Annotated in this window: 90 protein-coding genes (2 of these 90 cut by a window edge); 48 read left to right on the plus strand and 42 right to left on the minus strand. The window is 70.5% G+C overall.

What is annotated here, in order from left to right:
* From R6Y94_RS10420 to R6Y94_RS10445, 6 genes are all read right to left on the minus strand, one after another.
* On the minus strand, positions 1 to 243 hold the 5' portion of the coding sequence (locus tag R6Y94_RS10420; protein ID WP_318395598.1) for a response regulator transcription factor. The gene continues 387 nt to the left of window position 1, outside the view; only the first 243 of its 630 coding nucleotides appear in the window; it begins with the start codon at positions 241 to 243; its stop codon lies off the left edge, out of view.
* Complete coding sequence (locus R6Y94_RS10425; protein WP_318395599.1) at positions 240 to 1,520, minus strand: sensor histidine kinase; 1,281 nt, start codon at positions 1,518 to 1,520, stop codon at positions 240 to 242. Before R6Y94_RS10425 ends, R6Y94_RS10420 begins: the two co-directional genes overlap by 4 nt.
* Positions 1,521 to 1,609: 89 nt before the next feature.
* A complete protein-coding gene (locus tag R6Y94_RS10430; RefSeq protein WP_318395600.1) occupies positions 1,610 to 2,350 on the minus strand; it encodes an ABC transporter permease in 741 nt (246 codons plus the stop codon).
* 10 nt (positions 2,351 to 2,360) lie between these two features.
* Entirely contained in the window at positions 2,361 to 3,269 is a 909-nt protein-coding gene (locus R6Y94_RS10435; RefSeq protein ID WP_318395601.1) for an ABC transporter ATP-binding protein, read from the minus strand.
* A gap of 152 nt (positions 3,270 to 3,421) precedes the next feature.
* Entirely contained in the window at positions 3,422 to 4,636 is a 1,215-nt protein-coding gene (locus tag R6Y94_RS10440) for a tetratricopeptide repeat protein (protein WP_318395602.1), read from the minus strand.
* Between the two features lie 136 nt (positions 4,637 to 4,772).
* Positions 4,773 to 5,396 (minus strand): hypothetical protein, encoded by a 624-nt coding sequence (locus R6Y94_RS10445; protein WP_318395603.1) that lies wholly within the window; start codon positions 5,394 to 5,396, stop codon positions 4,773 to 4,775.
* Between the two features lie 630 nt (positions 5,397 to 6,026).
* On the opposite strand from R6Y94_RS10445, the gene R6Y94_RS10450 reads away from it, so the two are divergent.
* A complete protein-coding gene (locus tag R6Y94_RS10450) occupies positions 6,027 to 6,584 on the plus strand; it encodes a hypothetical protein (protein WP_318395604.1) in 558 nt (185 codons plus the stop codon).
* A gap of 765 nt (positions 6,585 to 7,349) precedes the next feature.
* Here the strand turns inward: R6Y94_RS10450 and R6Y94_RS10455 are convergent.
* From R6Y94_RS10455 to R6Y94_RS45105, 7 genes are all read right to left on the minus strand, one after another.
* Positions 7,350 to 7,529, minus strand: coding sequence for a hypothetical protein (locus R6Y94_RS10455; RefSeq protein WP_318395605.1), 180 nt, complete (start codon positions 7,527 to 7,529; stop codon positions 7,350 to 7,352).
* Between the two features lie 110 nt (positions 7,530 to 7,639).
* Positions 7,640 to 9,010: a phosphomannomutase/phosphoglucomutase gene (locus R6Y94_RS10460; RefSeq protein WP_318395606.1), complete on the minus strand. Its 1,371-nt coding sequence runs from the start codon at positions 9,008 to 9,010 to the stop codon at positions 7,640 to 7,642.
* Between the two features lie 17 nt (positions 9,011 to 9,027).
* Positions 9,028 to 9,975 carry a hypothetical protein gene (locus R6Y94_RS10465; protein WP_318395607.1) on the minus strand — a complete coding sequence of 316 codons (948 nt, stop codon included), beginning with the start codon at positions 9,973 to 9,975 and terminating at the stop codon, positions 9,028 to 9,030.
* 98 nt (positions 9,976 to 10,073) lie between these two features.
* Positions 10,074 to 10,946: a radical SAM/SPASM domain-containing protein gene (locus R6Y94_RS10470; RefSeq protein WP_318395608.1), complete on the minus strand. Its 873-nt coding sequence runs from the start codon at positions 10,944 to 10,946 to the stop codon at positions 10,074 to 10,076.
* A 606-nt stretch (positions 10,947 to 11,552) separates the two neighbouring features.
* Positions 11,553 to 11,804, minus strand: a complete 252-nt coding sequence (locus tag R6Y94_RS10475; RefSeq protein WP_412102732.1) for a hypothetical protein — start codon at positions 11,802 to 11,804, stop codon at positions 11,553 to 11,555.
* Between the two features lie 86 nt (positions 11,805 to 11,890).
* A complete protein-coding gene (locus R6Y94_RS10480) occupies positions 11,891 to 12,439 on the minus strand; it encodes a hypothetical protein (protein ID WP_318395609.1) in 549 nt (182 codons plus the stop codon).
* Between the two features lie 4 nt (positions 12,440 to 12,443).
* Positions 12,444 to 13,316: a helix-turn-helix domain-containing protein gene (locus R6Y94_RS45105; protein WP_412102733.1), complete on the minus strand. Its 873-nt coding sequence runs from the start codon at positions 13,314 to 13,316 to the stop codon at positions 12,444 to 12,446.
* 488 nt (positions 13,317 to 13,804) lie between these two features.
* On the opposite strand from R6Y94_RS45105, the gene R6Y94_RS10485 reads away from it, so the two are divergent.
* Together R6Y94_RS10485 and R6Y94_RS10490 are read left to right on the plus strand one after the other, a co-directional pair.
* Complete coding sequence (locus R6Y94_RS10485; RefSeq protein WP_318395610.1) at positions 13,805 to 14,677, plus strand: helix-turn-helix transcriptional regulator; 873 nt, start codon at positions 13,805 to 13,807, stop codon at positions 14,675 to 14,677.
* On the plus strand, positions 14,674 to 14,865 hold the full coding sequence (locus R6Y94_RS10490; protein WP_318395611.1) for a DUF397 domain-containing protein: 192 nt from the start codon (positions 14,674 to 14,676) through the stop codon (positions 14,863 to 14,865). The genes R6Y94_RS10485 and R6Y94_RS10490 overlap by 4 nt, the downstream gene beginning before the upstream one ends.
* A 183-nt stretch (positions 14,866 to 15,048) precedes the next feature.
* On the opposite strand, the gene R6Y94_RS10495 is transcribed toward R6Y94_RS10490, so the two are convergent.
* The 3 genes from R6Y94_RS10495 to R6Y94_RS10505 form a co-directional block, all read right to left on the minus strand.
* Positions 15,049 to 15,912 carry a DUF2637 domain-containing protein gene (locus R6Y94_RS10495; RefSeq protein WP_318395612.1) on the minus strand — a complete coding sequence of 288 codons (864 nt, stop codon included), beginning with the start codon at positions 15,910 to 15,912 and terminating at the stop codon, positions 15,049 to 15,051.
* A gap of 141 nt (positions 15,913 to 16,053) precedes the next feature.
* Entirely contained in the window at positions 16,054 to 17,082 is a 1,029-nt protein-coding gene (locus tag R6Y94_RS10500; RefSeq protein WP_318395613.1) for an AfsR/SARP family transcriptional regulator, read from the minus strand.
* Positions 17,083 to 17,275: 193 nt separating this feature from the next.
* The gene (locus R6Y94_RS10505; protein ID WP_318395614.1) at positions 17,276 to 17,806 is read right to left on the minus strand and encodes a DinB family protein; all 531 of its coding nucleotides are present in this window, start codon (positions 17,804 to 17,806) and stop codon (positions 17,276 to 17,278) included.
* 175 nt (positions 17,807 to 17,981) lie between these two features.
* Here R6Y94_RS10505 and R6Y94_RS10510 point away from each other — a divergent pair, with 175 nt between their 5' ends.
* Positions 17,982 to 19,247 (plus strand): low temperature requirement protein A, encoded by a 1,266-nt coding sequence (locus tag R6Y94_RS10510; RefSeq protein ID WP_318395615.1) that lies wholly within the window; start codon positions 17,982 to 17,984, stop codon positions 19,245 to 19,247.
* A 193-nt stretch (positions 19,248 to 19,440) separates the two neighbouring features.
* Here the strand turns inward: R6Y94_RS10510 and R6Y94_RS10515 are convergent, their stop codons facing one another.
* Positions 19,441 to 22,839, minus strand: coding sequence for a glycosyl hydrolase family 95 catalytic domain-containing protein (locus R6Y94_RS10515; RefSeq protein ID WP_318395616.1), 3,399 nt, complete (start codon positions 22,837 to 22,839; stop codon positions 19,441 to 19,443).
* Between the two features lie 341 nt (positions 22,840 to 23,180).
* Between R6Y94_RS10515 and R6Y94_RS10520 the strand changes: the two genes are divergently transcribed.
* The 10 genes from R6Y94_RS10520 (at position 23,181) to R6Y94_RS10565 (ending at position 32,966) form a co-directional block, all read left to right on the plus strand.
* Entirely contained in the window at positions 23,181 to 24,011 is an 831-nt protein-coding gene (locus tag R6Y94_RS10520; RefSeq protein WP_318395617.1) for a fumarylacetoacetate hydrolase family protein, read from the plus strand.
* Positions 24,008 to 25,327: an L-fuconate dehydratase gene (locus R6Y94_RS10525; protein WP_318395618.1), complete on the plus strand. Its 1,320-nt coding sequence runs from the start codon at positions 24,008 to 24,010 to the stop codon at positions 25,325 to 25,327. Before R6Y94_RS10520 ends, R6Y94_RS10525 begins: the two co-directional genes overlap by 4 nt.
* Positions 25,324 to 26,121: an SDR family oxidoreductase gene (locus R6Y94_RS10530; RefSeq protein WP_318395619.1), complete on the plus strand. Its 798-nt coding sequence runs from the start codon at positions 25,324 to 25,326 to the stop codon at positions 26,119 to 26,121. The genes R6Y94_RS10525 and R6Y94_RS10530 overlap by 4 nt, the downstream gene beginning before the upstream one ends.
* A gap of 251 nt (positions 26,122 to 26,372) precedes the next feature.
* Positions 26,373 to 27,422: a sugar ABC transporter substrate-binding protein gene (locus tag R6Y94_RS10535; protein WP_318395620.1), complete on the plus strand. Its 1,050-nt coding sequence runs from the start codon at positions 26,373 to 26,375 to the stop codon at positions 27,420 to 27,422.
* Entirely contained in the window at positions 27,422 to 28,954 is a 1,533-nt protein-coding gene (locus tag R6Y94_RS10540; RefSeq protein WP_318395621.1) for a sugar ABC transporter ATP-binding protein, read from the plus strand. The genes R6Y94_RS10535 and R6Y94_RS10540 overlap by 1 nt, the downstream gene beginning before the upstream one ends.
* The gene (locus tag R6Y94_RS10545) at positions 28,951 to 29,979 is read left to right on the plus strand and encodes an ABC transporter permease (protein WP_318395622.1); all 1,029 of its coding nucleotides are present in this window, start codon (positions 28,951 to 28,953) and stop codon (positions 29,977 to 29,979) included. Before R6Y94_RS10540 ends, R6Y94_RS10545 begins: the two co-directional genes overlap by 4 nt.
* A gap of 82 nt (positions 29,980 to 30,061) precedes the next feature.
* Positions 30,062 to 30,394 carry an L-rhamnose mutarotase gene (locus R6Y94_RS10550; RefSeq protein WP_318395623.1) on the plus strand — a complete coding sequence of 111 codons (333 nt, stop codon included), beginning with the start codon at positions 30,062 to 30,064 and terminating at the stop codon, positions 30,392 to 30,394.
* Positions 30,391 to 31,401, plus strand: a complete 1,011-nt coding sequence (locus R6Y94_RS10555; protein ID WP_318395624.1) for an aldo/keto reductase — start codon at positions 30,391 to 30,393, stop codon at positions 31,399 to 31,401. The genes R6Y94_RS10550 and R6Y94_RS10555 overlap by 4 nt, the downstream gene beginning before the upstream one ends.
* Positions 31,398 to 32,249: an amidohydrolase family protein gene (locus R6Y94_RS10560; protein WP_318395625.1), complete on the plus strand. Its 852-nt coding sequence runs from the start codon at positions 31,398 to 31,400 to the stop codon at positions 32,247 to 32,249. Before R6Y94_RS10555 ends, R6Y94_RS10560 begins: the two co-directional genes overlap by 4 nt.
* Before the next feature lie 45 nt (positions 32,250 to 32,294).
* A complete protein-coding gene (locus tag R6Y94_RS10565) occupies positions 32,295 to 32,966 on the plus strand; it encodes a FadR/GntR family transcriptional regulator (RefSeq protein WP_318395626.1) in 672 nt (223 codons plus the stop codon).
* Between the two features lie 50 nt (positions 32,967 to 33,016).
* On the opposite strand, the gene R6Y94_RS10570 is transcribed toward R6Y94_RS10565, so the two are convergent.
* Positions 33,017 to 33,508, minus strand: a complete 492-nt coding sequence (locus R6Y94_RS10570) for a hypothetical protein (protein WP_318395627.1) — start codon at positions 33,506 to 33,508, stop codon at positions 33,017 to 33,019.
* 162 nt (positions 33,509 to 33,670) lie between these two features.
* Entirely contained in the window at positions 33,671 to 33,892 is a 222-nt protein-coding gene (locus R6Y94_RS10575) for a helix-turn-helix transcriptional regulator (protein WP_318395628.1), read from the minus strand.
* Between R6Y94_RS10575 and R6Y94_RS10580 the strand changes: the two genes are divergently transcribed.
* Positions 33,891 to 34,907, plus strand: a complete 1,017-nt coding sequence (locus R6Y94_RS10580) for an SDR family NAD(P)-dependent oxidoreductase (RefSeq protein ID WP_318395629.1) — start codon at positions 33,891 to 33,893, stop codon at positions 34,905 to 34,907. The genes R6Y94_RS10575 and R6Y94_RS10580 overlap by 2 nt on opposite strands.
* A gap of 135 nt (positions 34,908 to 35,042) precedes the next feature.
* On the opposite strand, the gene R6Y94_RS10585 is transcribed toward R6Y94_RS10580, so the two are convergent.
* Complete coding sequence (locus R6Y94_RS10585) at positions 35,043 to 35,804, minus strand: PIG-L deacetylase family protein (protein ID WP_318395630.1); 762 nt, start codon at positions 35,802 to 35,804, stop codon at positions 35,043 to 35,045.
* A 126-nt stretch (positions 35,805 to 35,930) separates the two neighbouring features.
* Positions 35,931 to 36,953: a zinc-dependent alcohol dehydrogenase gene (locus R6Y94_RS10590; protein ID WP_318395631.1), complete on the minus strand. Its 1,023-nt coding sequence runs from the start codon at positions 36,951 to 36,953 to the stop codon at positions 35,931 to 35,933.
* A gap of 102 nt (positions 36,954 to 37,055) precedes the next feature.
* Here R6Y94_RS10590 and R6Y94_RS10595 point away from each other — a divergent pair, with 102 nt between their 5' ends.
* Positions 37,056 to 38,771, plus strand: a complete 1,716-nt coding sequence (locus R6Y94_RS10595) for a dihydroxy-acid dehydratase (protein WP_318395632.1) — start codon at positions 37,056 to 37,058, stop codon at positions 38,769 to 38,771.
* A 21-nt stretch (positions 38,772 to 38,792) separates the two neighbouring features.
* Here the strand turns inward: R6Y94_RS10595 and R6Y94_RS10600 are convergent, their stop codons facing one another.
* The 3 genes from R6Y94_RS10600 to R6Y94_RS10610 form a co-directional block, all read right to left on the minus strand.
* On the minus strand, positions 38,793 to 39,755 hold the full coding sequence (locus tag R6Y94_RS10600; protein ID WP_318395633.1) for a nitronate monooxygenase: 963 nt from the start codon (positions 39,753 to 39,755) through the stop codon (positions 38,793 to 38,795).
* 181 nt (positions 39,756 to 39,936) lie between these two features.
* Positions 39,937 to 41,145, minus strand: coding sequence for a right-handed parallel beta-helix repeat-containing protein (locus tag R6Y94_RS10605; protein ID WP_318395634.1), 1,209 nt, complete (start codon positions 41,143 to 41,145; stop codon positions 39,937 to 39,939).
* Between the two features lie 76 nt (positions 41,146 to 41,221).
* Positions 41,222 to 42,496: a pectate lyase gene (locus R6Y94_RS10610; protein ID WP_318395635.1), complete on the minus strand. Its 1,275-nt coding sequence runs from the start codon at positions 42,494 to 42,496 to the stop codon at positions 41,222 to 41,224.
* A gap of 377 nt (positions 42,497 to 42,873) precedes the next feature.
* On the opposite strand from R6Y94_RS10610, the gene R6Y94_RS10615 reads away from it, so the two are divergent.
* The 10 genes from R6Y94_RS10615 to R6Y94_RS10660 all read left to right on the plus strand — a co-directional run bounded on the left by R6Y94_RS10615 (position 42,874) and on the right by R6Y94_RS10660 (position 59,506).
* Positions 42,874 to 45,084, plus strand: a complete 2,211-nt coding sequence (locus tag R6Y94_RS10615; protein ID WP_318395636.1) for a sigma-70 family RNA polymerase sigma factor — start codon at positions 42,874 to 42,876, stop codon at positions 45,082 to 45,084.
* A 472-nt stretch (positions 45,085 to 45,556) separates the two neighbouring features.
* Positions 45,557 to 46,894 (plus strand): ABC transporter substrate-binding protein, encoded by a 1,338-nt coding sequence (locus R6Y94_RS10620; protein ID WP_318395637.1) that lies wholly within the window; start codon positions 45,557 to 45,559, stop codon positions 46,892 to 46,894.
* A gap of 31 nt (positions 46,895 to 46,925) precedes the next feature.
* The gene (locus tag R6Y94_RS10625) at positions 46,926 to 47,882 is read left to right on the plus strand and encodes a sugar ABC transporter permease (protein ID WP_318395638.1); all 957 of its coding nucleotides are present in this window, start codon (positions 46,926 to 46,928) and stop codon (positions 47,880 to 47,882) included.
* Between the two features lie 9 nt (positions 47,883 to 47,891).
* Complete coding sequence (locus tag R6Y94_RS10630) at positions 47,892 to 48,797, plus strand: carbohydrate ABC transporter permease (RefSeq protein ID WP_318395639.1); 906 nt, start codon at positions 47,892 to 47,894, stop codon at positions 48,795 to 48,797.
* Positions 48,798 to 48,827: 30 nt separating this feature from the next.
* Complete coding sequence (locus tag R6Y94_RS10635) at positions 48,828 to 50,600, plus strand: glycoside hydrolase 43 family protein (protein WP_318395640.1); 1,773 nt, start codon at positions 48,828 to 48,830, stop codon at positions 50,598 to 50,600.
* 32 nt (positions 50,601 to 50,632) lie between these two features.
* The gene (locus R6Y94_RS10640; RefSeq protein WP_318395641.1) at positions 50,633 to 51,523 is read left to right on the plus strand and encodes a PmoA family protein; all 891 of its coding nucleotides are present in this window, start codon (positions 50,633 to 50,635) and stop codon (positions 51,521 to 51,523) included.
* Entirely contained in the window at positions 51,520 to 52,530 is a 1,011-nt protein-coding gene (locus R6Y94_RS10645; RefSeq protein WP_318395642.1) for a PmoA family protein, read from the plus strand. Before R6Y94_RS10640 ends, R6Y94_RS10645 begins: the two co-directional genes overlap by 4 nt.
* Entirely contained in the window at positions 52,527 to 53,801 is a 1,275-nt protein-coding gene (locus tag R6Y94_RS10650) for an ROK family transcriptional regulator (protein ID WP_318395643.1), read from the plus strand. Before R6Y94_RS10645 ends, R6Y94_RS10650 begins: the two co-directional genes overlap by 4 nt.
* Before the next feature lie 301 nt (positions 53,802 to 54,102).
* Positions 54,103 to 56,973, plus strand: coding sequence for an immune inhibitor A domain-containing protein (locus R6Y94_RS10655; protein WP_318395644.1), 2,871 nt, complete (start codon positions 54,103 to 54,105; stop codon positions 56,971 to 56,973).
* A 367-nt stretch (positions 56,974 to 57,340) separates the two neighbouring features.
* Positions 57,341 to 59,506, plus strand: coding sequence for a glycogen debranching N-terminal domain-containing protein (locus R6Y94_RS10660; RefSeq protein ID WP_318395645.1), 2,166 nt, complete (start codon positions 57,341 to 57,343; stop codon positions 59,504 to 59,506).
* A 320-nt stretch (positions 59,507 to 59,826) separates the two neighbouring features.
* On the opposite strand, the gene R6Y94_RS10665 is transcribed toward R6Y94_RS10660, so the two are convergent.
* Complete coding sequence (locus tag R6Y94_RS10665; RefSeq protein WP_318395646.1) at positions 59,827 to 62,514, minus strand: M14 family zinc carboxypeptidase; 2,688 nt, start codon at positions 62,512 to 62,514, stop codon at positions 59,827 to 59,829.
* 196 nt (positions 62,515 to 62,710) lie between these two features.
* Between R6Y94_RS10665 and R6Y94_RS10670 the strand changes: the two genes are divergently transcribed.
* Entirely contained in the window at positions 62,711 to 64,096 is a 1,386-nt protein-coding gene (locus R6Y94_RS10670) for an aminotransferase class I/II-fold pyridoxal phosphate-dependent enzyme (protein WP_318395647.1), read from the plus strand.
* A 43-nt stretch (positions 64,097 to 64,139) separates the two neighbouring features.
* Here the strand turns inward: R6Y94_RS10670 and R6Y94_RS10675 are convergent, their stop codons facing one another.
* The 3 genes from R6Y94_RS10675 to R6Y94_RS10685 form a co-directional block, all read right to left on the minus strand.
* Positions 64,140 to 65,312, minus strand: coding sequence for a hypothetical protein (locus tag R6Y94_RS10675; protein ID WP_318395648.1), 1,173 nt, complete (start codon positions 65,310 to 65,312; stop codon positions 64,140 to 64,142).
* Entirely contained in the window at positions 65,285 to 66,097 is an 813-nt protein-coding gene (locus R6Y94_RS10680) for a fibronectin type III domain-containing protein (protein ID WP_318395649.1), read from the minus strand. Before R6Y94_RS10680 ends, R6Y94_RS10675 begins: the two co-directional genes overlap by 28 nt.
* Before the next feature lie 147 nt (positions 66,098 to 66,244).
* Entirely contained in the window at positions 66,245 to 66,904 is a 660-nt protein-coding gene (locus R6Y94_RS10685) for a M23 family metallopeptidase (RefSeq protein WP_318395650.1), read from the minus strand.
* A 477-nt stretch (positions 66,905 to 67,381) separates the two neighbouring features.
* Between R6Y94_RS10685 and R6Y94_RS10690 the strand changes: the two genes are divergently transcribed.
* Positions 67,382 to 68,863, plus strand: a complete 1,482-nt coding sequence (locus R6Y94_RS10690) for an RICIN domain-containing protein (protein WP_318395651.1) — start codon at positions 67,382 to 67,384, stop codon at positions 68,861 to 68,863.
* Between the two features lie 90 nt (positions 68,864 to 68,953).
* Entirely contained in the window at positions 68,954 to 70,123 is a 1,170-nt protein-coding gene (locus tag R6Y94_RS10695) for a hypothetical protein (protein ID WP_318395652.1), read from the plus strand.
* 54 nt (positions 70,124 to 70,177) lie between these two features.
* Here R6Y94_RS10695 and R6Y94_RS10700 read toward each other — a convergent pair whose 3' ends face one another.
* A complete protein-coding gene (locus R6Y94_RS10700) occupies positions 70,178 to 71,149 on the minus strand; it encodes an ion transporter (protein ID WP_318395653.1) in 972 nt (323 codons plus the stop codon).
* Positions 71,150 to 71,419: 270 nt separating this feature from the next.
* Here R6Y94_RS10700 and R6Y94_RS10705 point away from each other — a divergent pair, with 270 nt between their 5' ends.
* Both R6Y94_RS10705 and R6Y94_RS10710 read left to right on the plus strand, forming a co-directional pair.
* Positions 71,420 to 71,872, plus strand: coding sequence for an NUDIX hydrolase (locus tag R6Y94_RS10705; RefSeq protein ID WP_318395654.1), 453 nt, complete (start codon positions 71,420 to 71,422; stop codon positions 71,870 to 71,872).
* 229 nt (positions 71,873 to 72,101) lie between these two features.
* The gene (locus R6Y94_RS10710) at positions 72,102 to 73,304 is read left to right on the plus strand and encodes a fumarylacetoacetate hydrolase family protein (RefSeq protein WP_318395655.1); all 1,203 of its coding nucleotides are present in this window, start codon (positions 72,102 to 72,104) and stop codon (positions 73,302 to 73,304) included.
* Positions 73,305 to 73,477: 173 nt separating this feature from the next.
* Here the strand turns inward: R6Y94_RS10710 and R6Y94_RS10715 are convergent, their stop codons facing one another.
* Positions 73,478 to 75,142 carry a cellulose binding domain-containing protein gene (locus R6Y94_RS10715; protein ID WP_318395656.1) on the minus strand — a complete coding sequence of 555 codons (1,665 nt, stop codon included), beginning with the start codon at positions 75,140 to 75,142 and terminating at the stop codon, positions 73,478 to 73,480.
* A 453-nt stretch (positions 75,143 to 75,595) separates the two neighbouring features.
* On the opposite strand from R6Y94_RS10715, the gene R6Y94_RS10720 reads away from it, so the two are divergent.
* Positions 75,596 to 76,393, plus strand: a complete 798-nt coding sequence (locus R6Y94_RS10720) for an NADPH-dependent oxidoreductase (RefSeq protein WP_318395657.1) — start codon at positions 75,596 to 75,598, stop codon at positions 76,391 to 76,393.
* Between the two features lie 68 nt (positions 76,394 to 76,461).
* Here the strand turns inward: R6Y94_RS10720 and R6Y94_RS10725 are convergent, their stop codons facing one another.
* Entirely contained in the window at positions 76,462 to 76,698 is a 237-nt protein-coding gene (locus tag R6Y94_RS10725; protein WP_318395658.1) for a preprotein translocase YidC, read from the minus strand.
* Positions 76,699 to 77,228: 530 nt separating this feature from the next.
* Entirely contained in the window at positions 77,229 to 77,942 is a 714-nt protein-coding gene (locus R6Y94_RS10730) for a hypothetical protein (protein WP_318395659.1), read from the minus strand.
* A gap of 391 nt (positions 77,943 to 78,333) precedes the next feature.
* Here R6Y94_RS10730 and R6Y94_RS10735 point away from each other — a divergent pair, with 391 nt between their 5' ends.
* The 3 genes from R6Y94_RS10735 (at position 78,334) to R6Y94_RS10745 (ending at position 84,871) form a co-directional block, all read left to right on the plus strand.
* Positions 78,334 to 80,520 carry a hypothetical protein gene (locus tag R6Y94_RS10735; RefSeq protein ID WP_318395660.1) on the plus strand — a complete coding sequence of 729 codons (2,187 nt, stop codon included), beginning with the start codon at positions 78,334 to 78,336 and terminating at the stop codon, positions 80,518 to 80,520.
* A gap of 196 nt (positions 80,521 to 80,716) precedes the next feature.
* A complete protein-coding gene (locus R6Y94_RS10740; RefSeq protein WP_318395661.1) occupies positions 80,717 to 82,081 on the plus strand; it encodes an acetamidase/formamidase family protein in 1,365 nt (454 codons plus the stop codon).
* Positions 82,082 to 82,390: 309 nt separating this feature from the next.
* On the plus strand, positions 82,391 to 84,871 hold the full coding sequence (locus R6Y94_RS10745; protein ID WP_318395662.1) for a M14 family zinc carboxypeptidase: 2,481 nt from the start codon (positions 82,391 to 82,393) through the stop codon (positions 84,869 to 84,871).
* 163 nt (positions 84,872 to 85,034) lie between these two features.
* Here R6Y94_RS10745 and R6Y94_RS10750 read toward each other — a convergent pair whose 3' ends face one another.
* Entirely contained in the window at positions 85,035 to 85,466 is a 432-nt protein-coding gene (locus R6Y94_RS10750) for a cellulose binding domain-containing protein (protein WP_318395663.1), read from the minus strand.
* Between the two features lie 225 nt (positions 85,467 to 85,691).
* On the opposite strand from R6Y94_RS10750, the gene R6Y94_RS10755 reads away from it, so the two are divergent.
* On the plus strand, positions 85,692 to 86,549 hold the full coding sequence (locus R6Y94_RS10755) for a PHP-associated domain-containing protein (protein WP_318395664.1): 858 nt from the start codon (positions 85,692 to 85,694) through the stop codon (positions 86,547 to 86,549).
* Positions 86,550 to 86,652: 103 nt separating this feature from the next.
* Here the strand turns inward: R6Y94_RS10755 and R6Y94_RS10760 are convergent, their stop codons facing one another.
* The gene (locus tag R6Y94_RS10760; RefSeq protein WP_318395665.1) at positions 86,653 to 87,585 is read right to left on the minus strand and encodes a lysophospholipid acyltransferase family protein; all 933 of its coding nucleotides are present in this window, start codon (positions 87,583 to 87,585) and stop codon (positions 86,653 to 86,655) included.
* Between the two features lie 679 nt (positions 87,586 to 88,264).
* On the opposite strand from R6Y94_RS10760, the gene R6Y94_RS10765 reads away from it, so the two are divergent.
* Entirely contained in the window at positions 88,265 to 89,752 is a 1,488-nt protein-coding gene (locus tag R6Y94_RS10765) for a chitinase (protein WP_412102736.1), read from the plus strand.
* A 462-nt stretch (positions 89,753 to 90,214) separates the two neighbouring features.
* Here the strand turns inward: R6Y94_RS10765 and R6Y94_RS10770 are convergent, their stop codons facing one another.
* Both R6Y94_RS10770 and R6Y94_RS10775 read right to left on the minus strand, forming a co-directional pair.
* On the minus strand, positions 90,215 to 90,679 hold the full coding sequence (locus R6Y94_RS10770) for a nuclear transport factor 2 family protein (RefSeq protein WP_318395667.1): 465 nt from the start codon (positions 90,677 to 90,679) through the stop codon (positions 90,215 to 90,217).
* Positions 90,680 to 90,898: 219 nt separating this feature from the next.
* Positions 90,899 to 91,801 (minus strand): LysR family transcriptional regulator, encoded by a 903-nt coding sequence (locus tag R6Y94_RS10775; protein ID WP_318395668.1) that lies wholly within the window; start codon positions 91,799 to 91,801, stop codon positions 90,899 to 90,901.
* Positions 91,802 to 91,922: 121 nt separating this feature from the next.
* On the opposite strand from R6Y94_RS10775, the gene R6Y94_RS10780 reads away from it, so the two are divergent.
* Positions 91,923 to 92,762 carry an oxidoreductase gene (locus R6Y94_RS10780; protein ID WP_318395669.1) on the plus strand — a complete coding sequence of 280 codons (840 nt, stop codon included), beginning with the start codon at positions 91,923 to 91,925 and terminating at the stop codon, positions 92,760 to 92,762.
* 222 nt (positions 92,763 to 92,984) lie between these two features.
* Positions 92,985 to 93,989, plus strand: coding sequence for an SDR family NAD(P)-dependent oxidoreductase (locus tag R6Y94_RS10785; protein ID WP_318395670.1), 1,005 nt, complete (start codon positions 92,985 to 92,987; stop codon positions 93,987 to 93,989).
* Between the two features lie 986 nt (positions 93,990 to 94,975).
* On the opposite strand, the gene R6Y94_RS10790 is transcribed toward R6Y94_RS10785, so the two are convergent.
* Complete coding sequence (locus R6Y94_RS10790; protein ID WP_318395671.1) at positions 94,976 to 96,943, minus strand: ABC transporter ATP-binding protein; 1,968 nt, start codon at positions 96,941 to 96,943, stop codon at positions 94,976 to 94,978.
* Between the two features lie 452 nt (positions 96,944 to 97,395).
* A complete protein-coding gene (locus R6Y94_RS10795) occupies positions 97,396 to 98,721 on the minus strand; it encodes an MFS transporter (RefSeq protein WP_318395672.1) in 1,326 nt (441 codons plus the stop codon).
* A gap of 340 nt (positions 98,722 to 99,061) precedes the next feature.
* Here R6Y94_RS10795 and R6Y94_RS10800 point away from each other — a divergent pair, with 340 nt between their 5' ends.
* Complete coding sequence (locus tag R6Y94_RS10800) at positions 99,062 to 100,141, plus strand: glycoside hydrolase family 19 protein (RefSeq protein WP_318395673.1); 1,080 nt, start codon at positions 99,062 to 99,064, stop codon at positions 100,139 to 100,141.
* A 133-nt stretch (positions 100,142 to 100,274) separates the two neighbouring features.
* Here R6Y94_RS10800 and R6Y94_RS10805 read toward each other — a convergent pair whose 3' ends face one another.
* Complete coding sequence (locus R6Y94_RS10805; protein ID WP_318395674.1) at positions 100,275 to 100,583, minus strand: hypothetical protein; 309 nt, start codon at positions 100,581 to 100,583, stop codon at positions 100,275 to 100,277.
* A 598-nt stretch (positions 100,584 to 101,181) separates the two neighbouring features.
* Positions 101,182 to 101,460 carry a GlsB/YeaQ/YmgE family stress response membrane protein gene (locus tag R6Y94_RS10810; protein WP_318395675.1) on the minus strand — a complete coding sequence of 93 codons (279 nt, stop codon included), beginning with the start codon at positions 101,458 to 101,460 and terminating at the stop codon, positions 101,182 to 101,184.
* Between the two features lie 311 nt (positions 101,461 to 101,771).
* Here R6Y94_RS10810 and R6Y94_RS10815 point away from each other — a divergent pair, with 311 nt between their 5' ends.
* The 4 genes from R6Y94_RS10815 (at position 101,772) to R6Y94_RS10830 (ending at position 107,949) form a co-directional block, all read left to right on the plus strand.
* Positions 101,772 to 102,113 (plus strand): STAS domain-containing protein, encoded by a 342-nt coding sequence (locus R6Y94_RS10815; RefSeq protein WP_318395676.1) that lies wholly within the window; start codon positions 101,772 to 101,774, stop codon positions 102,111 to 102,113.
* Between the two features lie 68 nt (positions 102,114 to 102,181).
* A complete protein-coding gene (locus tag R6Y94_RS10820; protein ID WP_318395677.1) occupies positions 102,182 to 103,198 on the plus strand; it encodes a hypothetical protein in 1,017 nt (338 codons plus the stop codon).
* Positions 103,105 to 104,271, plus strand: a complete 1,167-nt coding sequence (locus R6Y94_RS10825) for a hypothetical protein (protein WP_318395678.1) — start codon at positions 103,105 to 103,107, stop codon at positions 104,269 to 104,271. Before R6Y94_RS10820 ends, R6Y94_RS10825 begins: the two co-directional genes overlap by 94 nt.
* Before the next feature lie 273 nt (positions 104,272 to 104,544).
* Entirely contained in the window at positions 104,545 to 107,949 is a 3,405-nt protein-coding gene (locus R6Y94_RS10830; RefSeq protein WP_318395679.1) for a discoidin domain-containing protein, read from the plus strand.
* Positions 107,950 to 108,184: 235 nt separating this feature from the next.
* Here the strand turns inward: R6Y94_RS10830 and R6Y94_RS10835 are convergent, their stop codons facing one another.
* Complete coding sequence (locus R6Y94_RS10835; RefSeq protein WP_318395689.1) at positions 108,185 to 109,075, minus strand: class I SAM-dependent methyltransferase; 891 nt, start codon at positions 109,073 to 109,075, stop codon at positions 108,185 to 108,187.
* On the opposite strand from R6Y94_RS10835, the gene R6Y94_RS10840 reads away from it, so the two are divergent.
* The gene (locus R6Y94_RS10840) at positions 109,061 to 109,414 is read left to right on the plus strand and encodes a DUF664 domain-containing protein (RefSeq protein WP_318395688.1); all 354 of its coding nucleotides are present in this window, start codon (positions 109,061 to 109,063) and stop codon (positions 109,412 to 109,414) included. The genes R6Y94_RS10835 and R6Y94_RS10840 overlap by 15 nt on opposite strands.
* 151 nt (positions 109,415 to 109,565) lie before the next feature.
* Here the strand turns inward: R6Y94_RS10840 and R6Y94_RS10845 are convergent, their stop codons facing one another.
* Complete coding sequence (locus R6Y94_RS10845) at positions 109,566 to 111,854, minus strand: ATP-binding protein (RefSeq protein ID WP_318395680.1); 2,289 nt, start codon at positions 111,852 to 111,854, stop codon at positions 109,566 to 109,568.
* 191 nt (positions 111,855 to 112,045) lie between these two features.
* Between R6Y94_RS10845 and R6Y94_RS10850 the strand changes: the two genes are divergently transcribed.
* From R6Y94_RS10850 to R6Y94_RS10860, 3 genes are all read left to right on the plus strand, one after another.
* Positions 112,046 to 112,738 carry a hypothetical protein gene (locus tag R6Y94_RS10850; RefSeq protein ID WP_318395681.1) on the plus strand — a complete coding sequence of 231 codons (693 nt, stop codon included), beginning with the start codon at positions 112,046 to 112,048 and terminating at the stop codon, positions 112,736 to 112,738.
* 73 nt (positions 112,739 to 112,811) lie between these two features.
* Positions 112,812 to 114,839, plus strand: coding sequence for a hypothetical protein (locus tag R6Y94_RS10855; RefSeq protein WP_318395682.1), 2,028 nt, complete (start codon positions 112,812 to 112,814; stop codon positions 114,837 to 114,839).
* A 4-nt stretch (positions 114,840 to 114,843) separates the two neighbouring features.
* Positions 114,844 to 115,343, plus strand: partial view of an ATP-binding protein gene (locus tag R6Y94_RS10860; protein WP_318395683.1) — the 5' portion only. It continues 2,488 nt past the right edge of the window; the window shows 500 of its 2,988 coding nt (coding positions 1–500); the start codon lies at positions 114,844 to 114,846; its stop codon lies beyond the right edge, outside the window.

Raw genomic sequence — 115,343 nt, forward strand, 5'->3', positions numbered from 1 at the left:
GAGCACCAGGATCCGGGCCGGCACACCGCGGCTGGCCAGTTCCCTGATCGCGGTGACCCCGTCGGTCCTCGGCATCCGCAGATCCATCAGGATCACGTCGGGCCGGAGCTTCTCCCCGGCGGCGATGGCCTCGGCGCCGTCGCCGGCCTCGCCGAGCACCTCGAAGCGCGGGTCGGCGCTGAACATGCCCCGCAACCCGTCCCGCACCACCGGGTGGTCGTCGACGATCAACAGCGATATCAATCCGCACCTCCGGCGGGGATCGCCGGCAAGGCCGCCGAGATCGCGGTGCCGCCACCCGGCTCGGACTCGATGTCCAACCGGCCCGCGAGGCGCTGTACCCGCTGCCGCATGCCGCCGAGCCCGAACCCTCCGTTCGTGGAGCCGTTGGCCCGCTTGGCGCCGGGCTCGAAGCCGACCCCGTCGTCCCGTACGTCGAGCGTCACCAGATCCTCCATGTAGGACAGGGTCAGGCCGACCCGGCTGGCCCGGGCGTGCTTCGCCACGTTGGCCAGCGCCTCCTGCGCGGTCCGTAACAGTGCCACCTCGACGTCGGCGTGCATCGGCCGGGCGTCACCGGTGGTGGTCAACACCGTGTCGATGTGGTGCACCTCCGCCCAGCGCCTGGCCACGTCGTTGATCGCGTCCGGCAGCCGGGCCTCGGCGAGCATCGCCGGCTCCACCGCGTGCACCGTCCGACGTGCCTCGGTGAGGCTCTCCCGGGCCAGGTTCATCGCGTTCGTCACGTGCCGGCGCGACGGCGACGGCTCGTCCAGGGTCTGCTCGGCGGCCTGTAGCTGGGCGAGGATGCCGGCGAGCCCCTGGGCGAGCGTGTCGTGGATCTCCCGGGCCATCCGCTGCCGCTCGTCGAGAACCCCGGCCTCGCGGGCCTGGACCAGCAACTGGGCGTGCAGGCCGGCGTTCTCCTCCAGCGCCGCCTCCAGCTTGACGTTGGCCTCGTGCAGCTCGACGAGCGCCTGCTTCTGCCTGCGGTTGCGCTGGTCGGCCAGCTCGGCGAAGTAGAAGAACGCGCCGGCCAACACGACGCTGACCAGGCTGATGGCGATCCATTCCGGCCATGCCCCGGCGACGAGGTCGGCCGCTCCACCCAGGTACCCCACCGCCGAGATCAGTGCCGTGGTCGCGACGCCGGCATAGCGCCAGCGGCCTTGCAGGTACAGGAACGCCTGGGGGTAGCCGACGAAGGTGAAGAGGGTGAAGAAGGGCGCGATCGCCACCAGGCCGGCGGCCAGCACCATCAGGCCGGTGTAGTAGAGGCCCATCAGCGGGGCGTTCTGGTGCCACTCCGGGTGGAGGGTGTGGAAACAGAGCAACCAGAGCACGGTCGCGAGCGTGAGCCCGAGGACCGCCGGGACGTGCATCGGCCCGTCCCAGGCCGGCCGCAGCAGCGTGAGCAGGACACTGGCCGCCAGGAGGAGGTACGGGAGGAGCTTGAAGACCGCGATCTCCCTGCGCTCCCAGCGGTCGAACTCCGCACGCAGCTCGGCCTCGATGCTCACGACCTACTCCTCGACGCTCAGCGACCGCCTCATTGACGCACAGCGACCTACTCCTCGACGCTCACGACCTACTCCGAGACGCTCACGACCTACTCCCAGCGGAAGTACCGCGCGGCCAGCCCACCGGCCACGATCGTCCAGCCCAGCATGACAGCCAGGTGCAGCGGCTGCGGCCAGTGCCCGGCCGTCGCATCCTGCAACGATTGCACGGCGGAGCCGAGCGGGCTGAAGTCGCTGATCGTCCGCAGCACGCCGTTCATGTTGTCGCGTGGTATCCAGAGGCCGGCGAAGAACACGATCGGGAAGAAGAGTACGGTCCCGATCGCGCCGGCACTCCTGCCGCTCGGCGCGAGCGCGGCGACGAGCAGACCGATCGCGAACATAGCCAGCGCTGCCAGCACGTAGCCGAGCAGGTAGGCCGGAATCTGCCGGGGCAGGCGTACGTCGAACGCCAGCCGGCCGACGGCCAGCACGACCGCCATGGTGCCCACGGACATGATCGTGGACATCAGTAGCTGCGCGCCGAGCATCATCGCGGGCCTGACCGGGGTGGTCCGCATGCGCCGCAGCACACCCTTCTCCCGGTAGGTGGCGAAGAGCTGGGACAGGCCGTTGAGCGCGAACATGGCGAGGCTCATCGCGACGATGATCGGCACGTACAGGTCGATCACCCGCAGGCCGCCGAGGGACTGGTCGGGTTCCCGGAACGGCGGCACCGCCCCGAAGATGCCGAGCAGGATCGGGGGGAACGCGAGCGCGAAGAACACGAGCATGGGCTCGCGGAGGAACAGCTTGGTTTCGGTGGCGGTAAGCCGGGACAGGGCGGACAAGGCGGTCTCCTCAGGCTTCGAAGGGTCGGCCGGTGAGCGCGACGAAGGCGTCCTCCAGCGAGGTCTGCTCGATCCGCAGGTCGGCGGCGACGACCTGGTTGCGGGCGAGCACGGTGGTCACCGCGTGCAGCAGGTTTCCGGTACCGGTGACCACGAGCTGGCCGCCGGCCCGTTCCACCGACGTGACTTCGGGCAGCGCGGTCAGCACGGCGTGGTCCAGCGGTGCCGACGGCCGGAACCGGATGCGCTGCTGATCGTCGACCCTCGAAACGAGCCCGGCCGGGGAATCGAGCGCGACGAGCCGGCCCGAGTCGATCACGGCCAGCCGGTCGCAGAGCCGCTCCGCCTCCTCCATGAAGTGCGTGACCAGCAGGATCGTCACGCCCCGGTCGCGGACGTCCTCGATCAGGTCCCAGGTGTCGCGTCGCGCCTGCGGGTCCAGGCCGGTGGTGAGCTCGTCGAGTACCGCCACCCTCGGGTTGCCGATCAGCGCGAGCGCGATCGACAGCCGCTGCTTCTGCCCGCCGGACAACCGCCGGAACTGCGTGCCGAGTTTGTCGGTGAGCCGCAGGGTGTCGACCAGATCCCGCCAGTCGGCGGGCTGGCGGTAGAAGGAGCTGAACAACTCCAACGCCTCGCCGACCTTGAGCTTGTCGGGCAGCTCGCTCTCCTGGAGCTGCGCGCCGAGCAGCTGCCGCAGCTCACCGGTGTCGCGTCGCGGGTCGATGCCGCAGACCCGGATCGCGCCACCGTCAGGGGTCCGTAACCCCTCGACGCACTCGACCGTGGTGGTCTTGCCCGCCCCGTTGGGGCCCAGGATGCCGAAGATCTCGCCCGGCTCGACGGCGAAGCTGACCCCGTCCACCGCGGTGTGCTCGCCGTAGCGCTTGACGAGGCCGTCTACCTCGATGATTGCCATACCGGAAAGCGTGCCGTCCGCGGTCCGGCGCCGAATCGACCGCGCAGCCACCGCTGGCGCCGGACGCGATGGGCACGCCGATCAACCGATCGGTGGATGCCCGGTCAGCCCGCCGTGTCGACCGCTACGAAGGCTTGCCGAGCAGGGCGCGCTCAGGCTTCATGGCGACGCTTGGCTGAGAATCGACTCGGAGCTGCGTCGAGGTCGGATGCGCCGATGACGGATCGCTCGCAAGTGCTGGTGAGTGCGGCGAGACGGGCGCCGACGTCCGCGGCCTCGGGCACGCCGAGCTCGGTGTAGGTGGCGTGGGCCTGTTCGTAGTGGATCCGGGCCAGATCGGGGTTACTCAGCATCCGGTGGGCGTCGCCGAGACCGGTGTGGACGCGGGCCTGCTGGTACCGGTTGCCGGTGTCGGCGGCGATGGCGAGCGCCTCGGTGTAGTGGCCCAGGGCCTCCGCCGGGCGGTCGGCGAGCTGGGCCGCGTCGCCGAGGCCGGTGAACGCCCATACCTTGCCGTACCAATCACCGATCCGGCGGCAGATGGTGAGTGCTTGCTGGAAGCATGCGACCGCCTGCTCCCACTCGCCCCGGCGGAGGTGGACGTTGCCGAGCGTGTCCCGGATATGGGCCTCGGCCCTCGGGCTGCCCAGCTGTTCGAGCAGCGTCAGGGACTGCCGCGGGTGGTCAGCGGCCAGTGCGTAGCGGCCCAGCCGTAGCTCGGCGTTGGCGAGGTTGTTCAGCGTGGTCGCTTCGTAGAACCTGGCCCCGACCTCCCGGAAGACGACCAGGGCCTGTCGGTGGTAGTGCGCGGCGCCCTCGCCCCGGCCCAGCCGGTTCTCGACATTGCCGAGGTTGGTCAGCGCCTTGGCCTCACCGAGCCGGTCTCCGGCCTGGCGGAACAGCTCGATACTGCGCCTGAAGTTGTCGATTGCGTGCTCGTGGTCGCCGAGGCGGTGGACGGCAATGCCAAGGCCGGACAGCGCGAGGGCCTCACCGACGCGGTCGCCTGCCTGCGTGAAACGGGTCAGCGCCCGCTGGAGATGATCGACGGCTTCGTCGTGCCGGCACATCCGGTTGTAGGCGTTGCCGAGCTGACGCAGCGTGTGGGCTTGCCCGATGAGGTCGCCCGCCCGCTCGGCGGCGCGGTGGGCGTGGCCGTTGACGACCAGCGCATCGGTGGGGTAGCCGGCATCCAGGTAGCGCTCCAGGATCCGAGCCAGCCGGACCGGGTAGCTGGAGTTGCCCTGCGCCGCGGTGTGCGCCGCCGCCGCCACCAGACAGAACCGTTCGTCCTCCAACCAGGCATAGGCGTCATCCGGATCGGCGAACTCCGGAATGGGGGTGATCGATGCGATGACCTCGGGCATGTGGTTGGCGCTAGCTGGATAGAGGGCCTTTGTCGCGGACACCGTGGCCGCCTGGTAGTAGTCGAGACCAGGAAGGCCGGACGCTGACCGCCACCGACGCGATCACCCCCAGCCGGGCCGCCGACCCCTCCCGGACCTAACCGCCGGACCCGGTTCCGCCTCGGCGGTACGCCGACAACGGCCGGTACAGGAACTTGTCCCCGCCGAGGGAGTAGCGGGACAGTTCCCGCAACGTGGCGTTGATCGCCGCGTTGATCTCCGGTTGCCAGTCCTGGTCACCATCGACACGACGGGCACGGTCGGGCATGTCGTCGGTGACGAACAGCACCGGCTCCCGGTACGGCGAGAGCCGGAACACCATGCTCCATTCCGGCCCGTGTAGCCGAATGATCACCCCGCCGACATTGCTCTGAACCTTGACCGCGCCCGGCTCGGACGCCTCGGCCACCTCCGGCGCCTGCGTCAACGCCGTCCGCACCGCGCGGGCGTAACGGACCTTCGCCGGCAGCGACAGCGACCCGACCAGGTACGCGGCCCGCTCGTCACCAACCGGATTGTTGAGCAGGGTGCCGGCCAGCCGGTCCGCCAACGCCCGCCGCTGCTTCTGCACAGGAGTCAGATCCGCCGGTTCCGGCGGCTCCACATAGCCTTCGATCCGGGGATCGTCAATGTTGAGCATGAGCAGGCCGCCACTCTGAGCGTCGGGTGCGGGTGGCAGCCGGACAGGCTTGCCGGTCCGTTCCGCCTCATCCTTGAGCACCTGTATCTGCTCATCCCAGGCACGCCACTTCTCCCACTCCGCGTCACTCGTCCCCTCATCAGGACGGCGGGAACCGGCCGCACCCCTAGCGGCGCGGTCGTCATCGGGGGGATGCTCGCTCACCCGCTCAGCTTGACACCCGGCCGCCGACTCGCGCGAGTTGCCAGCACCCGACGAGTCCAGCGCCTCCAGACAGCACAGCCACGCCGCTGCCACGATCCCCGACTTCTCGGGCGGCACCACCCCACCGAACCGGCACCGCCAGCCAGCACCGGGCTACAGCAGCCCCAGTGCGCCAACGGACAGTAAGGCAAGGCATGCTCATGGTGACATACCTCACAGCGGTTTCACTATGAAATCGACTGGCTACTATCAGTGCGCAATCCGACTCACTCATGTCATGCAATGTCCGCTGCGCGATCACTCAGAGTCCACCAGCGCCCGCCGGATCCGCCTTTCGGTCACCAGGCGGACAGTCGACAGGGCATCCGGGCTCAACGTTCGTCTGATAGGAAGATCCGTACGGATTAGGGGCGGCTGCGGTCCTTCACCACCGCAGCCGCCCGCCTCCGCCCAGTCACCGCCCCCTGTCCAGAGGAGGACCCAGTGCGGATTAGGTCAAGTCTACTCGTGCCGTTGATGGTGGCAGCCCTCGGCGCCGCCCTAGGGCTTTCGCCCGCGCAAGCCTCGGCCGAGCCCAACGGTGCTAGCGGTGCCGTGGTTGTACAAGAGATGTCAATGAAGCGGGTGGGTGTGAATCGCGAGATCGCAGCCGCCCACGGATACCAGGTCCGCGTTGACAGCAACGGCGTGGAGTACAGCGTGAAGAAGGGCGAGAGCACGCTCTTCGACGAGGTACCAGGAGAATGCGGAAGGTCCTTCATCTACTTGACTGCTGTCGACACCACTCGGCACTACACCTCTATCTACACGGGGTTCAGTCTGAACCCTGGTTGGTCCGGGGCCATCCTTGTAACCTGGGGCATCTCGATCATCGATTCCTACGGCGCAAGCACGGGCAACTGGAATGACCCGGCCGCCTCCGTGCACTTCTGGGCGAAGACGTATCCCTTCACCGCCGGCGGACCTACCCAGGTGACCACAAGTGTTCTCTACGGCAGCAACGCGGTCCTCTGGGACGGAACGATCTGCTTTTCGTACGGTCCGACGGCCACGGGTACCCTGTAAGGTGTATCTGCTAGCTGTCTGACTTAACGTAGTTGGGAGCCTCTAACATGTTTCAAGTTCCCGGGGAGTCAGGACGGAAGAGCCACGGCTTTTCATTGTCCAATCCAGAAGAGATCTATCAGTGGCTCGGGACGAGATTCGCAACGTTGGAGGCTCCCGACTGCCCCAGCAATGACGTCGGACGCAGTTGGGAAACGGAGGGAGCGCGGACAGACCTCGATGACAACGCCTCCCACACATCGGCCGCAGTCCACGTTGCCTACAAATTAGCCGATGACACGCTGGTTAACGTGACCACCAGGCACGGGACCCCAATGATCAATCATGCGTGGTCCACCCTGGTTAACCACCAGCTAGCCACGATCGGTGCCCATGGAGCACCATGGGGCAGCGGACCACCCCCGCCAGAGTTCATCGATCGGCTCGACGTAAACAACCCTCTGCCGTCTACGGGTGTTTGTCGCGTACTGATAGACGGTAGGGAATTTGAATGGCCGCGCATCACTTGTTCCCACATCTCTACGAACGAGCCAGTAGCGGCATGCGGCGGTCAGGTTGGGGAAACGAATATTGCCGTCACAGGGCCGGACGCATTCTTTAAGAGCCTAATAAGTCTCCGCATGTGGCCAACGAAGGTCGTCTGACTACTTGACGGTCGGGGCGATATTCTCCCCTGTTTGCTGCCGCCTTGGATGGGAACGTTACGGCCCCGGTCCCCAACGGGAAACCGGGGCCGCTCCATGCTGATCCAGGGTCAGTCCCTTCCTACCCTCGGTCGAGTAGTTGCGCCATCAGCGGTTGACTCCACCAACTCCCGGCAGCGGCGCCTATCACCGTTCCGGCGAACACGACCAGCCCTTTCGTCCACGCGGACTGGCCGTCGAGCAGCAGCCACACCGCCGTCATCGTCACGATCGCCGACACCAGAGCTGCCAGGCTGCCCACCGCGAGCGCGGCAACGGCCGCCCGTTGCCAGGCAACGGAACGAGTAGCGGCCGATCGTGCGTGTTGCCGCCCGGTGAGCGAGTGCGACCCTGGCCGATGATGGCACGCCATCAGCCGTCCGTCTCACGCACCGTCGCCAGCACCTCGTCGCGCAGCCGGACCATCGATGCCGTGTCCGGCGCTTCGACGTTGAGCCGCAGCATCGGTTCGGTGTTGGACGGGCGCAGGTTGAACCAGGTCTTCCCGAGCGTGACCGTCAGCCCGTCCAGCCGGTCCAACGCCGCGCCGGGCCGGTCGGCGTACCGGGAGGCAACCCGATCCAGGGTCGCCGCCGTGTCGGCCACCTGCGAGTTGATCTCACCGGAGGCGGTGTAGCGGGTGAACTGTCCAGCCAACTCCGACAGCGGCCGGTCCTGCCCGCCGAGCGCGGCGAGGACGTGCATCGCGGCGAGCATCCCGGTATCGGCCCGCCAGAAGTCGCGGAAGTAGTAGTGCCCGGAGTGCTCCCCACCGAACACCGCATCGTGTTCGGCCATGAGTTGCTTCATGAACGAGTGCCCGACCCTGCACCGCACTGGCACCCCACCCGATTCCGCGATGATCTCGGATACGGCCTGGCTGGTGATCACGTTGTAGACCACCGCCGCGCCGGGATCGCGGGCGAGTTCCCGGGTGGCGATGAGCCCGACGATCGCGGACGGCGGCACCGGCTCGCCGTTCTCGTCCACCAGGAAACAGCGGTCCGCGTCACCGTCGAACGCCAACCCCGCGTCCGCCCGATGCTGGACCACGGCTTTCTGTAGGTCGACCAGGTTGGCCGGGTCAATCGGGTTGGCCTCGTGGTTGGGGAACGTGCCGTCAAGGTCGAAGTACATCGGCACGATCGACAGCGGCAGGCCGGGCAGGATCGCGTCACCGAGAACAGCCGGCACGACGTGACCGGCCATGCCGTTGCCGGCGTCCACGACGATCTTCAACGGCCGGATGCCGGACAGGTCGACCAGCCCCCGCAGGTGCGCGGCGTACTCGGCCAGCAGGTCCAGATGCGTGACGGTGCCCGATGGTCCGGCAGAGGTCGGGATGCCGCCTTCCAGCATCCGCCGGATATCGGCCAGGCCGGTGTCCTGCCCGACCGGGGCGGCACCCGAGCGGCAGAGCTTGATCCCGTTGTACTCGGCCGGGTTGTGACTCGCGGTGAACACCGCGCCGGGAACGCCGAGGTGCCCGGACGCGAAGTACATCAGGTCCGTCGACCCCAAACCGGCGTCGATGATGTTGGCACCTTGACTGGTCGCTCCGCCAGCGAACGCCGCCGCGAGGGTGACTGAGGACGGGCGCATGTCCCGCACGGTCACGATCGTTTCCGCTCCGGTGAGCAGGGCGAACGCCGCGCCGATCTCCCACGCGGTCGACTCGTTGAACTGGTCCGGGACGGTGCCCCGGATGTCGTATGCCTTGATCAGTTGGCCCAGGTCACGCATGCTCGCGGGACGCCCTTTCAGTAGTCCGATGGCGGGAACACAACCCCGTGCTGTTCACCCGTAGTGAACACCATGACACGCACGGGTAGATCAGAGAGGGAGGCGTGAATCGCCGCGATTGCCTCGATCGGGACGAGCGCCACCAGACAGCCGCCGTACCCCGACCCGGTGAGCTTCGCCCCGTACGCACCGGAGGCCAGGCAGCGACGCACGCACTCGTCAATCAGCGGAGTCGAGCAGCCGACCAGATCCCGCAGCAAGCGCTGTGCCTCGCTCATCAGGGCGCCGACCACCGCGTGATCCGGTGACGGGTCACGCAGCACGGCGGTTAAGTCTTTGACGATCGCCGTTGCCGACATGGCGTACGCCCGCATCGCGTGGTCACCGGAGCGGTACCGGTCCCGTTTGGACGCCAGAACCCCCGGGGTGGCGCGGCGCTGCAAGGTGTCGATCACCAGCATCGGCACCCCGAGCGACGGGGCGAGCCGAGTCACCCGGGGCGGGTCGCCCGCGTCGATGCGGCACACCCCGCCGTGCGTACAGGCCAAGAAGTCCATCCACCCGGCCCCGGTGCCCAACTGTCCCGTCTCCGCGTCGTACGCCGCCTGCGCGACGGTCGCGGCGGCCGGCACGGCAGCGTCAGCGAAGCGCAGCAACGCCCCGGCCGTTGCCACCGTCACCGCCGCGCTACTGGACACCCCGGCCCCGACCGGCACCGTTGACGCCGCCTCGATCCGCGCACCCTTGATCAGCAGGGGCCAACGGTGCATGACGACCTTCACCGCAGCTTGCAGGTAGTCGAGTCCGTCCCCGACGAAGTTGCCGAGATCGTCCGCGTCCACCGCGCGGGTGGACGGCTCCGAGGCGGGCGAGGCCAGCAGCACCGGGCCGACGCAGTCGCCACCGATCACCGTCACCGTGGTGTGCAGCGGCACCGCTGCCACGACGGATGGACCGCCGGTCATCCAGTCCAGCGACTCACCAGCCAGGCACACCCGAGCCGGCGCACATGCCGACACTGACAGGTCCGTGACGTCAGCCTGGGACATCGCCGCCACCGCGCTCATTGCCGAGTCTCCGGCAACGGCTGAACGCAGGTCGCACAGGCCGGAGACAACGACCAATCCGCGCGAGCGTGCGCCTCCCGGTAGCCGTTCATCTGCGCCGACTCCCACAAGTCCGCGAACCGCGCTGTACGCAGGTCGCCAACCACGTAGCCGGTGTGAGCGGGGATCTCCGGATAGACGCAACAACACATCTTCATCCGGCCCCGGTAGTCGATGACGGCGCTGGTCGCCGTCATCAGACACGGCTCGGTACGTTTCCTCGTCAACACCGGCAACGTGGTGACCGAACCGCCACGGTTGTTGTAGACGCCCGTGATCTCCGGAGAGATCACTTCCGCCTTGAACCCGAGGCCGTCCATCACCGCCGCCAATCCTTGGCGGACTCTGCGGTACTGCCATTGGTATTCGTCCAGCAGGCCGGCGCGGCGTAGCCACCCCTGCACAGTGTTGAAGGATGGTGGGGTGTCGGCGCGATGCGGATACCGGGTCACGCGGATGTAGGTAACGCCAGCGCGGATAAGCCGATCAAAGAAGGCGTAGTCCAACACGTCGCCGTTGGTGTAAATCGCGGGGCGTACGTTCGGCATCGCTGCCTTCGCGTAGGCGATCTCATCCAGGATGCGCCGGTTCAACAACGGCTCGTTGTAGTTGTGAAACGCCAGATAGCCCGCATAGTCCAATTCGGCCAGTTCGCCCACGATCCGGCGGTACAGAGTGAAGTCCATGAGTTCCTGAATCCGGCGAGCGTTGTTCTCACCGTTAGGGCACCACGAACAGGTGCGGTTACACCGCCGAGAGGTCTCCACCTCCACATGGCGCGGCAACGGCACGTGAACCGCCGCCGGTCGCTCGCTTACTTCAATGGTCACTGCTTCTCCCAAAGGGGTTGACCTGGCGACGTGTCGCCGTATCGATTAAGGACTCGGTGCGCCCACTCGGCTTGCGTGCATGGGTACAGCACCAGTCGTCGCCATTCACTCCGACAGCCGGTGCAATATCCGTCCACGCCTTCCCAATGGATCTGCGCGACGAGTAACGCGCTATCCATAAAGCGAGCCCAACCCCTGTCGGGGATCGGCTCCGGGGCGCCCACAGCCGCAACTCCCTCCCCGTGCGTTAAGCCGTCGTCATGTGCGACCGGGAGGCACGCGCGCATTCCGCAGCGATGCGCGCGTGCCAATGAGCCGACGCACATTCGGTGTGCGACCGGGCGCGACTGACGCGTTCGGAACCCTTCGGAGTCCGGAAGGTTGAAGGTAGATCGCCCGGCGTTCCACCGCGTTGCCGTTACTGTCGAGTTGGTAACCGTCCAACCATGCCCACCCGTAATAGGTGGAGCGGTTGTCGACGCGGATCACCCGAAACAGGAAGGCGGACGCGCCACCGAACTGCACGCTCGCGGACCGCCCGACATACACCACGTCACCGACCTTTAGCCCGTTGCGGCCCGCTCGCTCCGGCTGCACGACCGCGCCTCAGCCCGCTTGCGCGAGCAGGCCAGGCACACCCACCCGCCGTGCGCCGATCAACTCCGGCCGTGTCGCTCCCGGCACGCGGCGAGGTAGCCGCAGCGCGAACATGAACACCTTGGCCGCCTGCTCATGCTCGACGCATGGACCAGGCACCCCGCATGTCAGGCACAAACCGTCCGCGCTGGATACCGCATGCCGCTCCAACGTCGTCTGCGCGCGGTCGATCTGATCGCCACCGTGATATGTCGTCGCCACGTTTCCTCCCTCGTCAGACCAATTAATGACCGGCGGCCGTAGCCCTTTCATGCCGAGGATCGGCACGTTCTATGCCAATCATGTGCTCAGCCGGCCCGCGCCGCGCGGGCCTGCCGTGCCCGCGCCAGCGAATACACCCGCGCACCTCCGGGCAATGCCGACTTCGACTCGATAGGACCATCGCTCGGGGGCGTTGTGTCGATCAACACACGGACGGAGCCAGCCTCACCGGCGGTTACCGTTACCGTGACCGCCACCGGAACCGTGGTCGGCCGAACCGACATCGGCATCGGGGCACGCGATTGAACGGATTCCGGATCAGCGTTACCCAACTTCGGTGCTACGTCCGGCACCTTGTCCCAACCCCGCAGCAAGTACAGCCCGAGGTCGGCGTCAGTGGCCGCATCAAACAGCGTTCGCAACGCTTGTCGGTACTCAGGCTGAGGCCATCGGATCACTCCGCGTTCCAACTTGCCTACATAATTCGCGTCCAGCGCGTATACCTTGCCGGTCTGCTCGAACAACACGGAATTGAGTCCTTCGGCCACCTCCTGCCGGGACATCGGCCGACCCGAACCTGACGGCGATGACCGTCGCAACCGCACCGCCCGCAGCATGTTGTTCGGCTTCCGCATCGTTCTAGTCACCTTTTGTCGCAATGGTCGAAGCGCTCTCGCTGGCAAGAAGGCGGGAAGCGTTGTGGACAAGAGACGGCGCAGAACGGCGAGAGCGTGTCGCTCGGGAAGTGCCGCACACATGCCGATCGATAACCCGTACTCGCCCGGCGTGCTGGTTCTGTCGCTCCCGCAGAATCGCCCGCAGTCGCACGCGGGTGTCAGCATCAACCCGCTTCAACAGCGTGTCCAAATCTCGCTGCGTCGCCAACCGCAGCCCGGCAGGGTTGTCCCGACTCTCCCAACTCGCCACAGACGTAGCGCTGAACCCGAGCCGGGTAGCGAAGTCAGGAATGCTCAGTCGCAGCGCCTCACGCAGCGCCCGAGTTTCACACCCGGTCCACCGCACGACCGTCAACGGACAGTCGCACACGCTCACACCAGACATCGGCTCGGCGGCCGGAGTCGTCTGCTGGATGTCATCCCGGAACCGTTCGTTGCGCCGCCGCTGCCGTTCCCGATTAGTCTGAGCATTGTAGGCACGCGCCAATGCATCGACCCGAAGGAATTCGGCCAGGAGTTCGCCGCCGGCTGACAACTCCCGGTCACACGCCTCCCAGAAACCGCGATGCGCGCGACCGTACCCGGTCTCCGCTCCGGCGACCGTGCTACGGGAGTAGCCCACCCGATCCGCCAGCTCGACTTGCTTGAAGTCAATCGCGCGCCGCCGCTTCGACAGACACCCGCCGAGATCCCGGAGCGCCTGACGAAGGTGTTCCCTGGTAACAGGCGGCACCTGCGGATCGGCAACGCCACGACCGCCAGCAGGTCCCGTCAAGTCTCCCCCTCGCCCACTTGGCAACCCTGTGATCACGTCACCAACCGTGGAGACCGTCATGGCGCCCGCCTGACCTGCTCAGGGACGACACGAGTCGTGAGCGCGCCGCAGCGCGGACACCACCGCGCCTTGACCTTGAACGACAGAAGCCCAGCGAGGTAGCCGATCAACAGCGCGCTCAAGACTGCGGCAACGACCATGGCCGTCCTCCCCATCCACATCCCGGTGAAGTCGGGCGCACTGCGCAGCGACACACGCTGGGCGGTAGCGGCAACGGTGCACAGCGCGCCCGACCTGTCACCCGTCCGCCACAGAGACCCACCTCGGTATGGCAGCGGGGAGTAGAGGGCTGATCGACCTCTTTGCCGTCGTCGCAGGTCACAGGGACGGCCCTGATTGATCCGGTTCGCCGCAGGACTGCGGAGCGGACCGTCGTAGGTGTGGTCATCTGCCGGACCTCCCCTAGCTGTGACGGAGGCAACAAGGGCATGATTCCACGGGGCACCTGCTCCAAGCAACTGTCTGGAGCGAGTGTTTGGGGAAGTCTCTTGACCGTTGACCTTGGCCGTAGACTGGCCTCCGCGGCAAGTCCTACGGCGCGACGGAAGCTGGGCATCGAACTCAAGGGGTTGCGTGAGGCAGCCGGCCTGAACATCGACCAGGCTGCCAACGCTGCCGGAATCTCCGACTCACACCTGAGCCGCATCGAACGCGGTCGGGTGGGCGTTCGGCCGTTGACCCTCAAGGCGCTGTTGCAGACCTACGGCGCAGACGCCGAGGTCACGAACAGGCTGGCCAAGACCGCCGCTGACACCACCAAACGCGGAGACAAGGGATGGTGGCAGCCGTACGCCGCCGCGATCTCCGAGAAGTACGCGAGCCTGATCGCGTTTGAGAGCGAGGCGACCTCGATCAAGGCGTTCGGGCCGATGGTGGTTCCGGGACTACTACAGACCGAGGACTACGCCCGAGCGCTACTGCAACGCGGTCCCGTTCGGCTCAAGGCTGAGGAGATCGAGACCCGCGTTGAGGTCCGCACGTCGCGCCAGGCCATCCTTGACCAGGGCGATCCGCCGAGCGTCTGGATCATCCTTGACGAGGGCGTTATCCGTCGCATGGTGGGCGGACCCGACGTGATGCGTCGTCAACTCCTTCGCCTGGTGGACTTCGCGTCGCGGCCCAACGTTGACCTCCAGGTGATCCCGTACGCCGCTGGCGCTCACGCCGGTACGCTCGGGCCGTTGGTGATCCTGGGCTTCCCCGAGGGCGAGGACGTCGTGTACTGCGAAACGTACGCGGGCGACCTGTACCCCGAGGCGGTAGCATCGTATGGCGACGTATTCAACAGGTTGGCGCAGGATGCGTTGTCTGGCGACAAGTCGACCGAATTGCTGCGACGCGCCGCAGAGGGGATAAAGTGAACGGTCTGACGCAAGACTGGAAAAAGTCGACCAGGAGCAACGGCAGCGATAGCTGCGTCGAGGCTCGGACGGGCGATGGCAGGGTTCAGATTCGTGACTCCAAGGACCGCACCGGACCGGTGCTCTCCTTCGGTCCTGAGAGCTACGACAGCTTCGTGACGGCGTTGAAGGCGGGAGCCTTGGCCTGACCTGCCCAGCCGCGACGACGCCGTGAGCGACCTTCCTTGGGGGGTCGCTGTTTGCTAATTTGGCGATCTTCACTATCTGTGTTTGCCAGTGCAATGGCCGGTGACTGGCGGGGGCGACCGGCAAGTGATCGCCCCCGCCTACTGTCCCGTTGCCAGTCCACGCCGTAGCTCCCGGCACCCTCGTTACGCCACGTCCGTTGCCTCGGCCGGAGCCGTCCCCCACTCATCAGCCCGGTCGGCCCGTCGGGCGAGGGGTGCGGTCTCCTGCTCGGCTCTGAGGATCTTCAACAGCAAGGACGCGCGTTCATTGGACACGCCATGCCCGTCGTCGCGCATCACGTCGGCCAGAGCGTCCCGCGACAGCGAGCGTCCCTTGGTCGCCAGCATCGCGCGGGCGGCCCGCGCCGCCGGTAGCAGGTGCGCCACCGGGCGAACGTCGACCGGCGCGGGCCGGGAACCCATCTCCGTTGGCCGACCCCGCGTCAGACCGGTAGGCCGGTCGGCCGCGTTATTCGCGGACGGGCCGGGCGCCGCCGTCCGCTCGTCCGCCGTCGGCCGGGACGACCGTCCTCCGTCCGGGCCGGTCTGCCGGACCGTCCCCGGGACGGATGGACGATCAGCGGCCGTCCGCTGATCGTCCCCGGCCGTCCGTTGATCGTCTTCGCCGTGGTCGATCATGGAAAATAGCAACTTGACAGATACGAGCATCGACGGCGCCGGCCACCCGGCCAATGCCTTGCCGACCGGATCGTGACCGCCCACGGCGATGTTCGCGGCGAGGCTGGCCAGAGTGCCGACCACGAGCGCCACCCAGGGAACCCAACCGGTCGGGCGCCCCGCGCGCCGCTGCGCGACGAGGTATAGGCTCGCCACGATCTCCAACCCGTCCACGCTGATCGGGAAGGCGTACGCCTTCCACCCGGTCTGACCGTGCCGCACGGCGAGTTCGGCCATATGGGAGAAGGAGATCGCACCCGCCACGATTGCCAACGCCGCCACCGTCAGCGCGGTCAGCATGCGCAAAGCCTTGTCCGTGCGGGTACTCATCGGGCCACCCCCACGCTAGGGGTGGATGCTGCGGACGGCATGGCCGGGACAGCACGCCGAACGCCGCTTGCTTCGCCTCCAGGGCTACGAGCGGGTACAGCAATCAGAATAAAGCGGACGGATGGGTTAGAAAAAAGTGTGTCACATTCCGTGATTGGGCTTGCCGACTCCGGCGGTGCCGCCGATGGCCGTGACCACCACCGCCTGCGGGGCCTGGTCGTCGACGGGGTAGCCCAGCAGCTCGTCGAGGCGTCGCAGGTCGGTGGCGCGGCCGGTGAAACCGGCCACGTCGGCGGGAAGCTGCGCCAGCCGCTGCGGGAGGCCCACGGCAGGACCCGGCCGCCCCGCCGGGTGCTCACCCGGGCTACCCGGCGGGCCGGTCAGGGTCTCGACCGGCGCCGCGGTCCGATCAGGTGTCCCGATGGTGGCGGTCGCGGCAAGTTCCGGGTCATGCCGGAGGATCCGCTGGTGCAGCTCCCGCAGCGTCGGCCCGGGATCGCTGCCCAGCTCGTCGACCAACCGGTCGCGCAGCAGCCGGTACTGCGCCAGTGCGTCGGCCTGCCGACCGCAGCGGTACAGCGCGAGAATCAGCTGTCCGGCGAGCCGCTCGTCCAGCGGATAGGCGCTCGCAGCAGTAGTCAGCTCGGGCAACAGTTGGGCATGCTCGCCGCGGCGCAGCAGCACATCGTTGCGGTCCAGGGCAGCCGACAGCCGCTCCACCTCCAGCCCGACCGTGACCATCCGCAACCAGTCACTGTCCAGGTCCGCGAACGGCCTGCCCTGCCACAACGCCATCGCCCGGTGCCACAGCGCCGCCGCATTGTCGTCGTCGGCGACCTGTCTGGCCTGCCTGACCAGCGTCCGGAAGTGGTGCAGGTCCACCGCCGACTCGTCAACCTCCAGGGTGTAGGCACTGGACCGCCGGGCCGGCACCGGCCCGCCCGCGTCGCCGAGCACGCCTCGGAGCCGGGACAGGTAGGTATGCAATGTCTGCCGGGCACGCGACGGCCGCGCCGGACCCCACACCCGGTCCACCAGCGCATCGACGGAGACCAGGCTGCCGGGCTCGACCAGCAATGCCGCCAGCACGGTCCGCTGGCGGGCCGGGCCGAGCGGGACCTGGCCGCGCTCGCCGAACGCCACCACCCGGCCCAGCACCCGAAACCGCATCAACCCGTCGACCTCCGTGATCGGTGCCCAACCGGAGACGATATGACACCTACACCAGGATCAAGGGTCGTGCAGAAACGGTGGAAGGCCGCGCGAACCCGTCGAGTTGCCCCACCAGACGGCTGAGCGGCTGCTCAGGGACCAGATTCCCCGTGCAGCCGCACAGCGCGCTTCAGCTGCTGCCTGCGGCCGGCTAGCCCATCGACTTCGCCCCGTCGATGGCCTCCCGGATGATGTCGGCGTGCCCGGCGTGCTGGGCGGTCTCGGCCACGATGTGCTGGAGTACCCGCCGTGCGCTCCACCGCGCACCCGGCTCGAACCACGGCGCGGGCGGCAGCTCGTGCCCGGCGTCGAGGTCGGGCAGCGTACGCACCAACTCGTCCGTACGCCTCGCGACCTCCTCGTACTCCTCCAGCAGCGCGGCCAGGGTCTCCCCGGGCTCCATCCGGAACCCGGCCGCGTGCGCCTCGTACGCGGCGGGATCGTCGCCGGCCGGCATCGCCGAGCCTCCCTCGACGATGAACCGCGCCCACTGCCGCTCCACCGCCGTGACGTGCTTGATCAGCCCGCCCACGCGGAGTTCGCTGGCCGTGCTGCGGGTGGCCGCCTGCTCGTCGCTGAGCCCGCGCGCCGTGAAGCGCAGGAAGAACCGCGCCTTGCCCAGGGACTCCAGCAGATCGGCCCGCTCGCCGGTCACAGTCTTCTCGGAGGTCGTCGTCGCCATGGTCGTCATCCTTCGTTTCGGAGTGGCCTCGCCGTGCTCTGATCTGACGCTACGACCCATAGCGGTCACTTTCTGACCGCTATGGTCCCAGTGCCGCCAGACTGACCGAGAACGGCGGTACTCCGCAATGCGTGCTACCTGAGACGCGGCAGCAGTTTTCGTCGCTGTTGACTCGGTGGGCCGCCGCCGCGCTGGAGGCGGCGACCAGACCACCTATCTGGAAACGGAACCTGTGCGGAACCTTTTTCAACCTGAACCGCGCGGCGTCCGCGCACCGCGTCCGACCCTGCGCTTTGCCGGACCGCGTGTGGAGGTCGAAAAGGCTCACTCTGACCGGTCCGCCGGCCGTTGCCGGCCTTTGGTTTTGTTCTTCGACCTGGTGTTCATTCTTACGCTTCTGCGGCTTGGTCAGGCGTTGGTGGATCAGCTCAGTTGGACCGGGGTCCTGGAGACGCTGATACTGCTGCTTGCCGCGTTCTCGATCTGGACCTTCACCGCGTCCGTGTGCGACACATTCGACCCGTCGCGGCCGGTGATCGAGCTGTTTATCTTCGGCACGATGATAGGTGCTCTGGTGATGGCGGTCGCCATTCCCGGGGCGTTCGGCGAGCGAGGGGTGCTCTTCGCCGCCACGTACGTGGCACTCCACATCGGCCGCGACCTGCTTCTCTTGGTCATCCTGCGTGGCCATAACGCGCAGGCGGCCGTTGTCCAGGGGCTGCTCTGGTTCGGGGCATCCGCCGTGCCGTGGATCGTGGGGGCGTTCACACGTGGTCCGGTGCGCCCGGCGCTATGGGCGTTTGCGATATTGCTGGAGTACGCGATAGCCAGGCTTCGCTTTCCCGTACCCCGGCGTGGCCGCATTCAACCGAAGGACTTTCCACCGGCGGGTGAGCACCTGGGTGAGCGCTACCGGCAACTGTTCACTGTTGCGCTCGGCGAGGTATTTCTGGCTGCGGGAATCGCTCACGGGCTTGGTGACTTCGAGGCATACAGTAACGTCGCGTTCGCGGTGACATTCATTAGCACGGTACTGATCTGGCGAATCTACATCTACCGGGCCGGGGCGTTGCTGGAAGCTGCCGTTTTCCGCGCTTACGAACCGATCCGTATAAGCCGGTCGGTGTCGCGCGCCCACGCGATCATGGTGGCCGGCGTTCTTACTGTCTCCGTCGGCGGGAAACTCGTCATCAGCCATCCGGTCGAACACACTCGACCGGCCTGGATCAGCGTCATCCTAGGGGGACCCGTGCTGTTCCTACTCGGACGTGTCGTCCTCGAACGAGCTGTCGGCGGGCGCTTCCACGCCACCCGACTCGTTGCGGTGGTCGTGCTGGCAGCCCTGGCACCGGTACTGCTCTACCTGCCGCCGTTGGTGGCTGCCAGTGCCGCCGCCGCGGTCCTCGGTGGGGTGACCGTCACGGACACAATCCGCATCTAGGACAGAACCGGCGCCGCCAGGCGGACGGTCTCTCGTGACAGGGGATCAGTAGCGGGCCGGTCGCCGGACTGGACCGTCCAGGAGCGTCGGCCCGCGCGGCACCCCTACCTCAGCGCATGGTGCCACCCGGCGGGCGACCGGTGAGGGGTCGGCCCGCCGGGTGGCGGAGGGGGTGGGGTGGAAGTCGTACGGGTCAGCCGAACGCGCGGGCCTGCCAGGTGGATACCTGGTCGGCCGGCAGCGCCTCCGGCAGGATCGCCATCCGGTCGACCTCACCGGTCAGCCGCTGCCCGCCGCCCTGGTCGGCGCCGAACCGCAGTTCCCGGGTGGCGCAGCCGACGATGCCGCCGTCCGGCACCTTTGCCGTGCCGGCCTGCTGGCCGTCGAGGTAGACGACGATGTTGCCGTCGCCGTCCATCGTGACCACCAGGTCGACGTACCGGCCGGTGGGTACGGTGGCGTTGCTGGTGACTCCGGTGCCGGAGCCGATGAACCGGAGCTGGTTGCTCGGGGTCAGGTCGATCAGGATCCCGTCCGTGCCGGGGTCGCCGCCGGGCTGGAAGTCGAAGAGCCGCCGGTAGCTGCCGCTGGTGGTCACCTTGACCTCGGCCGCGAACGTCGCCTTCTCCAGATATCCGAGGGTGGTCGGTGCGGTACGCAGGAACCGGTTGCCGTCCAGCACCAGCGCGCTGCCGGTCGGCCCGGCCGCGACGTACGCCCCGCCGGTCTGTACCGTCGCGGTCCGCCCGTTCGGCGAGTGGTCGGCCACCGTGTCACCGGAGACCGGGTCCCAGGCCACCAGCGGGACGCCCGGGGCCGGCCGGGCGCACGGCGGCGGCACCGGCAGCGCGATCGACGTGCTGGCCGTGGCCCGCCACTTGTCGTGGGTCAGCCGCGCCTCGATCCGGTTCGGCCCCGGTGCCGCCTCCCGGCTCGGCGTGACGGTGAACCGGTAGGTCTGCGAGTCGCCGGGCCAGAGCCGGGGCACCTGGACCTGACCGGGCCGGACCTGCCAGCCCACCGGCAGCGCCAGCTTCAACGCCGACGGCGGCACCTTCTCGGCACCGATCGCGGAAACGGTGACCGCGACCGTCCCCGCCTGGTCGGTCTCCAGCGTCGCAGGTGCGTCGATGGTGAAACCGACCTGGGCGGTGGCGACATACCGGTGGCCGGCGCGGGCGGTGAAGATGAGCCGGTCACCCTTCGCCCTTCCGTTCACCTTCTTACCGGTGCGGGCGTCGACCAGCTTGTACGGCCCGGCGAAGAGCGGGCTGCGCAGGGTCACCTCGCCGGCCTTGTCGGCGGTCACCGCGATCTCGGTGGCGGCTCCGGCCGACCACTTCGTGTCGACGGTCAGCCCGCCCCGGGCCCGCAGACCGCTGACCGATCCGTTCTGCCACGCGCTGGGCAGCGCCGGCAACACGTGGACGTCACCGGTCTGGCTCTGCAACAGCATCTCGGCGATCCCCGCCGTCGCGCCGAAGTTGCCGTCGATCTGGAACGGCGGGTGGGTGTCCCAGAGGTTCGCCAGGGTGCTCTGTCGCAACTGCTCGGTCAGCATCTTGTGCGCGTGGTCCCCGTCCAGCAGCCGGGACCAGAAGTTGATTTTCCACGCCTTGCTCCAGCCCGTACCGCCGTCGCCGCGTGCGGTGAGCGAGACCTTCGCGGCGGCGGCCAGCTCCGGGTCGTCCAGCGCGGTGATCTGCGCGCCCGGATGCAGGGCGAACAGGTGCGAGACGTGCCGGTGCTGGTCGTTCGGGTTGTCCAGGTCTTCCTTCCACTCCTGGAGTTGCCCCCAGGAGCCGACCCGCAGGCCCGGGTCGAGCAAGGCCCGCGCGTCGCGCAGCTCCCGCCGGAACGCGTTGTCCCCGCCGACGATCCCGGCCGCCTCGATCGTGTTGGTGAAGAGCTCCCAGACGATCTGCTGGGACATCGAGGCGCCGGCGGTGAAGTCCCCGTTCTCCGGCGAGTAGCTCGGCGAGACCACCAGCTTGCCGTCGCGCGGGTCGACGATCAGCTCGTCCAGCCAGAAGAGCGCCAGCTCCTTCATCAGCGGGTACGCCCGCTGCCGCAGGAACCTGTCGTCCCGGGTGAACCGGTAGTGCTCGTAGTAGTGCTGGGCCAGCCAGGCACCGGCCTCGGGGAACCAGAACGACTGCGGGTAGCTGTGTAGGCCGGTGAAGCCGTAGGTGTTGGTCTCGTTGTTCACCACCCAGCCCCGGTTGCCGTAGATCTGCCGCGCGGTGACCTTACCCGGCGGCACCATCGCGTCGACGTAGTCGAAGAGCGGTGCGGTGGTTTCCGACAGGTTGGTTGTCTCGGCCGGCCAGTAGTTCATCTGGAGGTTGATGTTGACGTGGTAGTCGGCGTCCCAGGGCGGGTTGGTGACGTTGTTCCAGACGCCCTGGAGGTTCGCCGGCAGCGAGCCGGGTCGGGACGAGGCGATCAGCAGGTAGCGGCCGTAGCAGAAGAAGAGCGCCTCCAGCGCGCGGTCCGCCGCCGACGCCCCGCCCCGGTACTGCCGCAGCAGCTCGTCGGTGGGGATGGCCGGCATCTCCTGGCCGATGTCCAGGCGTACCCGGTCGAACAGTGACCGGTAATCGGCGGTGTGCGCGGCGAGCAGCGCGGCGTAGGACTTCCGGGCCGCCGCGTCGACGGTGGCGGTGACCCGGGAGTGCGGGTCCGCTCCCCGGTACGTCGGGTACCTGCCCGCGTAGTCGGTGCCGGCGCCCAGCACCAGCGTGGCGGCGTCGGCCCCGACCACCGTGACCGTGCCGTCGGTGCCGTCGCTGACCGTGCCGCCGTCGGCGGTGACCTGGATCTGCGACTCGTACTTCAGCTTGTTGTCGTTGAGGGTTCCGGCGAAGGTGATCCGGCCGCCGCTGGCGGTGACGTTCTTCGACCGGTTGTCCGGCGCGGTCACCCCGGTGGTGAAGCCGATCTTCCCCGGCTGGTCGGCACTGAGCCGCACCACCAGCACGTCGTCCGGTTGACTGGCGAAGTACTCCCGGGTGTAGCGCACCCCGTCGTCGGTGTAGGAGACCTTGGCGACCGCCCGGCCGATGTTCAGCTCGCGGCGGTAGTCGCTGACCGTGCCCGGGTCCTCGGTGAGCCGCAGCGACAGATCTCCGAAGGTGTTGTACGACCCGAAGCCGCTCTTCGGCTGGCCGAGCCGGTTCGCCACCTCCTGCGGGCTGAGCCGGCCCCGCTCGTTGATCAGGCGCTGCACCTCCTCGATCGCGCCGGGGCGCGGCGAGGTCCAGTTGCCGAAGTTGTAGCCGCTGGCCGAGCCGGGGCCACCGGTCCAGAGCGTCTTCTCGTTGAACTGCACGGTCTCGGCCGCGACCCGGCCGAAGACCATGCCGCCGAGGGCACCGTTGCCGATCGGCAGCGCCTGGGTCTCCCAGTCGGCGGCGGGTTCGTCGTACCAGAGGGTGAGCGCGTCGTCGGCGGAGGCCGCGCTGCCCGACCTGCTGTCGGGGGCGGCGGAGGCGGTGCTGGTGGAGAAGGCGGGCACGAACGCGGTCAGCGCGGCCACCAGTGCGGCGGCCGTCCACCGGCGCGGCAGGGGCCGCCGGTTAGGGTCATCCATTACTGTCTCCGGATCGTCCAGATGGGCCGGGGGAGAACTCTGGCGGGGCGAACGTCGCGGCCACGACCACGCGTCCAGCACGCATCCGATGTTTGGCGATGAGGTTACAAAGGACACGTCGGAGAAACAAGAGAGGGTCTTGGGTGGCCTTACCTGGTCACCCGCGCACAGCCTGGTAGGTTCCTGGCTCCGTCTGCACTTCCCGGCGCCCTGACGAGGTCGGTGGTATGCCGCGATTACTCTCTCGGTCTTGTGTCCGGCCAAGCCCACCTGATAGACATCGGATGTATTGCTGACGGGTTACGACGGAAGTCTGGGGGCGACGGGTGAGGCTGTTGCGGGTGGGCGCACCGGGGCAGGAGTCCCCGGCGCTGCTGGACGAGGCCGGGCGGTTGCGCGACCTCCGTGGAGTGGTCGACGACCTGGACGGATCGTTCCTGACCGACAGCGGCATCGAGCGGCTGGCCGGGCTCGACGTCGAGGGGCTACCGGTCCTTCCCGAGGGCCTACGGGTCGGGCCGCCGCTGCGGCCGGGAAAGATCATCTGCATCGGCCTGAACTACCGGGACCACGCCGCCGAGACCGGCGCCCCGCTCCCGACCGAGCCGGTGGTCTTCATGAAGGCCCCGGACACCGTGGTCGGCCCGGACGACGAGGTGCTGGTGCCACGCGGCAGCACCAAGACCGACTGGGAGGTCGAGCTGGCGGTGGTGATCGGGCGTAAGGCCCGCTACCTGTCCAGCCCGGAGGAGGCGCTCGGCTGCGTCGCCGGCTACGCCGTCTCGAACGACGTCTCCGAGCGGGAGTTCCAGCTCGAACGCGGCGGCCAGTGGGACAAGGGCAAGAACTGCGAGACCTTCAACCCGCTCGGCCCCTGGCTGGTCACCGCCGACGAGGTGCCGGACCCGCAGGATCTCGGGCTGCGGCTCCGGGTCAACGGCGCGCTCAAGCAGGACGGCAACACCAGGAACATGGTCTTCCCGGTCGCCGAGATCGTGCACTACCTGAGCCAGTTCCTGGTGCTCTATCCCGGTGACGTCATCAACACCGGCACGCCGGCCGGGGTGGCGCTCGGCCAGCCCGAGCCGAGGCCGTACCTGGTCGCCGGTGACGTCGTCGAACTGGAGATCGACGGGCTGGGGCGGCAGCGCCAGACGGTGGGGCAGGCATGATCTTCACCGGGCTGGAGATCGCCGACATCCGCTTCCCGACCTCCCGCGAACTCGACGGCTCCGACGCGATGAACCCCGACCCCGACTACTCGGCCGCGTACGTGGCGCTGCGCACCGACGCCGGGGACGGGCACGAGGGGCACGGCTTCGCCTTCACCATCGGGCGGGGCAACGACGTACAGGCGGCGGCGATCGCGTCGCTGCGGCCGTACCTGATCGGACGCCCGGTCGAGGCGGTCCTGGCCGACCTCGGCGGCTTCTGGCGCGAGCTGGTGCACGACTCGCAACTGCGCTGGCTCGGCCCGGAGAAGGGCGTGATGCACATGGCGATCGCCGCCGTGGTCAATGCGCTCTGGGACCTGCGGGCCAAGCGGGCCGGGCTGCCGCTGTGGCGCCTGCTGGCCGGGATGAGCCCGGAGGAACTGGTCGACCTGGTCGACTTCCGCTACCTCAGCGACGCGCTGACCCGGGACGAGGCGTTGCGGATCCTCCGGGACGCCCGCCCCGGCCGGGCCGAGCGCGAGGAACACCTGCTGCGTGAGGGCTTCCCCGCCTACACCACCTCGCCCGGCTGGCTCGGCTACGACGACGACAAGCTGCGCCGGCTCTGCAAGGAGGCGCTGGCCGACGGCTTCACCCAGATCAAGCTGAAGGTCGGCGCCGACCTTCACGACGACATCCGGCGGATGGGCATCGCCCGGCAGACCTGCGGGCCGGACATCCGGATCGCGGTCGACGCCAACCAGCGCTGGGACGTGCCGCAGGCGATTTCCTGGGTACGCGAGCTGGCGCCTTTCGACCCGTACTGGATCGAGGAGCCGACCAGCCCGGACGACGTCGTCGGGCACGCCACCATCGCCCGGGAACTGGCACCGGTCCGGATCGCCACCGGCGAGCATGTCGCCAACCGGGTGGTGTTCAAACAACTGCTCCAGCTCGACGCGATATCGTACGTGCAGATCGACGCGAGCCGGGTCGCCGGGGTCAACGAGAACATCGCGATCCTGCTGCTGGCGGCGAAGTTCGGCGTGCCGGTCTGCCCGCACGCGGGCGGGGTGGGGCTCTGCGAGCTGGTACAGCACCTGTCGATGTTCGACTACGTCGCGGTCGCCGGCTCCATGCGGGACAGGGTCATCGAGTACGTCGACCACCTGCACGAGCACTTCGTCGACCCGGTGGTGATCCGCAGGGGCCGGTACGTGGCACCGACCGCGCCCGGCTTCAGCGCCACCATGCGCCCGGAGACGCTGACCGAGTACGCCTATCCGGACGGCCCGGTCTGGGCCGCCCCGCCGGCCGAGGTGGCGGTGCCGTGACCGCCGGGTATCCGCCCGGCGACGGAGGCGGCGGCCGGGGCGAGTTCGCCGGGCTGACCGCGGTGGTGACCGGCGGCGCCTCGGGCATCGGCCTGGCCACCGCCACCCTGCTGGCCGCCCGGGGCGCCCGGGTCGCCTGCCTGGACCTGAACCCGGGTGGCGTCCCCGAGCCGCTGCTCGGGATCGCCGCCGACGTCTCCGACGACGCCTCGGTACGGGTCGGGGTGGCCGCCGCGGCGCAGGCGCTCGGCGGCATCGACGTACTCGTCAACAACGCCGGGATCGGCGCGCAGGGCACGGTGGAGTCCAACCCGGACGACGAGTGGCACCGGGTACTCGACGTGAACGTGGTCGGGATGGTCCGGGTGAGCAGGGCCGCCCTGCCGCACCTGCGCCGCTCGTCGTCCGCGGCGATCGTCAACACCTGCTCGATCGCGGCCTGGGCCGGGCTGCCCAACCGGGCGCTCTACAGCGCCAGCAAGGGCGCGGTGCAGTCGCTGACCCTGGCGATGGCGGCCGACCACGTCCGGGAGGGGATCCGGGTCAACTGCGTCAACCCCGGCACCGTGGACACCCCCTGGGTACGCCGGCTGCTGGACTCCGCAGGCGATCCGGCGGCGGAACTCGCCGCGCTGCAGGCCCGCCAGCCCACCGGCCGGCTGGTCGGCGCGGACGAGGTGGCGGCGGCGATCGCCTACCTCGCCAGTCCGCTGTCCGGGGCGACCACCGGCACGGTGCTCGGGGTGGACGGCGGCATGCACGGGCTGCGGCTGCGCCCCGCCCCGCCGGGCTGACCAGCCCGCGCCCCGGCCTCTCCGATGTGGACCGTCGACCTTCGGGCAGGTCGCCGGTCCCGCGTTCCAGGCTGCCCGTCGCACGGTCATCCGATGTAACGATTCCGCCTGCCCGGTAACAGGCGGGGAGATTGCCGGTTCTGGGTCTTGCGGGGGCAAGGGCGGACTGATAGACATCCGATGTATTACCCGCGTGTTTCCGATTGCCTCCAAGAATTGCCCACCGTATCCGCACCGGATGGAGGACCACAGTGAGACATACCGCCAAGTCCCTGGCGGGGATCGCGATGGCCGCGACTCTCGCCGTCGGCACCGTCGCCTGCGGCGAGTCGTCGTCGAGCGGGACGGGTGGCCAGACCGGCGGCAGCCCGCAGATCGGCATCGACCTGCCCCGCGCCGACTCCGACTTCTGGAACTCCTACGCCAAGTACGTCCCGCAGTTCGCCGACGAGTACGACATCAACCTGATGTCCCCGACCAACTCGCAGAACGACGTCGCCAAGCTGGTGGCGAACGTGCAGGCGATGGTGAGCCAGGGCGCCAAGGCGATCGTGATGGCGCCGCAGGACACCGGTGCGATCGCCTCCACGCTGACCACTCTGGAGTCGAAGAAGATCCCGGTGGTCTCCGTCGACACCCGTCCCGACAAGGGCAAGGTCTTCATGGTGGTCCGGGCCGACAACCGGGCGTACGGGCAGAAGGCCTGCGAGTTCCTCGGCGAGAAGCTCGGCGGCCAGGGCAAGGTGATCGAGTTCCAGGGCTCGCTCTCCTCGATCAACGGCCGGGACCGCTCCGAGGCGTTCGCCGAATGCATGAAGACGAAGTTCCCCGGGATCACCATCTTCGAGGAGCCGACCGAGTGGGAGGGGCCGAAGGCCGCCGCCGCGCTACAGACCCGGCTCGCCCAGCACCCCGACATCAAGGGCATCTACATGCAGGCCGGCGGCGTCTTCCTGGCGCCGACCCTCCAGGTGCTGAAGGCCAAGAACCTGCTGGTGCCGCCGACCGACCCCAAGCACATCTTCATCGTCTCCAACGACGGCATCCCGCAGGAGTTCGAGGCGATCCGCAAGGGCGAGATCGACGCCACCGTCTCGCAGCCCGCCGACCTCTACGCCAAGTGGGCGCTCTATTACGCCAAGGCGGCGGCCGAGGGCAAGACCTTCCAGCCCGGCCCGACCGACCACAACAGCACCATCATCGACGTCGGCAACGGCCTCGAGGACCAGATCGCCGCCCCGCTGGTCACCAAGGAGAACGTCGACGATCCGGCGCTCTGGGGAAACCAGATCGGCAAGTGATGACCGGTCAGACGCAGACCGCAGGCACCGTGGCCGGGGCCGTCGCCCCGGCCGCGGAGGCCCGCGACATCTCGAAACGGTACGGCGCGACGGTCGCCCTGCACTCCGCCGGCATCAGCATCGCAGCGGGCGAGACACACGCCCTGGTCGGGCGCAACGGCGCCGGCAAGTCCACCCTGGTCTCGATCCTGACCGGGCTGCAGCGGCCGGACAGCGGCCAGGTGCACTTCGACGGGGTGCCCGCGCCGGCACTGGCCGACCGCGACGCCTGGCGACAACGGGTCGCCTGCGTCTACCAGAAGTCGACCATCATCCCCACCCTGACGGTCGCGGAGAACCTCTTCCTCAACCGCCAGGCCGGGCGCGGGCTGATCGACTGGCGCGGGCTGCGCCGCCGCGCCGCCGACCTGCTCGAGGGGTACGGCGTCGCGGTCGACCCGGCCGCGCCGGCCGGCAGCCTCAGCGTCGAGCAGCGCCAGCTCGTCGAGATCGCCCGCGCGCTGTCGTTCGGTGCGAAGTTCATCATCCTGGACGAGCCGACCGCGCAGCTCGACGCCGCCGCGATCGAACGGCTCTTCGGCCGGATGCGCGAGTTGCAGGCCGCCGGGGTGACCTTCCTGTTCATCTCGCACCACCTCCAGGAGGTCTACGAGGTCTGCCAGACCGTGACGGTGCTGCGCGACGCCCGGCACATCCTGACCCAGCCGGTGGACATGGTCGCCCGGGAGGCGCTGGTCGCCGCGATGACCGGCGACGCGGGGGAGACCCTGGCCGGGATCGACCGGCCGGCCGTACCGGAGAGCGCGCCGGTCGTGCTCGACGTCGCCGGGCTCGGCCTGGCCGGCTTCTACGCCGACGTCGACCTGACGGTGCGGGCCGGTGAACTGGTCGGGCTGATCGGTTCGGGCAGCAGCGGCAAGGTGGCGCTGGCCGAGACGATCGCCGGGCTGCGCCGGGCCGACACCGGCACGGTCAGCCTGGCCGGCAGCACCCCGAAGCCGGGCAGCGTGCCCGCCGCGCTTGCCGCCGGCCTCGGCTACCTGCCGCAGGACCGGCACCGGGAGGGGCTGGTGCCGCTGCTGTCGGTGGCGGAGAACGCCACCCTGCCGATCACCGACCGGCTCGGGCCGGCCGGGATCATCGCGCCGGCCCGGCAGCGTGCCGTGGCCCAACGCATGATCGAAACCTACGACATCAAGACCGACGGTCCGCACCAGCCGGTCAACGGACTCTCCGGCGGCAACGCCCAGAAGGTGGTACTCGCCCGCGCGCTGGCGAACGACCCGAAGGCGCTGGTGATGGTGAGCCCGACCGCAGGGGTGGACGTCCGCTCCAAGGACTCCCTGCTGCGGGCGGTCGCCGAGGCGGCGGCCCGGGGCACCGGGGTGCTGATCGTCTCCGACGAACTCGACGACCTGCGCTCGTGCGACCGGGTGCTGGTGATGTTCCACGGACGGGTGGTCCGGGAGGTCTCCCGGGGTTGGGCGGATGCCGAGCTGGTGACCGCAGTAGAGGGAGTGGAGGAGCTTTGACCGGCACCCAGACAATCGCCAAGCCGCCGGCCCCGGCGCCAGGCCGCCCCGGACTCGGCGGCCGGGTGCCGCTGGCCCGGCTGCGGGACCTCGCGCTGGTCCCCGCGATCCTGCTGCTCGTCGTGGTGGGCGCGGTCATCGACCCGGTGTTCCTCTCCACCGCCAACATCACCAACGTGCTGCAACAGCAGACCGAACTGGCGCTGCTGGTACTCGCCGAGGCGATCATCCTGATCGCCGGCAAGTTCGACCTGTCGCTGGAGTCGACCATCGGGCTCGCCCCGGCGCTGGCCCTGGCGCTGGTCATCCCGGCCGCCAGCAACGGGCTCGGCACCGAGCTGCCGGCCAGCCTGGCGATCCCGATCTGCCTGCTCGCCGGCATGGCGATCGGGGCGTTCAACGGGCTGCTCATCCTGCGATTCAAGCTCTCCGCGTTCATCGTGACCCTGGGCATGTTGATCGTGCTGCGCGGTCTCCAGATCGGGATCACCGGCGGGCAGAATCTCTTCGACATCCCGCCGTCGGTGCTCTATCTGGGCAACGCGGTCTGGTTCGGTGTACCGGCGTCGATCTGGATCAGCGGGACGCTCTTCGTCGTCGGGATCGCCGCGCTCGGGTTCTTCCGGCACGGCCGGGCGGTCTACGCGATCGGCGGCAACACCGACGCGGCCCGAGCGGCGGGTATCCGTACCGACCGGGTGGTCTGGATCATCCTGATGATCGGTGGGCTGCTGGCGGCGCTGGCCGGGTTGCTGATGACCGGCCGGCTCGGCTCGGTCGCGGCGGCACAGGGCGACGGCATGATCTTCACCGTCTTCGCCGCTGCGGTGATCGGTGGGATCAGCCTCGACGGCGGCAAGGGGACGCTCTTCGGCGCGCTCTGCGGCGTCATCGTCCTCGGCTTGATCAACAACATCCTGACCCTCGCCGGGGTCTCCGCCCAGTGGATCCAGGCCATCTACGGCGCCATCATCCTGATCGCGCTGATCCTGGCCCGGCTCACCTCCGGCAAGGCGCAGGACTAGCGGTCGGGACCGGTCCGGCGTGCCCGCCGACGGCACACCGGACGGTCCCGGCCGGACAGGCATCGGAAGGAGCTTCGCAGCCATGCAGCGGATCGCCCTGCACACCCGGCTCAGGCCGGGGCGGGAGGCTGAGTACGACCGCGTCCACCAGGTCATCCCCGCCGAGCTGGACAGCGCGCTGCGCGCCGCCGGGGTGTACGCGTGGCGGATCTGGCGGGACGGGCGCGACCTGTTCCACCTGGTGGAGGTGGAGGACTACCAGCGGATGCGGCACGAACTGCGCGACCATCCGGCGAACGTACCGTGGCAGGCCCGGATGGCCGAGCTGCTGGAGGTGCGGGACGACTACTCCGGCAACGACTCGGGCCTGTCGCTGGTCTGGGAACTGCCGACAGATGGCGAGGAGACGGCATGACGGGGATCAGGGTGGGGCACTCCAAGGTGGTCGTGAGCCCGCTGGGCCTCGGCTGCGCCCCGATCGGCAACCTCTACACGGCGGTCGGCGAGGCCGAGGCGCTGGCGACGGTGGCGGCGGCCTGGGAATCCGGGATCCGCTACTTCGACACCGCCCCGCACTACGGCCTCGGGCTCTCCGAGCGGCGGCTCGGCGACGCGCTGCGTACGCTGCCGCGCGAGGAATACACGGTGAGCAGCAAGGTGGGGCGGCTGCTGGTACCGGACCGGTCCGGGGCGGGGCGGCGCGACGACCAGGGTTTCGACGTACCGGCCGACCACCGGCGGCTCTGGGACTTCAGCACCGACGGGGTCCGGCGGTCACTGGAGGCGAGCCTGGTCCGGCTCGGCCTGGACCGGATCGACCTGGTGCTGATCCACGACCCGGAGGACCACCAGACACAGGCGCTGGAGCAGGGCTATCCGGCCCTGCACGAGCTGCGGGCCCAGGGCGTCGTCGGCGCCATCGGGGTCGGCTCGAAGCAGTGGCAGGTGCTGCACCGGTTCGTCGCCGAGACCGAGGTCGACGCGGTGATGGTGGCCGGCCGGTACACCCTGCTGGAGCAGCCGGCGCTGGACAGCCTGCTGCCGGAGTGCGGCCGGCGCGGCGTCTCGGTGCTCAACGCGGGCGTCTTCAACAGCGGACTGCTCGCCGTCGAGCGGCCGCACGCCGGGCTCCCGTACGATTACGCCGACGCCCCGGCCGAGATCCTGGAGCAGGCCCGGGCGATCGCCACCCTCTGCGCCGCGCACGGCACCACGCTGCCGGCGGCGGCGCTCGCCTTCGCCGCTGCCCACCCGGCGGTCGCCTCCGTGGTGGTCGGCGCGCACAACCCCGAGCAGGTACGCCGGAACGCCGCGCTGCACGCGGCCGAGCCGCCGCCCGGGGAGTTCTGGTCGGAGCTGGCCGCCGTGGGACTGCTCCGCCCGGACGCGCCCGTCCCCACCCAGCGGGTCGGCACGCCATGATCGTCGACGCGCACCACCACCTGTGGCGGATCGAGGATGGCTACCGGTGGCTCGACGCGCCGGAGCTGGCCCCGATCCGCCGCTCCTTCCTCCCCGCCGACCTGGTCGCCGAGCTGACGGCGGCCGGGGTCGACCGGACCGTACTGGTCGAGGGCGGCCGGTGCGACACCGCCGAGGCGGCGATCCTGCTCGGCCACGCCGCCGAGTGTCCGGCGATCGCCGGAGTGGTCGCCTGGGCGGACCCGGCCGATCCGGGGCTGGCCGACACCCTCGCCGGCTACCGCCGGCTGCCCGGTGCCGAGCTGCTGGTCGGGATCCGGCCACAGCTGCAGGCCGAGACCGATCCGGGCTACCTGGACCGGCCGGAGGTGCGGCGCGGGCTGCATACCATCGCGGAAGCCGGACTGGCCTTCGACGTGGTGTGCCGGGCGGACCAGTTGCCGGCGGTGGCCCGGGCCGCCCGGGAGGTGCCGGAGCTGCGGTTCGTGCTGGACCACCTGGGTAAGCCGGCGATCCGCGACGGTGCGGCCGGGTTGGCTGCCTGGTCCGGTCCGGTCGCCGAGCTGGCGGCCGTGCCGAACGCGACCGCGAAGCTCTCGGGGCTGGTGACCGAGGCGGACTGGGGGCGGTGGCTCCCGGCGGACCTGCGGCCGTTCGTGGCCGAGGCGGTCCGGTTGTTCGGGCCGGAGCGACTGATGTTCGGTTCGGACTGGCCGGTCTGCCGACTCGCCGCCGGTTACGGTGCGGTGCTGTCGGCGCTGACCGAGGTGCTGCCGCCGCTGTCGACGGCCGAGCGGTCGGCGGTCTTCGGCGAAACGGCGGTGCGGACCTACCGGCTCGGCACCTAGCCGACGCCTAGTCTTCGCGGTACGGAAAGGACGTGGGAGGAACGCGTGGCGGTCACAGACGAGGCGATCGACAAAATCAAACAGATGATCGTCGCCGGCGAACTGCGCCCCGGTGACCGGCTGCCCCGGGAACCCGACCTGGCCGAGCGGCTCGGGCTGTCCCGCAACTCGCTGCGGGAGGCGGTCAAGGCGCTCTCGCTGATCCGGGTCCTCGACGTACGCCAGGGCGACGGCACCTACGTGACCAGCCTCGACCCGGCGCTGCTGCTGGACGCGTTGAGCTTTGTCGTCGACTTCCACCGCGACGACACCGTGCTCGAATTCCTGGAGGTACGCCGGATCCTGGAACCGGCCGCGACGGCGCTGGCCGCGCAGCGGATGACCGAGGAGCAGTTGGGCAAGCTGCGAGATGTGCTGGACGGGCTCGGGGAGGATCCGAGCATCGACGAGCTGGTCGCGAACGACCTGGAGTTCCACCGGCAGATCGCGGCGTGTGCCGGCAACAACGTGTTGACGTCGTTGCTGGACAGCCTCTCCGGGCCGACGACCCGGGCCCGGGTGTGGCGCGGGCTCACCCAGGAGGGTGCGGTCAGCAAGACCCGGGAGCAGCATGCGGCGATCCTGGACGCGGTCGCGTCGGGGCAGCCGGAGCTGGCCCGGGCGTGGGCGACGGTGCACATCGCCGGGGTGGAGGAGTGGCTGCGCCGGGTGCTCTGACGCCCTCCGTCGACATCGTCATCGGGGCAGGGGCATCCGGGCGAGGGTGGTCACGGCACCGGGTCGGCCGAGCTGGCCTGGCGACGCCCACCACGTCGTTGCAGCAGCCGAGCCACGATCATGGGCAGCAGGTGCAGCACGACGACGAGCACGGCGGCCAGCGAGGCGGTCTGACCGGCTGACAGCCCCTGCAGTGCGAGCACCAACCATGCGCATGCGCCGGTGACCAGCGCGTTGATCGCAAGCCGCAGCACAATCCCGCGAGTCGACGTGTCCGTGCCGGCCGCGTCGGGCTTGGCGGCGCGCCGCCGCAGGTTCGTGATCGTCGCCGCGACCGCCATCAGGATGCCGAACTGGAGCGCCCAGAAGGCGGTCCTGCCGACGCTGGCCCCGCTGGTCACCGGGGGCGCGGTGACGGTCGTGGCCGCGAACACGGCGAAGGCCGGAATCCAGGTGAAGACGAAGGCGGACGTCGCTGTCAGCGCGATCCTTCTCGGCAGGCTCACCTCCGGCTGAACCTGTTGCCCGATGCGGGCGATCACCTCCTCGGAGGCCCACACCAACTTCCGGGGCGACCGCGTGTCGGGCGTCGGGCGTGACATGCGGGCAAGCCTAGTGGGGTAGGTCACCGATGGCGAGAACGGGCAAACCGCCGGATCCGTGGCCTGGATATCAGTAGCGCCGCTGTTGCTGCCCGGTGGAGGTCAGACCTGCAGAGAGGCCGTCCGGGCGGACAACTCATCGCGTACCCGGTGTCGGTAGCGCAGCGGTGACTCGCCCACCTCCCGCTTGAACGCGGTGCTGAACGCACTCTCCGACGCGTAGCCCAGTTCCGACGCCAGCGATCCGACCCGGACATCGCCGTCCCGAAGAGCCCGCTGCGCCAGCAGCATCCGCCAGCGGTTGAGGTAGGTCAGCGGCGGCATGCCCGCCAATGGCGGCGCGCGAGACCCAGCGGCCCCGCACCGCGAAACCGCCGGCTCGACGGCCGACGACGTCCTCCGGGGCATCGACCTGGCCGGCCGGAACGCCATCGTCACCGGCGGACACGCCGGGCTCGGCCTGGAGACCACCCGTGCGCTCAGCAAGGCCGGCGCATCCGTCACCGTCGGCGTGCGCAACCCGGACCGCGCGGCGGCAGCGCGGGCCGGGATCGAGCGGGTCGAGATCGGTCACCTGGACCTGCTCGACCCGACGTCGATCGACGCCTTCGCCGCCCGCTACCTCGGCTCCGGCCGCCCGCCGCACATCCTGATCAACAACGCCGGCATCATGAGCGGGCCCCTGTTCCGAGACGCGCGTGGCTACGAATCGCAGTTCGCGACCAACCATCTCGGCCACTTCCAGTTGACGCTGGGCCTGCTGCCCGCACTGCGCGCCGCCCACGGCGCCCGAGTCGTCAACGTGACCTCCGGCGGCCATCGCCTCTCCGACATCCGCTGGGACGACCCGCACTTCGCCACCGGCTACGACGGCATGCTCGCCTACGGCCAGTCCAAGACCGCCAACGTGCTGTTCGCGGTCGAGCTGGACCGCAGATGGGCCGACGACGGGATCCGCGGCTACGCGGTGCACCCCGGCATCGTCGTCAGCACCGGCCTGGGACCCTCGCGGGCCGAGGACGGACCCTCGGTGACCGAGGACCAGCTGCGGGCCATGGGACTGATCGATGAATCCGGTCTGCCGATCATCGACCCCGATCGTGAGAGGAAGACACCGCAACAGGGGGCCAGCACCAGCGTGTTCGCCGCGACCAGCCCACTGCTCGCCGGGATCGGCGGTGTCTATCTGAAGGACAACGACGTCTCACCGTTGGACACCCCGAGGCCCATCGACTTCGGTGCCGAGCAGGACATCCCGTCCGACGTCGTGCCGCACGCCGTCGACCCGAAGTCGGCACAGCGGCTGTGGGAGCTGAGCGAGCAACTGATCAAGGCGTAACGCGCCGCCGCGGTCTCGGCGCGACAGCTGCGGCAACCGAGTTCTAGTGAACCTTTTCAACCTGAACCGCGCGGCGCTCACACACCGCGTCCGACCTCGCGCTCCGACGGACCGCAAGGGGAGGTTGAAAAAGGTTCAGTGGAGGCCGAGGCGGAAGACCTCGAAGCCGGCCGCGTACTTGGCGCCCAGGCGGTTGCCGGTCTGCCGGGAGATGCCTTCCAGGAACTCTTCGGGGTCGAAGTCTCCGGCGCCGAGACCGCGCAGATAGGCGGCATGCGCCTCAAGTGACCGGACGCCCAGGTCGAAGGTGTCGGTGATGTCGGCGGCGTGCTTCGACAGCGGTGAACCGGCCGCCCACACCTCCCGGACCCCGCCCCACTTCTCCAGCCCCTCGTCGATCTGCTCGCGGAACACCCAGCGGTTGGCCGCGTCGCGCACGGCATCGAGGACGGCCCGGCCGGTGACGATGTGGTCGGACATGTTCAGCGCGTTGCCGGCCTCGTCCCAACTGTCCCGGAAGTTGTTGGTGATCACGATCTCCGGCCGGTACCTCCGGATCACCCGGCTCAGGTCACGACGCAGCGCGACGCCGTACTCCAGTACGCCGTCGGGCAGCCCGAGGAAGTCGACCCGGGACACCCCGACGATCGCCGCGGAGGCGCGCTGCTCCTCCTCACGGATCGGCCCGGCCTCGGCCGGGTCCATCCCGTCGATGCCGGCCTCGCCGCTGGTGAGCAGCGCGTAGACGACCTCCTTGCCCTGCCGCGTCCAGCGGGCGACGGCCGCGGCGGCGCCGAACTCCAGATCGTCGGGGTGGGCGACGATGGCGAGCGCGCGCTGCCAGCTCTCGTCGACGGGCTGGAGCGGGTTGGCGACGACGGGTGTGTCAGCAGTCATGGGACCATCTTGCTCGACGCCGCTTCGAGACGGCATTCGCGCCACGGTGCCACGCCGTTCCGAGTCCGGCTGCCTGGGCAGCCGGGCCGGCGCGACCGGGCCGGGCTCCTCGCTGGTCCGGGTCGTTCAGCGGCACGGGTCGACGTGGATCTTCGGGGCGGCCCCCCAGCCGGGCTCGCGCTCGCCACGCAGCACCCCCGCCACCTCGTCCAACCCGACCGTCGCCGCCACCAGCGGGCGCGGGTCGACCGCTCCGGAGGCGTACAGCTCGATGGCGCCGGCGAGCCCTCCGGACGCGCTGAGCACGCCGACCGCGGTGACGTCCTTGAGCACCAGCTCGCGGGTGTCGAGCAGGCTCGGCCGTTCGGCGAGCCCGATGTAGACGACCCGGCCGCCGGGCTCCACCCGGTCGACGGCGAGCGCCGGCAGCCGCTCGTCGTTGGCGGCGTCGGCGACCGCGTCGAAGGCGAGCGCCGCCGGGGCCGGCAACGTCCGCGCGGTCCAGGCGTACCCGAAGCCGAGCCTGCGGGCGACGTCGAGCGAGGGCTCCTCCCGGCCGAGCAGGTGCACCTCGGCACCCCGGGCCGCCGCGATCTGTGCCACCAGCAGGCCGATGGTGCCCGGGCCGAGCACCAGCAGCCGGCGGCCGGGGCCGACCTGCGCCGCCTCGACCACCCGGAGCGCGTTGCCGCCCGGCTCGACCAGCGCACCGAGCGTCGCGTCGACCTGATCGGGCAGCGGGTGCAGGGCCCGGACCGGTACCGGCAGCCGCTCGGCGAGCGCACCCGGCCACCCGCCCCGGATGCCGATCTCGTGGCGGTCGGCGCAGAGGTGCTGCCGTCCGCCGTGGCACCGGGCGCACCGGCCGCAGCCGAGCATGGTGTCACCGGTGACCCGCCGACCCAGCCACTCCTCGGGCACGCCGGAGCCGACCGACGACACCACACCGCACCACTCGTGCCCGATCCGGAGCGGATACCGGGCGTCGCCGCTGTGCAGGTACGCCATGTGCCCGGAGAAGAACTCGGCGTCGGTGCCGCAGACGCCGGCTCGCACCACGTCGACCACCACCTCGCCCGGCCCGGCGACCGGCGGCGCGACCTCGCGTACCTCGGCCGCACCCGGACCGGTCACCACGAAGGCACGCACGGTCAGCTCACCGCACCGGACGCGGCGCGACGGCGTGGTACCGGCGCGATTCGCGGAAGTCGGCGTAGGCCGTACCCGAAGTTGTTCTTGATAATGGAGAGTATGCCTGCACTTCGGAGCGACCAGTGGTACGCCGGCTCGGACCGTAACGCCTACCTGCACCGGGCGTGGATGCGGCGCGGTGCGCCGGACTCGGCGTTCGCGGGACGTCCGCAGATCGCCATCGCCAACACCGCCTCGGACCTCACCCCCTGCAACCGGCACCTGGACGAGGTCGCGGCGAGCGTCGCGAACGGGATCTGGGAGGCCGGCGGGGTGCCGCTGAACCTGCCCGTGGTCTCACTGGGGGAGACGCAGGTCAGGCCGACCGCGATGCTCTGGCGCAACATGGCCGCGATGGCGATCGAGGAGATGATCCGGGCCAACCCGGTCGACGGGGTGGTGCTGCTCGGCGGCTGCGACAAGACCATCCCGGCACTGCTGATGGGTGCCGCCTCGGTGGACCTGCCGGCGGTGGTGGTGCCCGGCGGCCCGATGCTGACCGGCACGTTCCGGGGTGTGCCGCTCGGTTGCGGCACCGACGTGTGGCGGCTGTCGGAGGAGGTACGCGCCGGCACGCTCTCCCCGGCGGGCTTCCTCGACTCCGAGTCGTCGATGATCCGCAGCCGTGGGCACTGCAACACCATGGGTACGGCCTCCACGATGGGCCTGCTGGCCGAGGTACTCGGGATGACCCTGCCCGGTACCGCGGGCCTGCCGGCTCCGGACAGCCGGCTGCTGGCCCGGTCGCACGGCACCGGCAAGCTGATCGTGGAGATGGTCGCGCGGCAGCGCCGGCCGAGCCAGGTGTTGACCGAGGCGTCCTTCCGGAACGCGATCGTCGCGCTGGCCGCGCTGGGCGGCTCGACGAACGCGGTCGTGCACCTGCTGGCCATCGCCGGCCGGGTCGGGGTGCCGATCACCCTGGACGACGTCGACCGGCTCGGCAGCGGGGTGCCGCTGCTGGTCGACCTGCAACCCGCCGGCCGCTTCCTGATGGAGGACTTCCACCGGGCCGGTGGCCTGCCGGCGGTGCTGAACCAGGTCGCCGACCTGCTCGACCCGGCGGCGCCGACGGTGACCGGCCGGCCGATCGGCGACTACCTCGCCGGGCACGAGATCAGTGATCCGGAGGTGATCCGGACCCGCAGCGCACCGCTGATGCCGGAGGCGGGGATCGCGGTGCTGCGCGGCAGTCTCGCCCCGGCCGGCGCCATCATCAAGCCCGCCGCCGCCTCTGCGCACCTGCTGCGGCACCGGGGCCGGGCGGTGGTCTTCGACTCGGTCGAGGACCTGCACGCCCGGCTCGACGACCCGGATCTCGACGTCGACGCCGACTCGGTGCTGGTGCTGCGCGGCTGCGGGCCGAAGGGCTATCCGGGGATGCCGGAGGTGGCCAACCTGCCGCTGCCGGAGAAGCTGCTGCGCCAGGGGGTACGGGACATGGTGCGGATCTGCGACGGCCGGATGAGCGGCACCGCGTACGGCACGGTGGTGCTGCACGTCGCGCCGGAGGCCGCCGCCGGTGGGCCGCTGGGGCGGGTACGCACCGGTGACCCGATCGTGCTGGACGTCGCGGCGCGCCGGCTTGACGTGGACATCCCGGCCGCCGAACTGGCGGCCCGGCCGCTCGCCGAGGCGATGGCGACCTCGTTCGCCCGGCCGGCCCGGGGCTGGGAGCGGCTCTACGTCGACACGGTGCTCGGTGCGGACACCGGCGCCGACCTGGCGTTCCTGGTCGGCGGCAGCGGCGACCGGGTGGCCCGGGAGTCGCACTGACGAACCGGGCCGGGCCGTCTGTCAGCGCCGTCCGGCTCTGGCCAGGGCCTCCTCGGCCTGGGTGGCCAGGGTGCTGACCAGGTCGGCTGCGGACGGCAGGTCGGTGATGAGATCGACGGCCTCGCCGGCCCAGACCGGTAGCGGCGGTACGGCGCCGAGGGCGACGTCGTGCTGGTAGTCCCGTCCGGCCTGGGAGTCGCCGGCGAGTTCGGCCTCGCGGCCGCGCCACCGGTCCAGGTGGGGGTGGCCGAGCGTACGGGCGGGGTACTTCGACGGCCATCGGGAGCCGCGCAGGACGTCCAGTACGCTGCTGCGCTCGGTCTCCTCGCCCCGTCCTTCGATGATCGCCTTGGTGATCTCGGGCGGAACCAGCGCTTCGGCACTGGCCTGGAAACGGGTACCGATCAGGGCTCCGGCGGCGCCCAGGGCCAGGGCCGCGGCGAGGCCGCGCCCGTCGGCGATCCCGCCGGCCGCCAGCACCGGCACCGGCGCGGCGAGATCCACCACGACGGGTACGAACGGCAGTGTGGACCGTCCCCGCCGGGCTCCATGGCCACCGGCCTCGGTGCCCTGCGCCACGATGACATCGGCGCCCAGGTCCACGGCCTGCCGGGCCTCCTCCAGATCGGTGACCTGGATGATCAGGACCGCTCCGGCCCGCCGGACGGGTGCCACGAAGGGGCTCGGATCGCCGAAGGAGAGCATGACCGCCCGGGGGTGGTATTCCAGCGCGCGTTCCACCGCACCGACGTCGATCGCCCAGGTCAGGAAGCCGACCCCCCACGGCTGATCCGTGCCTGCGGCGACGATCGGCGCCTCGCGGTCGAGCCACTCCCGATCGCCGTGAGCCGCGCCGAGCATCCCGAGGCCGCCGCCGCGAGCGACGGCCGCTGCCAGTGCGCCGCCGGCCGACCCGCCCATCGGCGCCAGCGCGATCGGATGCCGTACCCCGAACAACCGCGTGAACTCTGTCGTCAACGCCATCGTCGCATCATCGCTGCCGCGCGGTGACATTGTCTCGTTCCCGACCCGGGCCGGTGCGATTTACTCGATCACGTCGCCGTGGCGGTGCCGGGACGCCACCGGTCCGGCGAGGGACTTCGCCGGGCCGGTGGCCCTGTCAGAGCTGCCTGAAACCGGGTGTCCGTGCCGACAGCCGTGCGCCCTACAGCCGGGCGCCGAGCTGGGGATAGTCGCGTGGGCGCAGGAAGTCCGAGCTGCGGATGTTGCCGTTGGCGTCGCGCGGTCCGGTCAGCGTGGCCGGGTTGGTGCTGACCAGGTCGGCCGCGCTCCACGAACTCTTGATGTCCCAGGAGTTGCCGGTGGCCGTGGAGGAGCCGAGCGAGACCCCGGCGCCGTTGGCGACGGCGAGGTTCCCGGTCAGCCGGGAGGTGGAGTTGGCGAACTTGAAACCGCCGTCGCCGTTGCGCCAGGCGCTGTTCCGGTCGACGGTGACGGTGCCGGGGTTGCCGTTGTCGATGAAGCCGCCGACGGCGTTGTCGAAGGCGATGCTGTTCCGGATGGTGTGGTTGGCCGGCGGGTCGGGGTCGCCGCCGCCCATCTTGAAGCCGTTGCCGTCGCCGACGTAGTCGGGCAGGTTCCACCGGTTGACGCCGTTGCCCCAGGCGGCCGAGTTCTCCACCAGGATCGGCGAGGTGAACAGCCAGGCGTCGAAGCCGTCGTCGGAGTTGTTCCACAGCCGGGCGCCGCGTACGACGTTGCCGCTGCCCGAGCCCTCCTTGATGGCGAGCCCGTCGGCGCTCTCGCCGTTCTTGCGCGGGTCGCGGTTGCCGTACGCGTCGAGGTTGAGCACCTGGTTGTTACTGGCCGCGCCCTGGATCTGGAGTCCGGACTCGTAGTTGTCCCGGGTGACGAGCCGGTCGAAGACGTTGTTGTTGCAGTCCCGGCAGAAAATCGCGTACGGCCCGTGCGTGATCTCCAGCCCGCGGATCCGCCAGTAGTCGGCCTCCATGTGCAGCACCCCGCGCTCCAGGTTCGGGATGCTGCCGCCGACCGGCGCCGGGGTGTGCGGCAGGTTCTCCCCGTCCAGCACCACCCGTTCGCCGTTGTAGTTGCTGATCGTGTACGGGCTCGCCGAGGTGCCGTCCTTCATGATCCGTACGTTGGTGCCGAACTGGTAGGTGCCGCCCCGCAGCGCGATGGTGGTGCCCGGGGTGGCCAGGTCGACCGCCCGGCCCAGCGTCGCCAGTGGGGCACTCAACGTGCCCGGGCTGGCGTCGTTGCCGTTCGTCGCCACGATCAGCGTCGACGCCGCGGCCTGCGCGGGGACGGTGGGGCCGAGACTGGTGCCCACGGCAGCGGCGACGGTGGCAGCCAGCGCCGCCGACAGTGCCGTTCGGTGCAGTCGTGACATCGAGAAACTCCCTGGTGGTTGACCGGGGTGGGCGGGCCCGCCGTGCCGCGCGGGCCCGCCCGGTGCGGCCCGGGTGTTACCGGTAGGTGAGGTCGGACGAGGAGTAGATGCAGTTGGTGCCGTCGGCGCCGGTGCCGACCTGGGTGGGCTCGTCACCGTCGTCGTTGCCGTTGTACTTGCGGCAGATCACCATGGACCGGCCGGAGTCGTTGACGATGGTGATCCCGGTGAACCGGGCGGTGTCGCCGTAGTTCACGTTGACCCCGGCGACGGTGTTGCCGGGCCGGGTCAGCGTGACGTTGCGGATCACGACGTTGCGCTGGTGCTGGGTCGAGCAGTTGCCGCACGAGCGGTAGAAGGTGCCGAAGTTGCTGGCCTGGAAGTTCTGGATGGTCAGCGTGCCGGGCCCGTTGTGCTGGAAGACCTTGTCGCTGGCGCTGCGCGCACCGCCGCCGTCGACCAGGAAGCTCGGCGATCCGCTGCCCCGGAAGGTGGCGGCGTCCTCGCCGACGTCCTCCCACCAGACGTTGCGCAGGGTGCACGGCCCGGAGCAGTGCACGCCGTCCCCGGCGGGAGCGCCGATGATGACGTTCTGCAGGGTGGCGCCGGAGGCGAGACTGAACATCGGGTCCTGGTCCTCTTCCTGGCCGCCGTCGCCGATGCAGCAGTACCGGCGCATCCCGCCGTCGAGGGTGCCGGAGACCGAGATGGTGCCGTTGACGCTGACCTGCCCGGTCGGGGTGGGCCAGGCGCCGGTCGGCGGCGGGTTCGTCGGTGGCGTACCGCCGCCGACGGTGGCCAGCCGCCACTGCTGGTTCGCCCCGTCCAGGTCGGCGAACTGGGCGATCGGGGCGCCGTCGGCGGTCGACCACTCCCAGACGTCCAGGGCCTTGCCGCTGTGCCGGTTGATGAACCGGACGTGCCCGCCGTCGGAGTCGGCCAGCCGGAAGTGCTGCCGGGTGTTGTTGTTGTCGGTCATCTGGACCAGGCCGGTGCCGTCGTCGGCGTTGGGCAGTTCCAGCACCTTGCCGCTGTGCACCGAGCGGATCCGGTAGTAGCCGCCGCCGGCGTCGACGAACCGCCACTGCTGGACGGCCAGGTCGTTGCGGGCGAACTGGACGATCGGCGCACCGTCGTTGGTGGCCCAGTTGTAGACGTCCAGGGCCTTGCCGCTGTGCCGGGAGATGATCACGTAGGTGGCGTTGGTGTCGACGGTCGCGGCCGAGGCGGTGCCGACGTCGACGACGCCGATCGTCGCCACCGCGGCGAGCGTGGTCGCGCCGGCCAGGACTGCCGCCCGCCAGCGTCTGGCGGGGCGGATAAGGCCGGCCGCCGCCATGGACTGCGTCATATCGGAGGACCTCCGGGAGCGTGGGTGGTGGTTGGGGGTACGAGGAACGCGCTTTCCTGTCAAGGCCGGAATCCTGTCGATCGATCAACCTCCAGTGCTGGTAGTGCGGCCGGGAGTCGGACCGCCGGCTCGCCGGGGCGCCGGACCTGCTCCTCGGGCGGTCGCGCCGTCCGTCGCCGGTGCCGGGACCGACCGGTCGGTGCGGCTGCCCTGGCGCCGCTGTTGGAGCGGCACTGTAGTAGAGCCATCGACAGCCGTCCAGATAACAGAAACCTGCCGAGAATTCGCGTCCAGTGGAAGAACTGGGCGAACGCTGTCTCGTTGACGTCCGCCGGCCGCTGTGTCACGCTGCTGGCGCAGCATGGAGTCGATCGACAGTGAGCGATGTGCGGATGGCCCGGAGCAAGGTCGAGTCACCCCGCGACACCGGCACGCTGGTCCGCGCCGCGCAGGCCGGCGACAAGCAGGCGCTCGGCGAACTCGTCGCCACCCATCTCCCGTTGGTCTACAACGTCATCGGCCGCGCGCTGAACGGGCACGCCGACGTGGACGACCTGGTGCAGGAGAGCATGGTCCGGGTGATGCGCGGCCTGCCGGGGCTGCGCGAGCCGGACCGGTTCCGCGCCTGGGCGGTGACGATCGCCTACCGGCAGGTCCAGCGCTATCTGCGGGAGCACCGGTCGAACCGGCTCCGCCTCCAGGAGGCGCCGCCGGAACTCGCCGACCCGAGCGGCGACTTCGCCGAACGTACCGTCACCGAGCTGGTGCTCACCGGCCAGCGCCGGGAACTGGTCGAGGCCACCGCCTGGCTGGCCGACGACGACCGGTACCTGCTCGCCCTCTGGTGGCAGGAGGCGGCCGGCGAGCTGACCCGGAAGGAGCTGGCGGAGGCGCTGGCCATCACCCCGCAGCACGCCGCCGTACGCCTGCAACGGATGCGGGCGCGGCTGGACTCGGCGCGGAGTCTCGTCCGGGCACTGCGGGCCGAGCCGCGCTGCCCCGACCTGCCGGGCCTGGGCAGTGCCGGAACCGGCCCGTCCGACTCCCGCAACCGCAAGCGGCTCACCCGGCACGTCCGGGAGTGTCCGCGCTGCACACCGCACCGGCACGGGCTGGTGCCGCCGGAGCGGCTGCTCCTCGGCATCTCCGCCCTGCCGCTGCCGGTCGCCGTCGCCGAAGGGGTCCGGATCGCACTCGACGCCGCCGCGCCCGCGCTGCTCGCCCCGGCCGTGCAGTCGGCGTGGCAGTCGGTCGTCGGCACCGTGCACCGGTTCTTCCAGGTCAAGACCGCGGCGGCGACCGCCGTGACCGTGCTGGCCGGCGGCGGGTTCTCGTACGCGGTCTACCAGACAGGGCTGCCGGAGGTCGAGGCCGGTGGCGCGGCGGCGTATCCGAGCGTGGCGACCAGCGGGGAAGCCGCTGCGGCCGCCACCCCGACCGCGAACCCGGCGGTACGGCAGCCCTCGCCGCCGGCCGGTCCGGGCGCGGTCACCGGCCTGACCCGGGCCGACCTGTACGTCGCGCCGGACGGCTCGGACAGCGCCGACGGCAGCCTGGAGCGGCCGTACGCCACCCTGAACAAGGCGGTCGCGGTGGTCCGGCCCGGCCAGACGATCGCACTGCGCGGCGGGACGTACCGGCCGACCGAGCCCGTGGTGATCGACACCAGCGGTACCCCGGACCGCCGGATCACCCTCGGCAACTACCGCGACGAGCGCCCGGTCGTCGACGCCGCCGCAGTGCCGGCGGACAAGTGGATGGTCACGCACCGGGGCAGCTACTGGACCGTCCTGGGCCTGGAGGTGATGAACTCCCGAAGCCACGCGTATGTCTGCGTGGCCTGCCGGCACAACGTGTTCCGGCGGCTCTCCATGCACGACAACGTGCGCTCCGGGCTGACCCTGCGCGAGCCGGGCACCATCGGCAACCAGGTGCTCGACAGCGACTTCTTCGGCAACTACGACCCGGCCGACCGGGGCCGCTCGGGTGTCGGGCTGGCCGTGAAGTTCGGGTCGGGGGAGGGCAACCTGGTCCGGGGCTGCCGGGCGTTCGACAACGCCGCCACCGGCTTCGACGTCGGTCACTTCGCCGGCTCGGTGCGGCTCGAACACAACTGGTCGTACGGCAACGGCGTCAACCGGTGGGGTGCGACCGAGTGGCAGGCCAACGCCGACGGCTTCCGGCTGGGCGGCGGCGACCCGGCACCGGCCGCCCCGCACGTGCTGCGGCAGAACGCGGCCTGGGACAACGCCGGGCACGGCTTCGCCGACGGGGGCAATCCCGGAGCGGTACGGCTGGAGCGGAACACGTCCTTCCGCAACGGCGGTACCGGCTTCGAGGTCCCCGGCGCGGCGGCCGTGCTGGACCGCAACGCAGCCGTCGGCAACGCCTCGCCCGCCTCGCTCGGCGACGACGGCCGGTCCACTGGCAACAGTTGGGACCGTGGTGGCCCGGCGGGGGTGGGGTTCCGGTCCACCGATCCGGCCGGCGCACAGGGACAGCGCCGGCCGGACGGTCGGCTTCCGCCGACGGAGTTCCTCGTCGGCGCCACCGACATCGGCGCCACGATGCGGCCACCGGCACAGTGAACCTTCTTCAACCTGAACCGCGCGGCGCTCGCGCACCGAGCCTGACCTTGCGGTCCACAGCACCGCAAAGGCGAGGTTGGAAAAGGTTCAGTGACGAGCCGGTCCCTGCGGGCCCGGTCGTGGTGGGCCGGCACCCGGGGCGATGGCGGCGGGACGGAGATCCGGTGGGCCCGGCCGGTGCGGGGCCACTGTAGGTCCGGCACTGACCGCAGTCAATGCGCTCCGCAATTCGCGAGGAGTTTGTTTCATCGGTTGACGTAAACCGAAACCCGGTCGTAACCTGTCCGGCAAGATCGGACCCGCCGGCCTGCTTCCCCTGCTCCACAGCGCCCCGACACCACCGAGCCGGTCCGGGCCCGTCGCGGCCGACCCGTCGCCGTAGCCGGTGCGGCGCGGCCCGCCCGGGTACGCCCGCACCAGCCTGGAACGCGCACCGGTGGCCGCCGGCAACTCCTGAAGGGACTGGGATCCCGTGACTGACCGAACGGCAAGAGTCGCCCGGACGCCGATGAGCCGCCGGGCCGTGCTGAGGACGGCCGGGCTCACCGGCCTCGGTCTCGGCCTCGGCGCCGCGGCATGCGGCCGGGGGTTCGGCGGCGGTGACGACGCCGAGGGCGGCACCGTCGCGCTCAACATGGTCTGGTGGGGCGACGCCAAGCGCGCCGAGAAGACCCAGGCCGCGCTGGACATCTTCCAGCGGAAGAACCCCGGCGTCACCGTGCGGACCGAATACCAGGACAGCGGACCGTACAAGGACAAGCTGGCCACCCGGTTCGCCGCCGGAGACGCGCCGGACGTGATGGCGATGCGGATGGACAGCCTGCGCGAGTACGCCGACCGGGGCGCGCTGCTCGACCTCGGGCAGCACGCCGACACGGTGGACCTGACCGGGTTGAGCGAGAACGCCCGGGCGCTGGCCGCGGTCGGCGACAGGACCTACGGGGTACCGGCCGGGCTCAACGCGATCGGCTTCGTCGTCAACCGGACGCTGACCGAGAAGTACGGCGTCGCGGTGCCGGACGGCGACACCTGGAACTGGCCGGACCTGGCGAGGTTCGCGCGGGAGGTGACCAGGGCCAGCGGCGGTAAGGTCTACGGCACCAACTTCGAGGCGTACACCCTGGCCAACATCATCGTCTTCACCCGGCAACGGGGTGAGGACTTCTACACCGCCGACGGCGGGCTCGGGGTCAGCGAGGCGACCGTCGCCGACTGGTTCGGGATGGTCGAGTCGATGCGCGCCGAGGGCGGCTTCCCGCCGGCCGGGTTCATCGAGAAGATCGGTGCGTCGGCCGAGCAGTCCTACCTGGCCAGAGGGTCCATCGCGTCGCAGATCATCCCGACCAACAACCTGCTGGCCTTCAACTCGGCCGCCGGGGGCAACCTGGCCCTGCTGCGCATCCCGGGCGAGACGCGGAGCACTCGTCGCGGCCAGTCCGTCGACTGCCCGCACCTCTGGTCGGTCGCCGCCGCCTCCAAGCACCGTGCCGAGGCGTTGCGGCTGCTCGACTTCCTGGTCAACGATGTCGAGGCGTCGAAGGCCACCGGCACCACCCGGGGCGTGCCGGCGAACTCGACGGTGGCCGACGAGATCAAGGCGACCCTGAGCCGGGACGACCAGGTCGCCACCGAATACCTCGGCGGGTTGCAGCGGGAGCAACTGCCCCGCTCGTACACCTATCCACCCGGCTCGTCGAAGATCGCCGCCACCCTGGAGTCGATCGCCGCCGAGGTCGAGTTCACGCGACAGACCCCGCAGCAGGCGGCGAAGGCGTTCGTCGAGGCCGGTCGGAAGGCGCTCGGCAGGTGAGGGCATCCGCCCCGGCGGGGGACGGCCGACCGTGAGCACGACGACCGGAGCGCCGGCCGGCGCTCCGGTCCGGCTCGATCCGGGTACGCCGCCGCCGGTGCCCGCCGCCCGCCGGGCCCGGCCGGGCAGGGACCGGGCCGGCTATCTGTTCCTGCTGCCCTGGTTCCTCGGGATGCTCTTCACGGTCATCCCGTTCTTCGCCTCGCTCTATCTGGCGTTCACCGACTACAACCTGCTCAACGCGCCCCGCTGGATCGGCGCGGAGAACTTCACCGAGATGCTGCACGACCCGCTGTTGCGCCAGTCGCTGAAGGTGACCTTCGTCTACACCTTCGTCTCGGTGCCGCTCTCCCTGGTCGTGGCGCTCGGGGTGGCGATGCTGCTCAACCGCGGCATCCGGGGCCTGTCCGTCTACCGGGCCGTCTTCTATCTGCCGTCGCTGCTCGGCGGCAGCGTCGCGGTGGTGCTGCTCTGGCGGTACATCTTCGGCCTGGACGGGATCGTCAACGCCTTCCTCGGCTGGTTCGGCATCGACGGACCCGGCTGGACCTCCGACCCCGACTGGGCGCTGACCACCCTGATCGTGCTGCACATCTGGACCTTCGGCTCGCCGATGGTGATCTTCCTCGCCGGGCTGCGCCAGATCCCGACCATGTACTACGAGGCCGCCGCGATGGACGGGGCGTCGAAGTGGCGACAGTTCCGCTCGGTGACGCTGCCGCTGCTCAGTCCGATCATCTTCTTCAACCTGATCCAGTCGCTGATCACGTCGTTCCAGACCTTCACCCAGGGCTTCGTGCTCAGCGGCGGCACCGGCGGCCCGGCCGACTCCACGATGTTCTACAACCTCTACCTCTACCAGCAGGGATTCTCCCAGTTCAACATGGGCTACGCCTCGGCCATGGCCTGGATGCTGCTGGTCATCATCGCGGCCTTCACCGCGCTGAACTTCCTGGCCGCGAAGTACTGGGTCTTCTACGACAACTGAGGTCATGCCATGTCGATCGAGACGAAGACTCCAGCCCGGGCTGCCCGGCGGCGGGCCGAGGAGGAGAGCCACCTCGAACGGGTGGGGAGCACTCGCCGGTCCCGGTTCACCCGGCACGTACTGCTCTGCCTGGTCGGCGCGGTGATGCTCTATCCGCTGCTCTGGATGGTCTCCAGTTCGGTCAAGCCGAGCCGGCAGGTCTTCACCGACCTGTCGCTGTGGCCGGCGGACTGGGACCTGAGCAACTATCCGGACGGGTGGGTCGCGCTGGAGCAGCCGTTCAGCGTCTACCTGGCCAACTCGTTCGTGATCGTCGTGCTGAGCATCGTCGGCAACCTGCTGTCCTGCTCACTGGCGGCGTACGGCTTCGCCCGGCTGAACTTCACCGGCCGCAAGCTCTTCTTCGCCCTGATGCTCGGCACCATGATGCTGCCCGGGCACGTGCTGCTGGTGCCGCAGTACATCGTCTTCGCCAAGCTGGGCTGGATCAACACGTACTACCCGCTGCTGGTGCCGAACTTCCTGGCCACCAACGCGTTCTACATCTTCCTGATGGTGCAGTTCATGCGGGCGCTGCCCCGGGAACTCGACGACGCCGCCCGGATCGACGGCTGCGGGCCGTTCCGGACCTTCTGGAGCGTGATCATGCCGCTCTGCATGCCCGCCTTCGCCACCACCGCGATCTTCACCTTCATCTCGGTCTGGAACGAGTTCTTCGGCCCGCTCATCTACCTCACCGACTCCGAGCTGTACACGGTGCCGCTGGCGCTGCGCCAGTTCGTCGACTCGGAGGGCCAGTCCCAGTGGGGGCAGATGTTCGCCATGTCGTTCCTGTCGCTCGCCCCGGTGATCGGGTTCTTCATCGCCGGGCAGAGGTACCTGGTCAAGGGCATCGCCACCACCGGCCTGAAATAGCCGGCCGAGGACGGGGAGGGCGCCACGCCGATGGCAGGGCAGCGACGACCGGCAGAGCGGCGACGACGGGCAGAGCAGCGACGACCGGCAGAGCGGCGACGACCGGCGGGGTACCGGCGGCCGTGGGTCGCCGACAACGGCGACGGCACCTACCGCAACCCGGTGCTGCACGCCGACTGGTCCGACCCCGACGTCGTGCGGGTCGGTGCCGACTACTACCTCGTCGCGTCCAGCTTCCACCGGGTACCCGCACTGCCGGTCCTGCACAGCCGGGACCTGGTCAACTGGTCCATCGTCGGCCACGCGCTGCCCCGGCTGGAGCCCGAGGAGGAGTTCCGGACCCCGCAGCACGGCCGCGGAGTGTGGGCGCCGGCCATCCGGTACCACGACGGCCGGTTCTGGATCTTCTATCCCGACCCGGACCGGGGGATCTTCGTGGTCACCGCCGCCGACCCCGCCGGTCCGTGGAGCCGGCCCCACCCGCTCAAGACCGGTCGCGGTCTGATCGATCCCTGTCCACTGTGGGACGAGGACGGCTCGGCGTACCTGGTGCACGCCTGGGCGAAGAGTCGGGCCGGCTTCAACAACCGGCTCACCTGCCACCGGATGAGTCCGGACGCGACCGAGCTGCGTGACGGCGGGCGGGACGTCGTCGACGGTGCCGCGCTGCCCCGCTACCGCACCCTGGAGGGCCCGAAGTTCTACCGCCGCGACGGCTGGTACTGGATTTTCGCGCCGGCCGGCGGTGTCACCGACGGCTGGCAGTCGGCGTTCCGGTCCCGGCACGTCCTCGGCCCCTACCAGGACCGGATCGTGCTGGCCCGGGGCGACACCGCGATCAACGGACCGCACCAGGGCGCCTGGGTGACGACCCCGCAGGGACAGGACTGGTTCCTGCACTTCCAGGACAGGGGCGCCTTCGGCCGGGTCGTGCATCTGCAACCGATGCGGTGGACCGCCGACGGCTGGCCGGCGATCGGCACGCCGACCGGCCGCGCCGTCGACCGAGCGGGCGAGCCGGCGGGCGTGTCCGGCGACGGGCCCGGCCAGCCGGTGCTCCGGCACGCCAAGCCGGCCGTCACCCCGGTCAGCCCGGTCACCGCTCCGGCCGCCGGTGACGACTTCACCGGGCCGCGGCTCGGGCCGCAGTGGGCGTGGGCCGCCAACCCCCGGCCGGACTGGTGGACGCTGCGGCCGGCGGGCGGGCTGCGGCTGGCCTGCGTACCCACCGATGCCGGCGACGACCTGCGGGGACTGCCCAACCTGCTCGGCCAGCGGCTGCCCGCCGACCGGTTCCGGGCCAGCACCCGGCTGCGGCTCACCGGTACCGGCCCCGGCGCCCGGGCCGGGCTGGCCGTACTCGGCAGAAGCTACGCCTGGACCGGCCTGCTGCGCACCGCGCACGGCGCCGTGCTGGTGCGGCGTACGGCGGGCGCGGGGGAGCGGGAGCGGGACGACGCCGCCGGGCTCGACGTACCGCTGCTGGCCGACGGGGATCCCGCCCCGGTGCTGCTCCGGGTGGACGTCTTCCCCGACGGGCGGTGCCAGTTCCTCGCCACCGTCGGACCCGAGCCGCCCCGACCGGTCGGCCCGCCGTTTCCGGCCACCGCCGGCCACTGGGTCGGTGCCACCCTCGGCCTCTTCGCCACCGCACCACCGCAGGCGGCACCGGAGGACGCGGCACAGGGGTCCGCCGACTTTCCCGGATCCGGCCCAGCAGCAGGTCCGCTGGCCGGCACCGGCACGGCGGAGTTCGACGCCTTCTGCGTCACCGATGCCGGCCGAGCGGACCGGCCGGCATGACGGCCGGGCAGCCACCCCGCGAGGAGGCGAGGATGCACGACCGGGACAGCGCCGCCGACCCCGTCAGGCTGAGCCTGGGCGGCCGGGCCGTCGCCGACTACGTGTGGCTGCCGCGGCTGCCCCGCACCGTGTCGCCCCGGCCGTTCCTGCATCCGGTACGCACCCTCGCCGGCACCGAGGTCACCGAGTCGATGCCGGAGGACCACCTGCACCACCTCGGGGTCAGCGTCGCGGTCGCCGATGTGGGCGGCGCCAACTTCTGGGGCGGGCGCACCTACGTGCCCGGGCACGGGCCGGTGCAGCTACCCAACCACGGCACCCAGCACCATCGCGCCTGGACCGTCCGGACCAGCACCGACGTACGCCACGAACTGCGCTGGGTCGGCCCGGACGGCACCGAGCTGCTGCACGAGCGCCGGCGGATCGCCGCCCTGCCGCTCACCGGGCAGGCGTGGGCGCTCGACTTCGGCTTCGAGCTGACCAACGTGACCGCCGAGCCGCTGGCCATCGCCAGTCCCGCCACCAACGGGCGGCTGGGCGCCGGGTACGGCGGGTTCTTCTGGCGGGCCCGGCGCGGCGACCGCCGGGTGCACGTGCTGGGCCCGGAGCGGACCGGCGAGCGGCACCTGCACGGTCGGCGGGCCGCCTGGCTGGCGCTGACCGGCGCCAGCACCGACCCGTGGACGTTGATCTTCGTCCCGGCGGGCCGGCCGCACCGGACCGACCTGTGGTTCGTGCGTAGCCGCGACTACGCCGGGGTGGGTTCCGCGCTGGCCTGGACGCAGCCGCTGGTCGTCGCGCCCGGCGGCCGGCTGCACCGGCGCATCGTCACCGTCGTCGCCGACGGCAGGCTACGCTCCCGACAGGTCGCCGACCTTGCCGGCGCGGTGGCGGCGATCCCGGCCGAGGCGGCACGGTCGTGAGTACCAGCCGTCGGGCCGAGCCCGGTGGCGCGGCCGTCCGGGCCGGCGGCGAACCTCGGCGGTTGGCGTACCACGGGGGCCAGGCGACGAGAGGCGGCGAGGTAACGATGGCACGTCCCGGCGTACCGGATCCGGTGCTCGCCGACCGGCCGCCCGGCACCGCCGTACTCCGGGTCCAGGGTCGCGACGTCGCCCGGTACACCTGGCGGCCCGACCTGCCGCTGGCCATGTCCCCACGCCCCTACCTGCACCCGGTGCGCACCCTCGCCGGCAGTACGGTCACCGACGCCGCACCCGACTCGCACCCGCACCAGTTGGGGATCAGCATCGCCGCCCCGGACGTCGGCGGGCGCAACTTCTGGGGCGGGCGCACCTTCGTGGCCGGACACGGCCCGGCCTGGCTGGACAACCACGGTTTCCAACGGCACCGGCGCTGGCTCCGGCACACGGGCGAGGAACTGGTGCACACGCTGGTCTGGACGGACGCGCACGACCGCACGCTGCTGGCCGAGCAGCGCGCCATCACCTGCCGGCCGGTCGACGGGACCGCCTGGTCGCTGGGCCTGCACACCCGGCTGGCCAACGTCACCGACCGGCCGTTGACCATCCGCAGCCCGGCGGCCCAGGGCCGGGCCGGGGCCGGCTACGGCGGGTTCTTCTGGCGCGGCCCGGCGGTCGCCGACACCGCCCGGATCCTCAGCCCCGCCGGCACCGACGCGACCGCCGTCAACGGCAGCCTCACCGGCTGGGTCGCGGTCACCGCCACCGGCGATGCCGGCCCGTGGACAGTGCTCTTCGTGCCGGGTGACGACACCACCGCCCGGGACAAATGGTTCGTCCGGGCCCGCGACTATCTCGGCGTCGGCTCGTCGCTGACCTGGGACCGGCCGCTGGTGCTCGGCCCGGCCGAGACGATCACCCGGCACCTGGTCACCGTCGTCGTCGACGGCGCCCTGTCGGTGGCGACGGCCGCCGTACTCGCCGAGCGCGTCCGGCAGCCGGCATGACCGGACCGATCCGGCCGAGCCGACCCCGGCAGGTCGAGCAGCCCGTCCGGCAGGAGAGCCTACGCAGCATCAACCTCGAACTCGTCTTCCGGCAGATCCTCGCCGCCGCGCACCCGATCTCCCGTACCGAACTCGCCTCGGTCACCGGGCTGACCCGGCCCACCATCACCCGGATCGTCGACGACCTGCTGGGCGGTCGACTCGTCGCCGAGACCGGCCTCGCCCACGACGGTCGGGCCGGCCGGCCCCGAGTCGGGCTGACCATCTCCGACCGCGGACCGGCCGGTCTCGGCCTCGACATCCGCGCCGACGGGCTGGCCGCGTGCGTCGTCGACCTCACCGGTACCGTCCGGCACCTGGCCTTCGCCCCGGCGAGCTACGCCGACCGGGGCGCCCCGGCCGTGCTGGCCGACCTGGCCCGGATGGCCGACGCCGCCGTGCACGCCGTCGCGGCCGAGGACCTCGCCGTCGTCACCGCCACCCTCGCCGTGCCCGGCCCGGTCGACGCCGGGCTGGTCAGGTCCGCCCCGGCGCTGGGCTGGCGCAACGCCGACGCCGGTAAACTGCTGCGGGCCGCCACCCGGCACCTCGACCTGCCGATCACCGTCGACAACGAGGCCAACCTCGCCGCGCTCGGCGAGCTGTACGCCTCCCACAACACCCTGGACAGTTTCGTCTACGTCTCCGGCGGGCTCGGTATCGGTGCCGGGATCGTCCTGGACGGACGGTTGATGCGCGGCTCGCGGGGTTGGAGCGGCGAACTCGGCCACGTCACCGTCTATCCGGACGGCAAGCCCTGCCCCTGCGGCTCCCGGGGCTGCGTGCAGACCTACGCCAGCCTGGAGGCGATCCTCGGCGCCGAGCCGGCACCGCCGGGCTCCACTCCGGACGCCGAGATCACCGCCCGGGCCGACGCCGGCCGCCCGGACACCCTCGCCGCGCTCGACGTCGCCGGCACCGCGCTGGGCGTCGCGCTCTCCGACATGCTCAACATCCTCGACATCGGCTCGGTACTCCTCGGCGGCAGCTTCTCGCTGCTGGCGTCCTGGCTCACCGCCAACGCACGGGCCGAGATCGACCAGCGGGTGCTGACCACGGACTGGGCGCCGGTGACCGTCCGACCCGCCCTGCTCGGTCCGGACGCGGCCGTGATCGGTGCCGCGCTGACCTCCATCGACCAGGTCCGCGAGCAGCCGGCCGGCTGGCTGTTGCGCCAGTCGGGACGGTCCGGACCGGCCCGGTCGAGACAACCGGCGAAGCGGTCCGGGTAGCGGCCGCCCCCGGCGCGCTTCGGCCCGCTCCGCGCCGGGGGCGGGGATGTCGGGCGCCCCGCTCGGTGCCCGGACTGAGTGTCCGGGGGACGGGTGCGGGGGGCGTCGTGGCTGCTCGCCGGGAACGTACGTGATGGACGGACAAGCGCGAACTGCCCGGTTGGACGGTTCTGTGATGCCGAAAAGGCAGCGGTGGTTGTCCATGGCCGGGCCGTCGCATAGCGTCCCTGTCGTTGCCCGCGTGTCCGAGCGGATGCGCGGGGTGATTGCTTCGCTCAGGGAAGCGCGGAAGGGGAGGGACGTGCAACGACTGACAGTCAGCGGGGGGATGAGATGGGCGGGCGGGCGCAGGCGCCTGCTCGCGGCGTCGGTACCCGTGCTGCTGGTCGCGGCGGCCGGGGTGGCGATCAGTGGTGCCGGGCCGGCGACCGCTGACCGGGCGGCCCGGTTCACGCCGACCGAGCGGGACTACTACATCAACTACGTCGACCCGGAGGTCGAGCGGCCCAGCGACGGCCCCGAGGTGGCGGTCCAGGGCGGCAAGCGCAAGGTCAAGCAGGAGCGGCCCGATCCGGTCGCCGCGTTCGGCCGCAAGTTCGTCGAGGGCAACCCGGTGGCGGCCCGGGGCCTGGCCAAGACCGAGGCCGAGGCGATCCGGACCGGCAGGAACCCGCGGCACATTCGCTACAAGCAGGCCGACGAGACGCAGGTCGCGAAGCTGTTGACCATCCTGGTCGAGTTCAACCCCGACGCGGACGACGACTTCACCGGTGTGATGGTGCCACGCGCGACGTTCGACGACGCGACCACGCCGGAGAACGAGCGGGAGTGCGTGCCCGGCAACGTCCAGAACGGGCCGCTGCACAACAACATCCCGAACCCGGCGAAGGCCTCGCACCCGGACAACAACTCGATGTGGGTGCCGGACTTCTCCACCGAGTTCTACAACAAGATGCTCTACAGCCGGGAGGGCATCACCGAGCGGGTCCGCACCGACCTGCGCGGCCCGGACGGCCGGCGCGGCATCGACCTGCGCGGGTACACGATGCGCAACATGTACCTGGAGATGTCCAAGGGCGCGTACACGGTGGACGGCCAGGCGACCCCCTGGGTGACCGTGCCGCACTCCGAGGCGTGGTACGGCGCCGACACCTGCACGCAGGTCGACGGCGAATGGGTGGCCGGGGCCAGCCAGGACATGAACGGGCACCCGGACAACCCGTCCGGTCCCGGCGCGCTCGGCGTCGACGCGGTCAACGTGCTGGCCGCGCAGAACCCGGACTTCCCATGGGCCGACTACGACATCGAGGACACCGCGGACGCCGACGGCGACGGAAACTTCAACGAGCCGGACGGGGTCGTCGACCACCTGGTACTGGTGCACGCGGGTGAGGACAAGTCCGGTGGCGGTGGCGCCGAGGGCGCGTACGCGATCTGGGCGCACTCGTCCGCCATCGTGCCCGGGCACACCATCCCGGGTACCGACAAGATGATCAGCAACTACATCGTCCAGCCGGAGGACTCCGGCGTCGGCGTCTTCGCCCACGAGTACGGCCACGACCTCGGCCTGCCGGACCTGTACGACATCGGCTCCGGCGGCGACTCGGACGTCGACTTCTGGGACCTGATGTCGTCCGGTTCGCACACCGGCCCGATCTTCCAGGGCATCCCCACCCACATGGGCCTCTGGGACAAGTTCGTGCTCGGCTGGGCCGACCCGGTCATCCTGAACCCCGGCGACGACCCGGCCCGGGTCAAGCTCGGGCAGACCTCGCGTACCCCGGTCGGCACCGAGGACGGGGTCCGGGTGAACCTGCCGGCCAAGCAGATCACCCTCTCCACTCCGCACAGCGGGGAGGGCCAGTGGTGGACCAGCAACGACCAGTCCTGGGCCGACGTACGGCTGACCCGCACCCTGGAGGTGCCGGCCGGTGGCGACGTGCGGTTCTGGCTCTGGAACAACTACTCCATCGAGGCGGACTGGGACTTCGGCTTCGTCGAGGTCTCCACCGACGGTGGCAACACCTGGGCCGAGCAGAAGGTTTTCGACTCCGCCGGCAACCTCGTCTCCACCGACGACGGCTACGCCGACCCGAACGGCCGGATGCACGACTACGGTGACAAGAAATACGGCCTGACCGGCAGCACCGGAGGCGAGTGGCGGCACGACTACGTCAGCCTGACCGGCTTCGCGGGCCAGACCGTGCAACTGCGGCTGCGGTACGCCACCGACGCCGGGTTCGAGGACACCGGCTGGTTCACCGACGACTTCTCGGTCACCGCCGACGGCGCCGCCGTCTGGTCGGACGATGTGGAGAGTGGTGCCAACGGCTGGACCGCGACCGTCGGCAGCTTCACCACCACCACCGGGGCCGGCTGGGCCATCTCGCCCGGCGAGTTCTCGTTCGCGCACTACTACCTCGCCGAGTGGCGTAACCACGACGGCTTCGACGAGGGCCTGAAGTACGCCTACCAGACGAACTACAGCCGGGACGGTGCCTGGAAGGTGGACCGGGTGCCGTACAACGCCCCGGGCATGCTCGTCTGGTACCGGGACACCAGCTACGGCGACCTCAACCTGACCCTCAACAACCTGTTCGACCCGCCGAGCGTCGGTTCCAAGGGCGGTCTGCTGATCGTGGACTCGCACTTCGACCCGTACCGCCGGCAGGGCACGGCGGCGGCGAAGGACCCGTCGGGGCTGGACAACCTGCCCTCGCGGCCGCAGTCGTCGAACGCGGCGTTCGGGTTCGGCAAGACGTACCCGTTCACCGAGTGTTTCGAGGCGCCGAACGAGCCGTTCAGCGCGTACTGCACCAAGTTCAAGGCGCAGCCCGGGGTCAGGTCGTTCACCGACAGCAGGGGCTGGTACCCGGGCATCGAGTACCGGCCGGACCTCGACGCCGCGAACCCGCTGTTCTTCCGCGACGCCGACGCGTCGGTCGTGCTGCCCTCGAAGGGCAACGCGCCGTACTCGGTGCGGACCGTGGACAAGAACGGCAAGCCGGCGCCTGGCCAGTACGGCATCGACCTGGGTGGCGGAGTGCTGACCGGCACCGGCAACCCGGGCGAGGTCGGACTGAACTTCGGTGTCCGGTTCGACCTGCTCCAGCCCGGCCACCGCAACCAGTGGGCGGTCGTCCAGGTGGTGCCGCCCATGGTGGCGCCGTAACCCGGCACCGCAGAGGTCCGGAGCGTTTCCGGGGCCGTCGCCAGCACCCCGCTGGCGGCGGCCCCGTCCGCTTCCGGCCGGTCTGCCGCCGCTACCTGCCGAACCGCCGCGGCACCGCGGCCGCCCGGTGGTGCAGCCGGGTCCGCCGCTCGGCGGGCGTGGCGACCCGCGCCAGCTTCACAAGATCGATCGGACGGAGACTGGAGGCGAACTGGACGCCGTCGGCGACCGGACCGGTGCGGTGCCCGGCGGGTCGGGGGCGAGGCTGCGCCGGCCCGCGTCCGGGCGTTTAGCCAGGCCGCAGGGCTGTCGCCAGGTAGCATTACAGGCTATATGCACGCAATCCGCTCCCCTCTCGGAGGTGCGCGTGACGACGACCGGTCGACGGCGGCCCACTCCCGCCGACCCGAGCCCCGAGCCGGTGCCGGGCGGCCAGGCACCGAGCGGGACGGATCGTGACCTGCCGCCCGAGCTGGGCCCGAACGCGATCGGCGTACTCGACGGGCTGTCGTTCATGCTCTCCGACGCGGTCGGAGACGTGCCGCCCGGCTCGATCGGCGGGCTGGTCCACGAGGACACCCGCTTCCTGAGCCGCTGGCAACTCCTGCTGGGCGGCGCCCGACCGCTGCTGCTCGGGTCCAGCTCGGTCGACCCGTTCTCGGCGGCCTTCTTCCTGGCCAACGCGGAGCTGCCCGAGCTGTCCGCCAACCGGATCGGGATCCGCCGGCAACGGTTCGTCGGCGAGGGCATGTTCGAGCGGATCGCGGTGCAGTGCTTCGCCGCCGAGCGGGTGCCGATCGAACTGCGGCTCGCGGTCGACGCCGACTTCGCCGACCTGTTCGAGATCAAGGAGCAGCTCCGGGACCGGTCCGGACAGATCGTCCGGGAGCACGCGGCCGACGGTTCCCAGCTCTGCTTCGGGTACGAGAACGAGGGTTTCACCGCCCGCACCCAGGTGCTGGCGATCCCGCCCGCGACCCGGATCGAGGGCGACGACCTGGTCTGGGACCTGGTCCTGCACCCGGGGGAGAGCTGGCAGGTCGAGCTGCACGTGCCGCTGCGGTACGTCAACATCGACGTGGTGCCGACCCGCCGCGAGTTCGGCGAGGTGTTCGAGGTCGGCGGCGGCAACGACTCGACCAGCCGGTGGCGGGCCAGCCGACCGGACGTGCACGCCGACTCCGACCTGGTCTGCGACGTCTACCACCAGTCCGTGGACGACCTGGTGTCGATGCGGGTCGAGAAGGAGATCTCCGGGCAGCGGGTCGTCATCACCGCTGCCGGGCTGCCGTGGTTCCTCACCGTGTTCGGGCGGGACTCGTTGATCACGGCGTACCAGGCGATGATCGGCGGGCCGGAACTCGCCCGGGGCACCCTGCTGACCCTCGCCGCGCACCAGGCCACCGAGCTGGACGACTTCACCGACCGGGAGCCGGGCAAGATGATGCACGAGTACCGCAGCGGCGAGCTGACCCGGCTCGGTGTCAAGCCGCACAACCCGTACTACGGCGCCTCCGACACCACCCAGCTCTGGCTGGTGCTGCTCTCCGAGTACTGGCGCTGGACCGGCGACGACCAACTCCTGCACGACGTACGGGACAACGCGTACGCGGCGCTGCGCTGGATCGACGAGTACGGCGACTCCGACGGCGACGGCTACGTCGAGTATGCCACCCGGTCCAGCCAGGGGCTGGGCAACCAGTGCTGGCGGGACTCCTGGAACGGGGTGCAGTTTGCCGACGGGACGATTCCGGTGCTGCCGATCGCGACCTGCGAGATCCAGGGTTACACCTACGACGCGAAGCTGCGGATGGCCGAACTCGCCGACGGCCCGTACGCGGACCCGGAGCTGGCCCGGCGGCTGCGCGCCGAGGCCGCCGAGCTGGCCGACCGGTTCAACCGGGACTTCTGGCTCGACGACCGGGGCGGCTACTACGCCCTCGGCCTGGACGGGGACAAACAGCCGATCGACGCCATGACCTCCAACATCGGCCATCTGCTGTGGAGCGGCATCGTGCCGGCGGAGCGGGCCGCGATCCTGGCCCGGCAGCTCATGTCCGACCAACTCTTCTCCGGCTGGGGCGTGCGTACGCTCTCGACCGGTGACCGCGGCTACAACCCGATCGGCTACCACCTCGGCACCGTCTGGCCGCACGACAACTCGCTGATCGCCCACGGGCTGGCCCGGTACGGCTTCCGGGCGGAGGCGAACCGGATCATCGAGGCGATGATGGAGGCTGCCCGGTACTCCGACAACCGGCTACCGGAGGCGTTCTCCGGCTACGACCGCTCGTTCGGCCGGGTTCCGGTGCCGTACCCGACCGCCTGCAACCCGCAGGCCTGGGCCAGTGCCGCACCGCTGCTGTTCCTGCGGACCATGTTCGGCCTGGAGGCCCGGGACGGACGGTTCGTGCTGGACCCGGACGTTCCCGAGCGGTTCGGACGGATCCAGCTCAGCCGGGTGCAGGGCTTCGGCCAGTGTTGGGAGATCGAGGTGAACCGGCGGCGGGGCCACCTGCGGCTGGTGGCCTGACCCGGGCGGTGCCGGGTTCGTCAGCCACCCGGTGCGGCGCGGCTGCGGCCGGGCGGAGGTGGACCCGGGCGGGGACCGGGCCCACCCTCGCCGCGGTCTGGCTGGCGGCGACCGCACCGGCCTCCTCGTCGAAGTACGGGGGCCGTCCACGCCGGGTTGTCGATGCCGCCGTCGGGGGTGGTGCAGGTCGAGCTGATGATCTTGCGCACCGGGGGTGTCTCCTGTCGTGTCGTCGCTGTCGACCAGAACCCTGCCAACGGCGCGGGTCCGGGCGGCCACCTCGACGGTGACCACCCGGACCCGGTGTCGTGCCGGCCGCGCTACCGTGCAGCGAGCGTGCCGTCCGACCCGAACCGTGTCCGGAGCTGCTGGAGTCCGGTCGCGTCCACCTCGGCCGCCGGGCCGTGGTAGATCGCGTTGTACAGCAGGTTGAACTGCGCCCGGGGCAGGGTACGGAAGGTGATCTCGCTGCCGTACGTCACCGCCTGCCCCTTGCCGACGGCGAAGGACGCGGTGTTGACCGCACCCCGGATGTGCGCGGCGCCGCGCAGGTATCCGCTGGCCAGCACCTCACCCTCCGCCGGGTAGTTCGACACCACCGTCCCGCCCGCGCCGGTCAGCTCCCAAGCCTGGGTGTCGTAGAGCCAGACCGGCCAGGAGTCCGGCATGCCCCAGGCGACCGGGTTCTCCGGGTCGAACTCCTGGTGCAGCAGGCTGCCGCCGGTGACGAACTGGTCCTCGTCGTCGGGCAGGGCCGGCTTGATCGGCAGGTTCAGCAGCTCCTGCACCGTCGCCACCGAGCTGCCGATCGCCAGCAGCGTGCCACCGTTGCGGACGAATTGCTGAAGCTTCCGCCACCCCTTGTCGCCGACCCCGTAGGCCCAGGAGTACTCCTCGGCGTACTCCTTCGGGTCCAGGCCCTCGACGATGTCGTCCTTGGAGATGCCGTGCGACAGGACGATCGTGTCGTACAGCTCGTTCAGCGACTTCCGCTGGAAGTCCTGCGCGGCGACCACGTCGTAGTTGATGCCGTACTGGTCGAACTGCCACATGTCCCAGCCGCCCGGCATGTTGCCGATGCCCCGGAACAGGCCGACCCGGGTCTGCGGCTTGAGCTGCACCCCGGCGACGCGCGGCGGCCGGGCGACCGCGGTGACCTGGAGGCCGACCTTGGCCGACGCGGTCGCCAGTACGTTGCGGGCCTGCGGGGTGGCCGGCACGACGTAGGTACCGGGCGGATAGCTGCCGCCCTGCGCGCCGAACCCCTTCGCGGCGCGGAATGTCGGGATGTTCGCGTCCTGCAACGCCGAGACGATCTGGACCGTCCCGTACGACTCGGGGCGGACCAGGTAGGCGCCCTTGTCGCCCGGAGCGGGCGGCATCGTCACCTGGGGCAGCTTCACCGAGGTGACCCGTTCCAGGCTGGCCTGGAACGGCGCGCGGATCTCGGCGACGTCGACCCCGAGTTGCAGCGGCAGGCTGGTGGTCGCCTCCGCGTACGGCAGCAGCACCGGGCACTCGGTGCAGTCGCGCACCTCGGGGTACCTGTCGGTGCCGAGCACCTGGTGCGCCCAGTTGCCGCGCGGCTGCCGCATCTTGATCACGTACGAGCCGGCGCCGTAGCGCTTCCCGTCGGCGACGAACTCCGAGGTGGCCCGGTCGATCTTCACCTGCGTCCACTCCAGGCGCTGGAGCATCTCGAAGGTGGCGTACGGGTCACGCTGGTCGGCGTTGACCACGAACGCGTAGCTGCCGGCGGGTACGCCCTTGGTCATGTACTCGTGCGGCACCGCGTACAGGTTGTCGTAGAGCAGTTCCCGGCCGTTGTCCGCGGTGTACTCCAACCCGGCGTAGGTGGCGATCTTCGCGTAGTCGACGATGTCCGCCAGGGTCCAGGTGTTCGAGCGGTACGGCTCGATCAGGCTCATCCGGGCCTGCTGCGGGCCGAGCGGGCGACCGTCCGACGACACCTGCGGGTACGCGTAGTCGGTCACCGAGGCGATCTCGGTCAGGTAGACGCCGGAGCCGGTGAACGGGAAGAACCCGACCGGCTGCTCCAGGGTCCAGAAGATGTGGTAGTCGAGGCTGCCGACCCCGGTCTTGCCGGCGGCGGCGAGTGACCGGGCGGCGTGCTGGCCGATCGCCGAGACCGAGGAGCTCATGTTCGCCGGCACGTTCTCGCTGGTGATCCCCCCGTACGGCGGTACGAAGATCCGGCTGCCGGTGTTGCCCTTCTGGTGCATGATGTGCACGATCGCCGGCCGGTACTTCTTCTCCAGCGCCAGCCGGTACTGCGCCTCGATCTGGGTGAACATCGTCCAGTCGCGGTTGTCGTCGTGCCCGGTGTACTTGTGGTAGAGGTCCGGGTAGGTCCGCCGGTAGTTCGTGCCGGCGGTGGAGTTGAAGTGGTCGATGATCAGGTGCTGGCCGTCCGGGTTCTGCGACGGCACCAGCACGATGACCGAGTTGTTCAGGACGTTCCTGGTGAAGTCCGAGTCCTCGGTGGCGAGCCGGTGCACGATGTCGTTGATCGCCTGTCCGTTGCCCACCTCGCTGGAGTGGATCGTCGCCTCCAGGTGGTAGAACGGCACACCCTCCTCGGCGAGCCTGCGGGCCTGCTCCGGGCTGGTGTTGCGCGGGTCCGAGAGCTTCTGGTTGATCTCGACCAGGCGGTCCAGCCGGCGCAGGTTCTTCGGTGCGCTGATGAGCACCGTCGCGTATTCGTTGCCCATCGTGGTGCGCCCGATGGTCTCGTAGTCGACCCGGTCGGACCGTTCCGCGACCAGTTTCAGGTAGCGGAGTACGTCGGGATAGCCGGCCAGCTTTCCTTCGGTGCCCATCTTGAAGCCGAAGTGCTGTTCCGGGGTGGGGATCGCGACCCGGCCGGTCACGGCGGTTTCGGCGAGGCCGGGGCCGGCGGTGGCGGTGGGTGCGACGGCGGTGGATCCGACCAGGGCGACCAGGCCGACACAGGCGGCGTACAACAACGGGGGACGGGTCTTGAGCATCGCGGGACCTTTCGACTCGACATCAGTAGTCGTAGATCGACCGTGACTGCACGCTAACGGCGGGCGTGAAGATCCACAGTGGGGTCGCTGTTCGCGTTTGTTCGGTCTTCGGGCCCGCTCGGCGAAAGCTCAAGAATGCCTCAACATAGTTGCCTCGAGCATGGACGGCGATGTATCAAGAGCCATGATCGCTGGGGTGCCGCAGCCACGGATCACCGACCAGCTCAGGGACGCCGACGCGGTGCCCGGGCGCCAGTCGGACCGGCTGCGCGCCAGCGCCCTCGCATTGATGCTCACCGACCGGTCGGCCCGGGGGATCGCCGACCGGCTCGGACACCTGATCTATTCCGGCGAACTCGGCCAGGGGCTGCACCTGCCCACCGTGCGTGCCCTGGCCGCCGCCCTGCACGTCGGTCCGACGACGATCGCGTCGGCCTGGGCCCAACTGCGGCAACGGGGGCTGATCCACTCCGACCGACGGCACGGCAGTTTCGTGGGCGGTCCGGGGCGGCTGGCCGGTCGCCGCTACGCCAGCCTCCCGGCCCCGGCTCGGGTCGGGTTGGACCTCTCCACCGCCTTTCCCGATCCGGCGCTGCTGCCGGACCTGGCCGGCCCGATGGCCGAGGCGGTGCTCGGTACCCGCTGGCGCAGCTATCCGGACGACACCGTGGACCCGCACCTGGCCGCCCTCCTGCACCCGAGCTGGCCGTTCGAGGCCGAGGACTTCACCGTCACCAGCGGTGCGCACGACGCCGTGCACCGGGTCGCCGACGTGCTGCTGCACCCGCACGACCGGGTGGTCGTCGAGGAGGTCGCCGCCGCGTCGCTGCTGGACATCGTCGAGGACCACCGGGCCCGGGCGACCCCGGTGCTCTGCGACGACGAGGGACCGCTGCCCGAGGCGCTCGAACTGGCCCTGACCACCCAGCCCAGGATGCTGCTGTTCCAGTCCCGGATGGCCAGCCCGCACGGCCACGCGCTGTCCCGGCGCCGCGCCCAGGCGCTGGCGCCGATGCTCGCCGGCCGGGACATCGTGATCGTCGAGCAGGACACCGCGTACGAACTCGCCCCGACCCCGGACGTCTCGCTCGGCGAGTACCTGCCGGAGCAGACCCTCCTGGTGCGGAGCTGGAACAAGTCACACGGGCCGCACCTGCGGGTCGGCGCGCTGGCCGGGATCCGGCGGGTCGTGTCCCGGGTACGTGCCCGGCAGAAGGCGACCGGCAGTTGGCCGTCGGTGCTGACCCAGCGCGCCCTGGCGCAGATGCTCACCGACCCGCAGACACAGGCGGCGATCCGGCTGGCCGGGGGCCGCTACCGGCAGCGCCGGCAGCGGATGGTCCGAGCCCTGCACGAGCACGGGCTGGCGCCCACCGGCGTGGCCGGGCTCTCCGTCTGGGTGCCGGTCCGCAACGCCGGCACCGCGATCCGGTCGCTGGCGGCGGACGGCATCGGCGTCGCCTCCGGTGCCCCGTTCGTCGCCTGTGGCGACGGCAGGGCGCACGTGCGGATCGCCACCACCCTGCAGCACGACCGGCACGCACACATCGCCCGTACCCTCGGCGAGGCGCACCGTAGCTGACCGGCCGGCAGCCGGGTCCGGTCCGCACCGCCGTCGAGCGGCGTCAGCGCAGCACCAGCACGTCGTAGTAGTCGAGCCGGTCGACCGTGATCGACAGGCGGCCGTGCCGGCAGGACCAGGCCGGCACCCGCGACCCGGCGAAGTCGGGCGAGACCAACTCGATCCGCCGGGGGCAGGACGGCAGCTCCACCCGCACGTCAACGCCGGTCTGCGGGATGATCCCCCGGTCGTAGTTGTGGTTGACCAGGTGCAGTGTCCGCGCCCCGCCGCCCCGCTGCACCAGCAGGCTCGCCGCGACGTTGCCCACCCCGACCCGTACGCCCTGCGGACCGTGCTCGTTGTCGCGGTAGAGCGCCCGGTGCTCCCGGTAGAACCGGGTGTACGTCTGGAAGAAGCCCAGCATCCCGGACTGCTCGGCCGTCGGGCCACCGACCGTGTCCTTGAGGTGGAAGGCCGGAAAGAGCCCGTTGGCGTACGCCTCGGCGCCGAAGATCTGCCAGTAGTCCTGCTTCTGGGCCAGCGGCAGGTTCTGGTAGTCGGTCATCATGTCGTTGGGCCAGTCGATGAAGACCGCCACCGGCACGTCACCGGCGATCTCGCGGTTGCGCTCCTTGAGATAGCGGTAGTTGGCCTGCAACGACGTGGCGCCGTCGAGGTGCCCGTCGACCACCGGCACGTAGTCGGCGCCCCGGAAGTCGGGGGTCTGCTCGTCGGGGTTCCACGGGTACATCCCGACACTGTTGAAGTCGACGTACGGCAGCAGCCCGTTCGAGCTGACCAGCAGCCGGCGGTGCGCGGTGTCCCGGGCGTACGCCCGCAGTTCGTCCACCACCTCCTTCCAGTACCGCCGCAGGTAGCTGACGGTGAACGACAGGTCGTCGGCGTACATCCGGTTGGCGGTCACCCGCCCCCATTCGGCGGCCATCGGGTTGGCGGCGGTGAGCGGGTCGAGGTTCCAGCCGTTGGCCCGCAGGTAGTCGCGGTAGTTGAAGTTGCGGGTCAGGTCGTCGGCGGGTACGTCGGCGCGGACGATGTTGTCGTCGGTCATACCGAACCGGGACTTCCAGTCGGCGGCGGTGAACGCCGGGTACTTCGCCAGCAGATACTCGTTGAAGTCGGCGATGGCGTGGTCGTCGAAGCCCTCGTTGCCGTTGAAGCCGTACTTCTGCCCACCGCTGAACCCGGCGTTCACCTCGTCGAGGTTGATCCCGTCCACCCCGCCGTCGATCTGGATCCTGGCCCAGGCGAGCAGGTAGTCCCGGTACTCGGGTTGAACATGTTGCCCCGCCGGGCCGGGACGGGGAATCCGAACTCGTCGTGCGGTACCGGGTTGTTGTCGGCGTCCCGGGTCGACATGTCGTCGAAGATCTCGGTGCTGGCGAAGTCGTGCGGGAAGATGACGCTGGCCGTCCCGCTGCCCATGAAGGTGATGCCCTTGGCGTGGTAGCGCCGGATCTGGTCGAAGTTGTAGTCGGCCGCCTCGTCGCCGCTGGTGGACCACTTCCCGATGGCCCGGATGGTGACATCGGGGACCAGTTCGTAGACCTGCGGATCCTCCTCGTGCACGTCGGACTGGCTGAAGCCGAAGACGGCGAAGTCGGCCGCCCGGGGCCGACCGACGGTCACCGTCGCCCGGTTGCTGGCCGGCGAGACGTTGCCGGCCGCGTCCCGGGCGGTCACCACGAACGCGTAGGTCGTCCCCGGCACCAGGTCGGTGACGGTCGCGGTCGTGCCGGTGACCGAGCGGACCAGGGTCCGCCCGGCGTAGAGGTCGTAGGCCAGCACCGCCACGTCGTCGGTGGACGGGCGCCAGCTGAGGGTGACGCCGGTGCCGGTCACCCCGGACACGGTCAGCCCGGTCGGCGTGGTCGGCGGTCGGGCGTCGTGGCCGTCTCGGAGCCCGGGCGCGGCCGGGGCGGCGGTGGCGGGCCGCACCGGCAGCACCAGCGCCAGTACGACGGCGCACAGTGCCCAGCGCGGGGTTCCGGATCGCCGTGGCATCGCGTTCCTCCGTGGCCAGCATCCGACGGTCGTCCGCCGGCCCGGCGTCGCGCTGCTGCCGGCAGGGCATCGCGAGCATATGCCCGAAGCATCAATATAGAAAGTTGTCTATCACGACTCTCGGGTCGACGGCGTCCGGAGGACGGGCTACGGCTGATCGGCGGCGCAGTTGTTGCTGGTCCGGGTGACCGTGTATTCGGTGTCGTCGTGGGTGATCCCGGAGGGCTCGCCGTCGAAGTACGTCTCGACCTTCTGCCAGCCCTGGCGCTGCTCGTAGTGCAGGTGCGGGGCGCCGGAGTTGCCGGTGCTGCCGACCCGCCCGATCTGCTCGCCCTGCTCCACCCGCTGACCGACCCGGACCAGCGGGGGTTCGAGCAGGTGCAGGTACTGCGTCTCCCACTTGCCGCCGTGGTCGATCTTCACCCAGTAACCGCCGCCCCGCCCGCGCGGACCGTCCGGGTTCTCCGGGGTACGGCCGCCGAGCGAACCGTTGATCCCGGCCACCGTGACCCGGCCGGCGTACGACGCCAGCACCGGTCGCCCCCACGCCTCGCCCTCGGTCGGGAAGAGGTCGACGTCGTAGTCGTCGTGCCCGGGATAGGTGCCGAGCTGCCAGGTCTCGCCACAGGCGACCGGCATCTGAAAGAGCGGACGCGGACCCGGCGGCCGCAGCAGCAGCACGGCGACCACGGCCACCGCGAGCACGGCCACGGCCGACGCGACGGCGGCGAGGGTCAGCAGGATCCGGCTGGTACGGCTCCGGGGGCGGCGGCGGGTGCGGCGTCTGGTCGGCTGGCCGGTCGTCACCGCCCCGAGGATGGCAGACGGCGGCAACCCGCCGGCCTCCGGGTCCGGCGCGAGCGGCCGGCGTCAGGCGGTCAGGTATGCGTGGCACCGGTTTGTTTCATCGATTGACTTAATCTGTTGCGGTGTCATAACCTCGCAGGTGCATCGAGATGGATCAGTGGCAGGGCAACCACCTCCATCAGCTCGTCGCTCGTCCGGGCCGGCGGCGGCTACCCAGTCACACGATGACGGCCGACAAGATCGCGACAGTTCGGATTCCCCACGATCGCGACCCCGCGCGACGCGGCGACCGCCGTCAAGCCCCGGCACCAGGCAGGGCGCCGCCGAAGCGTCGTACGGCCCTCTCGGCGTCGACCGTCCCACTGTCGGTCGGTGCTGCCTCGGACCCGATCAACGTGGCCACTGTCGGCGACGCTCCCGACCGGCGAGCCGTCGCACCCCACCCGGCCGGCCATCCTCACGCAGAAAGGACAGTAGATGTCCCAACCATTTCCGCCGGTGTTCCGGCGTGCGGTCCTGACGGCTGTGCTGGCGCTGACGGTGCCCGCCGCCGTCGTGGCGGTGTCGGTGCTGCCGTCCCGGGCGGCGGTGGCGCCGGCCGACGGCGGTGTTTACACGATGGCGGTGGGTGCGTCGGGTAAGTGTCTGGAGGTGGCGGACGGTTCGGCGGACAACGGTGCGTTGTTGCAGCAGGCGTCGTGTTCGGGATCGGCGCGTCAGCAGTGGCGGGTGGTGTCGTCGGCGGGCCGGTTCAACGTGGTGAATGTTGGCAGTACCCGGTGTGTGGACGTGCCGTCGGGTTCGGCGGTGTCGGGTGTGCAGTTGCAGCAGTGGGGTTGTGGTGACGGTACGAAGGTGAACCAGTTGTGGTCGTTCGCGGCGTCGTCGGCGGCGTCGGGGAGGTACCGGATCACGAGTGCGGCGAGTGGGTTGTGTGTCAGTGACCGGGACGGTTCGACGGCGGGTGGTAATCCGATCGTCCAGGAGACCTGCGCGGACGTGGCCCGGATGCAGTGGGCCTTCGAGCAGGTCGGCGGCAACCCCAACCCGACGCCGACCGGCAGGCGGAACTGGCCGAACACGGCCGACGGCTTCGCGCAGGGCACCACGGGCGGTGCCGGCGGGCAGACCGTCACGGTCAGCACGCAGGCGCAGCTCAACCAGTACGTCACGGCGGGCGCCCCGTACGTGATCCGGGTGGCCGGCACCATCAACATCAGTCCGAAGGGCACCGAGCTGCGGGTCGCCTCGAACAAGACCATCATCGGGGTGGGCACCAGCGGACACATCGTCGGCGGGGGCTTCTTCCTCGGCGCCGGTGTCAGCAACGTGATCATCCGGAACCTGACCATCCGCGACACCCTGATGCCGGACGACGACCCGGGCGACGACGCGTACGACTACGACGCGATCCAGATGGACACCGCGAACCGGATCTGGATCGACCACAACCGGCTGTCCCGGATGAACGACGGCCTGATCGACAGCCGTAAGGACACTACCAACCTGACCGTCTCCTGGAACCACCTGGTCGACAACAACAAGACCTTCGGCATCGGCTGGACCGACAACGTCACCGCCCGGATCACCATCCACCACAACTGGCTCCAGAACACCCGGACCCGCAACCCGAGCGCGGACAACATCGCGTACTGCCACCTATACAACAACTACGTCCAGAACACCTCGTCGTACGGCAACTACATCCGGGGTCTGACCAAGGGTGTGGTCGAGAACAGCTACTTCGAGAACAGCCGCAACCCGTACTACGTCGAGGCCGGTGAGCTGGTCAACCGGGGCAACGTGTTGGTGAACAGCCCGTGGGACTCCGGCAAGGTCACCGCCAAGGGCTCGGCGTTCAACCCGAGCAGCTTCTACTCGTACACCCTCGACCCGGCCGCCAACGTGCCCGGCCTGCTGCGCAGCTACGCCGGGCCGCAGGCGAACATCGGCACCTGATCCACCCCGCGCGCCGTCCCCGCCCCCGCGCGACCCCCAGCCCGGGGCGGGGACGGCGGCATCCGCCATTCCGCCACGTCTGGGGTAGCGATGAAACGTCGTACCGTACTGCTCACGACCGGGCTGCTCGCGGCCACCTCCCTGGGCACGCTCTGGACCCCGGCCCTCGGCGCTCCGACGTCGCCGGACACGACGGCTGCCGCTCCCACCGGCCCGCAGGCCGTCGGGCCGGTCGTCGCCTTCCCCGGCGCGGTCGGGGTCGGTGCGGTGGCCAGCGGTGGCCGGGGCGGCTCGGTCCACCACGTGACCAACCTCAACGACTCCGGCCCCGGCTCGTTCCGGGACGCCGTCGGCACCGGCAACCGGATCGTCGTCTTCGACGTCGGCGGCTACATCCGGCTCAGCTCCACCGTGCTGGTCAAGAGCAACATCACCATCGCCGGCCAGACCGCACCCGGTGGCGGCATCGGGGTGATGGGCGGCGAGGTCTCGTTCAACAGCGCGACGAACGTGATCGTCCGGGACTTCCGGTTCCGGCAGGGCGACCTCGACCCGAACGACGAGAACAACGGCCTCAACTGGCTCGACGCCAGCAACATGATCTTCGACCACGTGTCGGTGGAGTTCGCCCAGTACATCAACAACGTCGTCTACAACTACCAGGCGGCGTACACCGCCGGGAACTCCAGCGGGCACTTCCTGCACGACGTGGTCGGCAACTACTTCATCACCGGGCCGCGCACCACGAACTCGTCCAACGCGTACTACCAGATGCGCAACCAGGAGGTCTACAACAGCGGCAACGTCATCGACAGCAACCGCGACGGCCAGCTCAACGGCGGGACGCTCAACGTCGGTGCCGGGGGAACCGCGATGGCCACCCCGTGGTCCGGGACCACCGCCGGGATACCGACCCTGCCCGCCGCGGACGCGTACGCCGAGGTGCTGGCCCGGGCCGGTGCCCAGCCTCGCGACCGGGTCGACGACCTGGTGCTCGCCGACGTCGCCTCGCTCGGCACGGCCGGCGACCTGTGGGCCTCGCAGACCGCCACCGGCCTGGACAACAGCGGCTACGGCACGATCCCCGGCGGTACCGCCCCCACCGACACCGACCGCGACGGCATGCCGAACGCCTGGGAGACCAGGTACGGTCTGGACCCGAACTCCGGCGCCGACGCCTCGGGCGACTTCGACCGGACCGGCTACACCAACATCGAGAAGTACGTCAACGGGCTCCTCGACGGCTCCTACCGGGCCTGAACGGTCAGCGGGCGCCGGGCCCGGCGGCGCCCGGCTCCGGCATCCGCCGTGCCGTCACTTTCCCGCCCCGGCCGCCCTGCGCCCGGACTTCGGCCGCCGGCCGGTCGGGCGGCGGTCCGCCCCGCCGGCCGGCGCCTGGCCGGCCAGCTCGGCTTCCAGGGCGTCCAGTGCTGTCCGCAACTCCCGCAGCCGCGCACCGATCTCCGGCGACGCCCCGGGCAGCGGCACCCGATGCCCGGCCGGCGCCGCCACGACCGCCGTCCGCGCCGGCTCGGGCGCCGTGCCGGGACCGGCCGGCCGCTCCGCCTGGTGGGCGTCCTCCAACGCCTTCAGCACGATGCCGACCAGCAGGTTGGTGAGCAGGTACGAGGCCATGATGATGTACGAGGCGTAGTAGAGTACGCTCCACTCCGAGACGGCCCGACCGGCCTCGAAGGCGTCGGTGATACCGTCCAGGGAGAGCAGCAGGAACAGCGTGAACATGGCGCGCCCGACCGTGCCGTACCGATCGGGGTAGGCGTCGCCGAACGCCATCCAGCCCACCATGGCGTACAGGTAGATGGTCAGGGTCGCGATCAGCAGGAAGCTGACCAGTCCGGGGAGGCTGCGCAGCACGCCGCCGATCACCACCCGCAGGCCGGGAAAGAGCCGTACCGCCCGCACCACCCGGGCGAGCCGGACCAGGCGCAGCAGGGTCACGTTCTCCCGTACGCCGGGCAGCAGCGGCGCGCAGACGATCAGCAGGTCGAACAGGTTCCAGCCGTCGCGGAAGAACCGGTGCGGGGCGGTGAGGTGCGCACCGAACCGCAGGAGCAGTTCGACGACGAAGAGGGCGAGGCAGACGTACTCGATGGCCAGCAGGACGGCGCCGGCCCGGTCGAGCGCGCGGTCGTAGGTCTCGACGCCGAGCACGATCGCGTTGACGATGATCAGGGCGAAGGAGCCGGCGTTGAACCAGTCGGCGTCGACCACCCGGTCACACCGGGCCGCCAGGCGCGCTCTGGCGGTGGGCCGGGCTCCGTACACGCCGACACTCTCCTCTGTGGATGGACCTGCCGGCGGACAGCCTAATTCGTGGCCTACCCGGCGATGCCGGGGGAGGAGGAAGCTGCCGACGGCCCGGGCCGAACCGCCCGGTGTCCCCCCCCGTGCCGCCTTTGCTCTCCGGGCCGGGATGACCTATGGTTCCTATTCGGTGTAGCCGACTCCTTCCCCCGTGGGAGCCGGCTACATCCTTTTTGGAGATCGTCACCGGGCGACGACGAGGGGCCGACCGGCCGGACGGGGGACCTGACGATGCCGGAGAGCAGGCTCGCGCGGCCTCGGATCTCGTCCGGCGCGCTCTTCGCCGACGACGACGGCCGGGTACTTCTGGTCGATCCGGTGTACAAGGCGTTCTGGAACCTGCCGGGCGGCGGCGTCGACGCCCGTGAGACGCCCCGGGCGGCCTGCCGCAGGGAGGTACGCGAGGAGCTCGGGCTCGACCTCCCCGTCGGTGCACTGCTCGCGGTCGCCTGGACGGCCAACGGTCCGGAAAGACACCTCTTCTTCGTCTTCGACGGCGGAGTGCTGTCGCCGGAGCAGCGGGCCGCGATCGTGCTGCCTCCCGGCGAACTCGCCAGGTATGCCTTCGTCCCGCCGGCGGCGGCCCCGCCGCTGCTCGCCGAACCTCGCCGGGCGCTGCTCGCCGAGGTGTTGCGGGCCCGTGCCGACGGCCTGACCCGATACCTGGAGCTGGACGGAGCCTGATCTCCCCGGCCGGTCACTCCGGCCGGCCGGCGGAGCAGCGGAAGCCCCGGGGCGCTCCCGTCCCGGTGGCGGGTGACGTCGGCACCCCCCGGGTGGGCGCCGCATCGAGTTCGATCTTCAGGCGATCGGGCGGTATCGTTGCAGCCCGCACCCATGCTCATGTTCCGGGACGCCGTCGACGACATCCGCCCCCGAGACGAGCGGTCCCTCGCCACCCTGGGAGACCCTCGTGACCCTGCGACCGCCCGAGCCGACCGCTGACTGGTTCGGCACCGCCGCCGAGGCATTGCCGGACGACGCCGAGCACAGTGTCCTGGTCGGCCGGATCTGGGATCCGGCCGTCGGAGGGCCGTCGCCGGTGGTGGTCCGCGACGGTGAGGTCTTCGACGTCAGCGCCGAGTTCGCCACCGTTCGCGACATCTGTGAACTGCCGGAACCCGCCGCCGTGGTCGCCGGGCTCGGTGGCCGGCGGGTCGGTGGCTTCGCGGAACTGCTCGGCAACACGGGCCGGGTGGCTCGGGACCGGGGCCGGCCCTGGCTGCTCGCGCCGGTCGACCTCCAGGCGCTCAAGGCCGCCGGGGTGACGTTCGCGGTCTCGCTGATCGAGCGGGTCATCGAGGAGCGGGCCCGGGGCGACCAGGCGCTGGCGGTGGAGATCCGGCAGCGGTTGCTCGCCGAGGTGGGCGCCGACCTCCAGGATCTGGCCCCGGGTTCCGAGGAGGCAGCGCGGTTGAAGGAACTGCTGGTAGCCGAGGGCGTCTGGAGCCAGTACCTCGAGGTGGGGATCGGGCCGGACGCCGAGATCTTCACCAAGGGGCAGATCCTCTCCGCCGTGGGTACCGCCGTTCCGGTCGGCGTACTCGGCACGTCGACCTGGAACAACCCCGAGCCGGAGGTGGCGCTGCTCGTCGCGTCGACCGGGCGGATCGTCGGGGCGACCCTCGGCAACGACGTGAACCTGCGGGATGTCGAAGGCCGGTCCGCGCTGCTGCTGCCGAAGGCCAAGGACAACAACGCGTCGTGCGCGCTCGGCCCGCTCGTGCGGCTCTTCGACGACCGGTTCGACCTGGACCGGGTACGCGGGCTCGAGGTGGCGTTGGAGATCGAGGGTGCGGACGGCTTCCGTCTCGACGGGATCTCGGACATGTCGCGGATGTCACGCGACCCGGAGGCGCTGGTACGGCAGCTGCTCGGCCCCCACCACCACTATCCGGACGGAGCCGTCCTGATGCTCGGCACCATGTTCGCGCCGATCCAGGACCGGGACCGCCCGGGAGAGGGATTCACGCACAAGGTCGACGACGTGGTCAGGATCAGCTCGGCTCCGCTCGGCACCCTGGTCAACCGCGTCCGGCACAGCGAGGACTGCGACCCCTGGGACTTCGGGGTCCGCGACCTGATGGGCAGTCTCGCTCACAGGGGACTGCTCTGAACGCCGGGACCCGCAGGGCTGGGCGGGCGTGCCCTCGGCGACGATCTTGCGGCGGTGGAGGACCTGCCCCGCCGGCGGCGTCACCGGTGCGAAGATCAGGTGTCGGGCGGCCAGACTTCGGCCCCGGGGAGCGGCGGTCCGGCCCTCGGGGAAGGCTCCCGGGGCGCGGGAGACTATCCGGCGGAACAGGTCGGACTCATGCCCGACCCGGAACCGGATCCCTGGAAGCCGAACTCGGTCGACTGGCCGGCGGCGATCGAGCCGTTGAAACTGACGTTGGTGAACTGCACCGCACCGGTGTTCCCGCTGCGGTTGGCGTTCCAGACGTTGGTGACGCTGGCACCCGACGGCAGGGTGACCGAGACCGTCCAGCCGTTCACCGGCGCGGAGCCGGCGGTGACCCGTACCGTGGCGACGAAGCCACCCGTCCACTGGTTGAGCGACACCGTCGCCGAGCATGCGCCGGTGACCGGCGGAGTGGTCGGCGGCCGCGTGGTGGGCGGGGTGGTGACCGGGGGCGTGGTCGGCCCACTGGTCGGCGGCGTGGTGGGCGTCGTGCCCGGGCCGTCGGTCAGGGTCGGGGTCTGCCAGTCGCGCCACTCGGCCAGGTTGCCGGCCTTCCGGCTGGAGATCCGCATCGTGCCGGCGGCGTTGCCCGTCTTCAGCAGGAACTTTTGGAGGTTCTGCTGCAACGGCGTGCGCCACTCGGACCGGACGGCGCAGTGGGTGCCGTCCTGGACGTCCGACCAGTAGGTGATGTTGTCACCCGCACCGAGCGCCTTGTAGACCTCGGCGCCGCCCAGGGCCGCCACGCTGCCGGACCGGGCGCCCAGCCAGTCGACGTGCGGGTTGTCCATGATGAACAACCCGCGTGGCGCCACCATGCCCACCATCTGGTGGGTGTCGATCGGCAGGCTGTTCGGGTTGCCGGTGAACGAGCTGAACGCGTCACCGAGCCACGGCTGCTCGGAGTAGGCGCTGCTCAGTGGCTGGGCTCCGCTCTCCGTGGCGATCGAGCGGAAGGCGCCGACGCCGGCGCTGCCGGACTCGATCGGCATGGTCAGCGCGATGCGCTGGTCGAAGACGCCGATGGTGAAGGCGCCCTTGCCGTACCGCGAGCAGCCGGTGACGCCCATCGCGTCGGCCCGGAGAATGTTGCCGCCGGAGGACTCGATCACGTCGATGATCCGGCTCACGCCCCAAGCCCAGGCCATCAGGATCCCGGTGCTGCTGGACGCACCGTAGATGCTGTAGAAGGCGCCCTGCTTGTTGTTCCGGGGCGTGCCCTCCCGGCCCACTGCTAAGGGGTCGAAGCTGATGGTGGCGACACCGGCGGACCGGATTGTCGAGGTGTCCGCCCCGAAACCGCCCACGACGACGACGGCCGGGAAGGGGCCAGTGCCACTCGGCAGTTGGACGCCTGCCGAGAAGCTCGCGCTCCTGCCCTGGTCCGACACGTTCACCGTGATGTTGCTGTTCGACACCGTGCCCGTCACAGTGGCCGGCTTCGCCGGCTTCTGGCCGTAGACGTGCCGCTCCGCCAACTCCCGGGTCTCCGCCCGGCGGCATCGCCAGTCGGCCTTGCTGGTGATCCGGGTACCGTCTATCTTGCGAAACGGGTCGGGGAGCCTGGAGTTGGATGTCGACGAGCCTGAGCCGGGCACCGGGCAGTCGGCGCCCTCGTCTTCCACGGTCGAGGCGGCCACGACGACGTCGGCGGCGGCCTCGGCGGTGGTTGTTCTCGCTACTGCAGTTACCGTTCCGACGACCGCGAGCACCGCTACCGCGAGCGTGACGACCGTCGAGCGGATCTCAGAGCAGCCCGAGGTGATGGCCACTAGGGCTCTCCTTCCGGGTGGGGTGATGGTCTCGGCGGACAGCAATCGATGATCGCCAATGCCGACATTGATAAGTTTCGAGCAAGACACTGAAACATGTCAATGCTGCCCGGCTGCTGCCGGATCTTGTCGCCGGCGGTCACCCGATGATCACCCGAAGTGGCCGCACTCGTCGCCGGAGCAGGGGTAGCAGCTGGTCGCCCTGGCGGGTGATCTCCGGCAGGGTAGGGGTGTCGGAGAGTACGAAATGGGTGACGCGGCGCTGCCACTCACCCGAACGGGAGGACGATCCCGGACACCGGATCAGCCCACCCGGGCCGCGCATGGCACCATCGCGCAGATGACGCCCGCCCACTCCCGGACCGCCCGGTGCCGTTTCCCCGCCCGCCGGGTCCGCCCCGGCCAGCCGTTCCCGCACCGGACCCGGCGAACCTCGGACGAGGTGACGGCGCGATGACGGCCGCGGCCCGCTACGGTGACCCCGCCGCCGTTCTCGCGGTGGCCAGCGATGTGCTCAACCTGCAACTCGCACACCGTTCGGTGCGCAAGTTCGGGCCGCGCGAGGTCACCGACGACGAACTGACCGCATTGATCGCGGCGGCCCAGTCCGCGCCGACGTCGTCCAACCTCCAACCCTGGAGCGTGGTGGCGGTGCGCGACCCCGCGCGCAAGGCCCGGCTGGCCGGGCTTGCCGGCAATCAGACCTTCGTCGCGCAGGCGCCGCTCTTCCTCGTCTGGGTCGCCGACCTCGACCGGGCCTGCCGGCTGGCCGCACGCGCCCGCCGGGAGGTCGCCGCCGCCGACTACCTGGAGACCACCATCATCGGCTTCGTCGACACCGCGCTGGCCGCCCAGAACGCGGTGGTGGCCGCCGCATCGCTCGGCCTCGGCTCGGTGTTCGTCGGCGCCATCCGCAACCGGCCCGCCGAAGTCGCGGCGGAACTGAAGCTACCGCCCCACGCGGTGGCGACCTTCGGGCTGGCCGTCGGCGCACCCGATCCCACCGAGCAGGCCGACATCAAGCCGCGGTTGCCGCAGGCCGCCGTCCTGCACCGAGAGCAGTACGACGCCGTCGCGGCCGACGCGCACATCGCCAGCTACGACAAGATTCTCTCCGGGTACAACGCCCGCTTCGGTTTGTCCGGCAACTGGAGCAGCAGGGTGTTGGACCGCCTCCGTGGACCGGCGTCGATGGCCGGCCGGCACCGGCTGCGGGAGATCCTGGAACGCCTGGGCCTGCCGTCGCGTTGACCGGACCTGGACCCCGCCACCGGCCGACGATGACCGCGACGGGTGACGGTAGCGCTCAGGGGATCGGTTCAGTGCACGGAATCGGGGTGCCCGGTCGTCGCCGAGCCGCCGCCGCTACCTCCGGACGCGCCGCCGGCCACCCCGGAGTTGTCGTCCTCGGTGACGATGTCCGGCCTCTCGTCCGTACCCGACGGCGCCGGAACCTCCGTCTCGGCGACCACCTGTGTCAACCTGGCCTGGCCGTCCTCGTCCTCGGCGCGGTCCGGATCGACCGGCTGCTCGCCCTGACGCGCCCGGTATCCCATGACCGTCCTCCCGATCCGCTCCCGGACGCGGCAGTCGCCTGCCGTTGCCCACCGAGGGCCCGTCCGCGCGGTGCGCTTACCCACGGCGGACTCCGAGTCACCCACCAGCGCCCGGATCTACGGCGGCTGAGCGGGACGGGGGCCGGAATCGTGGTCGGTGACGCTCGATCTCCCGGATCGCCTCGACCCTGCCGCGGCCGGGGCGTAAGCGGCGGGGGCCGGGTTGGCCGGTGACTTCCCGTGTGGCAGGTTCGAGATCGGGCTCGGCGGCCGAAACGTGACATTCGTGCTTGGACGGCGCAACGGCTCCTCGGCACGGGGCCCGGTGGACAGGCGGTCTCGGCCGCTCCTCCCCGCGCGTCGGCCAGCGCCTACCGTGCTTCGGGGTCGGCTCCTGTCGCCTTCCCGGGTCGGCTCGTGCCCGCTTGGTCGGCTCGTGCCCGCTTGGTCGGCTCGTGCCCGCTTGGTCGGCTCGTGCCCGCTTGGTCGGCTCGTGCCCGCTTGGTCGGCTCGCCGGCTTACCGGCGATCTCAGGCCAGCAGGGCCGGTCTCATCTCCGCGCCCAGATTGATCGCGCTGACCACCCGGCGACCGGTGTGGTCATAGACGTCGATGTTGTTGTTGCGCCGCATCAGTTCCCGGGCCGGAGGCGGCAGCCGGGGTGGGTCGTCCATGGCCGCGCGGATGTGCTGGGCGGTCGATATCAGCCGGTTGGCCAGGGCAGCGGCGTCGACGTCCGCCCGGACCCGGCCGTATTCCCAGCCGGCGGCGGTGAGGTCGAGCACCTCGAACACGTGTCGTAGCAGCGGGCTCGGATCGGTCATCCGCACCAGCCGGGGCGCCCGGACGCCGACGACCGTGACCGCGCCGGCCACCTGCGCGTACGGGTGGAAGCCGCAGGGCAGCTCCAGCAACGGCCAGCGCAACTGCGGCCCGGCCTCCCGCCACAGCGGCCGGTAGTTCCGGCGGTCCACCACGAGCCGGCGACCGGTACGCCGGTACAGCTCGGTGGCCTGGGCGAAAAGGTCTGCGTGGGCCGCGTCGGCGAACTCCCGGATGACCCTGGCCGCCACGAACAGGCCGTCGTCGCCGTCCAGCAACCGGGTGACCGCGTCGGCCTGGTCGGCGAACCGGACCTGGGCGCCGGCGCCGAACCGGTGCCGAAGGTCCGACAGGAGTGCCTCCTGTCGGGCCGGATCGTGCTGGACCTGCCTCCTACCCAGCAGACGCCGGAACCACCGCATGTCGTCTCGTTTCAGCAGCCGACTGAGGAACGCGGCAATGTTACAAGGTCCGGCCGGCGGAAGTGGACAGCGGCGCCGTACCCGGTCCGGCGATCCTGGTGGTGGCAGTGCCCGTCGCGGCCTCCGGAGAGGACGAGGAGGGCTGCCGTCCCGTGGGCGCCGGGGAGCGGATCCGGTCCGGCCCGGAGGCCGGGTCCCGCGTCAGCCCCGCTGTCCCTTGTGGGAACGGCGGGGCCTCCTTGGCGCTGGATTCCAGGCGCACCACGGTAATCCCGCCAAGCCTACCGATGATCCGGTCTTGGCGATCTTCGCGGTGGGGGCAGAGCGCCGGGGCGGAGGGGACGACGGGAGGCCGGCGACACGGGACGCCGAGGGTGTGTACCGTCGCCCCGTGCTGGACGAGCTCGACCGGGTGTCGTGGACTGAGCTGACGCACGCGTACGGCCCCGCCGGCGACGTGCCCGACCTGATCCGCAGGGTCGCCGGTCCGGACGAGGAGGACGCGCTCCAGTCGCTGTACGAACTGCGCGCCCGCATCCTGCACCAGGGCAACGTGTGTTCGGCGACCGCCCCGGCGGTGCCGTTCCTCGCCGCGCTGCTGGACGAGCCGGCCACCACGGACCCGGGCGGCATCGCACACCTGCTCGGCGACATGGCCGACATCGTCGACCCGGACAATCCGGTGCTGGCCGCACTCCGCGCCACGGTCACCGCCCAGGTCGACCGGCTGCTTCCACTGCTGGCCGCCGCCGAACCGTGGACCCGGCTGGCCGCCGCCTACGCGCTCGGGCAGTGCCCGGAGCGGGCCGGCGACATCCTGCCGGCCCTGCACGGCCGCTGGCCGGTCGAGACCGACGCCCACGCACGGGGGGCGCTGGTCATCGCGGCGGCCGCCCTCGACCCGGCCACCACCCTGCTCGCCGAGGCGTTCGCCGGGGACGGGCCGGCTACCGTACGCGCCGCGGCGGCACTGGCCGTGGCCCGCGCGCCGGCACCGTGGCCCGGCGACGTGGCGGTCGCGGCCGTACGGGCGGGCTGGGCCGGCGGGGACCCCTGGCTCGACCGCGACGAGCACGATTACGGCGTCGAGATCGGCCCGTACCTGTGGAACTGGGATCCGATCGAGGACCTGCTCGACCATCTCGTCCCCGCCGACCAGGCTGCCGTGGTCACCGCACTGCTCGCCTCAGCCGATCCGGCGGTACGAGAGAAGGCGGCCCGCTGCGGCGGAGGGCTTGTCGGCCGGTACCGGTCGGTGCGTCGGCCGATGGCGCAGGTGCTGGCGACCGTACTCGACGACCCCGCCTCCGCGGTCCGGGAGGCGGCGGTCTGGGGACTCCGCCGGGCCGGCGACGCCACCGCCGTCGCCGCCGACGCGCTGGCCGCGTTGGTCGAGCGGGACGACGACCTCGCAGCCGGTCAGGCGCTCGCCGCCCTGGTCGAGATCGGCGATCCACGGTACGCCCATCGGTTGCCGGCCAGGCTCGCTGCCGGCACCGCCGGTCCCGACGCGGTGACCGCGCTCGTCCCGGCCGGCGTACCGGCGGATCCGGGCCTGCTCGACGCGGTCCGCCACCGGCTGGCGCGGTTGACCGCCGACGTGCCGTTCGACCCGGCCGCGCACCTCGGCCGGCTGTCCGACGCCGCCTGGCCGGTCTCGCACGCCGCCGAACGTGTCGGGCTGGTGCGACTCCTCGCCGGCTGGGGCCCGGCCGCCGCGCCCGCCGTACCCGAGTTGACCGTCCTGCTCCGTGCCGGACAGTCGGTGGCCGAGGTCGCGGAGGCGCTCGCCGTGGTCGGCGCCGCCGCCGCGCCGGCCGTGCCGGTGCTGCGCGACCATGCGGTCCGCGGCGACGGCCCGGCCCGGCTCACCGCCGCCCGGGCGGTGTGGCGGCTGGCCGACGATCCCGAACCCGCGCTCGACACCGCCGTGCACGAGGTCGAGACCGATGGCTGGGTCGGGCGGGCCGTCGGCCTGCTCGCCGAGGTCGGCGAGCCGACCCAACGCCTCCTGACCCGGCTCGCCGCCGTCGCCGCCGCCGAGCCGGCCAGCAGCCTGACCGGCCAGAGTGGGCAGGTCGCGCTCGCCCGGCTGCTGTGGCGGTGGACCGGGGAACCCGACAGCGCACTCCCGCTGGCCAGCGCCGTGATGCGGGACGGCTGGCCCGAGGCCCGGGGCGAGGCCGCCGACCTCGCCGCCGAGTTGGGCGACCCCGCCGGGGTCGACACCCTACGCGCCCTGCTCGCCGACCCGGCCGTCCGGCGCGGCGCCCGGGTAGCGACCGTCCGGGCACTCTGGCGGCACACCGGCGAGGCGGAGGTGCTGGTCGAGCCGACGCTGGCCGTCCTCAGCGACCGGCCCGGCCAGCGGGACCTGGTGCAGGCCCTCGACCTGCTCGCCGCGTTCGGACCGGACGCGGCGGCGGCGCTGCCGACGCTGCGCAGCCTGGCCGACCGGGACGACACCCTGGTCTCCTACGGCGCCGAGGACAATGTCGGCCGGCTCGACGAGGAGTGCCGGCGTGCCGTCCGCCGCGCCGTGAAGGTCATCGAAGGCTCGTCGCAGGCCGGCGCCTGACGCCGGCGGTGGACCGGGCATCGGCCCTGATCCGCCAGGAGTGCACAGGCCAGTGGTACCGAGCGGAAGCACCGGATTTGCACGACCGTCACGCGGTGGAAACACCGGACGGCGACGGTGTACCGACCCTCCATGATCGAGAGGGCGGATCCGAGCACCCGGGAGCGGCTCCGGTCGGGCCCGTGGTGCCTTGCCAGTGGACCTCTCAATCTCCGGTGCGGTCGGTGTGGCCGCAGGTGCGGCGCCGAACCTGACCGCCGCGGCCCAGGTTGAGCAGGTTCAGGGACGGGAGTCGAGCATGTCCACCAACCACTGGAGTTCGGCGAGTCGGCGCAGCCTGCTGGCCGCCGGTCTGGCCGCGACGGTCGCGGCCGGCGTCCCGGCCGCCGCCCAGGCGTCGCCCGCCGGCCGTGGCGGCGGCCGGGGCGGTCCGCAGCGGCCCAAGTGGAACCACCACCTCAGGTCCACCCCGGACACCTTGCACTGGGGCGGCTTCCCGATCGGCTGGGAGCCGGGTCTCACCATGAGGTCGGGCGAGACCGTCCGGGTCGACACCCTCTCCCACCAGGGGTTCACCAACCCCGCCGTGGACCCGCGCGACTATTTCGGTGCCTTCGGAGTCAAGCCGGACGAGATCCTCTCCGACGGGCTGGCGTTCTGGGAGACCCTGCCGGAGCGGCAGGCCACCGGCCGGCAGTACGGCGGGCACGTGCTGACCGGCCCGATCTACGTCAGGGGCGCCGAGCCGGGCGACACCATCGCGGTCGACATCCTCGACATCGACACCCGGGTGCCGTACGGCTTCAACAACACCGCTCCGACCGGCGGAGTCATGGCGACCTTCTATCCGGGCTGGCGGGAGGGCGACCAGGGCCTCGACATACCGGCCGAGATACCGCCCGGCCTGCCGGCTGGCGTCTGGCCCGACGTGCGCACCCACCTCTACCGCACCGGCATGTACCGGGGTAGGGAGGTCGTCTTCTTCTCCGACGACATCATCATCCCGACGAGGAAGTTCATGGGGATCATCGCGGTCGCCTCGCCGACCGGCGAGTTCATCGGCAACACCGAGGACGCCCCGCCGCCGGCCACCGGCGTGCAGAACTCCACGCCGCCGGGCAAGTTCGGCGGCAACATGGACGTCCGCGACCTCAACGTCGGGACCACGCTCTATCTGCCGGTCTTCCAGCCCGGGGCGCAGATTTTCATCGGTGACCCGCACAGCTGCCAGGGCGACGGCGAGGTCAGCGGCACCGCCGTCGAGCACTCGCTCTCCGGTACGTTCCGGATCACCCTGGTCAAGAACGTGGCGACCGAACTGCCGTGGGCCGAGACCGACGACCACTGGATGATGATGGGCATCCACTGGGACCTCGACCGGGCGATGCGGATCGCGGTCGAGAAGACCGTGGACTTCCTAGTCACCACCCAGGGCCTGACCGTCCCGAAGGCGTACTCGTTCGCCTCCATCGCGGTGAACTACCACAACGCCGAGGTGGTCGACCGCACCCAGGTCGTGACCGGCTACATCCCGAAGAGCGTCTTCAAGGGCCGCCGCTGATCCGGCACCGGTCGTGGTGACGGCGGAGAGGTGCAGACGGGACTGTCATTACTCTGTGTTGCCACAGTGGGACGACAAGCTCAAGTAATGCTCAAGATCCGGTTTGCGCCACCCGTCGATGCGAAAAATGCGCATACGCTCACCGCACCCAGCCCGCTCACCGGCCGCGCCATGCTCTTCAGGTCGGCAACCGCGTCGTACCACGGCTCACCGCGGGCGAGCTCAGCACGACCGTGCTGAACGGATCGGGCCGCCCCGACCTGGGGCGGGCCCGGCGTCAACCACAGGCCGCAAACAGAAGGAGGGAGCATGCGACGCAGACGACTGCGCATCGCGCTGCTCGTGTTGCCCGCCCTGCTCGGGACAGTCCTCATGGCGACGGCGCCGGCAGGCGCGGATCCGGCGAAGTCCGCAGCCGCGGGCGGTCCCGGGCGATCCCCGCTTGAGGGCCAGGAGTCGGTACGCCTGGTGCGCATCCAGCTCACCGGCGCCGACATGCTGGACAAGGTGGTCGCCGCCGGCTTCGACCTTGAGCACGGGCTTCGACGCGTGCCGGCCGGCATCGAGGGCGAGGCGGTGTTGACCGCCGGACAGGTCGCCGAACTCAGGGCAATGGGCGTCACCATCCTCGGCAACGGCGAGAGCTTCGCGTGGAGCGACGAGGCCGACGGCGGCCTCCAGGCCCTCGGCGCGAGGGCCGTCCAGCCGGTCAACCACGAAGAGACGGTACGGGTCGTCCGCGCCGACTGGTTCACCACCAAGGGCCAGGGCTTCCTCTACGTCGAGGCACGGACCACCGAAGGGCAGCAGTCCGACCCGGTCGTCGCGATGCAGCTCGAGAACGACTCGGGTCGGGGCACCCCGTTCGGCTTCGCTCGGACGATGAGCCGGTTCGTCGACTCCGGGCAGTACATGTTCCATCGGAACCTGTTCAAGCTCGACGCGCGCCCGAAGCAGATCCGGGTGACCAGTTCGACCGGCGGCGTCACGACCGGTCTCGTCTCCAACTGGCTTGAGGACGCTCCGCCGCCACTGACGGCGAACCCGGGCTACAAGTCGGACTTCGTGGACGGCTACCGGCACCCGCAGCAGCTCTACCGCCGCGCCGAGGAGATCGCCCGGCAGTACCCGGACATCGCCGAGATCGTCTATCTGCCGAACAAGACGAACGGCTACCAGCGGAAGGCGCAGGCCACCATCGGCGGTACCGGGCAGGAGGCGGTCGTCGTCAGTTCGGCGGCGTGGGGCCACGAGGGCGGCAACGACATCACCGTCGAGTTCGTGGACCGTCCGGGGGCGAACCTGCCGCTCGCCGTCGAGGTCGCCGGCAAGGCGGTCCGGGTCCTCCTCGGCAAGGACGCCTCGGGCGGGCTCGCGAGCACCGCCGCGCAGGTGGCCGCGGCCCTGGAGACGGGATCGCAGGGCCTCATCGACCGGGCGCACCCGTACCGGACGAACGCCGGCACCGGCATCGTGGCCCCGACGGCCGGTCCGGTCGCGCTGACCGACTTCCTCGACCAGAAGCGTGTCGGTGCACCGGAGGGTGAGGTGCCCCGCGGCCCGGCCACGATCCCGGTCCTGCGGATCGGCAAGCACCGCGACGGCAAGAAGCCGGGTGTGCTGATCCAGGCGCAGGACCACGCCCGTGAGTGGGTACCCGCGACGACCACGCTGGAGACGGCCGAGCGGCTGGTGCACAACTACCGGACCGACCGGGAGACGAAGAAGATCGTCAACGACACCGACATCTTCCTCATCCTCTCCAACAACCCGGACGGCGCGAACTACAGCTTCTACAACTTCGCGTCGCAGCGGCGGAACATGACCAACCACTGCCCGGACCAGAACGCGGACCCGGCCCGGCGTAACGCCTGGGGCGTCGACCTGAACCGCAACTACCGGGTCGGGTCCGGCCACGACGGCTACGCGGGTGGGTCGACCGACTGCGTCAGCAACACCTACCAGGGACCGGAGGAGCTGTCCGAGCCCGAGGCGAAGAACATCATCTGGCTGGTCGAGAAGTACTCGAACATCAAGTTCATGATGTCGGTGCACTCCAACGGCGGCCAGCTCTTCTGGCAGCCCGGCGCCTACATCGCGGACGGCCGCATCACCACGCCGCGCCCGCCGCTGGGTGACGAGGCGTTCTACTGGCAGTCGGCTTCCCGGATCCTGTCACAGGTCAAGGCGCACCGGGAGACCGTGGTCACGCCGGAGAACGTCGGCGGTTCGTCGGACGTCCTCTACTCCTCGGCCGGCAACGTGCGCGAGGACCTGTACCACACCTACGGGATCTACGCCTTCGGCTGGGAGGTCGGCGGCTCGATCTACAACCCGGCCACCGGCACCTGGCAGGGCGGCTCCTTCCAGCCGCCGTGGGTGGGTGATCCGACGCTGGTCAGCGGCCACGCCGAGACGATGGAGTACGCCAACGGGATCATGGAGATGTTCCGGATCGCTGCGGAGTGGGGCAGGGACAAGAAGGACCCGACGTCCCGGCTGCTGCCTGGCGGCGGAAAGTACTACGGCTCCGTCGACGTCCGCTTCGAGACCAACGAGCCAGCCACCATCTACTACACGACGGACGGCAGCCGGCCCACCCTGGCCTCGCCGCGCTACGAGGCGACCGAGTTCCGCGAGCCGGGGCAGGTGTTCCAGGTGACCGAGACGACGACGTTCCGGTGGTTCTCGGTCGACGCCGCCGGCAACATCGAGAACAACTACGACCCGACGAAGAACGAGCGGCGCGACAAGTACCGGACGGCGACGATCAGGATCGTCAAGAGATAGCGCCCCAGCTGACCGACTGCCTCGTCAGTGCGGTTCGGCCGCACTGACGAGGCAGTGGTTGGTCACGGTGTCGGGCCCGGTCCGCCCGGGAGGTCCGGCGGTCCGTCCGGTACTCCGTTGTCGCGGGATCGTCGTTGTCGCGGGGTCGTCCGCCGAACGGACGCTACCCGGCCTGGCAGGGTGCGCCGTTCACCGCGAAGTTGGTCGGGGTCGGCGCGGGGATGATGGTGAGATAGCCGATCGTCACGCTGCCGTTCGGCGGGACCACGGCGTTGTACCCGAGGTCCCGGGTGGTGACGATGTCCGCATCCCGGCTGACCAGCTCCGCTCCGAAGAAGTACAGCGGCTGCTTGTCGGGGAAGGAAAACCGCAGCGTCCACCCGTTGATCTGGGCCTGGCCGAGGTTGCTGATGATCAGTTGAGCCTGCATGGCCGGCGGGAACGCTCCGCTGACCTGGTACCGCACGCCACAGGCGGGTGCCGGCTCCGCCGCCGCGTACCCGACCGTGCCGGAGGCGGCGGTCAGGACGGCGGCGAGGGCGGGCACGAGCAGGATACGGAGCCAACGGGCCACTCCGGACGGACGATTGCGCATGACGGTCCTCGCTCTCGGCTACTGCCGGCGACGGGGTGCCCCCGACACCCGGACATCCATGATGAGCGACAGATGACCGCCCGCGATAGCGCCGACTCGCCAAGGTCGACCGATGTCGGAAACCTGTCCGTCCCGGCACGGCGGCGCCCGGCACCGACCGCCGGCTCCGAGATCGGTGCACGCTTCCGGCGGCGGCCCGGTCCGAGCGGCGGTACGCCTACGATCGTGACGTGCACGACCTCGGCGGTGGCCCGGTCCGAGCGGCGGTACGCCTACGATCGTGACGTGCACGACCAGAGGAGCAGCGAGCCCGGAGTGGACAGCACGCTGCCGGCTACCGGTCAAGGGCGGGCCGACATTCACCTGCACACCAACCTGGGCGACGGCTGGATCAGCCCGGCGCGGTTGATCCAGACCGCGGCTCTCCGGCAACTGACACTGATCGCGGTCACCGATCACGACCATGTCGAGGGTGCGCGGCGGGTCGAGGAGCTGCTGGCCGAACAGGACTCCCCGGTGCGGATGATCACCGGAGTCGAGGTTTCGACACGTCACGGCCATCTTCTCGGTCTCTTCGTCACGAAGGCACCCAAGCCGCTACGCCCGGTTCAGGAGAGCATCGACGCCATCAAGGAGCAGGGCGGGCTGGTGGTCGTGCCGCACCCCCTCGGGAACCTGGTGCCGAGCCTGAGCCGTCGGAGGATCGACGCACTGCTCAGCGCGGGATACGAAATCGATGGGATCGAGGTTTACAACCCGAGCCCTGCCAACTCGACCCGACGCGCCGCCGTGCGTTCGGCCAACGAGGAGTGGGGCCTGGCCGAGATCGGTGCGAGCGACGCGCACTTCTGGCAGCACATCGGTGCCGCCTACACGCGCTTTCCCGGAACCACGCCGGACGACCTGCGCCGAGCCGTCCTCGACCGCAGAGTGCGGGCCGGTGGGCAGGAGCAGCCACCGGCCCGGCTCAACCCCGCCGCCTACGTCGCACAATGTGCCTGGAGCTGGTTCGTCGACCCTCCGCGCCGGATGGTCCGTCGCCGCCGCGAGTCCCGGGCCGAGCGCCGGGCAGCCGAGGGCTGATCGCGGCGATCACGGGCCCTGCCAAGTCCCTGCGTCGGAAACGCCTCACACCGCAGCCGTGCCGCATGGCGTTCGGAGATGCCTCGCCGAGCGGTGTGTGCGGCTACGCGGCCATCGCCTCCGTGGCCTCCGCTCCCGGTGCCTCTGCCTCGGCGGGCCAGAATCGGCGGAACATGAACCACTGCGTCGGGCACTGCCGTACCACCTCCTCCTGACACGCGAACATGTACTGCGCCAGGCGCCGTATCTCCCGCTTCCGTTCGGTGTGGCTACTCGCGGCGTTCGGGAACATCGGCGGGAACGCCCGGATGTAGTAGCGGTTGTTCGGTGCGTACCAGACGTAGCCGGGCATGATCGGCGCCCCCGATCTCACCGACAGGGCCGCCGACCCGACGGGCACGTAGGTCTTGTGCCCGAAGAAGGTCACCTCCACGCCCCGTTCTCTGGGCACCGGCCGGTCAATGACGATCGCCACCGCTCTGCTCGCGACGAGTTCCTGCATCACCCGGCGGACGGCACTTGACACCGGGATGATGTCGACGCTCTTCTCCTTCCGGTGTCCCTGAAGGAGGTTGTTCAGTCGCGGATCCTTGAATGTGTCCGCGATGGCGGAGAGCGGGACGTGGCGCGCGGCGATGGCGCCGGCAAGGTCCCAACTCCCGAAATGACCGGTAGTGATGATCACCCCCTTCCCGGGCGCCATCGCCGATCGGACGCACTCCGTCCAGGTCATGCCCTGGGTCAGATCCTGGGTGCGGGCGTCGATGTCGAGCATGTCGAGATAGGGCAGGCAGATCAGTGATGCCGCGGTCCGGCCGTAGTTGCTCCAGGAACTCAGCGCGGCCCGCCTGACCCGAGGATCGGACGTGGGCAGACCGAGGACCTTTGCCATGTTTTCCTGCGTCACCAGGCGCTTGGAGCGCCATCCCAGGTAGCTCGCCGAGGTGACGGTTGCGGCAAGTCCGTTCCTCACACGGTGCGGCGTCCTACCCACGACGGCAATTCCCGAGCGCGCGAGCCAGTATACGGATGACACCGTGCGGCCTCCCTACGTCCGGAATACCATCATCAAAGACGAATGGCGAAGCAGACAGTGTGGATGCCTGAAATCTGTGTGGCTCGGTGGTGAACCTCGCTCATTCGCCGCCGGCCCTGTCGGCCAGGGCACGGCACCGTCGAGTGCTGTCGTCGCGGCGCGGCCGTGTCACGGCGGTGGGACCGTCCGCCCCGGCTCGGCTGGGCCTCGCCGGGGGGCGGTCGGCGGCCGCCTCCGGCACGGCGGAAGTGAAGGCCGCCTGGTGCGGGACGGGGCGTAGGTGGAGCTTTCGACAATCCCGTTGCACCACCTCGATCTGATCGCGCACGTCGAGTATCCGAGGAAGCCGCCCGCCGAGGGTCTCGCCCGGTCGTGCGAGGCTGGAAAAATAGCCGGTAGCGCGTTTCCCGCAGCGTTCTCGGACGAGGACGCGCTGCTGGTCGGCACCGGCCGGCGTCCCCCACCGGCGCGGAAGACGCCGAGCTGGGCGAGCTGGCCGGGAAACCTCCGCTCGTCCTCAACTGATTGTCTGCGTCGACGGTACCTTCGGCGCGGCAGCACGGGTTTGCCGCCGGGGTCTGGACAGGAACTGTTAATAGTCCTAATAATTAACCATCCTGTCGATGGTCGGGTATGCCGAGTGACGCCTCCGGAGGACCCCATGAGACGCTCCAGAACACTGCTGCTAACCGCCGTCGCCGCGGTACTGGCGACCAGCGGCGCCGTGGCCGTCGCGCTGCCCGCGTTTGCCGCCGGACCCACCGCCACCTTCGCCAAGACCTCCGACTGGGGGGCCGGCTGGGAGGGGAAGTACACCGTCAGCAACGGCGGCACCAGCACGCTGACCTCGTGGTCTGTCGCGTTCGACCTGCCGGCCGGCAGCGTCGTCGGCACCTACTGGGACGCCCTGCTGACCTCCTCCGGCCAGCGGTACACCTTCACCAACCGATCCTGGAACGGCGCTCTCGCTCCCGGCGCCTCCGCGTCGTTCGGCTTCGTCGTGACCGGTGCCGGCACCCCGACCAACTGCACCCTCAACGGAGCCTCCTGCGGGGGCACCGGCACGCCACCCACGACCACCCCGCCGGCGACCACGCCGCCGCCCACCACGCCGCCGCCCACCACCCCACCCACCGGTGGGCTGCCGAAACGGGCACTGATCGGATACCTGCACGCCAGCTTCGCCAACGGCTCCGGATACCTCCGGATGGCGGACGTGCCCGCCGACTGGGACATCATCAACCTCGCCTTCGGGGAACCGACCTCGGTGACCTCCGGCGACATCCGCTTCCAGCTCTGCCCGGCCGGCGAATGCCCCGGCGTCGAGACCGAGGCGGCGTTCATCGCCGCGATCCGGGGCAAGCAGCAGCAGGGCAAGAAGGTGCTCATCTCGATCGGTGGGCAGAACGGCCAGGTGCAGTTGACGACCACGGCGGCCCGGGACCGGTTCGTCAGCTCGGTCAGCGCCATCATCGACCGGTACGGGCTCGACGGGCTGGACATCGACTTCGAGGGCCACTCCCTGTCGCTGAACACCGGCGACACCGATTTCCGGAACCCGACCACCCCGGTGGTCGTGAACCTGATCTCGGCGATCCGGGCCCTCAAGCAGCGCTACGGCGCCGGCTTCGTCCTCAGCATGGCGCCGGAGACCTTCTTCGTGCAGCTCGGCTACCAGTACTACGGCTCCGGTCCCTGGGGCGGGCAGGACCCGCGCGCCGGGTCGTATCTGCCGGTGATCCACGCCCTGCGCAACGACATCACGGTGCTGCACGTGCAGGACTACAACTCCGGACCGATCATGGGACTGGACAACCAGTACCACACCATGGGCGGCGCGGACTTCCACATCGCCATGACCGACATGCTGCTCGCCGGCTTCCCGGTCGCCGGGAACGCCGCCAACGTCTTCCCGCCGCTACGCGAGGACCAGGTCGCATTCGGTACGCCCGCCGCCACCAGCGCCGGCAACGGCTACGTGGCCCCGGCCGGCGTGCAGCAGGCGGTCACCTGCCTGGTACGTGGCACCTCCTGCGGCGGCTACATCCCGCGCAGCGGCACCAATCCGAACCTCCGGGGCCTGATGACCTGGTCGATCAACTGGGACCGCTACTACGGCTGGGAGTTCCGGAACGCCCACGAGCCGTTTCTCAACTCCCTTTCCTGACCCGTTCCCGTTCAGCGGCAGGCCGCCGGTCGTCGCCGTTCAGGATCGAGTCGAGATCGACCTCGCGTTCTCCGAGCAGGACTCGGCGGAGGTGGTCCTGCTCCAGCTTACCCACCGCCCTAGGTGTCATTGAGGGCCTTGAGCTGGGCGAACAGTCACGCACATGGTCATGACGTTGGTGCGGGCAACGGGATTGATGCCCACCGCCCTGCGGCTGCCGTCTACGCCACTGATGCCGACCCAACCCACTACATTCGGTCACCGCCTAGTGGATGCCTCAGGAACCGGATCGCGGCAGTTCCGGACGTCCGTCACCACCGAGTCTGGTCACGAAGCGTGACGGCGGCAGATCGGCGGCCGTCGCATCCGAAGCTGGAGGTCGCTGATCTGAGCCTGCCGAACGGGTGCCTGCCGGATCTGGCCGCAGGCATCGTGGGAAGGCTTGTGCTGACACTGGGATTTTCAGGCGGTCGAGGGCCGGCGGTCGACCCAGTCGGTGATGAGCCGGCGCTCGGCGAAGAACCATCGACCGCTCTGCCGGACGAAGGTGTCGTGGTAGCGGATCGACATGACCATGAGGATGCGCTGTCCCTCTTCAGTCCAGAGGTGGTGCGCGAGACAGTAGGTTTCTCCGGTGGCGTCGTCGCCGTCGATGGTCACCGTGCTCTGACCGTTGAAGTGGGTCGTCCTGTCGTAGTTTCGCAGCGAGGCGAAGGCGGTGGCCAGTTCGTTTCGACCGGTGAGGACCTGCGCCGGCTCGGTCGTGTCGGGCTCGCCGTCGTACACCGCGACGCGGGCGTCGTCGGTGAAGAGTGCCGCTTGTCCCTGGGGGTCGCGTAGGTCGGCCAGGTGGGCGTACGTGTCGACCAGTTCGCGGATCGCCAGCCTATCGGCGACCTGCTCAGGTAACGGATTGCGATCACTCATGGTGGTTCCTTGTGCTCAGCGGGACGATAGCCCGTGGTGCATTGTCACCGACGATACTGACCCGGGCCGGCCCAGTCCGGCCAACACCGATTGCCTGGCACGGCGGCAGTCGCAGCCTGTGGCCCGTGGCTTTCGGTGCCAGGAAGCCCTGCCGCCGAGCCAGGGCAGGGGTATGTGGGGCTGGTGATCGGAACTGCGATCCGGGTGATCGGTGGGTGGTCAGCCCGTGGTGGTGAGGTCCGTGGTGGCGGCCAGGTCGGTCACCATGTTCAGAATTCGGCGCAGCGCGGGCGAGGTGTTGTGGGGCTGCCAGACCATCTCGGTTGCCATGACCTCCCCGGCGAGCGGTATGAACACCACGCCGGTACGGCGCAGGTTGTGCGCCGACCAGCCGAGTCGGGTGATCCCGACGCCGGCCGCGACGAGCCCGAGTAGCCCTTGAACACTGGCGTCCCGGGCGACGACGTCGGGGGTGAACCCGGCGGCGCGGAAGTTCTCGTCGAACGTCTGGTGCCAGGGTTCCCAGGAACTGCGCGGGGTCATCACCCAACGTTCGTTCGCCAGTTCAGACAGGGTCAGCTCGGTGCGGTCGGCGAGGGGGTGCCCCTGGGGCAGGACGACGCACACCTGTTCGGTGGTCACGGTGCGGGCGGCAAGGCCGGGGACCTGCGGTGGGCGGGTGAACGCGAGGTCGTACCGGCCGTCGAACAGGCCGTCGACCAGCGGCCCGATTGTGGTCTCTTCGGTGGTGAGTTGCAGGTGGGGGAGACGTTCCCGGGCGGCCCGGACCACCGGTGGGAGCAGGTGATTCGCCGTGCTGGCCAGGAAGGCCAGGCGGAGCTGGCCGGTCTCACCGCGGACGGCCCGTCGGACCACGGCGACGGCCTCGTCGGCGCGGTTCAGCACCGCGCGTGCCTCGGGCAGGAACAATGCCCCGGTATCGGTCAGTTTGGTGCCCCGACTGTCCCGGTCGAACAGTTTCGCGCCGAGGATCCGTTCCAGTGCGTTGATCTGCTGCGACAGGGACTGTTGCGTGATCATGAGTCGGGTGGCGGCCTGGGTGAAGCTTGACTCCTCGGCGACGGCGACGAAGTACCTGAGCTGCCGAAGTTCAGGGGTCACAGGCTGAGCCTACCGCCGTGCCAGGTAACCGGTGTTGGCCGTAGCCAACCGCCCGCCGGCAGCATCGTTCGTGTTCACGACGAACACGTAATCGGCAAACACCCCGTTGAAGGGCATGGGAATGACGAACTCAACGCAGGGCCGCGTCTGGTTGATCACGGGCTGCTCGACCGGGTTCGGCCGGGAGGTCGCGCTGGCCGCGCTGGCAGCCGGCGACCAGGTCATGGCCACCGCACGCCGTCCGGAGACGCTCGCCGACCTTCCGGAGATCGGCGGTGACCGGGTCAGCACAGCGGCACTGGACGTTACGGACCCGGCATCTGTCCAGGCGGCGGTAAAGGCGACGCTGGCTGTGTTCGGTCGCATCGACGTCCTGGTGAACAACGCCGGGTTCACCATGATCGGGGCCGTCGAGGAAACCTCGATGGCGCAGCTGCGCTCGCTGATGGAGGTCAATTTCTTCGGCGCCGCGGAGGTCACCAAGGCGGTTGTCCCCCTCATGCGCGAGCAGGGCAGCGGGACGATCGTGCAGATGAGCTCCCTAGGCGGCCGGATGACCTACCCGGGGCTGGCCGGCTACGACGCCGCGAAGCACGCGCTCGAGGCTTTCAGCGAGGCGCTGTCGAGTGAACTGGCACCCCTGGGCGTTCGGGTGCTGCTGGTGGAACCGGGCATGTTCCGTACCAAGATCACCAGCAATATGGTTCTGGCCCCCGAGAACCCGGCCTACCAGGCGAGCTCGGGAGGTCTCCGGCAGATGGTCGCGGGGTTCGCGGGCAACGAACCGGGTGACCCCGCAAAGGCCGCCGCGGCCATCATCAAGGTGCTCGACGCCGAGAACCCGCCGCTCCGCCTCGTACTCGGCAGCGACGCGGTCGATGCGCTGCGTGCCCACCACGAGTCCCTGCTGGCCGACATGGTCACTTGGGAGACGCTCAGCCGCTCGACGACGATGTCGTGACGTCTGCAACCGTCTCTCGGTGATCGGAGTTACGTGGTGGCGTCTCTGAACAACGTCCGATGGCGGCCGGAGCCGGTCTCTTCGCCCGGGTGGCAGAACGACATGCAGGAGCGGGCCTGGCTGATCACCGGTTCTCCTCCGGCTTCGCTCGGGAACTGGCGGTGGCCGGCGACCGGGTGATGGCCACCGCCCGCCGGCCGGAAACCCAAGGAGAAATTTGACATGCCCAGTCCACAACGACCGATCGGTTCCGGCTTCGGCGCCGCGTCCACCGCCGGGGAGGTCATCGAGGGGATCGACCTCTCGGGCAGAACCGCGATCGTCACGGGCGGCCACTCCGGCCTCGGCCTGGAGACCACCCGCGCCCTGCGCTCTGCCGGCGCCACCGTTGTTGTCCCTGTGCGGTCCCCGGACCGTGCCCGCGACATGCTTGCGGGGATCGACGGCGTCGAAATCGACCAGTTGGACCTGATGGATCGCGCCTCGATTGACGCGTTCGCCGATAGGTTCCTCGCCACCGGACGGCCGCTGCACATCCTCGTCAACAGCGCGGGGATCCAGAACGTGCCGCTGACCCGGGACGCCCGCGGGTACGAGGCGCAGTTCGCGACGAACCACCTGGGACATTTCCAACTGGCCACACGGCTCTGGCCCGCCCTGCGCCGGGCCCCGGGCGCGCGGGTGGTCACGGTCTCGGCCTGGGCGCACAACCTCTCGCCCGTGGTCTTCGACGACCCGAACTTCGAACGACGCGAGTACGACGGCTGGCTGGGCTACGGCCAGTCAAAAACCGCCAACATCCTGTTCACGGTCGGGCTGGACCAGCGCGGCGAGGCCGATGACATCCGCGGCTTCTCCCTGCACCCGGGCCTCATCATCGGCACGAACCTCAGCCCGTGGACCACACCGGAGTACCTGCGGACGAATGACCTCGTCGATGAGCACGGCAACCGCGTCATCGACCCGGAGTCGGGCCGTAAGACCGCCGAACAGGGGGCGTCGACCATCGTCTGGTGCGCCACCGCCCCGCAGCTCGACGGCATGGGCGGCGTCTACTGCGAGAACAACGAGATCTCCCCGCTACTCACCTCGCACGAGGAAACCATCGACGTGATGACGGGTCGGGTGGAAACAGCCGTCGGGGTAAGGTCCTACGCCGTCGCCCCGCAACTCGCCGACCGCCTGTGGAACCTGAGTGAACGGCTGACCAATAGCAAGATCCAATGAATCTTCTTCAACCTCCCCTTGCGGTCCGGGCGGACCGCAAGGTCGGACGCAGTGCGTGAGCGCTGCGCGGTCCAGGTTGAAAAAAGTTCAATAGTGGCGCCTCGTCCGAAACTGCGTTCATCGCCCGCGCCACCGTCGAGCGGTTGAGCGCCGAGTTCGGCGAGGCCCACGCGTTCCACAACGGCGAACGGGACGGCGGGTCGACGTGGCTGGTCGCCCGGGACGGCGCGACCGTGCGCACCTTTCGACCTCAATGACGCCGAGGGTCGCACCGGCGAGCCGCTGGCGTTCGAGCAGGAGTGGATGGACGCCAACGGGCTGCCGGCCGGCCGAGGACCATTTCGACGACATCGACCCGCCAGACCCGTTATACGACTTCTTCCCAGCGCCCGTCATCGCTGGCGAGATCAGCGATACCCCTTGTCGGTCCGTGCCGGCCGATCACCGGCTCGGCCTGCCGGTGATCGCCACAGTGCCCGGTTCAGCGGCGCCGCACTCCGCTCGTCGGCCTCAAGGATCCCCCTGGTGTTCAGCCTTACCTGCCGTCAATGCGTCAGCAGATGCCACCGTCAACGATCGGCTGTTATATCGGCCGGCACTGGTCCGCCTGCCCGACGGGGTGAGGCTGGCGGTGACACAGGGCTTCCCCGGACCGGCTTCCCGCCGGCCAGGATCGGGTGCACTGTATTCGGCTAGAAGCGGATGCGCCACGTGGTCGATGCCGAGTCGCTGGTGACGGCTCGTTACGACTGTCGTCGACCCGTTCCCGCGAGTCTCGCTGAGTCCGCTGGTCGGCTAGCGGAGGTAGATGCGGACGTGCACCCGGTGGTCCCGTCGTCTGCGCGACGCTGTGCGCGTTCGTCTGGACCTACCCGTGCAGGTTGGGCATGTACGCCGAGGGCTGCAGCATTGCGCACCTTCTGATATCCGACTCTCCCAATATCCGCTGTGCCGGCGGGAATGACCGGGTCCGTGCCGGCGTACCCTCACGCGGACGCGGTCTGCCGGGGCAGTACCGCCACGGTGGGTGCGCTGGTGTCGTAGCCGGCGGCCTGGAGGGTGAACAGCTCGGCGTAGCGGCCGGCGGCGGCGATCAGCTCGTCGTGGGTGCCGGCCTCGACCAGCCGGCCGTGGTGCAGGACGTAGACGCGATCGGCGTGCCGCACGTTGGCCAGCCGGTGGGTGATGAGGATCGTGGTGGCCCGGCCCTGCCGGTCCCGGATCGCCTGGAACAGCGCGTCTTCGGCACGGGGGTCGAGGGCCGAGGACGGTTCGTCCATGATGAGCAGGTCGGCGTCGCGCAGGAAGCCGCGGGCGGCGGTGATGCGCTGCCACTGCCCGCCGGAGAGGTCCTGCCCGTTGGCAAAGGTGCGGTCGAGCAGCGTGTCGTACCCGTGCGGCAGCTCGCGGATCATGTCGTGGGCGACGGCGCGGGCGGCGGCGGTCCCGATTCTGTCCTGGTCGGGATCGCTGGAGATGTCGCCGATGGCGATGTTCGTGGCGGCGGTGAACGGCCACTTGTGGTAGTCCTGCGTGACCACCGCGATCCGGGACCGCAGCATGTCCACGTCCCAGTCCGGCAGGGGCCGGCCGTTGTAGCGGATGGTCCCGCCGGTGGGCGTGCGCAGGGTGGCGATCATGGCGGCGAGGGTCGACTTGCCGGAGCCGTTCTCCCCGACGAACGCCACCGTCTGTCCCGAGTCGATCGTGAGGGTCACGCCGTCCACCGCCGACTTGTCCCGCTCGGGGTATCGCAGGCTGACCGCCTCGACCGCGATCTCACGTAGCCGACCGCCGGCTGCGGCGTGCAGGGCCACCACGGCCTTGGGCGGGAGGTAGTCGGCGGCGCGCGCCATGAAGCCGGTGTAGTCGCGGAAGTGCTGGCCCTCGGTGTACACGCGGTCGACCTGGAACGTGACCACGGACAGGGAGCGCTGCGCGGACTGCACGGCGATCACGCAGGTCGCCGCGGCGGCGAGCGGGATCTGCCCGTCGACGAGCAGCAGCCCGAGCAGGGCGTAGACCGCGGCCGTGGCCACACCGCCGACCATCGCCCCGACGGTGGTGGTCGTGGTGACCCGCCGGGCCAGGGCGAGCTGGATCGCGGTCTCCACGCCCATCACCCGGTCGTACTGGTCGAGCAGGAACCGGCGCAGCCCGTACGAGCGCAGCTCCGGCGCCGAGGCCCGCTCGGCCATCAGGCGGTGCAGCAGCCACAGCCGGCGACGGCGGACCGAGCCGGCCGCGTAGGTCTGGTAGCGCAGGTGACCGGCCCGCAGTGACGCCCACGCGTTGGGTACCGTCGCGACCAGCAGCGCCACCAGCAGTAACGGGTGGACCACGACGACGGCAACCGCCACGGCGAGCAGCCCGGCGAGCCCGGCGAGCAGGTTCATCGACGACTGCACGAGGTCGGTGGTGGAGTCCGCGCCACGGGAGGCGCGTTCCATGTCGTCGGCGAACGCGTCGGCGTCGAACGCCTCCAGCCGTACGGCGGTGGTCACCTCGAACAGGCCCCGCTCCACCTCGCGGTCCACCTTCGGGGCGAGTCCGTTCTGCGCGTACCCCGTTGCGGTGACCATCCCTGCCCGTAGCCCGGTCACCGCGGCCAGGGCGACCAGCGCGGGCAGTGCGGCGATCACCTTGTCGCCGGTGGGTCCGCCCGCGAACAGCTCCACCAGCACCCGCTGCGCGGCGAGAAGCCCGAACGCCGACATCACCCCCGCGGTCACCGTCGTCGCCGCCACCACCGACGTCCGGACCCGGTCGGCACGCCAGCTCACCACGAGCGCGGCCCAGACCAGGCGGGGCAGCTCGGCGAAGACGGCGAACAGGCCCGCCTGCGCCCGCGCCCGCACTCCGGTCTCCCACCACATCTCCCGCAGTTCCGGCAGCACCGAATCCGTCTTGGCCGGGCCGGGCGGGGCGGGTGAGCGGTGGTCGGTTGTGGGCATGGGGGTACCTCCGGATCATGAACTGGCTGCGGTTCCGGTGCTTCCGGCCGCGCGGGGCGGCGAATGGGTGGTCCCCTGCCGACGACGTGGCCGGTGCGTGCGAGGTGTGTGCGGCGTCAGCGATGGTTCGGCGTCAGGCGCCCGGGGGACGCCCTCGGGGTGGCGGAGCGGCCCGGTACCCCGGACACGGTGAGCGGCCGCCCCGGGGAGAAACCGAGTCGTACCCGCTGCTGGGGTCGGTTAGCGGCAGCCCGGCCGTCAGCCGCTTGCCGGGCAGGGTGATGGTGAAGTCGAGGCGACCGGAGGGCATGGATGGACCGTAGGACGGCCTCCTCCCGACACGCCCGCAGCGCCGGGCGCGGAAATTTTCGGTAGACGCGAACACCAACTCCGACAGATCTTTGACACCGCGCGGCCCCTGCGGTCGCCGTCGGTTGCCCGGCGTCCCGGTGCTACCCGGACCGCGTGGGCGTCGGGGTGGCGTCTGCGGCGACCGTCGATGCTGCCCGGGCCGCCCACTCCTCGTCGGTGGCCCGCTTCCTGGCGAGCCCGTCCCGACCGTCGTAGCGGATGAACGCCGGTAGGGCCGCCGCCAGCGCCAGCGTGCCGACCACACAGAGCACGCCACCGGAGACGATCGACCCGCCGATGCCCATGAAACGGGCGGCGACGCCGGAGCGGAGCTGGCCGAGCAGTGGCCCGGTGGCGTACGAGATCATCTCGATGCCGGCCAGCCGGCCACGCAGGTGATCGGGGATGGTCTGGTTCCAGATGGTCATCCGGAAGATGCCCGAGACCATGTCGGCCGCGCCGGCGAACGCGAGGAAGACGAGCGCCAGCCAGAGCCAGTCGGTCAGGCCGAAGCCTATGATCCCCACGCCCCACAGCCCGGCGGCGATCACGACCATCAGCCCGTGCCGGTGCACCCGCCCGGTCCAACCAGAGGTCACCGTCGCGAGCAGCGAGCCGGCGGCGGGTGCCGCGTAGAGCAGGCCGAGCACTGCGGGGCCGCCGAGCTTGCTCGCCATGAAGGGGTAGAGCGCCTGCGGCATCCCGAAGAACATCGCGTTGATGTCCACGAGGTAGGTACCGAGCAGTTCGGGCCGACTTCGCGCGTAGCGCAGGCCGGTCAGCACCGAGCGCAGCGAGGGGCGCTCGGCGGCCGGCGGAGGCGGCACGGCCCTGACCAGATACAGGCAGATCAGCGCGAAGGCGAACGTGCCGAGGTCGACCGCGTAGACCCAGGGCATGCCGACCGACGCGATCAGCAGGCCGGCGACGGCCGGGCCGCCGAGTTGCGCGATCTGCATCCGCAGGGAGTTCAGCGCGCTGGCCGCCGGGATCTCGTCCAGCGTGACGACGCGCGGAGTGAGTCCTTCGAGCGCCGGCCGCTGGATGCCGTCGATCGCGGCGGTGAGCGCGGCGATGACGTAGAGCAGCCAGAGGTGCGGGCGGTCGAAGAGCGAGTTGACCAGCAGCACGCCGCAGAGTGCGGTGAACGCGACCTCGGCGCCCAGCACCAGCGCGCGCCGGTCGAGGTAGTCGGCCAGGGCGCCGCCGACGAAGGCCATCACCAGCAGGGGTACGAGTTCGCACACGCCGAGCAGACCGACCAGGAGCGGGTCGTCGGTCAGTGCGTACACCTGGAAGGGGATGGTGACGTACGTTATGAACGACCCGAACCCGGACACCCCGCTCGCCGCGAACAGGAGCCGAAAGTCCCGCGACGTGCGTAGCGGCGTGACGTCGAGCGCCATCCGGCGGAGCAGGCGTTTCACGAGGCGTGATGCTGCACGACCGGTGCTGCAGGTGTCGATCGGGTTTCCCGGTCACCCGGCGGGCACCGTAACCCCGCAGGGGGTCGACAGGGTGGTGATGCGACTGCGCGTGCACGCTCCTGGTGTGCAGAGTGGATCTCGTGGAGGTCCGGCGTAGCGACCCTATCGAATGTGGACAATGGATCCGACCCGCGAGGTCCGGCCCCGTCTCGGCGCTCTGCAACAGTAAGGATCGTGAACAAAAAGATTAGTAAGGTTTACGAACAGATCGTGTTACGGTCACCTCCATCGATGTGCGGCCAGCCATCGGCCCGAGGTATCCCAGGGAAGGAGTGACCACATGTCGAGACTGCGCGCCCTGGTCGCGCTCGCGACGCTGGTTGCCGCGAGTGGACTCATGGCGATCATCCCGTCGACCCCGGCGTCGGCGGCGGCCTGCGCCGCGCCGTGGCAGTCCTCGGCCGTCTACTGGGGCGGCGACCAGGTCTCCCGCGGCGGGCGTAACTACCAGGCGAAATGGTGGACCCAGAACGAGGCGCCGCCGGGCACCACCGGCGTCTGGCAGGACCTCGGCGCCTGTGACGGCGGCACCACGCCGCCACCAGGAGGAAGCTGCGACTACCCGAACTGGGTCGCCGGCACCTGGTACGCCGCCGGCAGCATCGTGCGGTACACCAACGGCCTGTACTACGTCGCCGAGCACGACAACCCCGGCTACGACCCCGTTGTCAGCACCTGGTACTGGGAGCCGTACACCTGCGGCGGCCAACCGCCGACCACTCCGCCCCCCACCGGCCCGGGCGGCTTCGTGGTCGGCGAGGCGCAGTTCAACCAGATGTTCCCGAGCCGCAATTCCTTCTACACGTACTCCGGACTCGTCGCCGCCCTCAGCGCCTACCCGGCGTTCACCAAGACCGGCAGCGCCACCGTCCAGCGCCAGGAGGCGGCGGCCTTTCTGGCGAACGTGCACCACGAGACCGGTGGGCTCGTCCACATCGTGGAGCAGAACACCGCGAACTACCCGCACTACTGCGACCCCGGCCAACCCTACGGCTGCCCGGCCGGGCAGGCCGCCTACTACGGGCGGGGGCCGATCCAGTTGAGCTGGAACTTCAACTACAACGCCGCCGGGAACGCCCTCGGCCTACCCCTGCTGACGAACCCCTGGCTCGTGCAGAACGACGCCGCGGTGGCCTGGAAGACCGCGATCTGGTACTGGATGACCCAGAACGGGCCGGGCAGCATGACCGCCCACAACGCGATGGTCACCGGCGCCGGGTTCGGCGAAACCATCCGCAGCATCAACGGCTCGATCGAATGCAACGGTGGGAACCCCGCCCAGGTGCAGAGCCGCGTCACCAGGTACCAGCAGTTCGTCGGCATCCTCGGCGTACCGGCCGGAGCCAACCTCCACTGTTGATCCGCGGCTGGGCCTCGTCACCCGTCGCCGCGCGGGCGACGAGGCCCGACCGGTCCCGGACAGTTGCCCGGGACGGGCGACCCCGGGTCTGCCAGGCTGGGAGGCGCAGGTCGCGGTCGACCGGCCCAGAGGTTCAGATCCGCGTTCTCGGCTGTGGTTGGATCGTCGCGACCGCGCCGTTGAGCGACGTCAGGGCACGGTTCTGGTGTGCGACGGCCTTACGCAACGCGTCGGCCGGGCCGGTCTGTCCGGCGGTGGCGGCGGCACCGGCCAGTTCCGTCATGCACTCCTCCAGTCCCGAGCCGATCCGCTGCAGGATGGCGAGCAGGACTGCCGGCTCGGTTACCCGCACGTCGCCGCGCAGGTGGAGCGCCAGCTCTTCGAGGGCCTGTTGCGAGTCGATCGCCAGGTCGACGAGCTTCGGGTCGGGGGTGTCGGGCATCAGCCGGCCCTGCCCGCGCCCGGAGTCGGCGGGTCGGCCGGTCGGCGTACGGCGTGGGGTGTCCGCCCGGCGGACCGGTTACGAAGGCCTGCGGTCGTGCCGTAGTGCGGCTGCCGGGACAGGCCGACGGCGGCGCGGTGTAGGCGGTGGGCGGGCTGGGCCGGAGAGTCGGAGCGTGGTGCCACCGGTCCAGGATGGCAGCGGATACCCGCGACGCCCTCGGACCTCCGATCATCACTTGGGCCTGAGCGGTCCGGGGCCGGGCGCCGATTGGACTGTCCCCTTTCCTGCCCACGGGCACCGAATCGCCGCACCTCGCCGGGTACGGCGACGGTCGGGCGGTTTGGCGTCGGCCGATCGGTGGTGATCGGGGCGCGGCACGGCGCCTGGTGGCGGCCCGGCCGTCGTCGGTGACCGCGCCCCGGATCTCGTGGCCAGGGGAGGTCGCCGACGTGGCCCGGGCCGGACCGCCGCAACTCAACAGGGTGCTGACCAGATGGCGTGCACTACTGAACCTCTTTCGACCTGAACCGCGCGGCGCTCACACACCGCATCCGACCTCGCGCTCCGACGGAGCGCAAGGGGAGGTTGAAAAGGTTCACTGGGTGGAGGTCGCCGGATTGCCGGGCGACTTGCGGTTGCCGAGCAGGTACGTCAGCGCCACGCCCGCGATCGCCAGCACGATCTGCAGGGTGATTTCCTTCCACCCGTACTGTCGGTCGTCGCCGAAGAGCAGTGCGAGTACGGCGGCCACCAGCGCGCCGGCCACGGCGAGCACGGGCGCCAGCCAGATGGCGTTGGCCTGACGGCCTTTCAGCGCGAAGCCGCCGATGAGGCCGATGAGGACGCCGATGATGACGGCGAAGAGGAAGTTCATGTGGGTACTGCCTCTTTCTTCTCTCGAAGGGACGGATGCCCCAAGAGGATCCTCAGGTTCTCAACGGACGTCAATATGTAGACGGGCAGCGAGCCACCCGTCGCCCCGGACGCCTTTTCCGAAGGTCGGCGGTCGCGGTCGCCACCGCGACTCGGGACACCGCCGGTACCCCCGGCGGCCTGGAGCAGCCCGGAGCCGGCGGCCACGAGAACACCTGGCGACACGTTGCGATATCGATATAGGCGCAATCCTTGCACCGTTCTCGACACCTGCTTTTCGGCTTCATAGGGTGGGCGATCACACAGTCTGTGGTGAAGAAGGGCGGTCCGGTGCCCAACACCCTGGTGGAGGTGTCGACGGTCGGGGACGGCACCCTCGTCGTGCAGCCGCACGGGCCGGTCGGGATCGACTGCGCCGCCGAACTGCGGCACATTCTCGTGCGTGCGGTCCGCAAGATCCGGCCGTGGCGTGTGATGGTGGACCTGTCCGACGTGTCGGCCCTGGACCCGATCGGAGTCGGCACGCTCGCCGCCGCCTGCCATGTCGGTGACGACGACAACGTCATCGTTTCCTTTTGTACCGGATCCACGGTCATAGCCAGCCGGCTCGCCGCCGCCGGGGTCCCTCCGCAACGACTCCGGCAGACCCGGTGACATCCGCCCGGAAGAGTTGATTGACCCGCTGCCCGGCGACGTTGCGCGCATGGGATGGAAACAGTCACATGCGTAGATTCCTGATCTCGGCCGCGCTCGCCCTGGCCCAGCGGCTGCTTGCCTCGCAGGGCTACCTGAGCGTCTCCATCTCGGCCAACGGTGTCAACGGACAGGACTGGGACGCCGAGGACGGCGGCGCGCAGGCACGCTCCTCGCTGGTCCGGCTGCACCTGGCGAACTGGGCCGACTGGGCGGGTGCCGGACGCGTCGGTGCTCCGGCGATCGTCCGCGCCGCGCCGCGCGCCGACCTGTCCCGGGTGTTCCTGGTGGGCCACTCCCGCGGCGGCGAGGGCGTCAGCCGCGCGGCGATGGACTCGCTCACCCCGCCGCCCGCCGCACAGGACGGTTACCATGGCAAAGTCCGCTGGAGCGTACGCGGACTGCTGCTCATCGGTCCCACCATCTTCGGCCACGACCCGGTGCCGAGCGTCCCGTCGGTGACCATCCTGCCCGGCTGCGACGGTGACGTCTCCGACCTGCAGGGCCAGATGTTCGTGGACGAGACCCGGGACGTCGGCGGCAGCCGGGCGCTGCGCAGCGCGCTGTACGTGGTCGGCGCCAACCACAACTTCTTCAACACCGAGTGGACGCCCGGGCAGTTGGTGGCACCGTCCATCGACGACTTCCGTGCGGTTGGCGAGCCCGACCCGGTCTGTTCGCCCGGCGCTGGGACCCGGCTCACCGCCACGCAGCAGCAGACCGTCGGCGCGACCTACATCGCCGCCGCCGCGCGGCTGTTCGTCGGTGGCGACGACCGGGTCCGACCGCTGCTCGACGGCAGCGGCGTGCGGGCACCCTCGGCCGACCCGGCCCGGGTGCTCAGCCACGCACTCGGTGCCAACCGTACCCGGCTGCTCACCCCGGACCCGTCGATGACGGTGTCCGGCGGCGCGCGGATCTGCGACCAGGTAACCGACGACGCCGAGCGTTCATGTATCCCCCGGAGGACCGGAACGCCCTCCGGGCGCACTTCGTGCCGTTCCTCTGGACCGTCCCCGAGCCCGGCCGGTACGCGGCAGCGCTGAGCTGGTCCGCCGCCGGCAGCCCGATCCGGCTGGCTCCGGCCCGCCCGGTCACCGTCGCCGGTGCCCGCGACCTGGCGCTGCGCGTGATCGTCCCACCGAACACGACCGGTACCCGGCTCGACGTCACCGTCGTCGGCACGGACGGCCGCCGCAGCAGGCTGGGCGAGGTCCGGATCGACGGTCTGCCCGGCACCGACGACACGACCTCGTACTGGGGTCAGGAGGTGCGGGTGCCGCTCAAGGACGCACCCGCGAGGCTGGCCGCCATCGAACTCACCCCGCGCGGTGGGCCGGGCCGGGCCTGGCTGCTCGACGCGTGGGGCTGGAAGCCGGGTACACCCCAGGCGCGCCCGGAACGCCTGCCACGGCTCGACATCGGCACCCTGCGGGTCGCCGAGGGCGACTCCGGCACGAAGACGTACGAGATCCCGGTAACCGTCACCGGAGAGGGCGGCGGCGTGGTGCGGCTGTTCCAGTCCAACGACACGACGTTCACGAGCCGTTCGTGGCTGGTCACCGTCCAGCCCGGGCAGCGCACCATCCGGGTGCCGATCGACGTCACCGGTGACTCGGTCTGGAACTACACCGAGAATCAGACCCTGGCCGCCAAGGCGGAGCGGGGCTTCGTGATCGGCAGCTACTACGGCGGAATCTCGACCGTCAACGACGACCCTGAGCCGACGCTCTCCATCGAGTCCGCCTCCGCCCGCGCCGCCGAGGGCGAGGCGCTGACCTGGCGCTTCTCCTCGTCGGCGCCGACCGAGACGGGCATTTTCGCATACACCCTGCCGCAGGCTCCGGCCAGCGGCGTGGAACTGTCCACCACGGACGTCGACCCGGACTGGTTCACCCTGCTCTCGCTGGAACCGGTGCAGCCGTCACGCCCGCTGTCGCAGACCTGGTTGGTGCCGTACCTGTTCATCGACCCGGACGCGACCACTGGCGAGGTCACCGTACCGACGATCACCGACTCGGTGGCCGAACCGGACGAGTTCGTCGAGCTGCATTTCGTCGACATGCCGGAAGGGCCGGTACCGAGCACGGTGTTGACCGGTGTGGTGACCGACGGCTGACCCGAGCGCTTTCGTCGAACTATCGGAAAGTTAGAGCTGTCACGACGAAACATCTAGACATCCAAACGTAACGATCGTAGGGTTTGCCTCGCCAGGCAGCGGCGTGCCCGGTCAGCTCAGGACGTACGAGGTTTCCGTCGGCCATCAGGGTGCGCGCCGCCGAGCGGTCGGCCGTGCCGTGACGGTGCGGCGTCGTCCCGCTCACCCCTGGGAGGAAACGTGTTCCTACCATCCCGACGAGCGCGCACATCGATTCTGGGCACGGTCGCCACCGTGCTCGCCGTCACGGCCGTCTGCCTGCCGGCCGGCGGTGCCACGGCCGCGCCGCCGCCACAGGAGCCCGGCGTCACGCTGCGGGTCTTCGACCTTCAGGTGCCGCTGAACAACCTCTGCACCCTCAAGGCCGCGCAGACCCCGAACGTCGACAAGCTCATGCCGGTGGTCGACTGGACCAGCGCGGCCGACTTCGGTTTCGAGAACTACTTCCTGGCCCAGGTCCTCGGCAACATCAACATCGCCCAGGCCGGCAGCTACACCTTCCGGCTGCTCAGCGACGACGGGTCGCGACTGCTGATCGACGACGCTGTCGTCGTCGACCACGACGGGCTGCACGGACCGGATCCGAAGGACGGGACGGTCGACCTCAGCACCGGCTACCACTCGCTGCGGATCGAGCACTTCGAGCGCGAAGGCGGCCAGCAGCTGACGCTGCAGTGGCGCACACCCGGCTCGACGTCGTTCGTGACCGTGCCCAACTCGGTGCTGAGCACCGACGCCGGGGTCGTCCGGGTGACCGCGCCCGGCCGCAAGGAGTGCGAGGCCAGCGGTGACGCGCCCGGCGACGGGCTGCCGCTGACCGCCGTACATCCCGGCTTCACGCTGACGAACCTGCGGCCCAGTGGCTTCGAGCCGCAGGTCACCGGCTTCGACTGGCTGCCGGACGGGCGCCTCGCGGTGCTCACCTGGGGCGGTTCGCTGACCACCGCCGGCGAGGTCTGGCTGCTGGGCAACGTCGCCGGCAGCACCAGCCCGGCCCAGGTGACCCGGACCCGGGTGGCCAGCGGGCTCCAGGAGCCGATGGGCATCAAGTACGTCGACGGCAAGCTCTACGTGTCGGAGAAGCACCGGCTCACGGAGCTGAACGACACCAACGGCGACGGGGTGACCGACAACTACCGCACCGTGGCCACCTGGCCGTTCGGCCAGAACTTCCACGAGTTCGGGTTCGGGCTGCTCTACGCCGACGGGTTCTTCTACCTGAACCTCTCGGTGTCGATCAACTACGGCGGCGCCACCACGAACCCGCAGCCGGCGGGTAACCGGGGCACCACCATCAAGGTGAACCGGACGACCGGCGCGGTGTCGTACATCGCGGGCGGGCTGCGTACCCCGCACGGCATCGGCTGGGGGCCGGAGAACGGGCTCTTCGTCACCGACAACCAGGGCGGCTACCAGCCGGCGTCCAAGCTGCTGCACATCAAGCAGGACCGGTTCTTCAACCACTACCTCAACCCGGCCGGGCCGTTCGACAACAACCCGGTGACCCAGCCGGTGATCTGGTTTCCGCAGAACGAGATCGGCAACTCGCCGAGTACGCCGGTGATGATGACCCAGGGGCCCTTCGCCGGGCAGATGGCGATCGGCGACGTGACGTACGGCGGCCTCCAGCGGGCGTACCTGGAGAAGGTCAACGGTGAGTACCAGGGCGCGCTGTTCCGGATGACGCAGGGTCTTGAGGCCGGTGTCTCCGAGGTCAGTGTCGGCCCGGACGGTGCTCTCTACACCGGCGGCCTGCACGGCGGCGGGAACTGGGGGCAGGAGGGCAAGCTCAGCTACGGCCTGCAGAAGATCACCCCGAACGGCAGCGCCAACTTCGACATGCTCGCGATGCGGGCCCGGCCGAACGGGTTCGAGATCGAGTACACCAAGCCGCTCTCGGCGGCGACCGCGACCGCGCTGGCCTCGAAGTACCGGGTCAAGCAGTGGCGGTACGTCCCGACCGCCGCCTACGGCGGGCCGAAGGTGGACGAGGAGACGCTGTCGGTCTCCTCGGCGACGCTGTCGGCGGACGGCAGGAAGGTCACCCTGGTCGTCAACGGGCTCAAGGTCGGCCGGGTGGTCCACGTCCGCTCGCCCCGGCCGTTCAGCGCGAGCGACGGCCAGGCGCTGTGGAGCACCGAGGTCTGGTACACCCTCAATGCCATCCCCGGCCAGGTGCCGCCGGTCAACCTCGCCCTGGGCAGGCCGGCCACGGCCGACAGTTCCTGCTCGGCGACCGAGGGCCCGGCGAAGGCCGTGAACGGCACCACCACCTCGGGGAACCTCGACAAGTGGTGTTCGACGGGATCCAGCAGGTGGTTGCAGGTCGACCTGGGCTCGGCCCAGAGCGTGAACCGGGTCGTCGTCGCGCACGCCGGCGCCGGCGGTGAGGCCGCTGCCTGGAACACCCGCGACTTCGCCGTCCAGGTCAGCACCAACGGCACCGCCTGGACCACGGTCGCGAACGTCGCCGCGAACACCGCCAACACCACCACGCACACCTTCGCGGCGACCCAGGCCCGGTACGTCCGCCTCGCCATCACCACCCCGAGCAGCGACGGCAACAACGCGGCCCGGATCTACGAGTTCGAGGTGTACGGCGGTGCCGCGCCGACATCGGGCAACCTCGCCCTGGGCCGGCCGGCGACGGCGGACAGTTCCTGCTCCGGCACCGAGGGACCGGCACAGGCGGTCAACGGCAGCGTGACCGGCGGCAACAGCGACAAGTGGTGCTCACTCGGCACCACCAAGTGGTTGCAGGTCGACCTCGGCACCACCCAGACGGTGCACCGGTTCGTGGTCCGGCACGCGGGCGCCGGCGGCGAGAACGCCGCCTGGAACACCCGCGACTTCACCGTCCAGGTCAGCGCCGACGGCACCGCCTGGACCACGGTCGCGACCGTTACCGGCAACACCGCGAACGTCACCACCCACGACATCCCGGCCACCCAGGCCAGGTACGCGCGACTGGCCGTGACCGCGCCGACCAGTACCACCGACAACGCGGCCCGGATCTACGAGTTCGAGGCGTACGGACCCGGTGCGGACACCGGCCGGATCACGCTCTTCGACGGGACCAACATGAACAACTTCCAGCAGGCCAACGGGGCCAACCCGACCTGGCCGCTGGGCAACGGCGGAGTGGAGGTGCTCGGCGGCGACATCCGGAGCCGGCAGAGCTTCGGCGACTTCAGGCTGCACATCGAGTTCTGGCTGCCGAACCTGCCGGCGGACGTCACCGGGCAGGCCCGGGCGAACAGCGGCATCTACCTGCAGGACCGGTACGAGTTGCAGGTGCTCGACTCGTATGGCGACACCACCCCGGCCAGCAACGAGTGCGGCGCCATCTACGAGAAACTGGCGCCGAGGGTGAACGCCGCGACCGCACCGCAGACCTGGCAGACGTACGACGTGACGTTCCGGGCCGCCCGGTTCGACGCCGCCGGGGCCAAGACGGAGAACGCCCGGGTCACCGTCGTGTGGAACGGCGTCACGGTGCACGACAACGCCGAGATCAGCGGGCCGACCGGCGGCGGAGCGCCGGAGGGGCCATCGGTGGGCCCGATCCGTCTCCAGGACCACGGCGACCCCGGTCCCAACCTGTTCTACCGGAACATCTGGGTCGAGCCGCTCAGTTAGCCGGCTTCCGGTGCACCGCCCGTGGTCCGTGCCGGGCGGTGCACCGGCGGCGCCGGCACGGTGGGCAGACACGATCCACGCATTCCCTACAGGCGGCCGCTGTCGCCTCTCCGAATCGGGAATGCAATACAGACCGTCCATCACGCCGCCAAACCTCGTCGGACCCGCCAAGGCTCGATCGGAGAAGCCGGTGGCCACCAACCGCGATGCCGGCTGGTGCACCGGTAAGACGATCTCAGGCGACGGGCAGGTCAGCGGCATGCCAGAGGCCGAGGGATTTGTCGGCGTAGGCGCCGCCGGCCTCCGTACAGCCCTCGACGATCAGGCAGAGTGGCTCGGGCAGGCAGAACGGCGGCAACTGGAAGTTGAGCGGGCGCCAGTCGCCGGTAGCCGCGTCGGCGTTGGCGTCGATCTCGACGAACGTGGTCATCAGCACGTACTCGGCGCCGCTGGCCCTGATGTTGGCCAGCGCCCACCGGATCTGGTCGTACGTCAGGTGTACCAGGCAGTCGCGGCACAGGACCAGGTCGGCCCGGGGCAGGCGATCGCGGGTCAGATCGAGCAGTTCAAAACGCCGGTGCTCGTCGGCGTATCGCGCGTTGTTGCGGTCGACGACATCCGCGACGATGTCGGCGCCGATGTAGCGGTCGAGCGTGGTCAGGTCGACGTGTCGCATCCAGCCAAAGTCGCCGCAGGGTGCATCGAGCATCACCTTCACGTCGAGCCGTCGCAGCAGCGCGGGGATCTCCACCCGGAGCACCGCCGTGGCGCCCAGTTCGGAGCCCTCGCCCGAGGTGGATTCCGAGCTTCCCCACATGTTCGTGCGGTGGATGTATGTGAAAACCTCGTCCTGTAGCCGGCCGGTCAGATCGGCGGCGCGCTCGTGGTAGCGCAGGCTGGCGAGCACCGGCGGGCGCTCGGCGGCCGGGGGAAGGGGCCGGTGCGGGCGGTCCTGGTCGCTCATGACGCTATTGTTCACGCTCCTGAAAACCAGGTATCGGCGGCGGTTGAAGCTGCCCTTGCCGCGTGTATAGATCATCAGCGACCCGCCCGCACCGTCCCGCGCCGGAGGCCAACTCGGTCGGCTGGCTGGGTCTGGCACCTGACCCGGATCCAGGACGACCACGTCGCCGACGTCGCCGGGACCGAGCAGGTCTGGACGGCCGCCGGCTGGTCCGACGAGTTCGCGCTGCCGTTCGACGTGTCGGTGACCGGCTTTCGACACAGCAGCGCCGACGTCGCGGCGGTACGGGTCCGGCCGGAACAGTTGCTCTATTACCACGACGCGGTGCACGACCCGACCGTCGAGTTCCTCTCCGGGCTCACCGACGACGACTTCGACCGGATCGTCGACCCCTCGTGGGATCCGCCGGTGGGCCTGGGCGTCCGCCTGGTCAGCGTGCTCACCGACGACCCGGAGCACCTCGGGCAGGCGGCCTACGTACGCGGCATGCTGCCCCACTGACCGCCGGGCGGAGTCAGCACATCCTCGTCACTCGGACTGCGGGCCTGCGCATGCCGTTCACCGGGCTGTCGATGATCTTCGAGACGGTGTGGCTACCTTTCCCCCGCCGTGGAGACGACATCTCGCCGCGCAAGACCCCAGGCCAGCCTCCTCAGGCTCCGGTGACCGCCGCCAGATCGTCCAGCGCGTGCCGGCTCGCCGCCTCGTGGTGTCGGTCGCCCAGGGCGCCGAACGCCGCAGCGGCTTGGTCGAGCAGATTTGCCGCGTCGTGGAGCCGGCCGGTCTTGCGCATGGCGATCGCCAGCTCGTGCCGGGCGTACGCCGCGCCCCAGCCGTCCTGCACGTTGGTGAAGAGCCGGATGGCAGCATGGTGCTGGTCGATGGCGTCGACGGTTCGGCCGGTGCGTGCCAGCGCGCGGCCGAGGCCGACCCGGGTCATGGCCTCGCTGCCGCTGCTGCCCAGGGCCTGGAAGATACGCAGCGCGTGGTCGTACTCCCGCAGGGCCTGCGCCGAACTGTCCGCCTGGGTCAGCGCGTGGCCGAGGTGGTTGAGGGCGGCCGCCTCCTCCCACCAGTCGCCGTACTCGTGGGCCAGCGCGGCAGCCCGGCGCAGTACGTTGACGGCCTGGGCGTACCGGCCGAGTTCGGACAGTGCCATGCCCATCCGATCCAGCGCCCACGCCTCCTCGACGGTGCCGGCGCCGCGCGCTACCCGTACTGCCTCGCTGGCGCAGCGCAGTGCGGCGGCCGGCCGTCGTAGCTGGTACCAGGCGAGCGCCAGCGCGTTCAGAGCCGCCGCTGTCGGAGCGGCGGCGCCCTGCCGGCGGGCCAGGCCGAGCGCTGTGCGGGCGAGTTCCCGCAGGTCGCGCCAGTGACAGCGCAGGTCGTAGAACCAGGGCAGCAGCGGGACCAGCGGGTGGACGAGGTCGGCGCGGTTCAGCGCGGCGGCCCGCCGTACGCCACCGAGGATCGCCGCCCGCTCGGCTTCGAGCCACCGGATCGCCTGCTGCTGGCTGGCGTGGTCGGCGGTGCGCCGCCGTCCGTTCGGCGGGGCGACGCCGGCCGTGTCGTCCAGGGCGAGCCGGGCGGCCGTCTCCGCCGCCGTGCCGAGCAGCCAGCCGAGCAGGTCCTCCTCCGCGCCTCGGCGTTGGTCCGGCTCTTCCTCGGCGATCAGGCGCTCCCGGGCGTAGAGCGCCAGCAGGTCGTGGATCCGATATCGGCCGGGTTCCGTGCCGGGCTGGACCATTCCCGCCTGCTCGACGCTGCGCAGCAGCCTTTCGGCCGTCGAGGGCACCGTCCCGGTCAGGGCAGCGGCGGCTGGGACGGTGCACTCCGGAACGGGCAGCAGGGCCAGCCGGCGGAAGAGCCGGCGGGCGTCGGCCGGCAGGATCCGGTACGACATGTCGAAGGTGCTCCGCACCGCGCGGTCGCCGCCGGCCAGCCAGTCCAGGCGCTGGTGCCGGTCGGCCAGCGCCTCGGCGCAGTCCCGGAGCCGCCACCCGGACCAGGCGGCCAGTCGCCGGCCGGCGATCCGGGTGGCCAGCGGCAGTCCCGCGCACCGCCGGGCGATCTCTGTGGCGGCGGCGGCCTCGGCAGCGATCCGGGCAGCGCCGATGATCTCGCCGAGCAGCGCCGTGGTGTCCTGTTCGGACAGCGGCCGGACGGCATGGTGCAGCGTGGCGTCCAGGCCCATCAGCGGGTTGCGACTGGTCACGATGACCAGAACCTCGGCGGAGCCGGGCAGCAGCGGCCGTACCTGCGCCTCGGTCGCGGCGTTGTCGACCAGGACGAGCATCCGGCGGCCGGCCAGCAGCGACCGGTACCAGCCGGCCAGCTCGGCAGCGCCGTTCGGCGTTGCCGCGTCCGCGACCCCGAGCGCGCGTACCCACTGCCCGAGGGCGATGGCCGGCGCGACCGGCCGCTCGTCCGCTCCGCGCAGGTCGACGAAGAGTTGGCCGTCCGGGAAGTCCGGGGCGAGCAGGTGTGCCAGCCGCACGGCGAGGCTGGTCTTGCCCACGCCCGGTGGTCCGGAGACCACCAACACGGCCCGGGATCGTGCGGCGGCGGCCGACAACACCGCCAGGTCGTCGTGGCGACCCACGAAGTCGGCCAGGTCCGCGGGGAGCTGTGCGGGGCGTGGACCGGCCGACGGGGACCCGACCGGGCTGGCCGGCGCAGCGTTGGCCGGTGACTCGACGTCGGCTCTGGCCGCGAGCGCCTCCTGCCACTTCCGGCGCAGCACCGCGGCGTGTTCCGGGAAGACCCGCTCGTAGCGGCGCAGCAGGTCCTCCGGCGGCAGGCGCCGGCCGTGCTCGTAATCGGAGAGTGCGCTGTGTGCGCGCAGGCCCAACCGGCGGGCGAGTACCCGCAGCGACAGGCCGGCGAGCCGGCGGCAGCGGCGCAGCGCCGTGCCCAGCTCGGCGTACGGGGCTTCGGTCATCACCAGTTCCAGCGGGAGCGACGGTTGCGCAGGGTCGGCGGTGGCGAATCGGATGTGCTGGAAGCGTTCCGCAATCGGTCTGCAGAACGCAAGTCGACCGCGATGGTTGCTTGACTGTGGACCGTGCCGACGGTCAGTCGCGTGTTGTCAGGAGGTAGAGCTTGGTAGGGCAGCCGTTTCCGCCGTCGCCTGTGGCGCGGCCGGCCTCCGGCGCAGGGGAGATCCGCTCCGGCTACCTCCACCTCCGGTTTCCGCCGGCCGACCCCGAAGCGGTACTGGGCCTGGTCGACCTGGCACTCGGCGAGCGGGGCTGGCTGCCGGACGAAGCGCCGTACCCCGGCGTCCGTGCCGGGGACGGCCGGCGGTCGTACTACCGGAGCTGGCGGCACCCGGCGGCGCCGGTCTGGTTGGCGCGGGCGGCCATCGCGTTCCACCCGGTGGCCGTGACCATCGGCCGCGAGCGGATCGGGCCCCCGTTCTCGGGGGGCCGCCGGCTGCTCCGTGGCACGCTCCTGTACCTGGTACGCCGATCCAGGAGCCTCGGTGGTGCGCCGCTGTCCGACGCGGCGCTGCCGCGGTTCCATGCGGATGCCCAGCGCCGGGCCGCCCGGGCGACCGCGGTCACGTTCGAGATCGAACAGTTGACGTTCGCGCTGCGACACCGCCGTTGTCCGCGCTGTGCCCGCTGGGGTGAGCCACGGCAGCGCTGGTGCTGGGCCTGCCAGTACGAGTTCACCGGGGAGGAGGACCACGTGGCCGACGCCGCGGCAGCCGCCGCGCGGCAGCGCATCGACTGGCTCCGGGCACAGGGACTCGACGAGCCCGCCGGCCGACCGCCGGCCGCGCCACCGCTGTCCGCGCTCGGTCTGGACGTGTCGGCATGAACGGGCGGAGCGACGGCATCAGCCGGCTCGGCCCGACGTGTCAGGACGCCGACGGGCGAAGCGAGGAGTGGTCGTGACCGGAGCGCGAGGAGCCGGCACGGCTGCCCGGCCGCCGTCCACCGCGGTGCCGGTCGGAGCGGCCGCGATCCGGCGGGCGGCGGAGCTGCCCGCCCGGATCTTCGCCTCGGCGGAGCGGTGGGGCTGGGAGTTCCGGCCGCCGGGTCCGGTGGCGGTGCCGCCCGACCTGCCCCAGCCCCTCTGCCACCTGCCACCGCCGGCCTGGGCTCCCGACGCGGCCCGCGCCCGTGGCCGGGTGAGCATGTCGCGGGTACTGCTCGGACTGGCGGTCGGCGTACTGGCCATCTGGTACGTGGTTGCCGGGGTCTACACCTTCGGCAGGGTGTCCGGGGCGCTCAGCGTGCCGGACGTGCCGGAGCCGGAGAAGACCCGCCTGGAGCAGGCGGCGGGGGCCCGGTACCTCGAGGCGCATCCGTTCGGCGACGATCCGTTGCACTACCTGTCCATGGGACCTGACGTGGTCCTGGGCCTGCTGCTGGCCGGCGTGCTGACGTGGCTGGTGGTCGGGCCACTCGCCCGGTCACGTGCCGCGGCTGGGCACCGGGACTGGCTCGGCGCGGTCCGCGACCAGCTGGACCGGTACGAGGCGGAGGCCGGGCCCTGGGCGGCCCGTCGACGGGCCGCCCGGGAGGAGGCGGAGGACCGGATCGGTGGCCTGCCGTTCTGGTTTCCGCTGGGCCCGCACGACGACGGCCGGGTCGACGTGTACGGGGGCACTCCGCGCGGCTGGTGCTGTCTGCTGCTCACGATGGGCGCCTCCCTGGTCGGGGCGGGCACCCGGCTGAGCCTGCTCGACCTGTCCCGGGAGGGGGTCGGGCAGCCGCTGGTCCGGCTCGCCGAGGCACACGGCCGGTCGGTGCGGCGGCTGAACCTGCCGGCGGACGCCCCGGGCCTCAACCTGCTGGCCGGCCTGGAGGGCCGCGAGGTCGCCGAGTTGCTGGTCGCGGCGGCACACGCGGCGGAGCCGGCCGCGTCCCCGGAGCGGCACACCCTGGACATCCGGGTGGTGGGCCAGGTGTGCGACATCCTCGCACCGTCGCTGACGATCGCCCGGGTCTGCGCCGGGCTGCGTACGCTGCTGCGCCAGGAGCCGTTTCCCGGCCCAGGCTCGGTGCTGACGGTCGACGAGTACGAGCGCCTGCACGAGGCGTTCGGCGAGGTGTCCCGGAAGACTCTCGAGGATCGCATCGGCGCGATCGAGGCACGCCTGCACCCGCTGCTGCGCTTCGGTGCCCACGCCGGTGAGCCGGTGCTCGACGGCGCTGTCGAGATCTCCGTCGTGGAGGTGGACGAGGCGGCCGGCGACCTTGCGGCCGAGATGCTCGCCCCGTTGCTGCTCAATGTCGCAGCCGCACACGCGCAGCACGGAACCGGCGGTGCCGGCGGTCGCCGGGCCCTGGTCGTCGCCGGCGCGGACCTCGTCCCGCGCGCCCAACTCGAACGCCTGGACCGCATCGCGCGGCGCCGTGACATCCGGCTGGTCTATCTCTTCCGGCACGTGCGGCAGGACGCCGAACAGTTGCTCGGCAGCGGCGGGCCGGTGGTCCTCATGCGGGTGGGGAACGCCAAGGAGGCCGAGGCGGCGACGAACTTCATCGGGCGCGAGCACCGGTTCGTCGTCAACCAGCTCACCATCGGCGCCGGCACCGGCACCAGCGAGTCCACCAGTACCACCCGTACGCACGGCACGTCCCGCTCCGAGACGAGGTCGGACAGCCGTACGTTCGGCGCCGGCCACGGCAGCCGCACGTCCGGCCGGAGCGTCACCGAGGGCACCTCGGAGAGTACGTCCCACGGCACGTCGGACGGGACGAACACCTCCTTCAACGAGTCGGTCGGGCGGCACCGCGACTACCAGCTCACCGTCGAACCTCGCCAGTTGCAGACCCTGCCGGAGACGGCACTGTTCGTCGTCGACCCGGAACGACGGGAGGGGCCGCGAGCCCGGCTCGGCGACTGCAATCCGTGGATCGTCACCGCCGGCGGGGTCCAGGACGAGCCGCGCCGCTCGTTGGTCGGGTGACCCGGTGTCCGGCGGAATCCCGCTCCTGGACGAGGAGCGACCCGTACACCGGCTGGTCGCGATCCAGTCCGCCCCGGACGCGTCCGAACAGGACCGGGAACCGGCGGGGGCACGAGCCACGCTGCTGCCGGCGCTGGGACAGGCACACGCCTTCGGGTCCACCGTCCTACATGCCTGGGTGCGTCCGGCGCCGGGGGCGCCGATCGAGGTGTTGACCGGCGGCTTCGCGGCGGTCGGCGCGGCGGGCCCGTACCGGAGCACGCTGTATCCGCTGGGCGGGCTGGTGGTGCCGCTCGCCGACGGTGCCGCCGGTCGCACGCTGCGCTCCCTGCCGGCCTGGGTGCGTTGCGCGGGCGGGGTGGACACGCTGGCCGACCCCGCGACCGGGCAGCGGTGCTCGCCGGGTGCGTTCGTCTTCGAGGACTGCGTGACGCAGCTCGTGGACACCCCGTTCGCCTGGTTCGTCGTCGCCGAGCCGGTTGCCGACGAAGACGCCCGGAGCAG

Origin of the sequence: Plantactinospora sp. KLBMP9567 (assembly GCF_033446045.1) — a bacterium.
Classification (GTDB): Bacteria; Actinomycetota; Actinomycetes; order Mycobacteriales; family Micromonosporaceae; genus Plantactinospora.

Coding starts and splice junctions, on each gene's coding strand:
- R6Y94_RS10435 (WP_318395601.1), bottom strand. CDS start 3,269: ATGGCAATCATCGAGGTAGACGGCCTCGTCAAGCGCTACGGCGAGCAC.
- R6Y94_RS10440 (WP_318395602.1), bottom strand. CDS start 4,636: ATGCCCGAGGTCATCGCATCGATCACCCCCATTCCGGAGTTCGCCGAT.
- R6Y94_RS10460 (WP_318395606.1), bottom strand. CDS start 9,010: ATGCGTGACCTGGGCCAACTGATCAAGGCATACGACATCCGGGGCACC.
- R6Y94_RS10465 (WP_318395607.1), bottom strand. CDS start 9,975: ATGACCGGCGGTCCATCCGTCGTGGCAGCGGTGCCGCTGCACACCACG.
- R6Y94_RS10480 (WP_318395609.1), bottom strand. CDS start 12,439: ATGCGGAAGCCGAACAACATGCTGCGGGCGGTGCGGTTGCGACGGTCA.
- R6Y94_RS45105 (WP_412102733.1), bottom strand. CDS start 13,316: ATGACGGTCTCCACGGTTGGTGACGTGATCACAGGGTTGCCAAGTGGG.
- R6Y94_RS10495 (WP_318395612.1), bottom strand. CDS start 15,912: ATGAGTACCCGCACGGACAAGGCTTTGCGCATGCTGACCGCGCTGACG.
- R6Y94_RS10500 (WP_318395613.1), bottom strand. CDS start 17,082: ATGCGGTTTCGGGTGCTGGGCCGGGTGGTGGCGTTCGGCGAGCGCGGC.
- R6Y94_RS10505 (WP_318395614.1), bottom strand. CDS start 17,806: ATGGCGACGACGACCTCCGAGAAGACTGTGACCGGCGAGCGGGCCGAT.
- R6Y94_RS10515 (WP_318395616.1), bottom strand. CDS start 22,839: ATGGATGACCCTAACCGGCGGCCCCTGCCGCGCCGGTGGACGGCCGCC.
- R6Y94_RS10525 (WP_318395618.1), top strand. CDS start 24,008: ATGATCTTCACCGGGCTGGAGATCGCCGACATCCGCTTCCCGACCTCC.
- R6Y94_RS10540 (WP_318395621.1), top strand. CDS start 27,422: ATGACCGGTCAGACGCAGACCGCAGGCACCGTGGCCGGGGCCGTCGCC.
- R6Y94_RS10550 (WP_318395623.1), top strand. CDS start 30,062: ATGCAGCGGATCGCCCTGCACACCCGGCTCAGGCCGGGGCGGGAGGCT.
- R6Y94_RS10555 (WP_318395624.1), top strand. CDS start 30,391: ATGACGGGGATCAGGGTGGGGCACTCCAAGGTGGTCGTGAGCCCGCTG.
- R6Y94_RS10560 (WP_318395625.1), top strand. CDS start 31,398: ATGATCGTCGACGCGCACCACCACCTGTGGCGGATCGAGGATGGCTAC.
- R6Y94_RS10580 (WP_318395629.1), top strand. CDS start 33,891: ATGCCCGCCAATGGCGGCGCGCGAGACCCAGCGGCCCCGCACCGCGAA.
- R6Y94_RS10575 (WP_318395628.1), bottom strand. CDS start 33,892: ATGCCGCCGCTGACCTACCTCAACCGCTGGCGGATGCTGCTGGCGCAG.
- R6Y94_RS10585 (WP_318395630.1), bottom strand. CDS start 35,804: ATGACTGCTGACACACCCGTCGTCGCCAACCCGCTCCAGCCCGTCGAC.
- R6Y94_RS10595 (WP_318395632.1), top strand. CDS start 37,056: ATGCCTGCACTTCGGAGCGACCAGTGGTACGCCGGCTCGGACCGTAAC.
- R6Y94_RS10600 (WP_318395633.1), bottom strand. CDS start 39,755: ATGGCGTTGACGACAGAGTTCACGCGGTTGTTCGGGGTACGGCATCCG.
- R6Y94_RS10605 (WP_318395634.1), bottom strand. CDS start 41,145: ATGTCACGACTGCACCGAACGGCACTGTCGGCGGCGCTGGCTGCCACC.
- R6Y94_RS10610 (WP_318395635.1), bottom strand. CDS start 42,496: ATGACGCAGTCCATGGCGGCGGCCGGCCTTATCCGCCCCGCCAGACGC.
- R6Y94_RS10630 (WP_318395639.1), top strand. CDS start 47,892: ATGTCGATCGAGACGAAGACTCCAGCCCGGGCTGCCCGGCGGCGGGCC.
- R6Y94_RS10635 (WP_318395640.1), top strand. CDS start 48,828: ATGGCAGGGCAGCGACGACCGGCAGAGCGGCGACGACGGGCAGAGCAG.
- R6Y94_RS10640 (WP_318395641.1), top strand. CDS start 50,633: ATGCACGACCGGGACAGCGCCGCCGACCCCGTCAGGCTGAGCCTGGGC.
- R6Y94_RS10650 (WP_318395643.1), top strand. CDS start 52,527: ATGACCGGACCGATCCGGCCGAGCCGACCCCGGCAGGTCGAGCAGCCC.
- R6Y94_RS10665 (WP_318395646.1), bottom strand. CDS start 62,514: ATGCTCAAGACCCGTCCCCCGTTGTTGTACGCCGCCTGTGTCGGCCTG.
- R6Y94_RS10680 (WP_318395649.1), bottom strand. CDS start 66,097: ATGCCACGGCGATCCGGAACCCCGCGCTGGGCACTGTGCGCCGTCGTA.
- R6Y94_RS10690 (WP_318395651.1), top strand. CDS start 67,382: ATGTCCCAACCATTTCCGCCGGTGTTCCGGCGTGCGGTCCTGACGGCT.
- R6Y94_RS10695 (WP_318395652.1), top strand. CDS start 68,954: ATGAAACGTCGTACCGTACTGCTCACGACCGGGCTGCTCGCGGCCACC.
- R6Y94_RS10705 (WP_318395654.1), top strand. CDS start 71,420: ATGCCGGAGAGCAGGCTCGCGCGGCCTCGGATCTCGTCCGGCGCGCTC.
- R6Y94_RS10720 (WP_318395657.1), top strand. CDS start 75,596: ATGACGGCCGCGGCCCGCTACGGTGACCCCGCCGCCGTTCTCGCGGTG.
- R6Y94_RS10725 (WP_318395658.1), bottom strand. CDS start 76,698: ATGGGATACCGGGCGCGTCAGGGCGAGCAGCCGGTCGATCCGGACCGC.
- R6Y94_RS10730 (WP_318395659.1), bottom strand. CDS start 77,942: ATGCGGTGGTTCCGGCGTCTGCTGGGTAGGAGGCAGGTCCAGCACGAT.
- R6Y94_RS10745 (WP_318395662.1), top strand. CDS start 82,391: ATGCGACGCAGACGACTGCGCATCGCGCTGCTCGTGTTGCCCGCCCTG.
- R6Y94_RS10750 (WP_318395663.1), bottom strand. CDS start 85,466: ATGCGCAATCGTCCGTCCGGAGTGGCCCGTTGGCTCCGTATCCTGCTC.
- R6Y94_RS10770 (WP_318395667.1), bottom strand. CDS start 90,679: ATGAGTGATCGCAATCCGTTACCTGAGCAGGTCGCCGATAGGCTGGCG.
- R6Y94_RS10780 (WP_318395669.1), top strand. CDS start 91,923: ATGACGAACTCAACGCAGGGCCGCGTCTGGTTGATCACGGGCTGCTCG.
- R6Y94_RS10785 (WP_318395670.1), top strand. CDS start 92,985: ATGCCCAGTCCACAACGACCGATCGGTTCCGGCTTCGGCGCCGCGTCC.
- R6Y94_RS10790 (WP_318395671.1), bottom strand. CDS start 96,943: ATGCCCACAACCGACCACCGCTCACCCGCCCCGCCCGGCCCGGCCAAG.
- R6Y94_RS10800 (WP_318395673.1), top strand. CDS start 99,062: ATGTCGAGACTGCGCGCCCTGGTCGCGCTCGCGACGCTGGTTGCCGCG.
- R6Y94_RS10805 (WP_318395674.1), bottom strand. CDS start 100,583: ATGCCCGACACCCCCGACCCGAAGCTCGTCGACCTGGCGATCGACTCG.
- R6Y94_RS10810 (WP_318395675.1), bottom strand. CDS start 101,460: ATGAACTTCCTCTTCGCCGTCATCATCGGCGTCCTCATCGGCCTCATC.
- R6Y94_RS10820 (WP_318395677.1), top strand. CDS start 102,182: ATGCGTAGATTCCTGATCTCGGCCGCGCTCGCCCTGGCCCAGCGGCTG.
- R6Y94_RS10825 (WP_318395678.1), top strand. CDS start 103,105: ATGTATCCCCCGGAGGACCGGAACGCCCTCCGGGCGCACTTCGTGCCG.
- R6Y94_RS10845 (WP_318395680.1), bottom strand. CDS start 111,854: ATGACCGAAGCCCCGTACGCCGAGCTGGGCACGGCGCTGCGCCGCTGC.